Source organism: Faunimonas sp. B44, assembly GCF_052655945.1.
Genome location: NZ_JBQYEX010000007.1, coordinates 1 through 107,799, shown reverse-complemented (window position 1 = coordinate 107,799; position 107,799 = coordinate 1). Strand labels below are relative to the sequence as shown.

At 70.7% G+C, this 107,799-nt stretch carries 119 protein-coding genes and 1 riboswitch (1 of these 120 only partly in view); of the genes, 74 read left to right on the top strand and 45 right to left on the bottom strand.

The features are described 5' to 3' along the window. A protein-coding gene (pcaB, locus tag ACUN0C_RS13875) for a 3-carboxy-cis,cis-muconate cycloisomerase (RefSeq protein ID WP_445466977.1) crosses the window boundary here: on the bottom strand, positions 1–384 show its 5' portion. Its footprint begins 984 nt before the window's first position; 384 of the gene's 1,368 nt are visible here — the first part of the coding sequence; it begins with the start codon at positions 382–384; the stop codon falls past the left edge of the window. A gap of 111 nt (positions 385–495) precedes the next feature. On the opposite strand from pcaB, the gene ACUN0C_RS13870 reads away from it, so the two are divergent. The 11 genes from ACUN0C_RS13870 to ACUN0C_RS13820 all read left to right on the top strand — a co-directional run bounded on the left by ACUN0C_RS13870 (position 496) and on the right by ACUN0C_RS13820 (position 10,355). Beyond that, positions 496–1,419 carry an AAA family ATPase gene (locus tag ACUN0C_RS13870; protein WP_445466976.1) on the top strand — a complete coding sequence of 308 codons (924 nt, stop codon included), beginning with the start codon at positions 496–498 and terminating at the stop codon, positions 1,417–1,419. 5 nt (positions 1,420–1,424) lie between these two features. After that, entirely contained in the window at positions 1,425–2,645 is a 1,221-nt protein-coding gene (locus ACUN0C_RS13865) for a vWA domain-containing protein (protein WP_445466975.1), read from the top strand. Positions 2,646–2,655: 10 nt separating this feature from the next. After that, a complete protein-coding gene (locus ACUN0C_RS13860; protein WP_445466974.1) occupies positions 2,656–2,991 on the top strand; it encodes an XdhC family protein in 336 nt (111 codons plus the stop codon). Between the two features lies 1 nt (position 2,992). Continuing rightward, the gene (locus tag ACUN0C_RS13855; RefSeq protein WP_445466973.1) at positions 2,993–3,688 is read left to right on the top strand and encodes an XdhC family protein; all 696 of its coding nucleotides are present in this window, start codon (positions 2,993–2,995) and stop codon (positions 3,686–3,688) included. Continuing rightward, positions 3,685–5,307: an NTP transferase domain-containing protein gene (locus tag ACUN0C_RS13850; RefSeq protein ID WP_445466972.1), complete on the top strand. Its 1,623-nt coding sequence runs from the start codon at positions 3,685–3,687 to the stop codon at positions 5,305–5,307. The genes ACUN0C_RS13855 and ACUN0C_RS13850 overlap by 4 nt, the downstream gene beginning before the upstream one ends. 31 nt (positions 5,308–5,338) lie before the next feature. Then, positions 5,339–5,647, top strand: coding sequence for a c-type cytochrome (locus ACUN0C_RS13845; protein ID WP_445466971.1), 309 nt, complete (start codon positions 5,339–5,341; stop codon positions 5,645–5,647). Between the two features lie 118 nt (positions 5,648–5,765). After that, complete coding sequence (locus ACUN0C_RS13840; RefSeq protein WP_445466970.1) at positions 5,766–7,586, top strand: IlvD/Edd family dehydratase; 1,821 nt, start codon at positions 5,766–5,768, stop codon at positions 7,584–7,586. A 1-nt stretch (position 7,587) separates the two neighbouring features. Beyond that, complete coding sequence (locus tag ACUN0C_RS13835; RefSeq protein ID WP_445466969.1) at positions 7,588–8,445, top strand: isocitrate lyase/PEP mutase family protein; 858 nt, start codon at positions 7,588–7,590, stop codon at positions 8,443–8,445. Further along, a complete protein-coding gene (locus ACUN0C_RS13830; protein WP_445466968.1) occupies positions 8,429–9,142 on the top strand; it encodes a GNAT family N-acetyltransferase in 714 nt (237 codons plus the stop codon). Before ACUN0C_RS13835 ends, ACUN0C_RS13830 begins: the two co-directional genes overlap by 17 nt. Next, on the top strand, positions 9,139–10,143 hold the full coding sequence (locus tag ACUN0C_RS13825; protein ID WP_445466967.1) for a cation diffusion facilitator family transporter: 1,005 nt from the start codon (positions 9,139–9,141) through the stop codon (positions 10,141–10,143). The genes ACUN0C_RS13830 and ACUN0C_RS13825 overlap by 4 nt, the downstream gene beginning before the upstream one ends. After that, positions 10,140–10,355: a hypothetical protein gene (locus ACUN0C_RS13820; RefSeq protein WP_445466966.1), complete on the top strand. Its 216-nt coding sequence runs from the start codon at positions 10,140–10,142 to the stop codon at positions 10,353–10,355. Before ACUN0C_RS13825 ends, ACUN0C_RS13820 begins: the two co-directional genes overlap by 4 nt. Here ACUN0C_RS13820 and ACUN0C_RS13815 read toward each other — a convergent pair. Next, positions 10,352–11,272 carry a polyprenyl synthetase family protein gene (locus tag ACUN0C_RS13815; protein WP_445466965.1) on the bottom strand — a complete coding sequence of 307 codons (921 nt, stop codon included), beginning with the start codon at positions 11,270–11,272 and terminating at the stop codon, positions 10,352–10,354. The two genes, ACUN0C_RS13820 and ACUN0C_RS13815, sit on opposite strands and share 4 nt — an antisense overlap. Positions 11,273–11,331: 59 nt before the next feature. Here ACUN0C_RS13815 and mtgA point away from each other — a divergent pair, with 59 nt between their 5' ends. The 4 genes from mtgA (at position 11,332) to ACUN0C_RS13795 (ending at position 14,148) form a co-directional block, all read left to right on the top strand. Then, a complete protein-coding gene (gene mtgA / locus ACUN0C_RS13810; RefSeq protein ID WP_445466964.1) occupies positions 11,332–12,075 on the top strand; it encodes a monofunctional biosynthetic peptidoglycan transglycosylase in 744 nt (247 codons plus the stop codon). A gap of 113 nt (positions 12,076–12,188) precedes the next feature. After that, positions 12,189–12,374 (top strand): 50S ribosomal protein L32, encoded by a 186-nt coding sequence (gene rpmF, locus ACUN0C_RS13805; protein WP_445466963.1) that lies wholly within the window; start codon positions 12,189–12,191, stop codon positions 12,372–12,374. 161 nt (positions 12,375–12,535) lie between these two features. Then, positions 12,536–13,597 (top strand): diguanylate cyclase domain-containing protein, encoded by a 1,062-nt coding sequence (locus tag ACUN0C_RS13800; RefSeq protein WP_445466962.1) that lies wholly within the window; start codon positions 12,536–12,538, stop codon positions 13,595–13,597. 116 nt (positions 13,598–13,713) lie between these two features. Then, positions 13,714–14,148 (top strand): nuclear transport factor 2 family protein, encoded by a 435-nt coding sequence (locus ACUN0C_RS13795; protein ID WP_445466961.1) that lies wholly within the window; start codon positions 13,714–13,716, stop codon positions 14,146–14,148. A 63-nt stretch (positions 14,149–14,211) separates the two neighbouring features. Here the strand turns inward: ACUN0C_RS13795 and pqqE are convergent, their stop codons facing one another. The 6 genes from pqqE to ACUN0C_RS13765 form a co-directional block, all read right to left on the bottom strand. Next, the gene (gene pqqE / locus ACUN0C_RS13790; RefSeq protein WP_445466960.1) at positions 14,212–15,357 is read right to left on the bottom strand and encodes a pyrroloquinoline quinone biosynthesis protein PqqE; all 1,146 of its coding nucleotides are present in this window, start codon (positions 15,355–15,357) and stop codon (positions 14,212–14,214) included. Then, positions 15,335–15,625, bottom strand: a complete 291-nt coding sequence (locus ACUN0C_RS13785; protein WP_445466959.1) for a PqqD family protein — start codon at positions 15,623–15,625, stop codon at positions 15,335–15,337. The genes pqqE and ACUN0C_RS13785 overlap by 23 nt, the downstream gene beginning before the upstream one ends. After that, positions 15,622–16,395, bottom strand: coding sequence for a pyrroloquinoline-quinone synthase PqqC (pqqC, locus tag ACUN0C_RS13780; protein ID WP_445466958.1), 774 nt, complete (start codon positions 16,393–16,395; stop codon positions 15,622–15,624). The genes ACUN0C_RS13785 and pqqC overlap by 4 nt, the downstream gene beginning before the upstream one ends. Further along, complete coding sequence (gene pqqB, locus ACUN0C_RS13775; protein WP_445466957.1) at positions 16,392–17,318, bottom strand: pyrroloquinoline quinone biosynthesis protein PqqB; 927 nt, start codon at positions 17,316–17,318, stop codon at positions 16,392–16,394. The genes pqqC and pqqB overlap by 4 nt, the downstream gene beginning before the upstream one ends. Before the next feature lie 36 nt (positions 17,319–17,354). Then, positions 17,355–17,438 (bottom strand): pyrroloquinoline quinone precursor peptide PqqA, encoded by an 84-nt coding sequence (pqqA, locus tag ACUN0C_RS13770; protein WP_445467044.1) that lies wholly within the window; start codon positions 17,436–17,438, stop codon positions 17,355–17,357. A gap of 99 nt (positions 17,439–17,537) precedes the next feature. Next, a complete protein-coding gene (locus ACUN0C_RS13765) occupies positions 17,538–18,572 on the bottom strand; it encodes a LysR family transcriptional regulator (protein ID WP_445466956.1) in 1,035 nt (344 codons plus the stop codon). A gap of 145 nt (positions 18,573–18,717) precedes the next feature. Here ACUN0C_RS13765 and pabB point away from each other — a divergent pair, with 145 nt between their 5' ends. From pabB to ACUN0C_RS13750, 3 genes are read left to right on the top strand one after another with little or no spacing between them, the layout of a single operon-like run. Beyond that, positions 18,718–20,130 carry an aminodeoxychorismate synthase component I gene (gene pabB / locus ACUN0C_RS13760; RefSeq protein WP_445466955.1) on the top strand — a complete coding sequence of 471 codons (1,413 nt, stop codon included), beginning with the start codon at positions 18,718–18,720 and terminating at the stop codon, positions 20,128–20,130. After that, positions 20,127–20,744 (top strand): anthranilate synthase component II, encoded by a 618-nt coding sequence (locus ACUN0C_RS13755; RefSeq protein ID WP_445466954.1) that lies wholly within the window; start codon positions 20,127–20,129, stop codon positions 20,742–20,744. The genes pabB and ACUN0C_RS13755 overlap by 4 nt, the downstream gene beginning before the upstream one ends. A gap of 60 nt (positions 20,745–20,804) precedes the next feature. Further along, a complete protein-coding gene (locus ACUN0C_RS13750) occupies positions 20,805–21,461 on the top strand; it encodes a carboxymuconolactone decarboxylase family protein (protein WP_445466953.1) in 657 nt (218 codons plus the stop codon). 49 nt (positions 21,462–21,510) lie between these two features. Here the strand turns inward: ACUN0C_RS13750 and ACUN0C_RS13745 are convergent, their stop codons facing one another. The 7 genes from ACUN0C_RS13745 to ACUN0C_RS13715 all read right to left on the bottom strand — a co-directional run bounded on the left by ACUN0C_RS13745 (position 21,511) and on the right by ACUN0C_RS13715 (position 27,745). Continuing rightward, positions 21,511–21,831 (bottom strand): hypothetical protein, encoded by a 321-nt coding sequence (locus ACUN0C_RS13745; protein WP_445466952.1) that lies wholly within the window; start codon positions 21,829–21,831, stop codon positions 21,511–21,513. 212 nt (positions 21,832–22,043) lie between these two features. Further along, positions 22,044–22,904 (bottom strand): triphosphoribosyl-dephospho-CoA synthase, encoded by an 861-nt coding sequence (locus tag ACUN0C_RS13740; RefSeq protein WP_445466951.1) that lies wholly within the window; start codon positions 22,902–22,904, stop codon positions 22,044–22,046. Then, a complete protein-coding gene (locus ACUN0C_RS13735; RefSeq protein ID WP_445466950.1) occupies positions 22,901–23,815 on the bottom strand; it encodes an ATP-grasp domain-containing protein in 915 nt (304 codons plus the stop codon). The genes ACUN0C_RS13740 and ACUN0C_RS13735 overlap by 4 nt, the downstream gene beginning before the upstream one ends. A 10-nt stretch (positions 23,816–23,825) precedes the next feature. Further along, a complete protein-coding gene (mch, locus tag ACUN0C_RS13730) occupies positions 23,826–24,788 on the bottom strand; it encodes a methenyltetrahydromethanopterin cyclohydrolase (RefSeq protein WP_445466949.1) in 963 nt (320 codons plus the stop codon). Beyond that, positions 24,773–25,873, bottom strand: coding sequence for an ATP-grasp domain-containing protein (locus ACUN0C_RS13725; protein WP_445466948.1), 1,101 nt, complete (start codon positions 25,871–25,873; stop codon positions 24,773–24,775). Before ACUN0C_RS13725 ends, mch begins: the two co-directional genes overlap by 16 nt. Then, on the bottom strand, positions 25,870–26,772 hold the full coding sequence (locus tag ACUN0C_RS13720) for an NAD(P)-dependent methylenetetrahydromethanopterin dehydrogenase (RefSeq protein WP_445466947.1): 903 nt from the start codon (positions 26,770–26,772) through the stop codon (positions 25,870–25,872). The genes ACUN0C_RS13725 and ACUN0C_RS13720 overlap by 4 nt, the downstream gene beginning before the upstream one ends. Next, a complete protein-coding gene (locus ACUN0C_RS13715; RefSeq protein ID WP_445466946.1) occupies positions 26,765–27,745 on the bottom strand; it encodes a beta-ribofuranosylaminobenzene 5'-phosphate synthase family protein in 981 nt (326 codons plus the stop codon). Before ACUN0C_RS13715 ends, ACUN0C_RS13720 begins: the two co-directional genes overlap by 8 nt. A 113-nt stretch (positions 27,746–27,858) precedes the next feature. On the opposite strand from ACUN0C_RS13715, the gene ACUN0C_RS13710 reads away from it, so the two are divergent. The 9 genes from ACUN0C_RS13710 to ACUN0C_RS13670 all read left to right on the top strand — a co-directional run bounded on the left by ACUN0C_RS13710 (position 27,859) and on the right by ACUN0C_RS13670 (position 35,125). Beyond that, complete coding sequence (locus ACUN0C_RS13710; RefSeq protein WP_445466945.1) at positions 27,859–28,242, top strand: 4a-hydroxytetrahydrobiopterin dehydratase; 384 nt, start codon at positions 27,859–27,861, stop codon at positions 28,240–28,242. A gap of 93 nt (positions 28,243–28,335) precedes the next feature. Then, positions 28,336–29,397 (top strand): formylmethanofuran dehydrogenase, encoded by a 1,062-nt coding sequence (locus ACUN0C_RS13705; protein WP_445466944.1) that lies wholly within the window; start codon positions 28,336–28,338, stop codon positions 29,395–29,397. After that, positions 29,391–31,037 carry a formylmethanofuran dehydrogenase subunit A gene (locus ACUN0C_RS13700; protein WP_445466943.1) on the top strand — a complete coding sequence of 549 codons (1,647 nt, stop codon included), beginning with the start codon at positions 29,391–29,393 and terminating at the stop codon, positions 31,035–31,037. The genes ACUN0C_RS13705 and ACUN0C_RS13700 overlap by 7 nt, the downstream gene beginning before the upstream one ends. Continuing rightward, on the top strand, positions 31,025–31,933 hold the full coding sequence (gene fhcD / locus ACUN0C_RS13695) for a formylmethanofuran--tetrahydromethanopterin N-formyltransferase (RefSeq protein WP_445466942.1): 909 nt from the start codon (positions 31,025–31,027) through the stop codon (positions 31,931–31,933). Before ACUN0C_RS13700 ends, fhcD begins: the two co-directional genes overlap by 13 nt. Then, complete coding sequence (locus tag ACUN0C_RS13690; RefSeq protein WP_445466941.1) at positions 31,930–32,736, top strand: formylmethanofuran dehydrogenase subunit C; 807 nt, start codon at positions 31,930–31,932, stop codon at positions 32,734–32,736. The genes fhcD and ACUN0C_RS13690 overlap by 4 nt, the downstream gene beginning before the upstream one ends. A gap of 98 nt (positions 32,737–32,834) precedes the next feature. Then, positions 32,835–33,047, top strand: coding sequence for a hypothetical protein (locus tag ACUN0C_RS13685; RefSeq protein WP_445466940.1), 213 nt, complete (start codon positions 32,835–32,837; stop codon positions 33,045–33,047). 69 nt (positions 33,048–33,116) lie between these two features. Continuing rightward, positions 33,117–33,854: an ATP-binding cassette domain-containing protein gene (locus tag ACUN0C_RS13680; protein WP_445467043.1), complete on the top strand. Its 738-nt coding sequence runs from the start codon at positions 33,117–33,119 to the stop codon at positions 33,852–33,854. Then, on the top strand, positions 33,851–34,669 hold the full coding sequence (locus ACUN0C_RS13675) for an ABC transporter permease (RefSeq protein ID WP_445466939.1): 819 nt from the start codon (positions 33,851–33,853) through the stop codon (positions 34,667–34,669). The genes ACUN0C_RS13680 and ACUN0C_RS13675 overlap by 4 nt, the downstream gene beginning before the upstream one ends. Positions 34,670–34,756: 87 nt before the next feature. After that, entirely contained in the window at positions 34,757–35,125 is a 369-nt protein-coding gene (locus ACUN0C_RS13670; protein ID WP_445466938.1) for a hypothetical protein, read from the top strand. A gap of 21 nt (positions 35,126–35,146) precedes the next feature. On the opposite strand, the gene ACUN0C_RS13665 is transcribed toward ACUN0C_RS13670, so the two are convergent. Together ACUN0C_RS13665 and ACUN0C_RS13660 are read right to left on the bottom strand one after the other, a co-directional pair. Next, positions 35,147–35,965, bottom strand: coding sequence for a quinoprotein dehydrogenase-associated SoxYZ-like carrier (locus tag ACUN0C_RS13665; protein WP_445466937.1), 819 nt, complete (start codon positions 35,963–35,965; stop codon positions 35,147–35,149). A gap of 83 nt (positions 35,966–36,048) precedes the next feature. Further along, positions 36,049–37,023, bottom strand: coding sequence for a quinoprotein relay system zinc metallohydrolase 2 (locus ACUN0C_RS13660; protein ID WP_445466936.1), 975 nt, complete (start codon positions 37,021–37,023; stop codon positions 36,049–36,051). 254 nt (positions 37,024–37,277) lie between these two features. On the opposite strand from ACUN0C_RS13660, the gene ACUN0C_RS13655 reads away from it, so the two are divergent. The 4 genes from ACUN0C_RS13655 (at position 37,278) to ACUN0C_RS13640 (ending at position 41,335) form a co-directional block, all read left to right on the top strand. Continuing rightward, complete coding sequence (locus ACUN0C_RS13655; RefSeq protein ID WP_445466935.1) at positions 37,278–39,104, top strand: methanol/ethanol family PQQ-dependent dehydrogenase; 1,827 nt, start codon at positions 37,278–37,280, stop codon at positions 39,102–39,104. 100 nt (positions 39,105–39,204) lie between these two features. Continuing rightward, on the top strand, positions 39,205–39,909 hold the full coding sequence (locus ACUN0C_RS13650) for a c-type cytochrome, methanol metabolism-related (RefSeq protein ID WP_445466934.1): 705 nt from the start codon (positions 39,205–39,207) through the stop codon (positions 39,907–39,909). Between the two features lie 11 nt (positions 39,910–39,920). Further along, positions 39,921–40,766 carry a substrate-binding domain-containing protein gene (locus ACUN0C_RS13645; protein ID WP_445466933.1) on the top strand — a complete coding sequence of 282 codons (846 nt, stop codon included), beginning with the start codon at positions 39,921–39,923 and terminating at the stop codon, positions 40,764–40,766. Further along, complete coding sequence (locus tag ACUN0C_RS13640) at positions 40,763–41,335, top strand: PQQ-dependent catabolism-associated CXXCW motif protein (RefSeq protein WP_445466932.1); 573 nt, start codon at positions 40,763–40,765, stop codon at positions 41,333–41,335. The genes ACUN0C_RS13645 and ACUN0C_RS13640 overlap by 4 nt, the downstream gene beginning before the upstream one ends. Here ACUN0C_RS13640 and ACUN0C_RS13635 read toward each other — a convergent pair. Then, positions 41,325–41,942: a hypothetical protein gene (locus tag ACUN0C_RS13635; RefSeq protein ID WP_445466931.1), complete on the bottom strand. Its 618-nt coding sequence runs from the start codon at positions 41,940–41,942 to the stop codon at positions 41,325–41,327. The genes ACUN0C_RS13640 and ACUN0C_RS13635 overlap by 11 nt on opposite strands. Positions 41,943–42,143: 201 nt before the next feature. Between ACUN0C_RS13635 and ACUN0C_RS13630 the strand changes: the two genes are divergently transcribed. Genes ACUN0C_RS13630 through ACUN0C_RS13605 form a run of 6 tightly spaced genes read left to right on the top strand, consistent with a single transcriptional unit; the run spans position 42,144 to position 46,920 of the window. Next, positions 42,144–42,641, top strand: coding sequence for a DUF3280 domain-containing protein (locus ACUN0C_RS13630; protein ID WP_445466930.1), 498 nt, complete (start codon positions 42,144–42,146; stop codon positions 42,639–42,641). Continuing rightward, positions 42,638–43,816 (top strand): (5-formylfuran-3-yl)methyl phosphate synthase, encoded by a 1,179-nt coding sequence (locus ACUN0C_RS13625; protein ID WP_445466929.1) that lies wholly within the window; start codon positions 42,638–42,640, stop codon positions 43,814–43,816. The genes ACUN0C_RS13630 and ACUN0C_RS13625 overlap by 4 nt, the downstream gene beginning before the upstream one ends. Further along, positions 43,813–44,415, top strand: coding sequence for an amino acid kinase family protein (locus ACUN0C_RS13620; RefSeq protein WP_445466928.1), 603 nt, complete (start codon positions 43,813–43,815; stop codon positions 44,413–44,415). The genes ACUN0C_RS13625 and ACUN0C_RS13620 overlap by 4 nt, the downstream gene beginning before the upstream one ends. Beyond that, positions 44,412–44,966: a flavoprotein gene (locus tag ACUN0C_RS13615; protein ID WP_445466927.1), complete on the top strand. Its 555-nt coding sequence runs from the start codon at positions 44,412–44,414 to the stop codon at positions 44,964–44,966. Before ACUN0C_RS13620 ends, ACUN0C_RS13615 begins: the two co-directional genes overlap by 4 nt. Further along, complete coding sequence (locus ACUN0C_RS13610; RefSeq protein ID WP_445466926.1) at positions 44,956–46,353, top strand: DUF6513 domain-containing protein; 1,398 nt, start codon at positions 44,956–44,958, stop codon at positions 46,351–46,353. The genes ACUN0C_RS13615 and ACUN0C_RS13610 overlap by 11 nt, the downstream gene beginning before the upstream one ends. A 3-nt stretch (positions 46,354–46,356) precedes the next feature. Beyond that, positions 46,357–46,920 (top strand): DUF447 domain-containing protein, encoded by a 564-nt coding sequence (locus ACUN0C_RS13605; RefSeq protein ID WP_445466925.1) that lies wholly within the window; start codon positions 46,357–46,359, stop codon positions 46,918–46,920. On the opposite strand, the gene ACUN0C_RS13600 is transcribed toward ACUN0C_RS13605, so the two are convergent. Further along, a complete protein-coding gene (locus ACUN0C_RS13600) occupies positions 46,902–47,930 on the bottom strand; it encodes a hydantoinase/oxoprolinase family protein (RefSeq protein WP_445466924.1) in 1,029 nt (342 codons plus the stop codon). The two genes, ACUN0C_RS13605 and ACUN0C_RS13600, sit on opposite strands and share 19 nt — an antisense overlap. 54 nt (positions 47,931–47,984) lie before the next feature. Here ACUN0C_RS13600 and ACUN0C_RS13595 point away from each other — a divergent pair, with 54 nt between their 5' ends. Further along, positions 47,985–48,695, top strand: a complete 711-nt coding sequence (locus tag ACUN0C_RS13595; protein WP_445466923.1) for a HisA/HisF-related TIM barrel protein — start codon at positions 47,985–47,987, stop codon at positions 48,693–48,695. Positions 48,696–48,802: 107 nt separating this feature from the next. Here ACUN0C_RS13595 and fae read toward each other — a convergent pair whose 3' ends face one another. The 3 genes from fae to ACUN0C_RS13580 all read right to left on the bottom strand — a co-directional run bounded on the left by fae (position 48,803) and on the right by ACUN0C_RS13580 (position 51,814). Continuing rightward, positions 48,803–49,315: a formaldehyde-activating enzyme gene (fae, locus tag ACUN0C_RS13590; RefSeq protein ID WP_445466922.1), complete on the bottom strand. Its 513-nt coding sequence runs from the start codon at positions 49,313–49,315 to the stop codon at positions 48,803–48,805. A gap of 282 nt (positions 49,316–49,597) precedes the next feature. Then, entirely contained in the window at positions 49,598–50,683 is a 1,086-nt protein-coding gene (locus ACUN0C_RS13585; protein WP_445466921.1) for a hypothetical protein, read from the bottom strand. A 210-nt stretch (positions 50,684–50,893) separates the two neighbouring features. Continuing rightward, positions 50,894–51,814 (bottom strand): LysR substrate-binding domain-containing protein, encoded by a 921-nt coding sequence (locus ACUN0C_RS13580; protein WP_445466920.1) that lies wholly within the window; start codon positions 51,812–51,814, stop codon positions 50,894–50,896. 130 nt (positions 51,815–51,944) lie between these two features. Here ACUN0C_RS13580 and ACUN0C_RS13575 point away from each other — a divergent pair, with 130 nt between their 5' ends. From ACUN0C_RS13575 to ACUN0C_RS13515, 13 genes are all read left to right on the top strand, one after another. Beyond that, positions 51,945–52,991 (top strand): class 1 fructose-bisphosphatase, encoded by a 1,047-nt coding sequence (locus ACUN0C_RS13575; RefSeq protein WP_445466919.1) that lies wholly within the window; start codon positions 51,945–51,947, stop codon positions 52,989–52,991. Positions 52,992–53,003: 12 nt separating this feature from the next. Continuing rightward, complete coding sequence (locus ACUN0C_RS13570; RefSeq protein ID WP_445466918.1) at positions 53,004–53,879, top strand: phosphoribulokinase; 876 nt, start codon at positions 53,004–53,006, stop codon at positions 53,877–53,879. Between the two features lie 19 nt (positions 53,880–53,898). Continuing rightward, entirely contained in the window at positions 53,899–55,941 is a 2,043-nt protein-coding gene (tkt, locus tag ACUN0C_RS13565) for a transketolase (protein ID WP_445466917.1), read from the top strand. Next, positions 55,941–57,026, top strand: a complete 1,086-nt coding sequence (gene fba, locus ACUN0C_RS13560; RefSeq protein ID WP_445466916.1) for a class II fructose-bisphosphate aldolase — start codon at positions 55,941–55,943, stop codon at positions 57,024–57,026. The genes tkt and fba overlap by 1 nt, the downstream gene beginning before the upstream one ends. A gap of 23 nt (positions 57,027–57,049) precedes the next feature. After that, positions 57,050–58,510, top strand: coding sequence for a form I ribulose bisphosphate carboxylase large subunit (locus ACUN0C_RS13555; RefSeq protein WP_445466915.1), 1,461 nt, complete (start codon positions 57,050–57,052; stop codon positions 58,508–58,510). Between the two features lie 26 nt (positions 58,511–58,536). Next, positions 58,537–58,956: a ribulose bisphosphate carboxylase small subunit gene (locus tag ACUN0C_RS13550; protein ID WP_445466914.1), complete on the top strand. Its 420-nt coding sequence runs from the start codon at positions 58,537–58,539 to the stop codon at positions 58,954–58,956. 69 nt (positions 58,957–59,025) lie between these two features. Then, positions 59,026–59,958 carry a CbbX protein gene (gene cbbX / locus ACUN0C_RS13545; protein WP_445466913.1) on the top strand — a complete coding sequence of 311 codons (933 nt, stop codon included), beginning with the start codon at positions 59,026–59,028 and terminating at the stop codon, positions 59,956–59,958. A gap of 2 nt (positions 59,959–59,960) precedes the next feature. Then, entirely contained in the window at positions 59,961–60,650 is a 690-nt protein-coding gene (gene rpe / locus ACUN0C_RS13540) for a ribulose-phosphate 3-epimerase (RefSeq protein WP_445466912.1), read from the top strand. Beyond that, positions 60,647–61,339, top strand: a complete 693-nt coding sequence (locus tag ACUN0C_RS13535; RefSeq protein ID WP_445466911.1) for an HAD-IA family hydrolase — start codon at positions 60,647–60,649, stop codon at positions 61,337–61,339. The genes rpe and ACUN0C_RS13535 overlap by 4 nt, the downstream gene beginning before the upstream one ends. Beyond that, positions 61,340–62,038: an HAD-IA family hydrolase gene (locus ACUN0C_RS13530; RefSeq protein ID WP_445466910.1), complete on the top strand. Its 699-nt coding sequence runs from the start codon at positions 61,340–61,342 to the stop codon at positions 62,036–62,038. A 50-nt stretch (positions 62,039–62,088) separates the two neighbouring features. Further along, positions 62,089–63,102 carry a ketopantoate reductase family protein gene (locus ACUN0C_RS13525; protein WP_445466909.1) on the top strand — a complete coding sequence of 338 codons (1,014 nt, stop codon included), beginning with the start codon at positions 62,089–62,091 and terminating at the stop codon, positions 63,100–63,102. Beyond that, complete coding sequence (locus tag ACUN0C_RS13520) at positions 63,059–64,009, top strand: outer membrane protein (protein ID WP_445467042.1); 951 nt, start codon at positions 63,059–63,061, stop codon at positions 64,007–64,009. The genes ACUN0C_RS13525 and ACUN0C_RS13520 overlap by 44 nt, the downstream gene beginning before the upstream one ends. 20 nt (positions 64,010–64,029) lie before the next feature. Next, positions 64,030–64,500, top strand: a complete 471-nt coding sequence (locus ACUN0C_RS13515; RefSeq protein WP_445466908.1) for a cupin domain-containing protein — start codon at positions 64,030–64,032, stop codon at positions 64,498–64,500. A gap of 36 nt (positions 64,501–64,536) precedes the next feature. Here the strand turns inward: ACUN0C_RS13515 and ACUN0C_RS13510 are convergent, their stop codons facing one another. Continuing rightward, the gene (locus ACUN0C_RS13510; RefSeq protein ID WP_445466907.1) at positions 64,537–65,646 is read right to left on the bottom strand and encodes a cobalamin-independent methionine synthase II family protein; all 1,110 of its coding nucleotides are present in this window, start codon (positions 65,644–65,646) and stop codon (positions 64,537–64,539) included. 215 nt (positions 65,647–65,861) lie between these two features. Here ACUN0C_RS13510 and ACUN0C_RS13505 point away from each other — a divergent pair, with 215 nt between their 5' ends. From ACUN0C_RS13505 to ACUN0C_RS13485, 5 genes are read left to right on the top strand one after another with little or no spacing between them, the layout of a single operon-like run. Beyond that, complete coding sequence (locus ACUN0C_RS13505) at positions 65,862–67,034, top strand: ABC transporter substrate-binding protein (protein WP_445466906.1); 1,173 nt, start codon at positions 65,862–65,864, stop codon at positions 67,032–67,034. A gap of 35 nt (positions 67,035–67,069) precedes the next feature. Next, positions 67,070–67,927 carry a branched-chain amino acid ABC transporter permease gene (locus ACUN0C_RS13500; RefSeq protein ID WP_445466905.1) on the top strand — a complete coding sequence of 286 codons (858 nt, stop codon included), beginning with the start codon at positions 67,070–67,072 and terminating at the stop codon, positions 67,925–67,927. Beyond that, positions 67,924–68,952, top strand: coding sequence for a branched-chain amino acid ABC transporter permease (locus ACUN0C_RS13495; RefSeq protein WP_445466904.1), 1,029 nt, complete (start codon positions 67,924–67,926; stop codon positions 68,950–68,952). The genes ACUN0C_RS13500 and ACUN0C_RS13495 overlap by 4 nt, the downstream gene beginning before the upstream one ends. Further along, entirely contained in the window at positions 68,949–69,710 is a 762-nt protein-coding gene (locus tag ACUN0C_RS13490; RefSeq protein WP_445466903.1) for an ABC transporter ATP-binding protein, read from the top strand. The genes ACUN0C_RS13495 and ACUN0C_RS13490 overlap by 4 nt, the downstream gene beginning before the upstream one ends. Then, positions 69,694–70,419, top strand: a complete 726-nt coding sequence (locus ACUN0C_RS13485) for an ABC transporter ATP-binding protein (RefSeq protein WP_445466902.1) — start codon at positions 69,694–69,696, stop codon at positions 70,417–70,419. Before ACUN0C_RS13490 ends, ACUN0C_RS13485 begins: the two co-directional genes overlap by 17 nt. Before the next feature lie 517 nt (positions 70,420–70,936). Here ACUN0C_RS13485 and ACUN0C_RS13480 read toward each other — a convergent pair. From ACUN0C_RS13480 to ACUN0C_RS13440, 9 genes are all read right to left on the bottom strand, one after another. Then, entirely contained in the window at positions 70,937–71,662 is a 726-nt protein-coding gene (locus ACUN0C_RS13480) for a GntR family transcriptional regulator (RefSeq protein WP_445466901.1), read from the bottom strand. 59 nt (positions 71,663–71,721) lie between these two features. Next, a complete protein-coding gene (locus ACUN0C_RS13475) occupies positions 71,722–72,702 on the bottom strand; it encodes an NAD(P)-dependent oxidoreductase (RefSeq protein WP_445466900.1) in 981 nt (326 codons plus the stop codon). Next, positions 72,699–73,097, bottom strand: coding sequence for a cupin domain-containing protein (locus tag ACUN0C_RS13470; protein WP_445466899.1), 399 nt, complete (start codon positions 73,095–73,097; stop codon positions 72,699–72,701). The genes ACUN0C_RS13475 and ACUN0C_RS13470 overlap by 4 nt, the downstream gene beginning before the upstream one ends. After that, a complete protein-coding gene (locus ACUN0C_RS13465; protein WP_445466898.1) occupies positions 73,097–73,900 on the bottom strand; it encodes a creatininase family protein in 804 nt (267 codons plus the stop codon). The genes ACUN0C_RS13470 and ACUN0C_RS13465 overlap by 1 nt, the downstream gene beginning before the upstream one ends. Further along, positions 73,890–74,978 carry a Gfo/Idh/MocA family protein gene (locus ACUN0C_RS13460; RefSeq protein ID WP_445466897.1) on the bottom strand — a complete coding sequence of 363 codons (1,089 nt, stop codon included), beginning with the start codon at positions 74,976–74,978 and terminating at the stop codon, positions 73,890–73,892. Before ACUN0C_RS13460 ends, ACUN0C_RS13465 begins: the two co-directional genes overlap by 11 nt. A 293-nt stretch (positions 74,979–75,271) precedes the next feature. Next, positions 75,272–76,099: a 3-keto-5-aminohexanoate cleavage protein gene (locus ACUN0C_RS13455; RefSeq protein WP_445466896.1), complete on the bottom strand. Its 828-nt coding sequence runs from the start codon at positions 76,097–76,099 to the stop codon at positions 75,272–75,274. Between the two features lie 48 nt (positions 76,100–76,147). After that, on the bottom strand, positions 76,148–76,702 hold the full coding sequence (locus ACUN0C_RS13450) for a flavin reductase family protein (protein WP_445466895.1): 555 nt from the start codon (positions 76,700–76,702) through the stop codon (positions 76,148–76,150). A 45-nt stretch (positions 76,703–76,747) separates the two neighbouring features. Continuing rightward, positions 76,748–77,560 carry a 3-oxoadipate enol-lactonase gene (pcaD, locus tag ACUN0C_RS13445; RefSeq protein WP_445466894.1) on the bottom strand — a complete coding sequence of 271 codons (813 nt, stop codon included), beginning with the start codon at positions 77,558–77,560 and terminating at the stop codon, positions 76,748–76,750. Beyond that, positions 77,557–78,663, bottom strand: coding sequence for an LLM class flavin-dependent oxidoreductase (locus ACUN0C_RS13440; RefSeq protein WP_445466893.1), 1,107 nt, complete (start codon positions 78,661–78,663; stop codon positions 77,557–77,559). Before ACUN0C_RS13440 ends, pcaD begins: the two co-directional genes overlap by 4 nt. 101 nt (positions 78,664–78,764) lie before the next feature. On the opposite strand from ACUN0C_RS13440, the gene ACUN0C_RS13435 reads away from it, so the two are divergent. The 4 genes from ACUN0C_RS13435 to lon all read left to right on the top strand — a co-directional run bounded on the left by ACUN0C_RS13435 (position 78,765) and on the right by lon (position 83,831). Continuing rightward, the gene (locus tag ACUN0C_RS13435; protein ID WP_445466892.1) at positions 78,765–79,745 is read left to right on the top strand and encodes a LysR family transcriptional regulator; all 981 of its coding nucleotides are present in this window, start codon (positions 78,765–78,767) and stop codon (positions 79,743–79,745) included. A 104-nt stretch (positions 79,746–79,849) separates the two neighbouring features. Continuing rightward, positions 79,850–80,845, top strand: a complete 996-nt coding sequence (locus ACUN0C_RS13430; RefSeq protein ID WP_445466891.1) for a Gfo/Idh/MocA family protein — start codon at positions 79,850–79,852, stop codon at positions 80,843–80,845. Positions 80,846–80,980: 135 nt separating this feature from the next. Then, a complete protein-coding gene (locus ACUN0C_RS13425) occupies positions 80,981–81,385 on the top strand; it encodes an Hsp20/alpha crystallin family protein (RefSeq protein WP_445466890.1) in 405 nt (134 codons plus the stop codon). Between the two features lie 13 nt (positions 81,386–81,398). Next, positions 81,399–83,831, top strand: a complete 2,433-nt coding sequence (lon, locus tag ACUN0C_RS13420) for an endopeptidase La (protein ID WP_445466889.1) — start codon at positions 81,399–81,401, stop codon at positions 83,829–83,831. Between the two features lie 21 nt (positions 83,832–83,852). Here the strand turns inward: lon and ACUN0C_RS13415 are convergent, their stop codons facing one another. Together ACUN0C_RS13415 and ACUN0C_RS13410 are read right to left on the bottom strand one after the other, a co-directional pair. After that, positions 83,853–84,305, bottom strand: coding sequence for a group III truncated hemoglobin (locus tag ACUN0C_RS13415; protein ID WP_445466888.1), 453 nt, complete (start codon positions 84,303–84,305; stop codon positions 83,853–83,855). Positions 84,306–84,394: 89 nt separating this feature from the next. Next, on the bottom strand, positions 84,395–84,940 hold the full coding sequence (locus tag ACUN0C_RS13410) for a hypothetical protein (RefSeq protein ID WP_445466887.1): 546 nt from the start codon (positions 84,938–84,940) through the stop codon (positions 84,395–84,397). Positions 84,941–85,111: 171 nt separating this feature from the next. Then, positions 85,112–85,209, top strand: a riboswitch (TPP riboswitch). Here ACUN0C_RS13410 and thiM point away from each other — a divergent pair. After that, complete coding sequence (gene thiM, locus ACUN0C_RS13405; protein ID WP_445466886.1) at positions 85,200–85,988, top strand: hydroxyethylthiazole kinase; 789 nt, start codon at positions 85,200–85,202, stop codon at positions 85,986–85,988. Its footprint overlaps the riboswitch before it by 10 nt. Here the strand turns inward: thiM and ACUN0C_RS13400 are convergent. After that, positions 85,975–86,913 (bottom strand): DUF72 domain-containing protein, encoded by a 939-nt coding sequence (locus tag ACUN0C_RS13400; protein WP_445466885.1) that lies wholly within the window; start codon positions 86,911–86,913, stop codon positions 85,975–85,977. The genes thiM and ACUN0C_RS13400 overlap by 14 nt on opposite strands. Positions 86,914–87,076: 163 nt before the next feature. Here ACUN0C_RS13400 and ku point away from each other — a divergent pair, with 163 nt between their 5' ends. From ku to otsB, 6 genes are all read left to right on the top strand, one after another. After that, on the top strand, positions 87,077–88,057 hold the full coding sequence (gene ku / locus ACUN0C_RS13395; RefSeq protein ID WP_445466884.1) for a non-homologous end joining protein Ku: 981 nt from the start codon (positions 87,077–87,079) through the stop codon (positions 88,055–88,057). 3 nt (positions 88,058–88,060) lie between these two features. Further along, positions 88,061–90,583, top strand: a complete 2,523-nt coding sequence (gene ligD, locus ACUN0C_RS13390) for a DNA ligase D (protein WP_445466883.1) — start codon at positions 88,061–88,063, stop codon at positions 90,581–90,583. A 43-nt stretch (positions 90,584–90,626) separates the two neighbouring features. Beyond that, entirely contained in the window at positions 90,627–91,511 is an 885-nt protein-coding gene (locus ACUN0C_RS13385; protein ID WP_445466882.1) for a BadF/BadG/BcrA/BcrD ATPase family protein, read from the top strand. Further along, complete coding sequence (locus ACUN0C_RS13380; RefSeq protein ID WP_445466881.1) at positions 91,508–92,620, top strand: N-acetylglucosamine-6-phosphate deacetylase; 1,113 nt, start codon at positions 91,508–91,510, stop codon at positions 92,618–92,620. The genes ACUN0C_RS13385 and ACUN0C_RS13380 overlap by 4 nt, the downstream gene beginning before the upstream one ends. Next, positions 92,613–93,524 (top strand): DMT family transporter, encoded by a 912-nt coding sequence (locus tag ACUN0C_RS13375; RefSeq protein WP_445466880.1) that lies wholly within the window; start codon positions 92,613–92,615, stop codon positions 93,522–93,524. The genes ACUN0C_RS13380 and ACUN0C_RS13375 overlap by 8 nt, the downstream gene beginning before the upstream one ends. Positions 93,525–93,596: 72 nt before the next feature. After that, positions 93,597–94,340, top strand: a complete 744-nt coding sequence (gene otsB / locus ACUN0C_RS13370; protein ID WP_445466879.1) for a trehalose-phosphatase — start codon at positions 93,597–93,599, stop codon at positions 94,338–94,340. Positions 94,341–94,356: 16 nt separating this feature from the next. Here otsB and ACUN0C_RS13365 read toward each other — a convergent pair whose 3' ends face one another. From ACUN0C_RS13365 to ACUN0C_RS13340, 6 genes are all read right to left on the bottom strand, one after another. Further along, on the bottom strand, positions 94,357–95,862 hold the full coding sequence (locus ACUN0C_RS13365; RefSeq protein ID WP_445466878.1) for a tripartite tricarboxylate transporter permease: 1,506 nt from the start codon (positions 95,860–95,862) through the stop codon (positions 94,357–94,359). Positions 95,863–95,874: 12 nt separating this feature from the next. Beyond that, on the bottom strand, positions 95,875–96,330 hold the full coding sequence (locus ACUN0C_RS13360; protein WP_445466877.1) for a tripartite tricarboxylate transporter TctB family protein: 456 nt from the start codon (positions 96,328–96,330) through the stop codon (positions 95,875–95,877). Between the two features lie 96 nt (positions 96,331–96,426). Next, the gene (locus ACUN0C_RS13355) at positions 96,427–97,401 is read right to left on the bottom strand and encodes a tripartite tricarboxylate transporter substrate-binding protein (protein ID WP_445466876.1); all 975 of its coding nucleotides are present in this window, start codon (positions 97,399–97,401) and stop codon (positions 96,427–96,429) included. A gap of 98 nt (positions 97,402–97,499) precedes the next feature. Continuing rightward, positions 97,500–98,123, bottom strand: a complete 624-nt coding sequence (locus ACUN0C_RS13350) for a LysE family translocator (protein WP_445466875.1) — start codon at positions 98,121–98,123, stop codon at positions 97,500–97,502. A gap of 96 nt (positions 98,124–98,219) precedes the next feature. Further along, the gene (locus ACUN0C_RS13345; RefSeq protein ID WP_445466874.1) at positions 98,220–98,720 is read right to left on the bottom strand and encodes a cyclase dehydrase; all 501 of its coding nucleotides are present in this window, start codon (positions 98,718–98,720) and stop codon (positions 98,220–98,222) included. Between the two features lie 10 nt (positions 98,721–98,730). Continuing rightward, complete coding sequence (locus tag ACUN0C_RS13340) at positions 98,731–99,900, bottom strand: zinc-dependent alcohol dehydrogenase (RefSeq protein ID WP_445466873.1); 1,170 nt, start codon at positions 99,898–99,900, stop codon at positions 98,731–98,733. Positions 99,901–100,104: 204 nt separating this feature from the next. On the opposite strand from ACUN0C_RS13340, the gene ACUN0C_RS13335 reads away from it, so the two are divergent. Next, positions 100,105–101,115, top strand: a complete 1,011-nt coding sequence (locus ACUN0C_RS13335) for an SDR family oxidoreductase (RefSeq protein ID WP_445466872.1) — start codon at positions 100,105–100,107, stop codon at positions 101,113–101,115. Positions 101,116–101,129: 14 nt separating this feature from the next. Here ACUN0C_RS13335 and ACUN0C_RS13330 read toward each other — a convergent pair whose 3' ends face one another. Next, positions 101,130–102,317, bottom strand: a complete 1,188-nt coding sequence (locus ACUN0C_RS13330; protein ID WP_445466871.1) for a pyridoxal phosphate-dependent aminotransferase — start codon at positions 102,315–102,317, stop codon at positions 101,130–101,132. A gap of 335 nt (positions 102,318–102,652) precedes the next feature. Between ACUN0C_RS13330 and ACUN0C_RS13325 the strand changes: the two genes are divergently transcribed. Further along, positions 102,653–102,934: a hypothetical protein gene (locus ACUN0C_RS13325; RefSeq protein WP_445466870.1), complete on the top strand. Its 282-nt coding sequence runs from the start codon at positions 102,653–102,655 to the stop codon at positions 102,932–102,934. A gap of 34 nt (positions 102,935–102,968) precedes the next feature. Beyond that, positions 102,969–103,427 (top strand): c-type cytochrome, encoded by a 459-nt coding sequence (locus tag ACUN0C_RS13320; protein WP_445466869.1) that lies wholly within the window; start codon positions 102,969–102,971, stop codon positions 103,425–103,427. 7 nt (positions 103,428–103,434) lie between these two features. On the opposite strand, the gene radC is transcribed toward ACUN0C_RS13320, so the two are convergent. Both radC and map read right to left on the bottom strand, forming a co-directional pair. Continuing rightward, a complete protein-coding gene (gene radC / locus ACUN0C_RS13315) occupies positions 103,435–104,136 on the bottom strand; it encodes a RadC family protein (protein ID WP_445466868.1) in 702 nt (233 codons plus the stop codon). Then, positions 104,123–104,971 (bottom strand): type I methionyl aminopeptidase, encoded by an 849-nt coding sequence (map, locus tag ACUN0C_RS13310; protein ID WP_445466867.1) that lies wholly within the window; start codon positions 104,969–104,971, stop codon positions 104,123–104,125. Before map ends, radC begins: the two co-directional genes overlap by 14 nt. 156 nt (positions 104,972–105,127) lie before the next feature. Here map and ACUN0C_RS13305 point away from each other — a divergent pair, with 156 nt between their 5' ends. Beyond that, on the top strand, positions 105,128–105,862 hold the full coding sequence (locus ACUN0C_RS13305) for a competence/damage-inducible protein A (RefSeq protein ID WP_445466866.1): 735 nt from the start codon (positions 105,128–105,130) through the stop codon (positions 105,860–105,862). Between the two features lie 80 nt (positions 105,863–105,942). Continuing rightward, a complete protein-coding gene (gene gpt, locus ACUN0C_RS13300) occupies positions 105,943–106,443 on the top strand; it encodes a xanthine phosphoribosyltransferase (RefSeq protein ID WP_445466865.1) in 501 nt (166 codons plus the stop codon). Positions 106,444–106,468: 25 nt separating this feature from the next. On the opposite strand, the gene ACUN0C_RS13295 is transcribed toward gpt, so the two are convergent. Further along, a complete protein-coding gene (locus ACUN0C_RS13295) occupies positions 106,469–106,633 on the bottom strand; it encodes a hypothetical protein (protein WP_445466864.1) in 165 nt (54 codons plus the stop codon). A gap of 234 nt (positions 106,634–106,867) precedes the next feature. On the opposite strand from ACUN0C_RS13295, the gene ACUN0C_RS13290 reads away from it, so the two are divergent. Beyond that, positions 106,868–107,257 (top strand): response regulator, encoded by a 390-nt coding sequence (locus ACUN0C_RS13290; protein WP_445466863.1) that lies wholly within the window; start codon positions 106,868–106,870, stop codon positions 107,255–107,257. Positions 107,258–107,263: 6 nt separating this feature from the next. Continuing rightward, on the top strand, positions 107,264–107,659 hold the full coding sequence (locus tag ACUN0C_RS13285; protein ID WP_445466862.1) for a response regulator: 396 nt from the start codon (positions 107,264–107,266) through the stop codon (positions 107,657–107,659). The last annotated feature ends 140 nt before the right edge of the window (positions 107,660–107,799 follow it).

The window sequence follows — 107,799 nt, the reverse complement described above, 5'->3', positions numbered from 1 at the left end:
CAGGCGATCGAGGCCGCCGCGCGCCAGGAGCATGAAGCCGGTGTCGATGACGTCCTGGCTGGTTGCGCCCCAGTGCACGTAGCCGCGCGCCTTCGGATCGACCGCGGAGGTCAGCGCCTTCACGAGCGGGATCGCGAGGTTGCCGGCGAGCGCCGCCTGCCGCCCGATCTCGTCTGCCGAGAAGAGCTTCGGATCGCACTTCTCACAAATCGGTTGAACCGCGTCGGCCGGGATCACGCCGCATTCGGCTTCCGCCGCGGCGAGCGCGGCCTCGAATTCCAGCATGGCGCCGAGCACGGCCCGGTCGGAGAATGCCCGCGCCATCGCCCCGGAGGCGAACATGGGGGAGAACAGCGCGGAGCCCGCGCGGTCGGCGTCGCTCATGCGCGCATACCTAGCGGATCGACGCCTGGCTGTCACACCGCTTCGGCAGGTGCGCCCGGGCGCCGGCTGGCCTATATAGGCGGATGTCCCGTTCAGCCCGCCCGTGAGCGCATGATTCCGCGACCGGTTCCGACCTCGATCGACGAGACCCTCACCCTGCTCAGGCAGGCCGGCTACGTCGCCGACCGCGCGCTCGCGACCGTCGTGTTCCTGAGCCTGCGCATGCGGCGGCCGCTCTTCCTCGAAGGGGAGGCGGGCGTCGGCAAGACCGAGATCGCCAAGGTGCTCGCGGCCGGGCTCGACCGCAACCTGATCCGGCTGCAGTGCTACGAGGGCCTCGATCTCGCGAGCGCCGTCTACGAGTGGAATTACGCCGCCCAGATGGTGGAGATCCGGCTTGCGGAGGCGAGCGGCAACGTCGACCGCGAGACGCTGGCGAAGGACATTTTCACCGAGCGCTTCCTGATCGCGCGGCCGATCCTGCAAGCGCTCGAGCCGGACCTGAAGGGCCCGCCCGTGCTCCTCATCGACGAGCTCGACCGCGCCGACGAGGCGTTCGAGGCCTTCCTGCTGGAGATCCTCGCGGACAACCAGGTGACGATCCCGGAATTCGGCACGATCCGCGCGCCGGAGCCGCCGATCGTCATCATCACGACCAACCGCACGCGCGAGATCCACGACGCGCTGAAGCGGCGCTGCCTCTATCACTGGGTCGATTATCCCGACGCGGAGCGCGAGCTCGCGATCGTGCTGGGCCGGGTCCCGGGCGTGCACGACCGGCTGGCGCGCGAGGTGGTGGCCTTCGTGCAGCGGCTGCGCCGCGAGGACATCTTCAAGAAGCCGGGCGTCGCCGAGACGCTCGACTGGGCCGGCGCGCTGACGGAACTCGACCAGGTCGCGCTCGACCCCTCGGTGGTGTCCGACACGCTCGGCGTCCTCCTGAAGTACCAGGACGACATCGCCCGGCTCGACGGCAGCCGGACGCGCCAGCTGCTCGACGAGGCGCGCGCCGAGCTCGCCGCGGCGGCGGAGTAGAGCGCGTGCCGGCAGAGGCGCCATCCACGCCATCGGGCCCGGGGCGGATCGCCGACAACATCGTGCACTTCGCCCGCGTGCTGCGCCGCGCCGGCCTGCCGGTCGGCCCCGGCTCGGTCGTCGATGCGATCCGCGCCGTCGAGGTCGCCGGCATCGCCTCGCGCGAGGACTTCTACTGGACGCTCCATTCGGTGCTCGTGAAGAAGCGGGAGCACCGCGCCGTCTTCCTCGAGGCCTTCGAGATCTTCTGGCGCCGGCGCGGCCTGCTGGAGAAGCTGATCGCGATGATGTCGCCGGCGGCGCCGCCGCGCGCGGCCGAGCCGGAGCGGCCGCGCGCGGGCTCGGCCCGGGTGAACGAGGCGCTCCGGCCCGAGCGCACGCGCGAGATCGAGCAGCCCGAGACCGAGATCGACGCCCGGCTCACCGTCTCCGACCGCGAGGTGCTCCAGCGCAAGGACTTCGCCCAGATGACCGCCGGCGAGCTCGCAGCCGCCAAGCGCGAGATCGCCCGCCTGGCGATGCCGGACGACCGGGTGCGCACACGCCGGCTGAAGGCGGCGCTGCGCGGTGCGTTCGATCCCCGGCTCACCATGCGCGCCTCGCTCCGGCTCGGCGGGGGGATGATCCTGCCGCGCTTCCGGGCGCCGACCGAGGTCCAGCCGCCGCTCGTCGCGCTCTGCGACATTTCCGGCTCGATGACGGACTACTCGCGCGTGCTCCTCCACTTCCTTCATGCGATCTCCGAACGCCGGAAGGTCAGCGTCTTCCTGTTCGGCACGCGGCTCACCAACGTGACGCGGCAGCTCCGCATGAAGGATCCCGACGAGGCGCTCGCCGGCTGCGCCGACGCCGTCGCCGACTGGTCGGGCGGCACCCGGATCGCCTCGGCGCTGCGCACCTTCAACCGCGACTGGTCGCGTCGCGTGCTGGGGCAGGGCGCAATCGTGCTCCTCATCACGGACGGCCTGGAGCGCGACGCGGACGCCGATCTCGGCCGCGAGATGGACCGGCTCCGCCGCTCCTGCCGGACGCTGATCTGGCTGAACCCGCTCCTGCGCTTCTCCGGCTTCGAGGCGAGGGCGAGCGGAATCCGAGCCATGCTGCCCCATGTCGACCAGTTCCGCCCGGCGCATTCGCTCCAGGCGATCGCCGACGTGGTGGACGCGCTGTCGACGGAGCCCGGCGGCGCGGCGGCCGACCCGCGCAGCTACCTGAAGGCAGCATGAGGAGGAAAGGATGTCGGAACATCTGCAAGACGCCGGCCTCGACGTGCTCGGCACCGCAGAGGCCTGGATCGGGGAGGGCCGGCGGCTCGCGCTCGCCACCGTGGTGGAGACCTGGGGCTCGGCGCCAAGGCCCGTCGGCAGCCATCTGGTGATCGACGGCGAGGGGAATTTCCAGGGCTCGGTGTCGGGCGGCTGCGTCGAGGGCGCGGTCGTCGGCGAGGCGCTCGACGTGATCGCCGAAGGGCGGCCGCGCATGCTGGAGTTCGGCGTCGCCGACGAGACGGCGTGGCGGGTCGGGCTCTCCTGCGGCGGGCGCATCCGCGTCTATGTCGAGCCGGTGAACTGACATGCGCGCCGACCTGCTCGTCGCCATGAACGAGGCCCGGCGCGCACGGCGCGCGGCGATCCTCGTCACCGACACGCAATCGGGCCAGACGCGGCTCGTCGGCGAGGCTGACGCTGCCGCCGATCCGCTCGGCCCGGAGCTCGAGCGCCGCTTCCGCACCGGCCGATCCGGCATGCTGGAGGACGGCCGCACCTTCCTCACCGTGCAGGTGCCGCCGCCGCGGATGGTGGTGATCGGCGCCGTGCACATCAGCCAGGCGCTCGCGCCGATCGCGCGGGTTGCGGGATTCGACATGGTCATCATCGACCCGCGCACGGCGTTCGCGACAAAGGAGCGCTTTCCCGACGTCCCGCTCCTCGCGGAATGGCCGGACGAGGCGCTGCGCGACAAGCCGCTCGACGCCTACAGCGCGCTGGTCGCGCTCACGCACGACCCGAAGATCGACGACGGGCCGATCGCCGCCGCACTTGCCGCGCGCTGCTTCTACGTCGGTGCGCTCGGAAGCCGGAAGACGCACGGCAAGCGCGTCGAGCGCCTGCTCCAGGACGGCGTCGCCGCCGCGGATCTTGAGCGCATCCACGCGCCGATCGGGCTCGACATCGGAGCGCAGTCCCCGGCCGAGATCGCCGTCGCGATCATGGCCGAGGTGATCGCGGCGCTGCGCACGAGCGCCGGCGCGAAGCGGGCGGCGGCTTGAGGTTCGGCCCGGTCCCGGTCGGAGAGGCGGAAGGGGCGGTCGCCGCCCATTCGATCCGCCACGGCCGGGGAACGATCCGGAAGGGAACGCGGCTCGGCCCCGCGGAGATCGCGGCGCTGTCGGAGGCGGGCATCGCCGAGATCGTGGCGGCGCGGCTCGAGCCCGGCGACATCGGCGAGGACGCGGCGGCGGAGCGGGTCGCCAGCGCGCTGCTCGGCCCCAACCTGCGGATCGACCCGGCCTTCACCGGCCGGTGCAACATCTTCGCCGACGCCGCCGGGCTGTTCGTCGCCGACCGGGCGCTGGTCGACGGCGTGAACCGGCTCGATCCGGGCCTGACGCTCGCGACGCTGCCGTCTTACGCGGCGGTGGAGGCGGGGCGCATGGTGGCGACCGTGAAGATTATCCCGCTCGCGCTGCCGGAAAGCGCGGTCGAGCGTGCGGAGCAAGCGCTCGCAGGGCGCGCCGCGCTCGCCCTATCGCCCTGGCGGCGCGCCCGCGTCGCCATGACGGCGACGACGCTGCCCGGGCTGAAGCCGAGCGTCATGGACAAGACGCGCCGGGTGTTCGAGGCGCGGCTCGCGCCGGCCGGCGCGACGGTCGCCGACGAGCGGCGCGTCCCGCATCGCACGGCGCCGCTCGCCGAGGCGCTCGCCGCGCAGCGGCGGGAGGATCCCGACCTCCTCGTCGTCTTCGCGGCCTCTGCGATCACCGACGCGGCCGACGTCATCCCGGAGGCGATCAGGGCCGCCGGCGGGCGGGTGATCCATCTCGGCATGCCCGTCGATCCGGGCAACCTGCTCCTCGTCGGCGAACTCGAGGGCGTGCCGGTGATCGGCGCACCCGGCTGCGCGCGCAGCCCGGCCGAGAACGGCTTCGACTGGGTGCTGCAACGGCTCCTCGCCGGCATTCCGGTGGAACCCGAGGACATCACCGGCATGGGCGTCGGAGGCCTGCTCATGGAGATCGTGTCGCGGCCGCAGCCGCGCGAGCCGGCGAAGGCGGCGGGCGGCCCCGTCGCGGCCCTCGTCCTCGCCGCCGGGCAGTCGCGCCGGATGGGCGGGCCGAACAAGCTGCTGGCGACCTTCGGCGGCGAGCCGCTCGTGCGCCGGAGCGCCGCCGCCGCGCTCGCCTCGCGCGCGTCGCCGGTCGTGGTGGTCACCGGCCACATGCGCGACCGGATCGAGGCGGCGCTTGCCGGGCTCGACGTCGCGACGGTCCACAATGCGGACTATGCCGAGGGGCTCGCCACCTCCCTTAAGACCGGCATATCCGCGCTGCCGGCCGACGCGGCCGGGGCGATCGTCTTGCTCGCCGACATGCCCGGCATCACGGCCGCGATCATCGACCGGCTGATCGCCGCGTTCGACCCCGACCGGCCCGGGATCGTGCTCCCCACCGTCGAGGGCAAGCGCGGCAACCCGGTGCTCTGGTCGCGCCATTTCTTCCCGGAGCTTCTCGCGACATCCGGCGATGTCGGCGCGCGGCACCTGATCGCGCGCCACGCGGACGCCGTGCGGACCGTCGAGATCGGGCCGGCCGCCGGGCTCGACGTCGACACGCCGGAGGCGCTGCGCGATGCGGGCGGGACGCTGGCGGGCGCGGGTCCGCTGGAATGAAGGCGCCGGCGCGCGCAAGGAGGACAACACCATGATACGCCTCGCACTGGCCGTGGCCCTCGTCTCGGCGGGGCCGGCGCTCGCCGACCCGATTGCGGAGGGCGAGCGCTTCGCCGAGGCGAACTGCGCCCGCTGCCACGCGATCGGCACGAGCGGCGAAAGCCCGCTGCCGGAGGCGCCGGCATTCCGGACGCTCTCGCAGCGCTACCCGGTCGAGCAGCTGGCGGAGGCGCTCGCCGAGGGCATCGTCACGGCCCATCCCGACATGCCGGAATTCCAGCTGGAGCCGGCGCAGATCGAGGCCTTTCTCGCCTATCTGGAAAGCATCCAGGCCCGCTGACCGGCCGTTGCGGCCGCGGGGGGGGGGGGGGGGCGCTCGGAGGGGCGGGCGTTTCGCCGCGGCATCTTGATTCCGCCGGGGCAGGGCGCGAGGCTCCCCCTGCTTCTCGGAGAACGGCATGCCCTATGACGCCAAGCACGGCACGACGGTGAAGCTGCGATCGCAGCTCTGGTTCGACAATCCCGACGATCCGGACATGACGGCGCTCTACATCGAGCGCTACATGAACTGGGGCCTGACGCGCGCGGAACTCCAGTCCGGCAAGCCGCTCATCGGCATCGCCCAATCGGGCTCCGACCTCGCGCCGTGCAACCGGCACCACATCGTGCTCGCCGAGCGGGTCCGCGAAGGTATCCGCGAAGCCGGCGGCATCGCCTTCGAGTTCCCGGTCCACCCGATCCAGGAGACCGGCCGGCGGCCGACGGCGGCGCTCGATCGCAACCTCGCTTATCTGGGGCTGGTGGAGACGCTGTTCGGCTATCCGATCGACGGCGTGGTGCTGACGACCGGCTGCGACAAGACCACGCCGTCCCAGCTGATGGCCGCGGCGACCGTGAACATCCCCGCCATCGCGCTCTCCGTCGGGCCGATGCTGAACGGCTGGTATCGCGGCGCGCGCACCGGCTCCGGCACGATCAAGTGGCTCGCCAAGAAGCTCAAGGCGGCCGGCGAGATCGACTGGCCGCAATATTTCGAGCTCGTCGCCTCCTCGGCGCCGTCTCCCGGCTTCTGCAACACGATGGGGACGGCGACCACGATGAACGCGCTCGCCGAGGCGCTCGGCATGATGCTGCCCGGCGGGGCCGCCATTCCCGCGCCGCACAAGGAGCGGGCGCAGGTCGCCTACCTGACCGGCCGGCGCATCGTCGAGATGGTGCTGGAGGACCTGACGCCGGCGAAGATCATGACGCGCGCGGCGCTCGAGAACGCCATCGTGGTGAACTCCGCGATCGGCGGCTCCACGAACGCGCCGATCCACCTCAACGCCATCGCCCGCCATCTCGGGATCGAGCTCACCAACGACGATTGGGAGCGGATCGGCCACCACGTTCCGCTCCTCGTCGACCTGCAGCCGGCCGGGCGCTTCCTCGGGGAGGACTTTCATCGTGCCGGCGGCGTGCCGGCCGTCGTCGCCGAGCTGATCGAGGCCGGCCTCCTGCCGCACCCGGACGCCCTGACCGTGAACGGCGGCACGATCGGCGCGAACTGCGCGGGCAAGCGCAGCTGGGACCGCGAGGTGATCCGATCCCACGAGGAGCCGATCCTCGCGGATGCGGGCTTCCTCAACCTAAAGGGCAATCTGTTCGGCTCGGCGATCATGAAGACGAGCGTGATCTCCGAGACCTTCCGCGCGCGCTACCTGTCGGACCCGGAAGACCCGAACGCTTTCGAGGGCCCCGTCGTCGTCTTCGACGGGCGCGAGGACTACCATGCCCGCATCAACGACCCGGCGCTCGGGATCGACGAGCACACCATCCTGGTCATGCGCGGCGCCGGCCCGATCGGCTATCCGGGCGGTGCCGAGGTCGTGAACATGCAGCCGCCCGACGCGCTCCTGCAGGAAGGGATCATGGAACTGCCCTGCATCGGCGACGGCCGTCAGTCCGGCACGTCGGGTTCGCCCTCGATCCTGAACGCCTGCCCGGAGGCCGCCGTCGGCGGCGGCCTGGCGCTGCTGAGGACCGGCGACCGCATCCGCATCGACCTGAACCGGCGCGAGGCGAACGTGCTCCTGCCGAACGAGGAGCTCGCGGAGCGCCGGCGGGCGCTGGAGCAGGCGCTCGAAGACGGGCCGCTCGCCTACGTGCCGCCGAGCCAGACGCCCTGGCAGGAGATCCACCGGGCACTCGCCGACCAGTTCGACGGCGGGATGGTGCTGAAGCCCGCCGTGAAGTATCGCGACGTCGGGCACCGCTTCACGCCCCGGGACAACCACTGACATGAGCGATACCGCCGAGCCGGCCTCCCGCTTCCGCGCCCTGCACGCGCGCGAGCGGCTGTTCGTCATGCCCAATCCCTGGGATGCCGGCACGGCGATGCTCCTTGCGGATTTCGGGTTCGAGGCGCTCGCGACGTCCTCGGCCGCGCTCGCCTGGTCGCTCGGAAAGCCGGACGCGGTCGGCGCCGTGACCCGGGAGGAGGCGATCGCCCACGCGGCCCTGCTCCACCGCGCCACCGGCCTGCCGGTCAACGGCGATTTCGAATCGGGTTACGGCGCCACGCCGCAGGAGGTCGCCGAGACCGTGCGCCGCGCGATCGATGCGGGCGTCGCGGGCTGCTCCATCGAGGACCAGGACCAGTCGGCCGGCGACGGCGCGCTCTATCCGCTCGCGGAGGCGGCGCGGCGCTTCGAGGCCGCCCGCGAGGCGGTCGCCCGGTCGGGCTCTTCCTTCGTGCTGACCGGGCGCTGCGAGGCGTTCTTCGCAAAGGGCGTGGACCCGCTGAAGGAGGCCGTCCGGCGCCTGAAGCTTTACGACGCGGCGGGCGCCGACGTGGTCTATGCTCCGGGGCTGACGCAGGAACACGAGGTGGCCGAGATCGTCGGCGCGGTCGCCGTGCCGGTCAACGTCCTCGGCGGGCTCGGCGGCGTCTCCGATGACATCCCGGCGCTCGAGCGGCTCGGCGTGCGCCGCGTCTCCATCGGGTCGGGGCTCGCCAAGACGGCGCTCGGGGCGTTCCTGCGGGCAGCGGGCGCGCTCGCCGACCGGCGGATCGATTATGCCGGCGCGGCCGCCTCTTCCACGCTGAACGGCGCTTTCGCAAGGCCGCGCATTGATGACGATGACGATGAAGACTGAGGACCTGTCGGGCTGGTCGCCGCGGCGGCTGCCGGGCACCGAGCCGATGCGCGGGGAGCGCGTGGAACTCGTCGCCCTCGGCGCCGAGGCGCATTGGCGCGACCTCTGGGACGCCACCGGCGGCAGCGCCGGTCGCGCGATCTGGACCTACATGCCGATCGGCCCGTTCGACGGCGAGGCGGCCTTCCGCGAGGGCATCGCGTGGATTGCCGATCGTCCCGACTGGGTGGCCTTCGCCATCGTGGACCGGGCCGCGGGGCGGGCGCTCGGGACGGCGAGCTACATGCGCCTCGATCCGGCCAACGGCGTCGGCGAGGTCGGCTGCATCGTCTACGGCGAGGGGCTCCGCCGCAGCGCGGCGGCAACCGAGGCCATGCTGCTGATGGCGCGGCGCATCTTCGACGAGCTCGGCTACCGCCGCTACGAGTGGAAGTGCGACGCGCAGAACCTGCCCTCGCGGTCGGCCGCCGCCCGGCTGGGCTTCACGCCCGAGGGCCTCTTCCGGCAGCACATGGTGGTGAAGGGCCGCAACCGCGACACGGCCTGGTTCTCCATCATCGATCGCGAGTGGCCGGCGATCCGTGCCGGGACGGAGGCGTGGCTCTCCGAGCTGGACGAGGCGGGACGGCAGCGCACATCGCTTTCGGAACGCATCGCCGCAGAGCGCGCAGCACATGCCGGACGGGCCCGCCGATGACTGACCAGAACGACCATGCGTGCCTGCGCGATGGACACGAGCACGAGCCGGGGCACGGCGGCCACGCGCATGGACACGATCACGCTCACGACCATTCCGTGACCGCCGGCGCGAGCAACAAGAACCGCATCCTCGCCGCCGCGCTCTTGACGGCCGGGTTCATGATGGCGGAGGTCGTGGGCGGGCTCTGGACCGGCTCGCTGGCGCTCTTGGCAGATGCCGGCCACATGCTCACGGATTCCGTCGCGCTCGGGCTCGCGTACTTGGCCTACCGGATGAGCGAGCGGCCGGCCAGCGAGCGCATGACCTACGGCTTCGACCGGCTGAAGATCCTGGTCGCCTATACGAACGGCCTCACCATCTTCCTGATCGCGCTCTGGATCGTGGTGGAGGCCGTGCAGCGTTTCTCGCAGCCTGCCGATGTGCTGGCCGGCCCGATGCTGGCGATCGCCGCCACGGGCCTCGCCGTCAACGTCGCCGCCTTCGCCATCCTGCACGGCGGCGACCGCTCGTCCCTTAATCTGAGGGGCGCGCTCCTTCACGTGATGGGTGACCTCCTCGGCTCGCTCGCCGCGATCGCGGCGGCAGGCATCATCCTGACCACCGGCTGGACGCCGGCCGACCCGCTCCTCTCGCTGCTGGTGGCCGCGCTCCTCCTGCGCAGCGCATGGATGCTCCTGCGCGAATCCGGACTGATCCTGCTCGAGGGCGCGCCGGCCGAGACCGACCGGAACGCGGTCGCCGACGACCTCTTGCGGTCGGCCGACGGCGTCTGCGACATCCACCACATGCATGTCTGGACGCTGGACGGGCGCCAGCGGCTCGCCACGCTGCATGCGCGCATCGTCGAAGGTGCGGATGCGGACAGCGTCGTTTCCGCGCTGAAGGACCGCCTCGATCGACGCCACGGCATCCGGCATGCGACGATCGAGATCGAGCACGGCGCCTGCGCCGACGCCCCGCGGCCGAGCGGGCACGCGCCCACGGGAGACGGACGATGAAGGATTATGGGCCGGCGGTTGCGGCCGGGATCATCCTCGCGGGGACCGCCCTCGTCCTGCTGCTGATGCCGCGACTGATGGCGGCGGTGTCCGGGGGCGGACCGTGGGCCGGCCTCGCCGTCGCGCTCGCCGCGATGCTGGCCTTCTTCGGCGTGTTCTGGCTGCGCGCCCGCTACAAGGCCCGGCGACCCGGGGGGCCGCGCGACGGCTAGCTCGGCCGTTCGGCCGCGAACCGGGCAGCCTCGACGAGCCTTCCCGCCCGCCCGCCGAACGGCGCGAGCGCGTCGGCGCACGCCGCCACGGCCGAAGCGAGCGCAGCGCGCGCCTCGGCCGGGCCGAGGCGGGCGACCAGCGTCGCCTTGCCCCTCGCGGCGTCCTTCGCCGCCGCCTTGCCGAGCGCTTCGGCGCTCGCTTCGAGGTCGAGGAGATCGTCCGCGATCTGGAAGGCGAGGCCGAGTTCCCGCCCGTAGCTTGCCAGGGCGGCGCGGTGCGGCTCCGGCGCGCGGCCGAGGAGGGCGCCCATCTCGCAGCAGCAGGCGATCAGGGCTCCCGTCTTCATCGCCTGCATGCGGCGGATGGCGGCCTCGTCGAAGGTGCTGCGCTCCGCCTCCAGGTCGAGCATCTGGCCGCCCACCATGCCGCCGAGCCCGGCCGCCCGGGCGAGCGCCAGCACCAGGGCGGCGCGGACGGCGGGGTCCGGATGCGTGCCGTCGCGGGCGAGCACGTCGAAGGCGAGCGTGAGCAGCGCGTCCCCGGCGAGGATCGCCGTCGCCTCGTCGAAGGCGCGGTGGACGGTCGGACGGCCGCGGCGGAGATCGTCGTCGTCCATGGCGGGCAGGTCGTCATGGACGAGGGAATAGGTGTGCAGGCATTCGACGGCGGCTGCGGCGTCCAGCGCCGCCGCCATCGGCACGTCGAACAGCGCGGCGCTCGCGACGACGAGATAGGGGCGGAACCGCTTGCCGCCGCCGAGCAGCGCGTGCCGCATCGCCGCCACGAGCCGCGGCGGCCGCGCGATTTCGCCGGGCCGGGGGTCGTCGGCAAGCAGCGCCTGCAGGCGGGCCTCCACCGCGGCGGCGACCGCGGCGCGCTGCGCAGCGAAGTCCGGGCTTGTGGGAGGCGGGTTCATCGGGCTGGCCGAGCGGTCACGTCTCGTCTTAGAAGGCTGTTGAACGACCGGCCGGAGCGATGGCGGAAAACACCGACTTGTCAACCCGCGGCGAAGCCATCCCCTTGCACGTGCGGCGCCGTCGCGGCGGGCTCCGGCGCCTCATCCGCCGCATCCTGCTGATCGTCCTCCTGGTGCTCCTCGCGCCGTTCCTCCTGCTGCCGCTCTACCGCTTCGTCGACCCGCCGATCACGACCGTGATGGCCTTGAAGCGCCTCGGCGGCGCGGGGATCGAGAAGGAGTGGAAGGCGCTGCCGGACATCTCGCCGCACCTCGTCCGGTCGGTGCTGATGTCGGAGGACGCAAGGTACTGCGCGCACGGCGGGATCGACTGGGTCGAGTTCCGGAAGGCGCTGGAGGCGGCGGACGGCGGCGGGCGCGTGCGCGGCGCCAGCACCATCACCATGCAGGTGGTGAAGAACCTGTTCCTGACGACGAGCCGCTCCTACCTGCGCAAGGCGCTCGAAGTGCCGCTTGCGGTCTATGCCGACGTCGTGCTCGGCAAGCGGCGGACGATGGAGATCTACCTGAACATCGCGGAATGGGGCCCCGGGATCTACGGCGCGGAGGCTGCGGCGCAACACCATTTCGGCACCACGGCCAAGCGGCTCAACGCGACGCAGGCGGCGCGGCTCGCCGCCGTGCTCCCGGCGCCGCTCGCCCGCGACCCGGCCAATCCGAGCCGCGGCGTACGCAACATCGCCAGCACGATCGCCGCGCGCGCCGCGCGCGCCGGTCCCTATGGCGACTGCGTGCTCGACTGATCGATCGGACTGGCCAAAGCGCGCGCGAGGGGTTATATGCGCCTCCGAACGGTCTGCCGCGGCGCGGCGGACGGCTCGGCTGTTGCCGGCCGACAGATCCCCTGGAGCACGACATGCCAGTTCCGAAGAGAAAAACCTCGCGCATGAAGCGCGGCTTCCGCCGGTCGGCCGACGCGCTGCCGCAGCCGACCTATGTCGAGGACAAGGATTCGGGCGAGCTTCGCCGCCCGCACCACGTCGACCTGAAGAGCGGCCGGTACCGCGGCCGCCAGATCCTGGAGCCGAAGGAAACCATCTGACGGTTCTCCGAAGCCGATCGAGGACGGGCCGGCCGCCGCGCCGGCCCGTTCTGCGTTCGGGCCGCCGGCGCGCCGCACGGCTTGCGGCCGTTTACGCCGCCTTCATCGTGATGCGGCAGAATTCGCCGGCTGATGGACGAGCACGGCGCCGGGGACAAGTGTTGAGCGAGGAGAAGGACCAGGCTCGGCCGGAAGAGGGTTACGAGCCCGATCTCACGCCGGTCCTCGCCGCCGCTTCGGACGACCGGCGCAGCCAGTCCGGCGCGAACAGCCAGACCATCCTCACCGCGATCGGCGAAGCGCTCTACGAATGGGATCTGGAAACGGATCGCCAGCGCTGGTCGGCGAATGTCGGCGACGTGCTCGGCCTCGAGCGGTTCGACGGGCTCGCCGTTGGTGAGAGCTACAAGACGCTCGTCGACCCGGACAGCCTCACCGACCGGCACCAGGCGGTCCTGAATGCGATCGGCATCGATTACGGGTCGGGCGTTCCCTATGAAGTGACCTACGGCCTGCGCCTTCCAGGCGGGCCCGGAACGCGCACGGTCTGGGTCCAGGATCGCGGCGTCTGGTTCGCCGACGGGACCGGCCGGCCGGCGCTCGCCAGGGGCGCCATCCGCACGGTCTCGCCTGCAGGCGACGTCGTCAGGCAGCGCCCGGAGGGCCTTCCGCGCCGCGCCGCCTTCCTTCAGCAGCTCGACGTCCTCGTCGCGGTCGCGCGGCATTACCGGACGCCGTTCGTCTTCGCGCTCGCCGCGATCGACAACCTCCGGGTCGCCGCCGAGCTGCACGGCATATCGGCGACCGAGGAGATGGAATCGGCGCTTGCGGCGCGGGCGCGCCAGGTGGTCCGCCGGGGCGACCTCGTCGGCTGGCTCTCCGACGATGAGCTCGGCCTCATGCTGCGCGTCATCGATCTCGACGAGGCGCAACAGGCGATGGAGCGCATCCTCGCCGGCATTTGCGACCCGATCCCGCTCGCCTCGGGTCAGACGATCCAGCCGCGTGTCGCCGTGGGCGCCGTCATGGCGCCGAGCGATGCCGACAGCGTGCAGCACGGCCTGGCAAGAGCCCGCCGCGCGGTGCGCCGTGCCCGGCGCCTCGGGCCGGGGCGGTTCGTCTTCCATCCTCAGGCGGACGGATCGCATGCCGACGCGGGTGCGGAGGAAGCGCCGGAAGGGCGCGACCGGGCGCGGTCGGCCGGGGCGGGCAGCGCGGGATAGGCGGCCGCTTCGGCGCCGCCAAGGACAGGTCGCAGCCCCGCGGTCGCGATTGCGAACGGTCGAGACCCGGCGCACACTCCCGATGCCGGCCGGAGAGCCGGGGCAGGGAGGCAGCCATGAACGACAACGATGCCAGCGATGCGACCCGCCGCGTCGTTTCGGAGGTCTACGCCGCGTTCCGCGCGGGCGACCTTGCCGCACTCGAGGCGGGGCTCGCGGACGACATCGACTGGGCGGTGGAGATATCGGCGGACATCTTCCCCTTCGGCGGCGTCAGGCGCGGGCGCGAGGCCGTCATGCGGGGATTCCGCGACCTCCTGGCGGAGGTGGAGCACGTCGAGTACGAGCCGCAGTTCACGATCGTGGAGGGCGACAAGGCGTGCGTCTTCGTCCGCGCGACCGTGCGGATGCGCGACACCGGCCGGACGGCGACCGCCGACCTCTGCGACCTCCTGCGGGTCCGGGACGGCAAGGTGGTGTGGTTCCGGGAACTGTTCGACACGCTGAGCTCGGCCGAGGCGATCGCCGGCGCGAAGGCCCGCTTCGCCTGAACGGGCGCGGACGAGGGGCATGCGGGCGAGAGCGGCGCCCTGGGCCGTCGCCGAACCGTCCGGTCAGCCGTAGCGCCGGTAGACGTAGCCCGGCGGCGCATCGCCCGACGCCTCGGTGGCGAAGCGGCGCATGGCGTCGTGGTGGGGCGAGAGCGCGCAGGCCGGGTCGGTATTGGCGGCGTCGCCCGTGAGCATGAAGGCCTGGCAGCGGCAGCCGCCGAAATCCTCCTCGCGCCGCGCGCAGCTGCGGCAGGGCTCCGGCATCCAGTCCTCGCCGCGGAAGCGGTTGAAGGCGGCCGAGCCGCGCCAGATCGCGCCGAGGCTCTGCTCGCGGACATTGTCGAAGGCGAGGCCCGGGATCATCGGCGCGGCATGGCAGGGCAGCACGTCGCCCTTCGGCGTGACGACCAGGAACTGCCGGCCCCAGCCGCCCATGCAGGGCTTCGGCAGGCTGGCGAAATAGTCCGGCACGACATAATCGATGAGGAGCCGGCCCCGCAGCGCCTCGCGCGCCGCCTCGACCGTCCGGCTCGCGGCCTCCACCTGGGCGGGATCAGGCATGAGCGCGGCGCGGTTGCGATAGGCCCAGCCGTAATATTGCGTATGCGCGATCTCGATGCGGTGCGCGCCGAGCCGCTCCGCGAGCGCGATCAGGTCGCCGACCCGGCCGACATTGGCACGGTGGATGACGGCGTTCACGGTGAGCGGCAGCCCGCGCTCGGTGACGAGCCGCGCCGCCTCGATCTTCTTCTCGAAGGCCCTGGGATAGGCGGTGATGCGGCCGCAGCTCTCCGCGTCGGAATCCTGCAGCGAGATCTGGACGTGGTCGACGCCGGCCGCGGCGAGCGCATCGGCGCGCTCCGGTGTGAGGTTCACGGCGGCGGTGATGAGGTTGACGTAGAGCCCGGCCGTGCGGGCGTGCGCCACGATCTCGGCGACGTCGCGGCGGGCGAGCGGCTCGCCGCCGGAGAGATGGAGCTGGACGATGCCGAGGCGTGCGGCCTCCTCGAAGACGCGTCCCCATTCGCCGGCCGTCAGCTCCGACTCCAGCCGCTCCAGCGCGACCGGGTTCGAGCAATAGGGGCATTGCAGCGGGCAGCGATGCGTGATCTCGGCGAGGAGCCCGAGCGGGGCCTCGACGGAAGCTGCAGCGATCGGCGCCGGGGCGGGCGACCGGGCCGGGGCGTCAAGCGTCGGCGCGTCGGACATAGCCCTTCTCCACGAGATCGCCCAGGAGCGGGCCGAGATCGGCCTCGATCGCCTCGGGCGGGGCGTCGTATTCGGCTGCGAGCTCGGCTGCGAGCACGCCGAGCCGCTTCGGTTCGGCGAGGCGCTCCAGCACCTCCACCGTCGTCGGGCAGGGAAAGAGCACGCGCTCCGGGACGAGGAGCAGCCAGGCCTGGCGCACCTCGCAGAAGCGCAGCCGCGCCCAGGCCGGGCGGACAAGCGCGGTGTCGGAGGCGAGCGCCGCGCTCATGCGACGTTCCCCATCAGGGCCGTCTCCTCCTCCGGCACGAACGCGCCCGGCGGGATGCCGCCGGCGAGGACGTAGGCGTGGTGGAGCGCGTCGAGCTGCGCCCAGAGCACGTCGGTCTTGAAGAGGAGCGCCTCGCAGACGAGCCGGCGCTCGGCCGGCGTGCGCGCGTGCTCCTTCACGTAGGCGAGGGCGAACTCCGCGTCGCGCGGCGCCTGGTCGAGCCGCGGCCGGAAATAGGACAGGGTCGTCTCGTCCACGAAATCGTAATTGGCGAGCATGCCGGAGACGCGCTCGCGGATGATGCCGGGCGAGAAGAGCTCGGTGAGCGAGGAGGCGATCGCCTCCAGCAGCGAACGCTCGCGAACGAAATGGATGTAGGCCTCGACGGCGAAGCGGGTGGCCGGCAGGATGCCCTCCTCGCGCTTCACCCGCTCCGGATCGAGCCCGAGTGCGGCGCAGAGCGTCAGCCAGCGCGCGACGCCGCCCTGGCCCTCGCGCGTGCCGTCATGGTCGACGACGCGCTCCGACCAGATCCGCCGCAGCTCGGAATCGGCGATCCGCGCCATGATCGCGCTGTCCTTCATCGGGATGCGCGACTGGTAGTAATAGCGGTTGAGCGCCCAGGCCTGGACCTGGCCGCGGTTCAGGCGGCCGCCGTGCAGCATGCGGTGGAAGGGGTGGAGGTTGTGGTAGCGCTCGGCGCCGATCCGCCGGAGCGCCGTCTCCAGGTCCTCGCCCGAGGCGAGATCGTCGATGCCGGGAAAGCTCACAGACGTTCCTCCATTCCGTCATGGGCGACCCTGAAGCCGGCGGCCTCGACCGCGGCGCGCTCCGGGCTGTCCTTCAGGAGAATCGGATTGGTGTTGTTGATGTGGATGAAGACGACGCGGCCGATGCCGAGGCCGGCGAGCCCCGCCATGCTGCCGTCGGGGCCGGACAGGCTCATGTGCCCCATGCGGCGGCCGGTCTTGGTGCCCACGCTTTGGCGGATCATCTCGTCGTCGGTGAAGAGCGTGCCGTCGAAGAAGACGAGCGGGGCGCCCTCCAGCCGGGCGGCCAGCGCCGGCGTGATCGCCGCGCAATTGGCGACGTAGAAGAACCGGGCCCCGCCGGAGCGGAATTCCAGCCCGACCGTCTCGCCCGCTTCCGACGGGGTTGCCGGGTCGAAGCCCTCGCCCTCGAGATAGAGCGGCACCTTGCCGGGCACCGGAAAGCACCTGACCTCGACGCCGCTCGGCGATCCGTCGGCAAGGCCGATGGCCTGCCAGGCGTCGGTCTCGAGCGGGCGGCGCGGCACGGTGCCCCGGTCGACCACGTCGAAGACGGGATTGTCGTCGAGAATCGCGAGGACAGACGGGGCCGCGTAGAGCGCGAAGGGCGTGCCCTCCCTGAGATGCAGCAGGCCGGCAATCGCGTCGACGTCGCCATTGGTGAGGAGCACCGCGGCGATCGGGCTCGACCGCAGCCCGTCCTGCGGCTGCAGGCAGGGACTGGCCTCGATCTGCTGGCGGAGGTCCGGGGAGGCGTTCACGATCACCCACTTTCGCCCGTCGGCCGAGACCGCGACCGAGGCCTGGGTCGCGGCGGGTGCCGCGGCATCGCCGGCGCGCGCGCGCCGGCAGGGCTCGGAATTGGCGTTCCATTGCGGGAAGCCGCCACCGGCCGCTGCGCCGAGAACGCGGACGATAAGCATCCGTGAGCCCCGGAGGCGGCCGATGGCCGGTTCCGCCTAGATCTTCGCCGGAAGGTAGGCCGTCACTTCCATGCCGGCCGGACGCTCGGTGATCATCGGCTTGGACCAGATCTTCTTCATGGGATTTCCTCCTTGTCGATCCCGGCGGGTGTCGGCCGGGATTGCGACAAGGTGACGCTCAGAGTCCGCTTTACAAGCAATGGGTGCGATAGCCCGAGCCTATAGGGCCGGAAGGCCGGAGGCCTCGGCCATCGCGTCCGGGCTCCCGAGCCGCTGCGCGGCGAAGGCCGGCGTGTCGCGCACCACGAGCGGCGACAGCCGCTCCGCCGCGTCCCGGATGAGGGCGACGAAGCTCCGCATGCCTTCGAGCGTCAGGTAATGGTCGGGCATGAGCACGACCGTGCGCCGCTTCGGCAGCGGCAGGCCGTAGAGCGTGACGTCGAACAGCGTGCCGTCGCGGTGGCGGACGGCGAGCTCCGGCACGATCGCGCTGCCGAGCCCGCCCTCCACGAAGGCGAGCGCGCTCTCGAACGACCGGCAGCGCGCCGTCATCGCAGAGCCCGGCAGGAGCGTGTCGTACCAGGCGGCGATGCGGCCGGTGTGCTCGCTCGCGAAGGCGTAGCGGATCGTGCTGCGGAGCACGGCGAGGTCGGCTGCGCCGAGCTGCTGCTCGGGGGCGGCGAGCGGCGCGAGGTCCGGCAGATGCGCCGGCACGGCGAGAAGCTGCGCGTCCTCGGCGACGAGGATGCTCTTGAGGCCGAGGCCGAGCCGGGCCGGGACCGCGTAGCCGGAGATCACCGCCATATCGATCATGCGGCCGTGCAGCTGCTCGATCGCCTCGCGCGGCGTCATCTCGACCATGTCGAGCATGTAGCCCGGCTTGTCGGCGACGAGCCGGCCGAAGGCCGGCACGATCAGGTTGCGCGCGAGCGAGGGCAGGGCGCCGACGACGACGCGGCCGCGCCGGCCCTCGAAGAACTCGTTGAGGCCGGCCTTGGCGCGGTCGACCGCGCCGAGCACCCGTCCCGCCTCCTCGAGCAGGAACTGGCCGGCCGGGGTCAGCCGCATCTCGTTGTTGACGAAGCGGATGAGCTTGCCGCCGACCGCCTTCTCCATGCGGCTCAGCTGCTGCGATATGGACGGCTGGCGCAGCTCGAGCTGCTTCGCGGCCCGGGTGATCGAGCCGGAATGCGCGACCGTCCAGAAGATCTGGAGCTGGCGCAGGGTGAGGTCGTTGGAATTCGTTTCCTCCATGCGGCAAGCCTAAGCGGGGCCGTGCCGGCGCACAATCGGTCGCCTGTGCGGCGCGGCCGGCTTGTGGCATCGCTTTGCTGGCGCGGCCGCCGGCGGGCCATTAGATAGGGACGGTGGCCGGTTCGGCGGCCCTGGCTGGAGCGCCATGTCGGAAGCCCCGCTCGTCCGCGAGGTCGAATACCGCGATCCCCTCGCGGTGCTGCGATCGCTGCCGCTCGCGCCCGGCCTCGTCCTCCTCGACAGCGCCATGAAGCATCCGGAGCTCGGCCGCTGGTCCTACCTCGCGGCGGACCCGTTCGCCCGCTTCACGGTGAGCGGGCTCCGGCCGGCATGGAACGGCGCCGCGCTCGAAGACGCGCCGCTCACGGCGCTTCGGGCGAAGCTGCGCGCCTTCGCCTGTCCGGCCGCGCCGGCCGGGCCCCGGTTCCAGCCGGGGGCGACAGGCTTCATCTCCTACGAGGCGGGGCGGCTCTTCGAGAAGCTGCCGGAGCCGCGGCCGGGACCGGCTTGCCCGGAGATCGATCTCTTCTTCCACGACGTGGCGGTCGCCTTCGACGAGGTCGAGCGGCGCGCCTTCGTCGTCTCCACGGGCTATCCCGAACAGGATCCGCGCCGCCGCCGCGAGCGCCGCCATCAGCGCGCGGACTGGCTCGCCGCGGAGCTCGCCGCCCGCGGCCGCGCGCCTGCCTTGCCGGCCATCCGGATTCCCGCAGGCGCCTGGTCGTCGAACTTCGACCAGCCGGCCTTCCAGGCCGCGGTCGGACGGGTGCGCGACTACATCGCCGCGGGCGACATCTTCCAGGCGAACCTCACGCAGCGCTTCACCGTGCCGCTGCCGCCCGGCTTCGATCCCGTCGCCGCCTATGCGCAGCTCCGCGCCGCCAACCCGGCGACCTTCGGGGCGTTCCTCCACGACGGCGCGCGGCTCGTTGCCTCGACCTCGCCGGAGCGGTTCCTGGAGATGCGCGGCGGCTTCGTCGAGACGCGGCCGATCAAGGGCACGGCCCGGCGCGCGCTCGACCCGGAGAGCGACCGGCGGGAGGCGGAGCGGCTTCTCGCCAGCGAAAAGGATCGTGCCGAGAACGTGATGATCGTCGACCTGCTCCGGAACGACCTGTCGCGGGTGGCGGTCCCCGGGACGGTCGAGGTGCCGGTCCTGTGCGGGCTGGAGAGCTACGCCAACGTCCACCACCTCGTCTCGGCCGTGACGGCGCGGCTCCGCCCGGGGCTCGACGCGCTCGACCTCATCGCCGCGAGCTTTCCCGGCGGCTCCATCACCGGGGCGCCCAAGATCCGCGCCATGGAGATCATCCATGCGCTGGAGCCCGACCCGCGCGGCGTCTATTGCGGTTCGGTCCTTCATCTCGGCTTCGACGGCTCGCTCGCCTCCAGCATCGCGATCCGCACGCTCGTCGCCGAAGGCGGCCGCGCCTCCGTCCATGCCGGCGGCGGCATCACGCTCCTGTCGGACCCGGAGGCGGAATACGAGGAGACGCTCGTCAAGGCGGAGCGGCTGTTCCAGGCCTTCGACCCGGCGGCGCGGGCGCGGGTGGCATGATCCTCGTCCTCGACAATTACGATTCCTTCGTCTTCAACGTGGCGCGCTACGTGGAGGAACTCGGCCGTCCCGTGCGGGTCGTCCGGAGCGACGCGCTCAGCGTGGAGGAGGTCGCCCGCTCCGGCGCGACCGGGCTGATCCTCTCGCCTGGCCCCTGCACGCCGGCGGAGGCGGGGATCTCGGTGGAGGCCGTGCGCGCGCTCTCCGGCCGGGTGCCCATCCTCGGCATCTGCCTCGGCCACCAGTGCATCGGCGAGGCGTTCGGCGCCCGCGTCGTGAGGGCGCGGACGCCGATGCACGGCCGCGCCGCGCCGATCCGCCACGATGGCAGCGGCCTCTTCGAGGGACTGCCGGCGGAGTTCACGGTCGGCCGCTACCACTCGCTCATCGTGGAGATGGACGAGCCCGCCGCCGACCTCGCGGCGACCGCCTGGAGCATGGACGGCGAGGTCATGGCGCTCGCACACCGCCGGCATCCGACGTTCGGGCTGCAGTTCCACCCGGAATCCGTGCTGACCGAGCACGGCTATGCGCTGATGCGGGCGTTCCTTGAGCGCTGCGAGGCCTGCGCCGATCCCGGCCGCGTGCGGAGCCGGGCGCCGGCCGCGGCTTGATTCGCGCCAGGCGGGGTGACACCCTCGCTCCATCGAAAAGAAGAGAATGAGGAAACGCCGATGGACAAGCAGCGCATTTCCTATGTCGACCCGGCCACGATCACGGACGCGCGCATGCTCGCCGAGCTCGACCGCTGCCGCCGCGAGGGCACGCCGCGGCCGGAGAGCCAGGCCATCCGGGCGCACGTGCCGGCCTGCTTCTGGTCGTTCGCCGACACCTGGCGCGACGTTTTCCACAGCGGCGTCTGCGACCATTCCATCAAGGAACTCTGCCGGGTCTACGTCTCGCGTTCGGTGAAGTGCGAGTATTGCGGCAACCAGCGGTCCATCAAGTCGGCGCGGCAGGGGCTCGTGGAGGAGGACTACAAGGACCTTCTCAATTTCGAGAAGTCGGTCCGCTACGACGATCGCCAGAAGGCGGCGCTCGCCTATGCGGAGGCGATCACCTGGGATCTTCCGGCCGAGGATGCCCTGTGGGAGCGGCTTCACCGCCATTTCAGCGAGCCGGAGCTCGTCGAGCTCGGCTATTTCATCGCGATCACGATGGGGCAGCAGCGCTGGCTGCGGACGCTGAACATCGAGCACCACCAGGTTCTCGCGGGAACCGACGCCTCGATGGCGCCGGGCTTCGAGACGGCGGAAGACCTCGCCCGCAGCAAGGCCGATCCGGACTACTGGGCGCGCGACACGCGGCGGCCGGTGCAGGCCGCCGAATAGCCGGCCCGAGGGCCGAGGCGGCTCGGGCGAGCCGCCTCGAATTTTCGGTCTACTCGACGAGATCGGCGCGGACGGCATCGCCGTCGCGGACGATCTCGACCGCCTTGTCCTTCGCGCCCCGCGGGCCCGGCACGGAGATCACCAGCCGCTGCGCCGGCGCGAGCGTGGTCTGGTAGCGCACGGGGCGGGCGCCTTCGCCGCCGGAGAGGACGGCCACGACGCTGTAGTCGCTGCCCTCGGCGGTGTAGTAGGCGACGCCCGACACGCCCTCGAGCTCGATGCTGCGGGCGTGGTTCGGCACGAGGTCCGCGGCCAGCCCGGCGGAAGCCGAGACGAGAAGAGCGGCGGCGGAGAGAAGAAGTCTGCGCATCTGGAAACGTCCTGAGGTGCTGGCCGGTCCCACCAATGGGCCAGGCAAGCCGGATTCATCTCCGGGAGACCCGAAGATGCGTCTGATGCTGCATTGCATCAAGGGCGATGGTGCGCCGCACAACGCGGGGCCGATGCGCGCGGCATGCATAGCTTGGAGGTGCAACGCGAGCGCGCCGTCGCCCGCGCCGCGGGAGTGCCTTTCGGGGTCCGTCAGGCCCTCGCGTCGCTCTCGAGGCGCTCCAGGCGTTCTGCGAAGAGGGTGGCGACGGTCAGGTCAGCGCTGGTGCCGGGGTTGACCCCGGCCGTCTTCAGCTCGCCGTCGAGCGTGAGGATGCGGGGGAGGAGGGTGCGAGGTTCGTCCGCGCTGCCGAGTTCGTCGGCGATCCGCCTGGCGCTCTCCTGCGCCCGCGCCGCGGCATCGGCGCCGTGCTCGCGCGCGATGTGGGTGTCGGGGAAGGCGGCCATCATGGCGAAGTGCACGGCGGCGGTCGCCCAGAGGTGATCGCCGAAGCGCTCCATTGCGGCCCGGTATGTCGGCAGCCCGATCTCGAAGACGTCCGCGAAGCCGTTCGAATAGTTCCAGGCGATGCGGTCGCGCTCGGCCGCCGTGCGCATGGCCTCGATGAGCCTCACGGTCGCGGGCGCGCGGACGTCGTGCGCGTCCGATCGCCCGAGTCCTGCCGGCGAGGCGAGCACGATCGCCTCGAAGACCGCTGTGGCGTCGGCCACGTCGAGGCCGGCGAGAATACGGCCGACGGATTCGCGGAGAGACGGTCCGTCTGCGCGCTCGGCGGCGGCGGCGAGCGGCGCCGACATCAGCACGATGCCGAGATTGGTGTTGCAGCCGACCGCGGCGCGGGTCGCCCGGATCGCGCCGAGGATGCGCTCGCCGACCGGCGCGCCGGCACGCGCGACGAAGGGCGCCGTGACGTTCGCGCTCACCTCGAAATCGCTCACCGTCATGCCGTGCCCGGCGCTGAAATCGTGCACGTTGCCGGCCTTCGGCGCCCTCAGCTCGTCGAGGCAGGACGACCGGTAGAGCTCGGCGATCAGGCTCGCTTGCGGCTTCATCCGCCTGCCGCAGCCAGTTGCCGGCGCTGCGGCAGGGCCGCGAGAAGACCGTCCGCGATGGCGGCGGCGATGTCGACGGGCGTCACGGACTGCAGGCCCGCCCAGGCCGGCATGCTGTTCACCTCCAGGACGAGCGCCCGGCCGGCTTCGTCCCGAATGAGGTCCACGCCGCAATAATCCGCCCCGACCGCGCCGGCTGCGGCGACGGCGAGACGCGTCATGCGGGCGTCGGGCGTAAAGGGCAGGGGCTCGCCGCCCTGCTTCACGTTGGTGATCCAGGTGGCGCCGCGCCTTGCCATGGCGGCGACGACGCGCCCTGCGACGACGAAGAGGCGGTAGTCCTCGAACAGTCCGGCCGGGCTGCGCACCAGCCGCTGGAGATAGTGGACGCCGCCGGTCGCCTCGGGCGGGGGAAGGTCCTCCGGCCGCTCGACGAGGAGGAGCCCGCGCCCCTGCGAGCCGAACAGCGGCTTGAGGACGAGCGGACCCTGTCCGCACTCGCGCGCGACGATCCGGCAGGCGGCCTCGCGATCTTCCGTCGTCCAGGTCGCCGGCGTCGGCAGGCCGGCGCGCGCCAGGTGGAAGCTCGTCGCCGCCTTGTCGACGCAGCGCTCGATCGCGCGCGCATCGTTCCAGACCGGCACGCCGAGGTCGCGCAGAGCGTGCAGGATCCCGAGGCGGAGCGTGATGGCCTCGAAGCTGCCCGCGGCCACCGTCTTGACGAGGACCGCATCCGGCAGGCCGTCATCGAAGCCGGGCAGCTCGACGCCGGTCTCCGTGCCGGTCGCGAGCATGGCGCGGTCGAGCGACAGGCGGACGAGAGCCGCCCCGCGCGCCGCGAAGGACTCGCCGAGCCTTGCTGCGTGCCAGTCGCCGCCTTCGGCGAAGAGCGCGATCCGGGGTCCGGTCATGCCTGCCCGATCAGCCGCCGAAGGACGCATCGACGAGCGCCGCCGAAAGCTCCCCGGCATGGAAGCTCGCGCCGGTCTCCATCGCCGTCACGGTCACCAGCGCGGGGCTGAAGAGCATGGCGTCGATGGCGTAGAAGTCGCCCTTGAACCGCTTGAAAACCTCCGCGAAGGGCGCGCCGTAATCCCGCGAGGTGCGGCTCGGCAGGCCGGCGGCGAGCTCCTTCGCCTCCGCTTCCGGGCCGGTCACGAACAGGTGGACCCGCCCGCCATAGATGATGGCGTCGTTGGTGCGGCCCATCGCGGTGACGAAGTCGGGATGGGGCGGGCTCATCGGCGCCGCGCCGGCGGCATCGACGATCCGCTCGACCCGATAGCCGAGGGCATGGGCCTTGTGGAGCGCGACCTCCACCACGCGGGCGATGATCTGCACGGTGCCGGCCAGGCTCCGGGTGGGCGCGTAGAGGACGCTGAGCGCGTCCGGGGCGATGCCGCAGTCGCCTGCCACCTTGGCGATCACGCTTGCCGGCGGCGGCGATCCCGCCTCGAGGACCAGCACGGCGCGGGCCGATTCCTCCCGGTGCGCGAGGTCGTGGAAGACCTCTTCGCGCCGCGCCAGCGCCCGGGCCGGGCCGGAGCCGAGCGCGAAGAAGCCGCTTCCGCCCTCCTTGTCCGAGAGCGCCCAGCCGGCGTACTGGCTCGCCAGGCAGGCGGTCGCCGGATTGCTGGTGCGGACGGAGATCGTCCAGGGCCAGCGCGGCAAGGCCTCCGCCGGGCCGAGCGTCACGTGACCGAGCCCGCCGAGGCAGGTTTCCGCGAGCGCGAGGCCGGCATCGATGCCGCCGAGGACCTTCGCACCGCAATCGACGAGCGTCTCGCCCAGCGACCCGCGCGCCACCCCGATCCGCAACCGCTCGGCATCCGCGATCATGCGTTCCACATGCGCAGACGCGCGGTCGTTCAGGCTGATCGACATTGTGCGCCTCCGATCAGGCCCCGCAGGGCGGCAGTCCGGCCGGCAAGCAGCGCGCGCGCTGCTGCTCCTGTTTCCGCCTCCGCCACAACGGTGCAGACCGGGGCGTCCTGCGCGATGGCGACGCCGGGCGGCGTGCGGTCGGCCGTCCATTCGGGCCAGGCGATCGCCGGCATCACGGCGATCGGGGCGTCGGCATAGAGGATCGCGGCGGCAGAAGCCGGCGCGAGCCGGAATTCGTCGTGGGGAAGCGGTGCGCCGCGGCAGGCCGCGACGTGCTCTGCGAAGAGCCGCCCGTCCCGGTCCCTGAAAAGGTCGAGCGTCGCGCCCGGCCGCGGATTGACCTCGATGAGCCAGTAGGCGTCGGCAGCGACGAGGAAGTCCACGCTGTTGAGGCCGACCAGCCCGCTTGCTTGGGCGATCCGTTCGGCGGCGCGCGAAAGGCTCCCCGCCGTCCCGGCGTCGAGCGGCGCCGGCCGCACGGCGCCGCCATAGCGGAACGGCGCGCCGGGGCAGGGATCGGGCCATTGCGCGCTGAGGCCGAGCACGCGCGCGGCGCCGCCGTTCGCCAGCACGAGCGCTGAAACCGGCTCGCCCGGCACCTGTTCCTGCCAATAGGTCGCCTCGCCCGCCCGGCCGACATGCGACCCGCCGCTGCCGCCGGCGCGCTTGGCGAGCCAGCCGTCTCCGCCCGGGCGATCGAACCGGATCTCCGGGTGCGGGATGGCGAGGGAGCGGCAGAGCTCCGCCAGCCGTAGCGGATCCTTGACCCGGCGGATCGTGCTCGCCGAATTGCCGAGGATCGGCCAAAGCTCCGCCACCGCCTCGAGGAGTTGCGGGCGATCCTCGAAGCCGGAGGCATAGGCGAAGCCGATCGGGGCGCGGCCGCGGGCAAGCCGTTCGAGCGCCGACGGCGCGTCAGGGTCGATGCCCGCGTCGAGGCTGCCGCCGAGCCGCCGGGTCGCCGCGCAGCGCTCCTGGAGATCGAGGTCGCAGAAGAGGTCGGCGGCGAGCGGAGCATAGCCGGCCGCAGTGGCCGCATCCGCCAGCGCACGCGCCGAAAGACCGCCGACCAGCACCTCCGTCATCCCCTGGCGGCGAGCGAGCGGGCGAGGCGGAAGGCGTCGCGGAAGTCGAACACGACCGGCTTCTCCGCATCGATCATCGCCCGGAACAGGCCTGATTCCGTCTTGTATTTGATGTCGCCGATGGTGAGGGCGCCGATGCCGACGGCGCCGTGCGTGCCGAGCGGCGCGCCGTCGGCCTTCACGTCGAGGCCCTCGATGCCCGCCGGCGGAACGGCGTTGACGTCGGCGGCGACCGTCAGGCGATCCGCCGCCTCGACCTGCTCGCGGCCGAGCACCTTCACGCCGGCCTTGGCGGCGGCGAGAACGATCTCGGACTCCGCCACGATCGCCGCCTTGCGCTCCTCGGTGGAGCCGTCGGCGAAGCCGACCCCGACGTCGAAGCGCGCCCCGATCTCCTCGGAGGCGCGCCGGACGCGGTCCGGGCCGTCATGGCCGACGAGCGTCACCTTCGCGCCCTCGGTCGCGGCGATCACGGCGGAGCAGAAGCCGACCACGCCGGTCGCGCCGAAGACGGCGATGGTCGCGCCGGAGAGCTCGCGCTGCCGCTTCTCGCGCAGCGTCCGCTCGACGCAGGCGACCATCGCCGCCGCGGTGGTGAAGGAGCCGGCCGGGTCGGCGAAGATGGACATCGAGAAGGGCGGCACGAGTGCCTTGCGCGCCTTTTCCAGCATGTCGAGCGCGAGCACCGCCTCCTTGCCGCCGATGAAGAGGCCGGAGCGGACGCCGAGCTTCGGCGGCCGCGAGAAGATCGCGTCCTGGACGAGGCCCGTCACCTCGCCGAGCTCCACCTGGTTGTAGGGCACGACCGCGTCGAAGCCGGCATCGAGGGCCATGTTCACGTCGAACGGGCTCACGTGCTTCAGCGGACTGATCATATGGAGGATGCGCGGCTCAGCCATGCTGTTTTGCTTTCGTCAATGCGTTGATCTGCTGGATTTCGGCGCCGGCGTTTCGGCCGCGGACGACGAGAACGGTCAGGCCCGCCGAAGCGGCGAGGTCACGCAGGAGGGCCGCCCATTCGGCGGCGGTAGCCTCCGAGGGTGCGAAGGCGAAGCCGGTCGGCCCCCACGAGCTCTGCCCGAAGCCGGTGCAGCCGGCCCGTTCCAGGCGCTCGAGCGCGGCGGCGACGCCCGGGCTGGCGAAACGGCCGCCCTGGGCCGGTGCGAACTGGTCGCCGATGACGGCCTGGATCTCCGTCACGGCGCGACCGAACGGGTCGAGATCGGCCTCGGCGAGCGCGGGCAGCGCGCGCATCAGCGCGAGCCGGCAGAGATGGGCGGCGACGTCGGCGGGCATCGGCGGCAGGGCGGCGAAGGCTTCGGCCTCGTCCGGCCCGTGCACGCCCGTGGCATGCCTGTCGAGGACGAGCACGATCCGCCAGGCCTCCGGAAAGGGGAGCCGGGCGAGGATGGGCGGCGGCTCGTCGCGCGCGCTCCGCCCGCCGTCGAGCACGAGGCCGCCCTCCGTGAAGAGGCCGATGCCGACGCCGGAGCGTGCGCCGCGCCCGAGCACGCGCGCATCGCTGCGCGGATCCTGCGGCGCGCCGTGCAGGCGGCGCACGGCAGCGGCGACCGCCAGCGCGAGCTGCGTTCCCGAGCCGAGGCCGGCATGGGCGGGAATCGCCTCGCCGACCGACAGGCGGTGGAACGCCCGCAGGCCGAGGGCGGCGCGGATCTGCTGGAGGTAGGCACCCGCCCGTGCGCTCTCCGGCCCGGTGACGGAATCGGCCGGCGCGCGCGAAAGCTCGATCCGCGTCCGCAAGCCTTCGATCGCCAGGCCGATGCTGCCGAAGCGCCGTCCAAGCCCGCCGTTCAGGTCGAGGAAGCCGAGGTGCAGGCGTGCTGGTACGGTTACGTGGACGCTGTCCGGCACTGCTACCACCAGGATTTGATGAGCCGGCCGACTTGCCCGTTCGGTCTTGTGCCGGGATTGCGTTCAGCCGAGAATTGTTTCCACTGTGGCAGAGACCTCGGGGACAATCAACGATGAGCGAACGAGCGAAGGACCGCGTCTATAGCGAGGATGAGATCGCGGCGCGGCTGCAGTCCGAGCTGCCGCATTGGCGCTACGAGAACGGCTGGATACGCCGCCGCTACCGGACCGCGAGCTGGAAGGGTACACTGATGGTGATCAACGCGGTCGGCCATCTGGCGGAGGCGGCCTGGCATCATCCCGACCTCACGGCGTCCTATGCGTGGGTCGAGGTGCGGCTGATGAACCATGCCGCCAAGGGCATCACGGACAAGGATTTCGAGCTGGCGAAGAAGATCGAGGACGTGGTCCAGTGGCAGCCCGGCAAGGCCGGCGGCGCCCTGGAGGGTACGCCCGGCGGAGACCAGCGCTTCGCCTACATCAAGTACGACGACTAGAAGGACGACGACTGGAGGCCGGGATCCGACGGCCCGTCCGACCGGGGTTCCGGTGGAGGCGGGCGCTCGGGAACCCGGTCCGAAGGGGGGAAATTGAGCTCGCCCGAGGCTTACATCGAGGGCCGGGCAGCGACGCTCGACGACGCGCTGACCCATGCCGCCCACCTGCTCGCCGGGAGCAGGCTTCCTGTCGTGGCCGGAACGCCCGCGGACGTGGCGTCGATCCGCGCGTCGGTCCGGCTCGCCGAGCGGGCCGGCGGCGTGTTCGACCACGCCGCCGCCGCGGAAAGCCTGCGCGACACGACGGTGCTGCGCGAGGCCGGCATGATGCTCGTCACGCCGGCCGAGGCCCGCGAGCGGGCGGACTTCGTGCTCCTCGTCGGGTCCGCGCCGCTCGAGCTCTGGCCGGGGCTCCTCGATTTTCTCGCCGGCGGGCCTGCGGGAGATCGGCCCGCTTGCACCGTCGCATGCCTCGGGACGGCGGCGCCGGCCGGCGAAGCCGCGGCTCATGCCTACGCGAGTGCCCTGGAGCCGCCCGACGCGCTCGCCGCGCTGCGCGCCCGCATCGCCGGCCGGCCGGTCGCTGGCGACGGCGGCGATCTCGACCGGCTCGCCGCGGCCATGAAGGCGGCGCGGTACGGCGTGGTGGTCTGGGCCGCGCGCGACCTCGACGAGCTCGCGATCGAAATGCTCGCCGGCCTCGTGAAGGACCTCAACGCAGCCACCCGCTGGGCGGGCATCCCGGTCGCGGACGAGGCGGGCGGGCCGGCGGCGACGACGGTCTGCGGCTGGATGACCGGATATCCGGCGCCGATCGGCTTCGGCCGCGGCTGGCCCGAGCACGATCCGTGGCGCTTCGACTCCGGCCGGCTCCTGGCGAGCGGGGAGGGCGATCTGCTCGTCTGGGTGGACGGCGGAACCGGCCTCGAGCCGCCGCCGGCCCCCGGATGCGCGGTGATCGCGCTCACCTCCGACCCGGCGCAGGCCGCTGCGGCGGCGGTTGCCATCGGCATCGGCCGCAGCGGCGAGGACCACGACGCCGTGATCCACGACCGGCGGATCGCGACCTTCACGGCCATGCAGGCGTCCCGTCGCTCGAATGCCCTGCCGGCCGCAGAGGCGATCGCGCGGATCGCAGACCGCCTGCCATGCTGATCCGGCTGGCAGGCGGCCGGGTCGTCGATCCGGCGAACGGGCAAGACGCTGTGGCGGACGTCTGGCTCCGCGACGAGCGGATCGTGGCGCCGCCGGAAGGCGAGGCACCCGACGCGACCTACGACCTCGCCGGCAAGATCGTGATGGCCGGTGCGATCGACATCCACACCCATGTCGCGGGCATCAACGTCAACACGTCCCGGCTGCTCCTGCCGGAACAGCACTGGACGCATGCGGCGCGGCGCGCCGAGACGCCGCTCGGCAACGCCCGCCGATCCACTTTCGAGACGGGCCGGCTCTATGCCGAAATGGGCTATACGATGGTCGTGGAGCCGGCCGTGCCGCCGAGCCATGCGCTGCACGCCCATCTCGAGCTCGCCGACATCCCCATCCTCGACACCGCGGCGCTCCTGGTCATCGGCAACGACGATTTCACGCTCAATCTCCTGCACGGGAAGGAAGGCCGCGACGCGCTCGTCGACTACGTCCGCGCCACGCTGCGCGACGGCCGGGGGCTCGGCATCAAGGTCATCAATGCGGGCGGCGCCGCCGCGTTCAAGGAGAACGTCCGGACGTTCGGCTTCGACGACGAAGTGCCAAGCTACGGCCTCAGCTCGCGGGAGATCGTGCTCGCTTTGCAGGAGGCGGTGGTGGAGGCGGGCGTTCCCCATCCGCTCCACGTCCATTGCAACAATCTCGGCGTTCCGGGCGCATTCGAGACCGCGCTCACCACGATGGACGCCGCCGGCGACCGGCCGATGCACTTCGCGCACCTGCAGTTCTACGGCTACGGGCGCGAGGGCCGCCGGCACTTCTCCTCCGCCGCGGCCGCGCTGGCCGAGCGCGTGAACGCCCGACCGAACGTCACCGTCGATGTCGGGCAGGTCATGTTCGGGCCGACCGTCACGGTCTCGTCCGACACGCTGCGCCAGTACGCCCAGCACGCCTTCGCCCGGCCGAAGAAGTGGGTCGTCTGGGACGGCATCGGCAATGGCGGCGGCATCGTGCCGATCCGCTACCGGCACGACGACTTCGTGAACGCCGTGCAATGGGCGATCGGGCTGGAGCTCTTCCTGCTGATCGACGACCCGTGGCGCGTCTACTTCACCACCGACCACCCGAACGGCGCGCACTTCACCACCTATCCCGCGATCATTCATCTCCTCATGGACAGGGAGGAGCGCGCGCGCTGGCTCGAGCGCCTGCCCAAGACGGCGCTCGAGGCGACCGACCTCGAGGCGATCACGCGCGAATACTCGCTCTACGAGATCGCGATCATGACGAGGGCGTCGCCGGCGCGCCTGCTCGGCCTGCCCGACCGCGGCCATCTCGGCCCCGGCGCGCTCGCCGACGTCGCCGTCTACCACGATCTGCCGGACCGGGCGGCGATGTTCGCGGACGCCCACCTGGTCTTCAAGTCGGGCGACCTGGTGGTGCGGGACGGCGCCGTCACGCATTATCGCCCCGGACGGACCGTGACGCTTCGCCCGGACGTCGAGGCTGCGATGAGCCGGCGGATCGCGGAGCACAACGAGCGCCGCTACGGCCTTCCGCCCGATGCCTTCGCCATCCCGGAGAGCGCGATCGCGCAGGTTGCCGGCATCGGGGACGTGTTCGAGGTGGCACAATGCCGCCGCTGAGCCTCAACGGCGTCGCCATCGACGACACTTTCGCCGAGGCGTTCGGGATGCGCGCGACGGCGGTCGTCATCACCGCCGACACGGCCGGCTGGGCGCGCCAGGCGGCGGTCACGATGACCGGGTTCGCGACCTCGGTGATCGCCTGCGGCTGCGAGGCTGCCGTCGACGCGGAGCTCGACCCGGCCGACACGCCGGACGGCAGGCCGGGCGTCCGCGTCCTGATCTTCTCCGTGTCGACGAAGATGCTCGAGACGCAGCTCCAGGCGCGCGTCGGGCAATGCGTGCTCACCAGCCCGGGTTCGGCCTGCTTCGCCGGCCTGACGGGCGAGGAGGCGCTGAAGATCGGCGACGCGCTCCGCTATTTCGGCGACGGTTGGCAGATCGCCAAGCAGATCGGCGGGCGGCGCTTCTGGCGCATCCCCGTCATGGACGGCGAGTTCGTCTGCGAAGGCACGACCGGCCTTACCAAGGCCGCGGTCGGGGGCGGGAACCTGCTCCTGATGGGCCGCGACCGGCCGTCGACGCTGCGGGCGGCCGAGGCCGCGGTCGCGGCCATCGCGGCCGTGCCCGACGTCATCATGCCGTTCCCGGGCGGCATCGTGCGCTCCGGGTCGAAGGTCGGATCGAAATACAAGGCGCTGCCCGCCTCCACCAATCATTCCTATTGCCCGACGCTGCGCGGCCGCGTCGCCAGCGAGCTGACGCCGGAGATCGGCTCCGTGCTCGAGATCGTGATCGACGGCCTGACCGCCGAATCGGTGCGCGAGGCGATGCGCGCCGGCCTCCACGCCGCCTGCGCGCTCGGACCGGATGACGGCGCCCTCCGCATCGGCGCCGGCAATTACGGCGGCAAGCTTGGGCAGTTCCACTACCGGCTCGGGGAGCTCTTGTCGTGACCGGCTTCGTGCTCCGGCTCCGCGCCGAGCCGCCGCAGCGGCTCGACCTCTCGCCGGTGAGGCTCGACCGCATGTCGGCCATGTCGGACGGCGAGATCGCCCGCCTGGAGCTTCAAACGACGCGGGAGACGGCCCGGCTGGGCGACCTCTTCGGGATCGCCCGCCAGGATGCCGATGAGATCCGTATCGAGGGCGGGTCCGACCGCCTCGACCTCGTGGGCCACGGCATGGCGGCCGGCGCCATTCTCGTCGACGGCCCGGTCGGGCAGCAGGTCGGGCGGGCGATGTCCGGCGGCACGATCCGTGTGCTCGGCCGCGCCGGCCCGCTCGCAGGCTCCGGCATGACCGGGGGGCGACTGGACATATCCGGCGACGCCGGAGACCGGCTCGGGGGGCCTCGGCCGGGCGAGATGGTCGGCATGGCCGGCGGTGCGATCCTGGTCCGCGGCGGGGCCGGAGAGCGGGCCGGCGACCGGATGCGCCGGGGCCTGATCGCAATCGGCGGCGATGTCGGCGGCCATGCGGGGAGCCGGATGATCGCCGGCACGCTCGTCGCCGGCGGCCGCGCGGGGCCCCGCCCGGGCTATCTCATGCGGCGCGGAACGCTCCTGTTCGGGCGGGGCGCGGACGGAATGAGCCCGACCTTCCTCGACACCGGCGCGCATGATCTGGTCGCGCTGCGCCTCATCTCGAAAACGCTGGTTGCGCTCGGGTATCAAGAAGATTTGATTGCCGGCCCGATGCGGAGATACATGGGCGATACCGCGGTCCTTGGTCTTGGTGAGATATTCGTGCCGGCATAGCGCGTTGAACCGGCCGGCTCGTTCATGGTTATGGCCTCGACGCTTTGTGTCCGCTCGCGCCTTGCGGGCTGCATGCTGCGTCTACCGGAGATGAACATATGAGTCTCGTCGATCTCGTCTTTGCCGTGTGCATGCTGGCGCAGCCGACCGAGTGCAAGGAGCAGCATCTCTATTTCGAGGCCGGCGGGTCGCTCAACCAGTGCATGGGCGAAGCGATGCCCCACCTCGCCAAATGGGCGGGCGAGCATCCGGGCTGGCGGGTCGTGCGCTTCCGCTGCGAATGGGCCGGCGCGAAGGGCAAGCAGATCTGATCGGGCGGGATTGCCAGTCCGCGCCGCTTGGCTATTCTCCCGCGCGTGATCCAGCCCGACAGCAGCGATGTGCCGGCCTTGCTCGTGGAGGGTGTGTCCTTCGCCTACACGGAGAAGGCCGCCCTGGACGACGTCTCGTTCGCGGTTCGGCCGGGGCGCTTCGCGGCGCTCCTCGGGCCGAACGGCGCCGGCAAGTCGACGCTCTTCGCGCTCATCACCCGGCTCCTGCGGACCGACCGGGGCCGGATCGCGATCTGCGGCCTTGACGTCAACAAGGCGGGGGCGGCGGCGCTCGCCCCGCTCGGGGTGGTGTTCCAGCAGCCGACGCTCGACCTCGACCTGACCGTCGCGCAGAACCTGCGCTATTTCGCGCGGCTGCGCGGGCTCGGCCGGCGCGAGATGACGCGCCGCATCGACCGGGAGCTCGGGCGCTTCGAGATGAGGCACCGGGCCGCCGAGAAGGTGAGGGCGCTGAACGGCGGCCACCGCAGGCGGGTGGAGATCGCCCGTGCGCTGCTCGGCAACCCGAGCCTGCTGCTTCTCGACGAGCCGACGGTCGGCCTCGACGTGCCGTCGCGCAAGGCGATCGTCGAGCATGTGCACGACCTCGCCGCCTCGGAAGGCATCGCGGTGCTGTGGGCGACGCATCTCATCGACGAGATCCGGCGCGGCGACGACCTGGTCATCCTCCACCGGGGCCGCATCGCCGAGAAGGGGCCGGTCGAGGAGGTCCTCGCCAGGACGCGGACGGCCGGGCTCGAGGACGCCTTCGCCGCGCTGACCGCTCCGCGCGCGGAAGCCGCATGACGGTCGGGATGTACGCGGCCGCGCTGGGGGCGGTCATCTGGCGGGAGGTGCTGCGCTTCCTCTATCAGCGCGAGCGCTTCCTCTCCGCCCTGGTCAGGCCGCTCGTCTGGCTGCTGGTCTTCGCGGCGGGCTTCCGCAGCGTGCTCGGCATCTCCATCCAGCCGCCCTACCAGACCTACATCACCTACGACGTCTACATCGCGCCCGGCCTGATCGGCATGATCCAGCTCTTCGCCGGCATGCAGTCCTCGCTCTCCATGGTCTACGACCGCGAGATGGGCTCCATGCGCGTGCTCCTGACGACGCCCTTGCCGCGCTGGTTCCTGCTGTTCGCGAAGCTTTGCGGGGGCGTGATCGTCTCCATCCTGCAGGTCTACGCCTTCCTTCTCATCGCACGGCTCCTCGGCATCGAGTTCCCGCTCGTCGGCTATGCCCTCGTCCTGCCGGCACTCGTACTGACGGGGCTGATGCTCGGCGCGATCGGCATGTTCATCTCGTCGACGGTGCGCCAGCTGGAGAATTTCGCCGGGGTCATGAACTTCGTGATCTTTCCCGCCTTCTTCCTGTCGTCGGCGCTCTACCCGCTCTGGCGCATGCGGGAATCGAGCGTGATCCTCTACTGGCTGTGCGAGCTGAACCCGTTCACGCACGCCGTGGAACTCATCCGCTTCGCGCTCTACGGCGAGGTCAACTGGACCGCGGCCGCGATCGTCTGCGGGACCCTGCTCGTCTTCCTCACGCTCTCCGTCTGGGGCTACAATCCCCAGCGCGGGATGCGGGTGGGGAGCGGCCCTGCGCTCGAGCGGGCGGGGTGAGGCGGCGGACCGGCCGCTCGCGCGGCGCCGTGGTTGACACCGGCCGGGGCGATACGCACTTGTCGAGGATCGTGATCGGAGCAGGCCATGCGGACAATCCCGGTTTCCCGTAACGTGCTGTCTGCACTCTGCGCAGCCGCGCTCCTCGCCGCAGCGGGCTGGCAGCCCGCCCGCGCCGCGAACGACTACCCGACCGAGGCGGTCGCCGATTACGTCTTCGCCTGCGTCAAGGCGAACGGGGAATCGCCCGCCATCCTGAAGAACTGCTCGTGCTCGATCGACGTCATCGCATCGCTCCTTCCCTACGAGCGCTACGAGAGCGCCAGCACGTTCCTGAGCATGGGCCAGGTCGCGGGCGAGAAGGGCGTCATCTTCCGGACGAGCGCCCCGGCCAAGGCCGCGATCAGCGACCTTCGGCGGGCGCAGGCGGAGGCCGAGGTGCGCTGCTTCTACTGAGCGCCGCCTTGGCGCCGCGCCTCACGACGCGCGGCGCATCTCCTGCGGCCAGGAGCTGCGGAAGACCTTGCCCTCCGTGTCCGTCGCCTCGACGGTGATGTCCTCGCCGTTGCTGCGATAGGTGAAGCGGACGTTCGGGTCCTCGCTGAGCGAGATGCCGCCTTCCACGGCGAGGATCGGCGCATCGCCCTGCTTCACGACCAGCGACTGGATGAAGTGGGCGGGGATGTAGTGCCGCGTCACCTGGTCCATCTGCAGCCCCGAATAGTTGGGGTGCCGCACCATGACCTGGGCGTCCTGTGCGCCGGTCGAAAGGTTCTGCGCGGCCGGCTCGAACATGCGGAACCGCATCTCGCCCATGCTGGCGAGCGCCTGGTCGGCGTCCTTGAGCGCCGGCGCCGAGCACCCGCCGGACGCCTTCACGAAGGCGGCGTCCATGTAGAGGCGGCCCTTCTCGTCCTCGGCGACGGCATGGACGTTGCTGTAGGTGTTGACCCGCACCCGGGTCGCGATCTGCGTCACGCCGGCCTCGGCGCCGAGCTCGAAGACGGCCGCCACCGGGGCGGGGTTCTCGTCGATCACGAGCGTGATGCGCCGGATCGGCGTGCCGTCCGGCGCCGTCGCCTCGGCCCGGATCGTCATCGGCACGACGGCGGCATCCTCGGCCCGCGCCGGCGCCTCCAGCCGGACGAGGCCCGTTCCGGTCTCGATCGGCCGTCCGTCGAACACGTCGACGACGAGCCCGGGCCAGGGATCCTGCCGCGGGGCGGGTTGCGCCGATGCGGCGGCAGCGAGCGCAAGCGTCAGCCCCAGGGCGATGAACGATGTCTTGATGCTCATGGCCATCTCCGTGCCGGTTGGGCCTTTGCGGATCATTATAGCGCAGCCCGCGGCTCCCGGGAAACGCGCGACGCGCGGCAGCCTCATTCCCACTCGAGCTCGGCGAAGGCGGCGGTGACATTGCGGGCGTGGAACGCGCCGAACAGCTCCCAGCGCGGCCGCTCCTCCTCCGCCCCGGCCCCGAGCGCGGACTGGAGCGTGCTGCCTGCCGCGATGGCCGCGCGCACGTCGCGCGCCACGGCCTCGAAATAGCGGCGCTCGTCGTCGAGCGCGGCCGGCCACGGGGCGGAGGCCGGGCCATGCCCCGGCACGACGCGCGCCGCCGGAACCGCGGCGAGTTCGTCGACCGCGGAAAGCCAGCCCTTGATGCTGCCGTCGATCGAAGGGACGTGCTGCAGGAACACCAGGTCGCCTGCGAACAGCGTCCCGGTCGTCCGGTCGAGAACGGTGAGGTCGTTGTCGGTGTGGGCGGTCGGCCAGGCCCTCAGCTCGATGACGCGGCCGCCGAGGTCGAGCTCCGTCCGGTCCTCCACCAGGAGGTCGGGCGGCACGATCCGGATCTCTGCCGTGAGATCCGGGCCGAGCAGGGCGGCGTTCGCCCGGAGGTAGTGCTCCCCGCGCGCGGAAAGCGCCCGCGGCAGCTTGGCATGGCCGACGAATTGCGGCCGCTCCTCCTCGAAGGCGGCGTTCCCGAAGACGTGGTCCGGATGCATGTGCGTGTTGATCACGTAGCGGACGGGGAGGTCGGTGACGCTGCGGATGGCGGCGAGGAGGGCGCGCCCTTCGGCGACGCTGCCGCCGGTATCGACCACCGCGACGGCCTCGCCGCCGACGATGAAGCCCACATTGGCGATCGCGCCGGCATTCGCCTCCGACATGAGGTCAACCGCCCCGGCGTGGACGAACACGCCGGGCGCGATCGGCTCCAGTGCGAGCGGCTCTGCCGACCATGCCGGGGCGGCGAGGAGAAGGCTGGCGGAGAGCGCTCCGGCGGGCCGGAGAAACGCCCATGCGAGCGCGCGGCACGGCGAAATCGGACGCGCCTGAGAAGGTCGCATTTGCATGTCATTGCTCGCTTGCCGATTCAAAAGAACCCACCTACACTCATCTTACGGTTATCGACTGCAATGCATCCGTGTTGGGAGCGCGGATGCCGTGATCGAAGGCCTGCGGGGAGAAAGATACTCCAAACCCCGCAAGGTCGTGACACGCTGTCGAGGAACCTTCCCACAATGAACGTGCCTGGGCGCGTCGAGGTCGAACGCGATTCGCCCCGGCTATTCGCGACGTAGAAGTCGGATGGGAGGGCCTAATGGGTCGGAAACTACTAACAGCATGTGTGAGTGTGGCGGCGATGCTCGTTGCGGGCGGCGCTGCAACGGCGAATGAACAGCTCCAGGAGATGGAGAAGAACGCCAAGAACTGGGTCATGCCGACCGGCAATTACGCCAACTGGCGTTATTCCGAGCTGGACCAGATCAACAAGGACAACGTGAAGGACCTGAAGGTCGCGTGGACCTTCTCCACCGGCGTCCTGCGCGGCCATGAGGGTGGCCCGCTCGTGATCGACGGGACGATGTACGTCCACACGCCGTTCCCGAACATCGTCTACTCGCTCGACCTCAACGAGGACGGGGCGATCAACTGGAAGTACGAGCCGAAGCAGGACCCGAACGTTATCGGCGTGATGTGCTGCGACACGGTCAATCGCGGCGTCGCGTACGCGCCGGCCGCGGACGGCCAGCCGGCCCTGATCATCCTGCACCAGGCCGACACCAAGGTGGTCGCGCTCAATGCGGAGACCGGCGAAGAGGTCTGGACGGCGCAGAACGGCGATCCGTCGAAGGGCGAGACCGGCACGGCGGCGCCGATGGTGTTCAAGGACAAGGTCCTGATCGGCATCTCCGGCGGCGAGTTCGGCGTGCGCGGGTCGGTGACGGCCTACAACCTGAAGGACGGCAGCCAGGCCTGGCGCGCCTACTCGATGGGCCCGGACAGCGACACGCTGATGGACCCCGAGCAGACGACGCATCTCGGCAAGCCGGTCGGCCCGGATTCCGGAACGGCGACCTGGGAAGGCGACCAGTGGCAGATCGGCGGCGGGACGACGTGGGGCTGGTTCTCCTACGATTCCGAGCTCGACCTGATCTATTACGGCACCGGCAATCCCTCGACCTGGAACCCGGCGCAGCGCCCGGGCGACAATCGCTGGTCGATGACCATCTTCGCCCGCAACCCGGACACGGGCATGGCGAAGTGGGTCTACCAGATGACGCCGCACGACGAGTGGGACTATGACGGGATCAACGAGATGATCCTGTCGGACCTCGAGATGGACGGCCAGACGGTGAAGACGCTGGTCCATTTCGACCGCAACGGCCTCGCCTACACGGTGAACCGCGAGAACGGCGATCTGCTGGTGGCGGAGAAGTACGATCCGGTCGTGAACTGGACGACCGGCGTCGACATGGACAAGAACAGCGAGAACTACGGGCGCCCGGCCGTGGTGGCGGAGTACTCGACCGAGCAGAACGGCGAGGACGTGAACTCGACCGGCATCTGCCCGGCGGCTCTCGGCACCAAGGACCAGCAGCCGGCGGCCTACTCGCCCAAGACGAAGATGTTCTACGTGCCGACGAACCACGTCTGCATGGACTACGAGCCGTTCCGCGTCAGCTATACGGCCGGGCAGCCCTATGTCGGGGCGACGCTCAGCATGTATCCGGCGCCGAACAGCCATGGCGGCATGGGCAACTTCATCGCCTGGGACGCCACGACCGGCAAGATCGCCTGGTCCATCCCCGAGCAGTTCTCGGTGTGGTCCGGCGCGCTCGCCACGGCCGGCGACGTGGTCTTCTACGGCACGCTCGAGGGCTACCTGAAGGCGGTCGACAACGACGGCAAGGAACTGTTCAAGTTCAAGACCCCGTCGGGCATCATCGGCAACGTCACGACCTACGAGCATGACGGCAAGCAGCAGATCGCGATCCTTTCGGGCATCGGCGGCTGGGCCGGCATCGGCCTCGCAGCGGGCCTGACGGATCCGACGGCCGGCCTCGGCGCGGTGGGCGGCTATGCCGGGCTGTCGCGCTACACGGCGCTCGGCGGTCAGCTGACCGTGTTCGAACTGCCGGATTGATCTGAACGATCAGCCGACATAGCGGGGGCTCGGCACGGAAACGGCTCGTGCCGGGCCCCTTCTTGTTCAGACCATGCGTAAATTCGAGAGAGGAGTATTCATGCTGCTTCGAGGCATGATCCCGACTGCAGTCGCGCTTGCACTCGGCAGCGCTTCGTTCGTTTCGGTTGCGGGGGCACAAGCGCAGGGCACGACGCCTCCTGCCGCGCCGGAGGCTTCCGGCACTGGCTCGGCTGCAGGCCAGGTCCCGCCCGCGGCAGCGGAACAGGCGCCCGCGGCCGCCGGCCAGCAGCAGGCGCCGGCGCCGGGTCAGGCGCCTGCCGCGGCGGCCCCGGCGCAGCCGGCCGCCGGCGGCCAGGCGGCCGCCGCCCGCGAAGGCGTCACCAACGAGGACGGCAAGTACTACACGGCCGACGGCGACCCGACCTACAACATCGCCGAGGACGGCACCGTCGACTGGTACACCTTCTCGGGCTTCCGCCGGTATCATGCCGAGTGCCACGTCTGCCACGGTCCCGAGGGCCTGGGGTCGTCGTACGCGCCCTCGCTCGTGAACTCGCTGAAGACGATGGAATATTCGACCTTCCTGGAGGTGGTGACGAACGGCCGCCTGCACGTCGACGCCTCGAATCAGAACGTGATGCCGGCCTTCGGCACGAACCCGAACGTCATGTGCTACATCGACGACCTCTACATCTATCTCGAGGCGCGCGCGAAGGGCGGCCTGAAGCCCGGCCGCCCCGCCAAGCGCGAGGACAAGCCGGAAGCGGCCATCGAGGCGGAGAACGCCTGCATGGGCGGTTAGGAGCAACCCAGATGCTTACGACACACCGGATCGCCGCCCTCGCGGCGGCGATCCTCCTGATCGGCACCTCCGCAGCGTCGGCCCAGCATTCCGGGCTCGGCGGGGCGGTCGAACTGATCGATCCGGAATATCTGCGCGTCTGCGCGGATCCGGACAATCTGCCGTTCTCCGACGACAAGGGCGCGGGATTCGAGAACAAGCTGGCGGAACTCGTGGCGTCGAAGCTCGGCAAGAAGGTGAGCTACCACTACTTCCCGCAGGTGACGGGCTTCGTGCGTAACACGCTCGCGGCCAATCGCTGCGACGTGATCATGAACTACCCGCAAGGCGACGAGCTGGTCCAGAACACGAACGCCTACTACCGGACGGCGTATGCGCTGGTCTACCGGGGCGGCGGCGAGCTCGACGGCATCGAGACGATCGAGGACGCCAAGCTGCAGGGCAAGCGCGTCGGCGTGGTCGCCGGGACGCCGCCGGCGACGAACCTCGCGAAGGCCGGCCTGATCGGGAAGGCGAAGCCCTACCAGCTGTTCGTGGACACCCGCATCGACTCGACGTTCGAGCAGATGATCAAGGACGTTGAGGACGGCGTGACCGATGCGGCCGTCGTGTGGGGCCCGGTCGCTGGCTATTACGCCGCGCGGGCCAATCCGCCGCTCGAGGTCGTGCCGCTGACCGCGGAGAAGGTCGGGTCCCGCATGGTCTACCGGATGACGATGGGCGTGCGCGCGGCAGACCAGAACTGGAAGCGGCAGCTGAACGATCTCATTCGGGAGAACCAAGGCGAGATCAACAAGATCCTGCTTGAGTACAGTGTGCCGATCCTCGACGAGAAGGACCAGAGGATCACCCAATGACGCGAGCCGGCGCGGCGGCCTTGCTCGCCGCGCTGTCTCTCCTCGCGGTCGGCCAGGCCCGGGGCGAGGCGCCGGTGCCCGAGCCCCCGGGCTACCGGATGGACGACTACCGCTCGCCGGTTCCGGCCACTCTGGCGGGCGCGCGGGTCGTCTCGACTCCGGAGGCTTACCGCCTCTGGGAGGAGCGGAACGCCACCTTCATCGACGTCCTGCCGCGGCCGCCGAAACCGAACCTGCCGGAGGGGACGGTGTGGCGCGAACAGCCGCGCTTCGGCATTCCGGGCAGCATCTGGCTGCCGGATGTCGGCTACGGCGCGCTTTCGTCGGAGATGGAGCGCTACTACCGGGAGAACCTCGCCCGGGCCACCTCGGGCGATCCCGGCCGCACCATCGTGATCTATTGCCTCGCCGAGTGCTGGATGTCCTGGAACGCGGCCAGACGGGCGCTCGAATGGGGCTATGCCGACGTCGTCTGGTATCCCGACGGCACCGACGGCTGGAGCGTCGAGGGGCATCCGACCGAGGAATACGCGCCCGCGCCGCGCCCGGGCGAGGCAGTCAGCCGCTGAGCCCGGCCTGGAGCGCGCGCGCAAGCGTGAAGAAGCGCTGCTCGATGAGCGTGGGGACCTCGCAGACGAAGCTCAGCGATGCGCGCCGCTCGTCGAAGATGCGCGTGGACCATATGATCTGGTCGGTCTTCTCGGCGATCACCTGACGGTCGGCGTCCGGCTTCTCCTCCAGCGTCTCGAGCGCGACCGTCTCCCGCCGGATTGCTTCGGCGAGGTCCTTCTGCTTGCGCCCGTAGCGCTCGATGCCTGCGATGACCTGCTTCCGCTCCGCGTCGAGCGTTCTGAAAAGGCCGGCGAAGACGGCGGTGAGCCGCGCCTCGCGCTCCGCTTCGTCGAGGCTCTGCGCGAACTGGGTCACGCGTTCCTGCGCGTCCTGCAAGGGGATCCGGCGGGAGGCGAGTTCCTCGACCAGGCCGCGAACCTCGGGGTCCTGGTCCCACGTGGCGAGGACGGCGTCGATCGCCGGGCCCGACCAGACGGCGGCCGGCTGCAACTCCGGCACCTTCCGCTGGATGCACGGCCAATCCGGGTCGTGCCCGGGTGGCTGGGCGAATGCCGGGGCGGCAAGGAGGGGGATCAAGGCGGCGAGCATGGGCCAACGGAACATCGATCTTCCTCTGTCGTGCGATGCCTGCGCCTGTGCGGCATGCCCGCTCCGGGCAACCGGCGGACCCGGGCGACGGCCGGTCGAGCCGCGATCATGGACGCTGAGTTGTGGCGAAGCAAGGGCGCGGAGGCGCTGTTCCGGGCGCGAAATCGCCTTGTCACCGGCCGCGCCGACGCTAGTGTGAGCGCCATGAATCCGACAGTGAAAAAGCTTCTCATGGCGGTCGCCGGGCTCGCGCTCGCGGTAGCCGCCGCGCATGCCGAGCCGCGGAAGACCGCCATCTTCGATCTGGAGCTGGTCGATACGAGCGGCGGCAATGCTCCCGATGAAAGGGCGCAGGAACTGGCCCGTCTCGAAGCGCTCGGGAGCCGGCTCAGGGAAAGGCTGCGCGAGAGCGGCCGGTACGACCTCGTCGACATCGAGCCCGTGCGCGCCCGGGCGCTGGGCTACAACCTCCAGGCCTGCGGCGGGTGCGACGTGAAGCTCGCCCGGGAGGTCGGCGCGGAGATCGTCGTCACCGGCTTCGTGCAGAAGGTCTCGAACCTGATTCTGAACATCAACGTCTACATGCGGGACGTTGCGACCGGCCGGATGATCAAGGGCGTGAGCGCCGACATTCGCGGCAATACGGACGAATCCTGGCGGCGCGGGCTCGAGTGGCTGCTGGCCCACCGGATCCTGCCGGAGACGCAGCCATGACGCTGATGCTCGCCAGCGTCGCGGATCCGGACGAGGCGGAGCTGGTCGTCTCGCTCGGCGCCGACATCGTGGACGCGAAGGATCCGAAGGCCGGTGCGCTCGGTGCGCTGCCGCCCGAAGCGATCGCGGCGATCGTCGCCACCGTGGCCGGCCGCCGGCCGGTGAGCGCGGTGATCGGCGACCTCCCGATGGAGCCGGAGCTCGTCCGCGGCGCGGTCGAGCAGGTTGCCGGCGCCGGCGTCGATCACGTCAAGATCGGGTTCTTTCCCGGCGGCGACGCCAATGCCGTCATTGAGGCCCTGGCGGAGCCGGCCGGGAGAGTGCGGCTGATCGCTGTGCTCTTCGCCGACCGCGTGCCGGATTTCGCAATCCTTCCGCGCCTGGCGCGCGGCGGCTTCGCGGGCGTGATGCTGGACACCGCCGGGAAGGGGGAGGGGCGTCTCCTCGACCATATCGAGGTCCCTGCCATTTCCGGCTTCATGCGGCGGGCGCGCAACCTCAAGCTCCAGATCGGGCTCGCCGGCAGCCTGGAGGCGCCGGACGTGCCGCGCCTGCTGCCGCTCAAGCCGGACTTCCTGGGCTTTCGCGGCGCGCTCTGCAGCCGCCTCGACCGCACCGGCCGGATCGACGCCGCCGCCGTGAAGCAGATCAGGTCGCTCATTCCGAGCGCGAGCCGGGACGGGGCCGATCCGCACCCCGACCTCCACGTTCTCGCCGCGCGCGGCTATGCGCCGGACGTCGCCGCCGAGGCGCAGGGGGGCAGCGACCGCATCTTCGTGCGGGACTTCGTCCTGCCGGTGCAGATCGGGGCCTACAGCCACGAGCGCGTTGCGCCCCAGCGCGTCCGCTTCGACGTCACGGTGGAGACGTTCAGGATCAGCCCCGAGGCGCAGGACCTCAGCCGCATCCTCTCCTACGACCTCATCACGGACGGCATCCGCGCCATCGTCGCCGAAGGGCACATCGACCTGGCCGAGACGCTCGCGGAGCGGATCGCGGCGCGCCTGCTGCTCGACCCGCGGACCCGCTCGGTCACGGTGCGCGTGGAGAAGCTCGACCTCGGCTCGGGCGGGGTGGGCGTGGAGATCGTCCGGCGGCGGGCGCTCGAGCCGCGTTCCGTGCACCCGCTGACCGGAAGCCGGCCCGCGCCGGCCGGATCGAAGTCGCCCGGTTGAGGCCGGCGGCAATCATCAAGCTCGGCGGGAGCTACGCGCTGTCGCCGGATCTCGGCCGCGCCCTCGAGGCGATCGCGCTATGCGGCGCGCCGGTCGTCGTTGTGCCGGGCGGCGGCCCGTTCGCCGACGCCGTGCGTGCGGCGCAGCTCCGCATGGGGTTCGGCGATCGCGCGGCGCACCGGATGGCGCTCCTCGCGATGGCGCAGTTCGCAGAGGCGCTCGCCGATCTCGGCCCAGGTCTGGAGGTGGCGGAGAGCGCCGAGGCCATCCGCGCGGCGCTCGGCGCGAAGCGCGTGCCGGTCTGGTCGCCGCTGCCGATGGCGCTCGGAGCCGATCTTCCGGAGAGCTGGGACGTCACCTCCGACAGCCTTGCCGTGTGGCTCGCGCGCGCGCTCGGCGCGCCGAAGGTGGTGCTCCTCAAGAGCGCGGAGCCGTCGCCGGGCGCATCGGCCGAGGAGCTCGCCGCGGCCGGCATCGTGGACCCGCATCTGCCCCGGATCCTCGGGTCGGGCGCACCGGCGCTCGCGGTCCTCGGACCGGCCATGCTCGGCAGCCTCGCTGACATCGTGGCCGGCGATCGGCTAGGGTCGCGCGCATGAGTTCCGTCAGGACGCCGCGCTGGGGCTGGGCGCTCACCGGCTCGGGCCACTACTTTCCCGAATGCCTCGCGCTCCTGCGCGACCTGGAGGACGTCGACGTCTTCGTCAGCAAGGCGGCGGCCGAGGTCGTGCGCATGTACCGGAAGGAGTTCCAGCTGCCCGCCTCGATGCGGATCTTCCGCGACACGACGGCGAGCGCGGCCCCGGTCGGGCTCTTCTACGAGGGTGTCTACCACACGCTGATCGTCGCCCCGGCGACCTCGAACACCGTCGCGAAATGCGTCTACGGCATCTCGGACAATCTCGCGACGAACGTCTTCGCGCAGGCTGGCAAGTGCCGCGTGCCGGCCATCGTCTTCGCCTGCGACACGGCGCCGGAACTCGAAACGATGGCGCCGGAGGGCATGGTGAAGGTCTATCCGCGCCGGATCGACCTGGAGAACACGGCGCGCCTCAAGGAATTCGAGGCGACGGTCGTCGCGGAGACCTTCGCCGAGCTGACGGAGGCGATCGGGCGGCGCCGGGCGGAGATCGCCGCCAATGTCTCGTGAGCGCTTCCTGTTCCTGACCGGGCGGCTCGCGCGGCCGCGGCTCGACCGTGTGCTCGCCGGCCTTCGCGAACCCGCCTTCGACTGGGCCGTGCAGGACATGGGCGTGAAGGTCGCCGCGCTGATGACCGAAGCGATCATCGAGCGGCGGCTGCAACGGCCGGTCGAGGCCGACCGCGTCATCGTGCCGGGCCGATGCCGCGGCGACCTCGAGCGGCTCTCCGGACTGTTCGGCGTCCCGTTCGTGCGCGGCCCGGACGAGCTCGCCGACCTGCCGTCGTTCCTCGGCTTCGGGGCCGCGCCGCCCGATCTCTCCCGCTACGACATCCGCATCTTCGCCGAGATCGTCGAGGCGCCGCAGCTCTCGGTCGCGGACATCCTCGCAAGGGCCCGGCAGCTCCGCGCCGGCGGCGCCGACGTGATCGACCTCGGCGGGCTGCCCGACACGCCGTTCCCGCATCTGGAGGAGGCGGTTCGGGCGCTTGCCGCGGACGGCATGACGGTGAGCGTCGATTCGGCCGATCCGGGCGAACTGGAGCGCGGCGCGCGCGCCGGCGCGAAATACGTGCTGAGCCTGACGGAGGAGACGCTCGGGCTGGCGGCGGACACCGGCGCCATCCCGGTCCTCGTGCCGGCGCAGGCGGGCGACCTCGATTCGCTCCTGCGTGCCGTGGACCGTGCCGAGGCGCTGGGCCTCGAATTCCTCGCCGACCCCATCCTCGACCCGATCCATTTCGGCTTCACGCAGTCGCTGCTCCGTTATGCCGAGCTCCGCCGCCTGCGGCCGGGCGTCGAGATCTTGATGGGGACCGGAAACCTGACCGAGCTGACCGATGCCGATTCCGTCGGCGTGACGGCGGTGCTTCTCGGCGTCTGCTCCGAGCTCGGCATCCGGAACGTCCTCTCGGTCCAGGTGAGCCCGCACACGCGCCGGACGCTTGCCGAGCACGACGCGGCGCGCCGCCTGATGTTCGCCGCGCGCGAGGACCATTCGCTGCCGCGCGGCTACGGGCGCGCGCTTCTCTGCCTGCACGATCGCAAGCCCTTCCCCGCCACGCCCGAGGACATAGCGGCGATGGCGGAGGCGGTACGGGACGCGAACTTCAGGATCGAGACCGCGGAGGACGGCATCCACGTCTACAACCGTGACGGCCATCACGTCGGGACGAGCGCGCTGGCGATGTTCCCGAAGCTGAACGTCGAGGCCGACGGCGCCCATGCCTTCTATCTCGGCACCGAACTGATGAAGGCGGAGACCGCGCTCCGCCTCGGCAAGCGCTATTCGCAGGACGAGCCGCTCGACTGGGGCGCCGGCGCGGAGCGCGAGGCGGAGGACCTCACGCGGCTCGCAGAGGCCGGTCACACGCTCCGGGCGAAGGAAGGCCGCTGAACCATGCCGATGATCCGCGAGACGGTCGTGACCACGGCGGATGCCGACGGGCGGGTGCACATCGCGCCGCTCGGCCTGATCGAGGACGGGGGCGGCTGGATCGTCGCGCCGTTCCGCCCCTCCACGACGCTCGACAACCTCGTCGCCGTGCCGCACGCGGTGGCAAGCCATTGCGACGACGTCCGTATCATCGCGGGATGCCTGACCGGCCGGCGCGACTGGCCGCTCGTCCCGACCGCCGGGCCCGTGCCGCGCCTGGCCGCCGCCGTCGCGCATCTGGAGCTCTCCGTGCTCGACCGTGACGACGACCCGATCCGCCCGCGCTTCCGCATGCGCGTGGATCGCGCCGTCTCGCACGAACCGGTCGCCGGCTACAACCGTGCGCAGGCCGCCGTCATCGAGGCCGCGATCCTGGCGAGCCGCCTATCGATGCTCCCGCGCGAAAAAGTCGAGGCGGAGATCGCCTACCTTTCGATCGCCATCGAGAAGACCGCCGGCCCGCGCGAGGCGGAGGCCTGGGGCTGGCTGATGGAGCGGATCGGGCGCCACTATTCCGGCGCGGCCTGATCGAGGAGGAGCGCTACGGCAGCGGCCGGTCCGCAATCGGCGGCCGCGTCGGCTGCGCCCGGCGCGCACGGAACGATCGTGCCGAAGTCCGCATAGGGGCGCTCCATCCGCGCGCAGAGGCGCCGGATCAGGAAACGCCCGACGCCCGCGCCGACGATGACGGGCGGAGGCTCCGGCAGCGCCGACGCGACCTGCAGGACGGCGTCGTGGATCGCCCTGATCTGCATCTCGGCGAAGCAGGCGGCGACCGCCGTCCACTCCGCCATGCCCGCCTCCGAGACGTCGCGCCCGAGCATCCGCGCGAGCCGGGCCCGGGAGGCGTCGACGCTCTTGTCACGGCCGTCTGCGGTCCGATGCTGGTCGGCGCCTTCGGGGAGGTCGCCCAGGATGCGGTGCACGTCGGCGATCGACGCGAAGTACTCGTTCATGAGCGGTGTCCACGCCCCACGGAACGGGACGGAGCGCGCGACCGCCATCAGGAAGGTGCGGGTCGCCCCGGTATAGACGAGCTCGCCCGCGGCCAGCCGTTCGGCGTCGGTGTGGCCGCGCGCCGCCACGCGGCCGCCGGCGACCGGCACGACGTCCGTCGTCGTCGAGCCGATGTCCATGAACAGGCATTCGGCATGGGTGCGGCCGGCCAGGCTGGCGCTCGCGTGCCAGTTCGCGGATGCGATCTCCGACGGGAACCGGCCGACATCCTGCGGCGAGACCCAGCCGTCCCGGCCGGCATAGAAGAGAATGTGCGGCCCGAGCCGGCCCTGGAGCATGCCGGCGATCGAGGCCACGCCGCTCTGACGGTCCTCGAAGACGTCGACCAGCTCGCCGGTCATCGTGACCGCGTGCCGGGAGGCGGCGCCGAGCGCCGTTGCGGCCTGGTCCAGCGCCCGTTCGAGCTGGTCGAGCCCGAGCCAGAGCGGGCAGGGGACCTGGATCGCGGCCACGATCCGCCCCTCCTCGAGGCGCGCCGCCTTGAGGTGAGCCCCGCCAATGTCCCAGCCGATCAGCGCCATGCCCGTTCCGCCCTTCCCGGTGCTGCCCTATAGCTGATTTGCGGGAGGGCGGGCGTGGAGATCATTCCGGTCATCGACATCCAGGCGGGCCTCGTCGTGCGGGCCCGGCGCGGCGAGCGCTCCTCGTATCGCCCGATCGATACGCCGCTCTCGCCGGGCTCCGATCCGCTCGACGTCGCGAAGGGGCTGCTCGCGCTCCATCCCTTTCGCAGCCTCTACGTGGCCGACCTCGACGGGATCGAGCGGCAGCAGCCGTCCTGGGCCGTGCTGGAGCGGCTGGCGGCGGAACTTCCCCACCTCGCCCTGTGGACGGATTTCGGGTGCTCGGATGCCGCTGCCGCGGCGGACTACCTCGCGCGGGTGCCGGGCGGGGTACTGGTGATCGGCACGGAATCGCAGGACGACGAAGGCGTCCTTCGGCGGCTCAGGGATCACCCGCGCGTGGCGCTCTCCATCGACTATTTCGGCGACGACTTTCGCGGCCCGCGCGCCATTCTCGACGACGCCTCGCTCTGGCCGGGGCGCGTCATCGTGATGACGCTCGGCCGCGTCGGCGGCGGCGAGGGTCCCGATGTCGGAAAGCTGTCGGCGATCGCTGCCCGCGCCGGGGCGCGACGCATCCATGCGGCCGGGGGCATCAGAGGAGAGGACGATTGCCGGCGGCTGCAGGCGGCCGGCATCGCCGGTGCGCTGGTCGCATCGGCGCTGCACGACGGCGCGCTGGGCGCCGCCGCGCTGAAGCGGATTTCGGGAACGGACGGCTAGGGACGCGATCCGTCCCCAGCCCCTCAGAATCCGAACTTGGCGGCCAACCGCCGAAGGAGACCCGGCTGCATGGGAGCAGGGGCTGCCTCCCCGGGGTGGTTTCCGCTCTAAGCGGCGGCGCCGAAGGGATGCTTCACGCTGTCCCGGCGGGTCGTCACCTCGGAGGCCTTCGGCGTATTGTTGATCGCGCGCTCGAGCGCTTCCTTCGTGGCGCGGTAGTTGTAGTCCTGGATCTTGCCGTCGTCGGCCGCTTCCCAATGGATGAAGACGCCGACGCAGATGAAGAGGTCGTCCGCCTCTTCGGCCGGGATCGTGCCGTCGGCGACGCTGTCGGCCACGGCCTTGGCGACCGCGTACTGCGCTGGGCCGAACATCTGGACGGCCTGCTTCGCGCCCTTGATCGTGACCTTGTTGAACATGATCGTGTTGGGCTTGCACGGAAGGTTCGGCGCGATCACCGCCAGCAGCGTCGTGAACCCGTCCTTGTTGTTGGTCAGCGCGTTGCAGAACGCCGATTCCACGGCGGAGCCGCGCGGCCCGATGAGCAGGTCGATATGCGCGACTTCGTTGCCATCGCCGACCAGAGATTCCCCGACACAAACCTTGTTGATCTTCGCCATCGCCATGACCTCCCAAACCGGTTGCTTTCCACAGGCCAACTCGGTGACCTGAACGACTATCCTTGTTGTCAGCGTCCGGTTCAAGGCGCCGGACCGGTTGGCCAGATAGCGGCGAGACGAGCGCCCGCCGGGAGCGACTCAACCATTGTTGCGCGCGCGCTGCAAGATACCCGGCCTGTGCAATGGGGACTTTGGGCATCTGCAGCCGGCAGCCACCCGCTGCCAGCGAAAAGCCCCGCGGCAATTGCCGCGGGGCTGCGCGTCGATCGGAGAGGGTGCGGCTCAGCTGGACTGCAGCCGCCGCGCCTCCTCCAGCGCCTGGTTGCACTGGTCCTCGTTGCCCTGCGCATCGAAGGACGCGGCCTGCCGCAGGGCGGCCAGCACGGCGTCGGCCTGCGCGCCCGGTCCGGTTGCGGTGCCGCTGGAACCCTCGAGCGGGGCCAGCGAGCCGTCCTTCGCGATCCCCGCGCTCGCCGCGCCGGAGGAGGCGTCGGACGGGGTCGCGGCACCCGAGGTTGCGGATCCGGTGGTTGCGGAGCCGGAGGTTGCATCGGAGGCCGATGCGCCGCCCGAGGTCACCGAACCTGTGCTCGCCGGGCCCGATGAGGCGGCGTCCTGGCCGCCCTGCATCGGCGCCAGCGAACCGTCCTTGGCGATGCCGCCATTGCCCTGCGTGCCGGCGGAGGCCATGCCACCGCTCGCCGCGGAATCGGCGCCGGTCGTTCCGGCGGAAGCCGAGCCGCTCGCCGTGGAATCGGCACCGGCCGTTCCGGCGGAAGCCGAGCCGGTAGAGGCGGTGTCACCGCCAGCCGGGGAGCCGGCACCGGACGAACCGGTGGAGGCCGAACCGGTGGCGGCCGAACCGGTAGCGGCCGAACCGGTGGCGGCCGTGTCCTGGCCGCCCTGCATCGGCGCCAGCGAACCGTCCTTCGAAATCCCGCCATTGCCCTGCGCGGACTGCGCGTCGCCGCCGGACGTAGTCCCGGACGGAGCCGTGCCGGACGCCTGGTCGGAAGCCGTCGGCTGGCCCTGCTGCTGCGCCTGCGCGTCCTGGCCGGAGGTCGCGATGCCGGCGGTAACCTGGTTCATCGCGGGGGTCGCATCGGTGTGGGGCACCTGACCGGCCTGCGGCGTGCCGCCGCCCGCCGAAGCGGTCGCGCCGCCGGTTGCCGTCTGTGCGGAGCCGCTGCCCCCGGCCTGCTGGCTCTGCATGTCCTGCCCGGACGTCGCGGCCGTGGCTGCGGTGCCGCCGGGCTGCAGTTCGTTCATCATCTGCTGGGCCTGGTCGCCGCACGGGCCGGCGAGGGCGGCGGCGGGGCCGAGCGTCACGAGCGCACAGCTCGCGAACAACATCGAGCGAAACGACATCGGGGTATCCTCTCTTGCAGGTATGGTTATCTGCAGGAAACAGCCGGTCGGGACAGTGGTTCCGAAATTAGACGCGTTCGTGCGGGGCCGGACGGGCAGCATTGCCGCGCCGTTAGCCGGCTTTTTTCTTTTCCGTGCAGCTGAGCATTTGGCGCAGCAATCGCACGACGCGCAGCGCTGCGCGGCGAATGCTCCGTATCCAGGGCGCGACTAGGGTGCGGGAGCGACCTGCGGCAGGTACCGGGCGCCCTCGCGCGAGAGAAACGCCTCGAATGCGGCGGCCGCGGGCGACAGCGTCCGTTCCGCGCGGCGGACGACGAACCAGCGTCGCCGGATCGGCATGCCCTCCACCGCGAGCTCGACGAGCCGTCCCGACTCGATCTCGGCGGCGACGGTATGGGCCGAGATGAAGGCGATCCCGAGCCCGGCGATCACGGCCTGCTTGATGGTTTCATTGCTGCCCATCTCGATGCGGGCATAGCCCCGGCCGGGCGTGATGTCGGCGAGGAACGTCTCCATTGCCGCCCGCGTCCCGGAGCCCTGCTCGCGCATCAGGAACGTCTCGCCGGCGAGCTCCGCCCGCGGAACGGACTTGCGTCGCGCGAGCCGGTGCTCGGGCGAGGCGACGATGATGAGCGGGTGCTCCCCGATGACCGCCGCCTCCACCGGCAGGTCGCCCGGCGGCTGTCCCATCACGGCGAGATCGATCCGGAAATCGCGCAGGGCCTCCAGGATCTCGACCCGGTTGCCGATCTGCAGGCGGATCTCGACCCCGCTCCGTTCCCGCATGAAGGCGGCGATGAGCTGCGGGGCGAAGTACTTGGCGGTGCTCACCGCCCCGACCTGCACCCGTCCCGCCGCCGCGCCCTTCAATGCGAGAATCCGCTCGCAGCCGGCCGCGATCAGCGCGTCGACCTGCTCCGCCGTCTCCAGCATGACGCGTCCTGCGTCCGTCAGTCGCAACCCTTCCGACGTCCGGTCGAAAAGCGGCATCCCGACGGCCTCTTCGAGCCCCTTGATCTGCAGGGTGACGGCCGGGGCGGTCAGGTTCAACGCGTTGGCCGCGCTCGCAATTCGGCCTGTCCTGGTGACCGTCCGGAGCGCCTTGAGCTGCTTGATGGTGATCTGCATCGCGGACTATGAATAACAAAAACTTTGCCTGATGGAAAGAACATGTAAATTTACTTTCGGTCCCGGGGCGAGCAGGTTCCACTCACAACGCCGGGAGCAGACGCTTCGAACAGGCGGTGGGAGGACGAAGATGGCGGTCGGCTGGAGTCTCCAGGCATTCCTCAAGGCCCATGCTGGCGACAGCGACGTGCGCAACGCCGTCGGCCGCACCATCCAGCAGATCGCGATCGCCAGCTGCGTGGTGCGCGACCTCATCAACCGCGGGATCAATCACGAGAAGCCTTCCGCCACGGCGGGCCAGGCGAACGCCGACGGCGATATCCAGCAGCAGCTCGACCTCACCGCGAACCGGATCTTCCTCGCGGCGATCCGTTCGGCGCCGGTCGCCTGCGTCGCCTCCGAGGAACTGCGCGACCCGGTCGTGCTCGACCTGACCCAGCCGCTCGCGGTGGCGATCGATCCGCTCGACGGCTCGTCCAACATCGAGACCAATGTTTCGATCGGGACGATCTTCACCATCCTGCCTGCCGCCGGCCCGGAGGGCTCCGCCGAGGAGGCCTTCCTGCAGCCGGGCGACCGGCAGCTCGCCGCCGGCTTCTTCATCTACGGCCCGCAGCTCCTGCTGGTCCTCACGCTCGGCGCCGGGACCCATGTCTTCGCCCATTCGCCGCGCGAGGGCGGCTTCGTTCAGATCGCCGACGGCGTGCACATCCCGGCGCTCACCTCGGAATTCGCGATCAACGCCTCCAATTACAGGCACTGGGGTTCGGCAGTCCGGCTCTACGTCGACGACTGCCTCTCCGGCGAGGACGGCCCGCGCGGGCGCAACTTCAATATGCGCTGGATCGCCTCGCTCGTGGCCGACGCCTACCGGATCTTCGTCCGCGGCGGCGTCTTCCTCTATCCCGGCGACGAGCGGCGCGGCTACCGGAACGGCCGTCTCCGGCTGGTCTACGAGGCCAATCCCATTGCGATGCTGGTCGAGCAGGCCGGCGGCGCCGCCACCGACGGCGTCGAACGCATCCTCGCCATCACGCCGCAGGCGGTCCACCAGCGCGTGCCGCTCGTCTTCGGCTCCGCCGGCGAGGTGGCGCGGATCGCCCGCTACAATCTCGATCCCTCGCTGATCGCGCAGCGGGCGCCGCTGTTCGGCCATCGCGGCCTGTTCCGGGTCTGAGGGAGCGCAGCAATGTCCGCGAAGCACCCCATCATCTCCGTCACCGGCTCCTCGGGCGCGGGGACCACGTCGGTCCGGCGCACCTTCGAGCAGATCTTCCGGCGCGAGCAGGTGAACGCCGTCCTCATCGAGGGCGACTCGTTCCACCGCTACAACCGTGTCGAGATGCGCGCCGGCCAGGCCGAGGCCGAGGCGAACGGCAACAAGCACTTCAGCCATTTCAGCCCTGAGAACAACCTGCTCGAGGAGCTCGAGGGGGTGTTCGAGGAGTACGGGCGGTCCGGCACCGGGCGGCTGCGCCATTACGTGCACGATTCGGAGGAGGCTGCGCTCTATGGCGCCGAGCCCGGCACCTTCACGGCGTGGGAGCCGTTCCCGGCGGAGAGCGACCTGCTCTTCTACGAGGGCCTGCACGGGGCGGTCGTCACCGAGACGGTCAACGTCGCGCGCCACGCCGACCTAAAGATCGGGGTCGTGCCGGTCATCAACCTCGAATGGATCCAGAAGATCCATCGCGACAAGGCCACGCGCGGCTATTCGACCGAAGCCGTCACCGACGTGATCCTCCGGCGGATGCCGGATTACATCCACTACATCTGCCCGCAATTCACCGAGACCAACATCAACTTCCAGCGCGTGCCGGTGGTCGACACGTCGAACCCGTTCGTCGCGCGCTGGATCCCGACCGCCGACGAATCGATGGTGGTCATCCGCTTCGCCAATCCGCGCGGCATCGACTTCCCGTACCTGCTCTCGATGATCCCCGACGCCTTCATGTCGCGGGCGAACTCCATCGTGATCCCGGGCGGCAAGCTCGACCTCGCGATGCAGCTGATCCTCACGCCCCTCATCCTGCAGCTCATCGAGCGCAAGAAGCGCGTCTCCTGACGGCAGCAAGGACCCAGCCATGACCCCGAGCATGATTGCCGCCCAGACCCGACCGGCCGAGCCCGCTCCGGCGCCGTCCGTCCGCGATATGGCGAATGCCGTCCGCGCGCTGGCGATGGATGCCGTCGAGGCGGCGAAGTCCGGCCATCCCGGCATGCCGATGGGCATGGCGGACGCCGCGACGGTCCTCTTCACCCGCTTCCTCGCATTCGACCCGCTCGCGCCCGACTGGCCGGACCGCGACCGCTTCGTGCTGTCCGCCGGGCACGGCTCCATGCTCCTCTATGCGCTGCTTCATCTCACGGGCTACCCGGAGATGACGGTCGACGAGCTGAAGCGCTTCCGCCAGCTCGGCGCCCGCACGGCCGGCCATCCCGAATACGGCCACGCCGCCGGCGTGGAGATGACGACCGGTCCGCTCGGCCAGGGCATCGCCTCGGCCGTCGGCATGGCGCTCGCCGAGCGCCTGATGAACGCGCGCCACGGCGACGCGCTGGTCGATCACTTCACCTACGTGATCGCCGGCGACGGCTGCCTGATGGAGGGCATCAGCCACGAGGCGATCGACCTCGCCGGCCATCTCGGGCTGTCGCGCCTCATCGTGCTCTTCGACGACAACGCGATCTCGATCGACGGCCCGACCTCGCTGTCCACGTCGATGGACCAGCTGAAGCGGTTCGAGGCGGCCGGGTGGAACGTCAGCCGCGTCGACGGGCACGACCCGGAAGCGGTGTCGGCGGCGATCGCAGCGGCGCGCATGGCGGACCGCCCGTCGCTCATCGCCTGCCGCACCGTGATCGGCTACGGCGCGCCGGCGAAGCAAGGCACGTCCGGCGTCCACGGCAGTCCGCTCGGGTCGGCCGAGATCGCGGCGGCGCGGCACGCGCTCGCCTGGCCGCACCCGCCCTTCGTCGTCCCCGACGACATCAGGCAGGCATGGCTCGCGGCCGGACGGCGCGGCGCGGAGCGCCGGCGCGCCTGGTCGAGCCGGCTCGCTGCCGCACCCCTCGATACGCAGTCCGCGTTCCTTTCGGCCGTCAAGGGCGATGCGCCCGGCCTCGACGAGGCGGTCGGCCGCGTGACGGCGCTCTTCGCCGAGGAGCGCCCGAACCTCGCCACCCGCGTCTCCTCGCAGAAGGTGCTGGAGGAGCTCGTCCCCGCTTTGCCGAGCCTCCTCGGCGGCTCGGCCGACCTGACCGGCTCCAACGGGACGCGGGTGAAGGCCCACAGGCCGGTCACGGCCGACGATTTCTCGGGCGACTACATCCATTACGGCGTCCGCGAGCACGGCATGGCGGCGGCGATGAACGGCATCGCGCTCCACGGCGGCTTCATCCCCTATGGCGGCACCTTCCTCGCCTTCGCCGACTATTCCCGGCCCGCGATCCGGCTCGCCGCGCTGATGGGCGTGCGGGTCATCCACGTGATGACGCACGATTCGATCGGGCTCGGCGAGGACGGGCCGACGCACCAGCCGGTCGAGCACCTGGCCGCGCTGAGGGCGATCCCGAACCTCAACGTCTTCCGTCCCGCCGACGCGATGGAGACGGCGGAGTGCTGGGCGCTCGCGATCGCCGCGCGGACGACCCCCTCCGTGCTCTGCCTGTCGCGGCAGAACCTGCCCGCGCAGAGGACGGACGCTAACGCGCCGAACCGCGTCGCCGAAGGCGGCTACGTGCTGCGCGAAGCGGACGGTCAGCGCGACGTCACCCTGATCGCCTCGGGCTCGGAGGTCGCGATCGCGGCCGAGGCCCGGGAGCTCCTCGCCCGGGAGGGCATACGCGCGGCGGTCGTCTCCATGCCGTGCATGGATCTCTTCAATGCACGTTCGGCCGGCGAGCGCCGGGCCGTGCTCGGCGATGCGCCCCGCATCGCGATCGAAGCCGCCGTCCGCGACGGCTGGGACCGCCACCTGCGCGAAGACGACGTCTTCATCGGCATGGAGGGCTTCGGCGCCTCGGCGCCGGCCGAAGAGCTCTACCGCCATTTCGGCATCACCGCGGAGCGCGTCGTGGAGACGGCGCGCGCCCTCGTCGAAACCAGCAACAGGGAGACCGACTGATGGCCCGCATCACGCTGCGCCAGCTCCTCGACCACGCCGCCGAGCACGGCTACGGGGTGCCCGCCTTCAACATCAACAACATGGAGCAGGGGCTCGCGATCATGGCGGCGGCCGAGGCCGTCGACGCCCCCGTCATCATCCAGGCGAGCCGCGGCGCGCGGACCTATGCCGGCGACATCATGCTCGCGAAGATGATCGACGCGCTCGAGCAGATGTATCCCGCGATCCCGCTCTGCATGCACCAGGATCACGGCAACAGCGAAGCCACCTGCATGACCGCCATCCAGCACGGCTTCACCTCCGTGATGATGGACGGCTCGCTCGAGGCCGACGCGAAGACCCCGGCATCCTACGAGTACAACGTCGCGATCACGCGCCGCGTCGTCGACATGGCGCACTGGGTCGGCGCGTCCGTCGAGGGCGAGCTCGGCGTGCTCGGCTCGCTGGAGAGCGGGCAGGGGGAGGCGGAGGACGGCCACGGCGCGGAGGGCGCGCTCTCGCACGACCAGCTCCTGACCGATCCCGACCAGGCGGTCGACTTCGTCCGCGCGACGCGCGTCGATGCGCTCGCCATCGCGATGGGCACCTCGCACGGCGCCTACAAGTTCACGCGCAAGCCCGACGGCGCGATCCTCGCCATGAACGTGGTCGAGGCGATCCACCAGCGGCTGCCCGACACCCATCTCGTCATGCACGGATCGTCCTCGGTGCCGCAGGCGCTGCAGGACCTCTTCAACGAGGCCGGCGGCGAGATGCCCCAGACCTGGGGCGTGCCCGTCGAGGAGATCGTGCGCGGCATCCGCCACGGGGTCCGCAAGGTGAACATCGACACCGACTGCCGGCTCGCCATGACGGCGCAGTTCCGGAAGGTGGCGAGCGCCAGCCGCAGCGAGTTCGACCCGCGGAAGTTCCTGAAGCCGGCGATGGACGCCATGCGCGACCTCTGCCGCGAGCGCTTCGAGCAGTTCGGCACCGCCGGCCACGCCTCGAAGATCCGAGTCCTGCCGATGGCCGAAATGGCCCGGCGCTACAAGAGCGGGGCGCTCGACCCCGCCGTCACCGAAACCGCCGCACGCGCGGCCTGACCAGAACAAGCGAGGCGAAAGCCATGGATACCTCAGCCAAGACCGTGACCGGGAAGGACCGCTACAAATCCGGCGTCATGGAATACCGCAAGATGGGCTATTGGGAGCCCGACTACGAGCCGAAGGACACCGACGTCATCGCCTGCTTCCGGGTGACCCCGCAGGACGGCGTCGACCCAGTCGAGGCCTCGGCCGCGGTCGCGGGCGAATCCTCCACCGCGACCTGGACGGTGGTCTGGACCGACCGCCTCACGGCCTGCGAGAAGTACCGGGCGAAGTGCTACCGGGTCGATCCGGTGCCGAACGCGCCGGGCCAGTACTTCGCCTACATCGCCTACGACCTCGACCTCTTCGAGCCGGGCTCGATCGCGAACCTGACCGCGTCCATCATCGGCAACGTCTTCGGCTTCAAGCCGCTCAAGGCGCTGCGGCTCGAGGACATGCGCCTGCCGACGGCCTACGTGAAGACCTTCGACGGGCCGGCGACCGGCATCGTCGTGGAGCGCGAGCGGCTCGACAAGTTCGGCCGCCCGCTCCTCGGCGCGACCGTGAAGCCGAAGCTCGGCCTGTCGGGCCGCAATTACGGGCGCGTTGTCTACGAGGCGCTGAAGGGCGGGCTCGACTTCACCAAGGACGACGAGAACATCAACTCGCAGCCCTTCATGCATTGGCGCGACCGCTTCCTCTACTGCATGGAGGCGGTGAACAAGGCGCAGGCCGAGACCGGCGAGATGAAGGGGACCTACCTCAACGTCACCGCGGCGACGATGGAGGACATGTACGAGCGCGCCGAGTTCGCCAAGGAGCTCGGCTCGGTGATCGTCATGATCGACCTCGTGATCGGCTACACGGCCATCCAGTCGATGTCGAAATGGGCGCGCAGGAACGACATGATCCTGCACCTCCACCGCGCCGGCCACTCCACCTACACGCGGCAGAAGTCGCACGGCGTGTCGTTCCGGGTCATCGCCAAGTGGATGCGGCTCGCCGGCGTCGACCACATCCATGCCGGCACGGTCGTCGGCAAGCTCGAGGGCGACCCCGCCACCACGAAGGGCTATTACGACATCTGCCGCGAGGACTACCTGCCGCAGCAGCTCGGCAACGGCATCTTCTTCGACCAGAACTGGGCGAGCCTCAGGAAGCTGATGCCGGTCGCCTCCGGCGGCATCCATGCCGGCCAGATGCACCAGCTCCTCGATCTGCTCGGCGAGGACGTCGTGCTGCAGTTCGGCGGCGGCACGATCGGGCACCCGATGGGGATCGCGGCCGGCGCCATGGCGAACCGGGTGGCGCTCGAGGCGATGGTGCTGGCCCGCAACGAGGGCCGGGACTACGTCAACGAGGGTCCGGAGATCCTGAACGCGGCCGCCAGGCACTGCCTGCCGCTCCGCCAGGCGCTGGAGACCTGGAAGGACGTCACCTTCAACTACGCCTCGACCGACACCCCGGACTTCGTTCCGACCGCGACCGCGGCGGAGTGACGGACCGTACCGAAAGGATCACGACCATGCGTCTCACCCAGGGCTGCTTCTCCTTCCTGCCGGATCTGACCGACGACCAGATCCGCGCCCAGGTCCAGTACTGCATCGACAACGGCTGGGCGGTGAACATCGAGTTCACCGACGACCCCCATCCCCGCAACACCTACTGGGAGATGTGGGGGCACCCGATGTTCGACATCCGCGACCCGGCCGGCGTCATGATGGAGCTCGCCGAATGCCGGAAGGTCTACGGCGACCGCTACATCCGCCTCTCCGGCTTCGACGCCGGCCACGGCTGGGAGTCCGTGCGGATCTCCTTCATCGTGAACCGCCCGGCCGAGGAGCCCGGCTTCCGGCTCGAGCGCCAGGAACTGGCGGGCCGCGCGATCCGCTACACGACCAAGGCCTACGCGGCCGACAGTCCCGCCGGCCGTCGCTATTCGTGACGACCGGAGAAGGGCGGCGCGTCCACGCTCCTCCGGGCGCGCCGCCACCCCCAACGCGACAGGGCTGACATGACCGACAACGTACTCGAAATCCGAAAAGCGGACGGTGCCGGCGCCGAGACGGCGGTCGACCTCAAGCGCGAATACGACGAGGCCGGCGTCGGCGAGGTGCTGCGCGAGCTCGACCGCGACCTCGTCGGGCTCGCCCCGGTGAAGCAGCGTATCCGCGAGATCGCCGCGCTCCTCCTCGTCGAGCGTGCGCGCAAGCGCCTCGGCCTCGCCCACGAGACGCCGACCCTGCACATGAGCTTCACGGGCAATCCCGGCACCGGCAAGACCACGGTCGCGCTGCGGATGGCGGACCTCCTCCACCGGCTCGGCTACGTCCGCAAGGGCCATCTCGTCAGCGTCACGCGCGACGACCTGGTCGGCCAGTATATCGGCCACACCGCGCCCAAGACGAAGGAGATCCTGAAGAAGGCGATGGGCGGCGTGCTCTTCATCGACGAGGCCTACTACCTCTACCGGGCGGAGAACGAGCGCGACTACGGCCAGGAGGCGATCGAGATCCTGCTGCAGGTGATGGAGAACCAGCGCGAGGACCTCGTGGTGATCCTTGCCGGCTATGCCGACCGGATGGACAGGTTCTTCCAGAGCAATCCGGGCTTCCGGTCGCGCATCGCCCATCACATCGACTTTCCGGACTATTCCGACGGCGAGCTGCTCTCGATCTCCGAAAGGATGCTGGCGCGGCAGAATTATCACTTCTCGCCGGCTGCGCTCGACGCCTTCGGGCGCTATATCGGCCGCAGGCGCGGTCAGCCCCACTTCGCCAATGCCCGCTCGATCCGCAACGCGCTCGACCGCGCGCGGCTCAGGCAGGCGAACCGGCTGTTCGAGACCGCGGAGGGACCGCTCGATGCGGCCGCGCTCTCCACCATCGCGCCCGAGGACATCCTGGCGAGCCGGGTCTTCGACGGCCCGGACGCGACACGAGGATAGGCATGGCATCACCGATCATCATCGCGCCCTCGATCCTGTCGGCCGATTTCGCGCGGCTCGGCGAGGAGGTGCGCGCCGTCGACGCGGCCGGGGCGGACTGGATCCACCTCGACGTCATGGACGGCCATTTCGTGCCGAACATCACCTTCGGGCCGCCGGTCGTGAAGGCGATCCGCGGCACGTCGGCGAAGGTCTTCGACGTCCATCTGATGATCGAGCCGGCCGACCCCTACATCGAGGCGTTCGCGGCCGCGGGCTCCGACATCATCACCGTGCATGCCGAGGCGAGCACGCATCTCGACCGCTCGCTCCAGGCCATCCGGGCGCTCGGCAAGAAGGCCGGCGTCTCGCTCAACCCGGCGACGCCGGAGAGCGCCATCGAATACGTGCTGGACCGGCTCGACCTCGTCCTCCTGATGACGGTCAATCCCGGCTTCGGCGGGCAGGCCTTCATCCCGGCCGTGGTGGAGAAGATCCGGCGGGTCAAGGCGATGATCGGCGACCGCCCGATCGCGATCGAGGTCGACGGCGGGGTGACGCCGGAAACCGCGCCGCTCGTCTCCGCGGCCGGCGCAAGCGTGCTCGTCGCGGGCTCGGCCGTCTTCAGGGGCGGCACGCGTGAAAGCTACGCCGCCAACATCTCGGCGATCCGGACGGCGGCGGAGCGCGCCTGGCTGTCGGAAGCGGCGTGAGCGGGCGGCTTGCCGGCGGGCCGCCGCGGGCGGTGCTCCTGGATCTCGACGGGACGCTGGTGGATTCGGCACTCGACCTCGCCGAGACGCTGGACGACCTGCTCGCCGAATCCGGCCACCCGCCGCTCGGCCGCGACAGGGTCGCGACAATGATCGGCGCGGGCGTTGCCGCACTGGTGCAGCGCGGCTTCGCCGCCCACGGCGTGCCGCTCGACGAGGCCGCGACGGCGGCGCGCACGAGCCGCTTCATGGAACTCTACACGCCGCGCGCGACGCGCCACACCCGCCCCTGCGCCGGGGTGGCGACGGCGCTCCCCGCGCTCGCCGAAGCCGGCGTGCCGATGGCGGTCTGCACCAACAAGCCGCAGGCGGTGAGCGAGCGGATCCTCGCCGATCTCGGCCTCCGCGGCCATGTCCGCGCCGTCGTCGGCGGCGATTGCGGGCTGCCGAAGAAGCCGGATCCTGCGATCCTGCTGCGTGCCCTGGCGCTCCTCGGGGCCGATCCCTCGGATGCCGTCCATGTCGGCGACGGCCGGGCCGACATGGAGGCGGCGAAGGCCGCCGGCACGCGCGCGATCTTTGTCGAGGGCGGCTATGCCGGGCCGGCGGACCGGGAGGGGGCGGCGCTGGTGCTGTCGTCCTTCGGCGACCTCCCGGAAGCCCTCGGCCTGCTCGACGCGGGGCGCTGAATGGCCCTCGAAGCGCTCATCTTCGACGTCGACGGCACGCTCGCCGAGACGGAGGAATGCCACCGCCGCGCCTTCAACGACGCCTTCGCCGAGCTCGGCCTCGACTGGCACTGGGACCGCGCGCTCTACCGCCGGCTCCTCCTCGTCACCGGCGGCAAGGAACGGCTCCGGCACTTCATCGACGAATGGTCTCCCCCGGAGGCGGAGTCCGCTGCGGAACGGCTCCTGGAGCTCCACGCCGCCAAGACCCGGCGCTACACGGAGCTCGTCGACGCCGGCGCGCTGGAGCTCCGGCCCGGCGTCCGCGACCTCCTCGAGGCCGCCGCCGGCGCGGGACTGCGTCTCGCCATCGCGACCACGACCACGCCGGCCAACATCGAGGCGCTTCTCCGGTCGACGCTCGGGCCGGCGGGGCCGGGACTGTTCCATGCGATCGCCGCCGGCGACGACGCCGAACTGAAGAAGCCGGCGCCGGACGTCTACCTGATCGCGCTGCAACGGCTTGGCCTCGGCGCGGAGCAATGCCTCGCCTTCGAGGATTCCGAGCAGGGCCTGCAGGCGGCGATCGGCGCCGGGATAGCGACCATCGTCACGCCCGGCGTCTATACGAGCGATCACGATTTCACCGGCGCGCTGGAAGTAAGGGCCGACCTCGCCGGTTTCGATCTCCATCGCATGCTGTCCCGGCCCACGTCTTGAAACTTTGATCGCGGAAAGCGATGAGATGGGCCGTCTCAGGGGGGCGGTTCATGAAGGCGTGTATTTTCGGAGCGGGCGCCATCGGCGGTCAGCTCGCCATGCGGCTCGCCAGGGGCGGCGCCGAGGTGTCCATGGTGGCGCGGGGCGAGCACCTCGATGCGATCCGGCGCGACGGGCTCCGGATCGTGCTGGCAGACGGCGAGTGGAGCGAACGGCTTCCCGCGACCGACGACCCGCGCGAACTCGGGCCGCAGGACGTGGTCGTGGTCACGGTCAAGCAGCCGGCGCTGCCCGAGGTCGCCCGCACGATCGCGCCGCTCCTCGGGCCGGACACGCCGGTCGCCTTCGTCATGAACGGCATTCCCTGGTGGTACTTCCACGGCCATGGCGGTCCGCGGGAGGGCCAGCGCCTCGATGCGATCGATCCCGGGAGCGCGATCTGGAACGCGGTCGGGCCGGAGCGCGCCATCGGCGGCGTGGTCTACTCGGCGGCAGAAGTCGTCGAGCCCGGCGTCATCCACGTCGAGAACGCGAACGGCCGCCTGATCCTCGGGGAGCCGAACGGGGCGGATTCGGCCCGCGTGCGCGATCTCGCCGCCCTGATCAACGCGGGCGGGCTGAACACCGCCGTTTCCACGACGATCCGCGACGAGGTCTGGACGAAGCTCATCAACAACATCGCGTCCGGCACGCTCGCCGTCCTTGCCCAGACGACGGCGAGCGGAGTCTATGCCGAACCGGCCTGCGAGGCGGCGGCGCGCACCGTCTATGCCGAGCTGATGAAGGTCGCCGCCACGCTCGGGGCGCGGCCTTCGCTCGATCCGGACCGGAACGTTGCCCGCAGCAAGGCGCTGCACCACAAGCCGAGCATCCTGCAGGATTTGGAGCGCGGCCGCCCGATGGAGGTCGCGTCCATGTTCGAGGCGCCGCTCGCCATGGCCCGGATTGCCGGCGTGCCGGCACCCATGACCGACCTGCTCGTCACCCTGGCGGTCCTGCGGGCCCGCGCGGCCGGCCTCTATCCTGCCAAGGACAAGGCCGTCGTTCCTAAACTGCTGCATTAAGTCGTTCGTCGGCCGGCGCGCCGCTTGCCGGGATCGCGCGCCGCTTTCGACCCGCCCTTCCGAATCGCATAGCCTGCGCGCAGCAAGTGGATCGGACTGGACCGGAGGCAGGACGCTGACTGGATCGCGACACGGCGCGGCCGCAGGCCTCGCCTTCATCGGCTGCCTCGCCGTCGGCACCGGCGCGGCCTCGGCCGAGCCCGGATGGTACGTCCGCGGCGGCGCGGGCATGGACTGGTCGAGCGCCACGACGTTCCGCGACCGGAATTGCGCGCAGGCCAGTCCGCCGGCTCTGTTCGGCTGCGGGCCGGGAAACGACGGACGGCCGCTCGGCGCGCGCGGCGACTTCGGCAGCGCCGCCGCCTTCGAGGCCGGGATCGGCTACCGCTTCCTCCCGTTCCTGCGTGCGGAAGCGCTGCTCGGCTACCGGACGGGCGCCGCGTTCTCCGGCGATTCCAACTTCCTCAACACCCCCGAACCGCAGCCGGTCAGCGCGAGCCTCGACACGGTGACGGCCATGCTCGCCGGCTATCTCGATCTCGCGGGACTTGGCCTGCAGCTCGGCCCGGTCGAGCCGTTCCTCGGCGCCGGCATCGGGATCGCCCATCACGACATCGGTCCGGTCCGCTATGCCTTTCCCGGCCTTTCGGCGAATGCCACCACCGTCATCCAGGGCGGGGCGAAGACGAGCCTCGCCGCCATGGTGACGGCCGGGGTGGGGGTGCGCCTGTCCGACCGCGTGACGCTCGACGTCGCCTATCGCTACCTCGATCTCGGCGAGGTGGCGACCGGCGCAGGTCCCGCCACGATCACGCGCACGTCCGGCACGCGGGTCCTCGACATCGCGGGCACCAAGGCGGATCTGACCAGCCACGGCGTCGCGCTCGGCCTGCGCTTCCACTTCTGACGGCACCGGAGGGTCCGATCTTGCTGCCTATCGTTCGGCTGCCGCTCGCCGGCTTGCTCCTCCTGCAGGGGGCGGCCGCCTCGGCCCAGCAGGTCTCCTACGAGAACCTGGTCGAGCCTGTCCTTACCGGCGGCGAGACGGTGGTCGGGGAGGCGGTCGTCTACCCCACCTCGGCGCCGGCGCGGGTGACGGCCGTCATCGTGACGGTGCCGCCGGGCGGCGAGACCGGCTGGCACACGCATCCCGTCCCGCTCTTCGGCTACATGCTCCAGGGCGTGCTGACCGTCACCTATGACGGCCACGGCGAGCGAACCTACCGCGCCGGCGAGGCGTTGCTCGAGGCGATGAAGACCCGGCACAACGGCCGCAATCTCGGCCCGGAGCCGGTCAGGATCCTCGCCGTCTACATGGGCGCGGACGGGATTCCCGGCGCAGCGGCATCGGAGGCGCCGGCGCCGGAAGCCGCCCCGGCCGCCTCCCGGCCGAATTGAGGCGCTGCGGTGACGGCCGATCCGTAACGCGGCTTGTCAGTCGTCGCCCCAGACCTCGCGCGCGATCTCCACGATCAGGCCGAGCTTCTGCCACTGCTCCTGCTCGGCGAGGATGTTGCCTTCCTCCGTCGAGGCGAAGCCGCATTGCGGCGACAGGCAGAACTGCTCGAGCGGCGCGAACTTCGTCGCCTCCTCGATGCGCCGCCTGATGTCGTCCTTCTTCTCCAGCGTGCCGGATTTCGACGTCAGGAGGCCGAGCACCACGCGCTTGTCGCCCTTGGGCAGGAAGCGGAGCGGCTCGAAGCCGCCGGCGCGGTCGGTGTCGTATTCGAGGAAGTAGCCGTTGTAGCCGATCCCGGAGAGGAGCACCTCGGCGACCGGCTCGTAGCCGCCTTCCGAGATCCAGCTCGAGCGGAAATTGCCGCGGCAGACATGGGTCGTCACGATCATGTCGTCCGGCCGGTCGGCGATGGCGTGGTTGATCATGTCGGCATAGATCCGCGGCAGCGGGTCGGGATCCTCGCCGCGGTCGCGCACCGACTGGCGCTCCTTCTCGGAGCAGAGATAGGCCCACACCGTGTCGTCGAACTGGAGATAGCGGCAGCCGGCGTCGTAGAAGGCCCGCACCGCCTTCCGGTAGGCCTCCGCCGTGTCGGCGTAGAAGCTCTCCATGTCCGGATAGACGTCCCGGCTGATCGCCTCCCGGCCGCCGCGGAAGTGCAGCACGGACGGCGAGGGGATCGTCATCTTCGGGACGACGTTCGTCACGCTCTTCAGGAAGCGGAAGTGCTGCAGCATCGGGTGGTCGCCGAAGTCGACCTTGCCGGTCACGGCGATGCTTTCCGCCTTGGTGGCGACGCCGTGGAACTGGATCGCCTTCTCGCCCTGGACGAGCTCGACGCCGTCGAGCTGCGCGAGGAAGTCGAAGTGCCACCAGGCGCGGCGGTACTCGCCGTCCGTCACCGCCTTCAGGCCGACCTCTTCCTGCCGGCGCACGACCTCGCGGATGCAGCGGTCCTCGACGGCGCGGAGCTCCTCGGGCGTGATCCGGCCCTCCGCGCGTGCCGCGCGCGCCTGCTTCAGCTCGTCCGGCCGGAGCAGGCTGCCGACCTGATCGGCGCGAAAGGGTGGGGGTGGCTTCGCCATGACGCTTCCTCCTGTCCCGGTCCCGGTCCCGGTCCCGGTACCTGGCCGGTCGTTCCAACCGTTCGGGGTTGAATACCGCAGGAACCGGACGCCGCCAATCGCAGTCGAATGTGGCGCGGCGCCCACCCGCTTGCATTGCGGCCGAGGATGCAGAAAGGATCGTGGAGACTGAGCCTGCCTGGAAGCGCAGGCCGGATCGGAGGGAGGACAGGAAAATGGCCAGAGGAACCTTGAAGGCCGCGATCTTCGGCGCGGCGGCGCTTCTCGGCGGGACCGCGCTCGCCGCGGAAACCGTGACCGTGAGCCTGATCCTGCCGATGACGGGGCCGTTCGCGTCGACCGGGCGGCAGATCGAGGCGGCCGCGAAGCTCTACGTCCAGGAGAACGGCGCGGAGGTGAACGGCTGCACGGTCGAGCTCGTCACGAAGGACGACACCGGCACCGCCGACGTCACCAAGCGCATCGCCCAGGAGGCGGTGGTGCGCGAGGGCGCCGACGTCCTGGCGGGCTTCGGCTTGACGCCGCTCGCGCTCGCCGCCGCGCCGATCGCCACCCAGGCGAACAAGCCGATGGTCGTGATGGCCGCCGCGACCTCCATCATCACGGAGAAGTCGCCCTACATCGTGCGCACGAGCTTCACCCTGCCGCAGGCCGCCCACACGATGGGCGAGTGGGCGGCGAAGAACGGGATCAAGAAGGCGGTGACGCTGGTGTCGGACTACGCGCCGGGCGTCGATGCCGAGACCTACTTCGTGAAGGCCTTCGAGGCAGCCGGCGGCGAGGTGCCGGAGAAGCTGCGCGTGCCCCTGCAGAACCCGGACTTCGCGCCGTTCCTGCAGCGCGCCAAGGATGCGGCGCCGGATGCGCTCTTCGTGTTCGTGCCGTCCGGCGTCGGCTCGATCGTGATGAAGCAGTTCGCCGACCGCGGCCTCGCCGATGCCGGCGTGAAGCTGATCGGCACCGGCGATGTCACCGACGACGACATCCTCAACAACATGGGCGACGTGGCGCTCGGCGCGGTCACCGCCTTCTTCTATTCGGCGGCGCACGATTCGCCCGAGAACAAGGCGTTCGTCGAGGCCTTCAAGGCGGCCAACCCCGGCATGCGGCCGAACTTCTTCGGCGTGAGCGGCTATGACGGCATGCACGTCATCTACGAGGGCCTGAAGAAGACCGGGTGCGCGTTCGACGGCGAAACCTTCGTCGAGGCCGTCAAGGGCCTGAGCTGGACGAGCCCGCGCGGCGAGGTGACGATCGAGGCCGACACCCGCGACATCACCCAGACGATCTACATCCGCGAGGTGAAGCGGCTCGACGATGGCGAACTCTACAATGTCGAGTTCGACGAGGTCGCCAACGTGAAGGACCCGGCCAAGGCCGGCCAGTGAGCGTCCACCGGCTCTTCGGCTGAGGTCCGGCGCAGGTGCTGACGATCCTCTTCGACGGGGTGGCTTACGGCATGCTGCTGTTCATCCTCGCCGTCGGGCTGTCGGTCACGCTCGGCCTGATGAACTTCGTGAACCTCGCCCATGGCGCCTTCGCCATGGGCGGCGGCTACATCACGGTCATCCTGATGAACCGGATGGGCGTGCCTTTCCTGTGGTGCCTGCCGGTCGCCTTCGCCGCCATGGCGGCCGCCGGGCTGGTGCTCGAACGCACGCTCTACGTCAGGCTCTACGACAAGAACCACCTCGACCAGGTGCTGTTCTCGATCGGCCTCGTCTTCATGTCGATGGCGGCCGTGGACTATTTCATGGGGGCGCAGCAGCAGCTGATCAGCCTGCCGCCCTATCTGCGCGGGCAGGTCTCCATCCTCGGCGGGTCGATCGGGATCTACCGGCTCTTCATCATCGCCATCTGCGGCGTGCTCGTCGTCGCGTTGCAGCTCGCGCTGATGCGAACCCGCTTCGGCAGCCGGCTGCGCGCCGCCGTCGATCAGCCGCTCGTCGCCAGGGGCCTCGGGATCAACGTCAACGCCATCTTCGCGGCGACCTTCGCGCTCGGCTCGGGTCTCGCGGGCCTCGGCGGCGCGCTCGGCGTCGACCTTCTCGGCCTCGACCCGACCTTTCCGCTGAAGTTCATGATCTACTTCCTGGTCGTGGTGACCGTCGGCGGCACGACCTCGCTCACCGGCCCGTTCCTCGCCTCGCTCATCCTCGGGATCGGAGACGTGGCCGGCAAGTACTTCGTGCCCGGCCTCGGGGCCTTCATGATCTACACGATGATGGTGGTCATCCTGATCGTCCGGCCGCAGGGCCTGTTCGCGCGGGGCGCGCGATGAGCCGCGCCGAGGCGGAGGCGGGACGCGTGCCGCCGGCGGCGGATTCGCCTGCAGTCCGGCTCCTCAGGGGCCGGGCGCGCTGGTCGGTGTGGGAGATCGCCTTCTGGGCCCTGGCGATCGCGGCGTTCTTCGCGTTTCCGCTGAGGTTGCCGCTGATGACGGAGATCGTCATCCTCGGCCTCTTCGCCCTCTCGCTCGACCTGCTGCTCGGCTATGCGGGGATCGTGTCGCTCGGCCACGCCGCCTTCTTCGGCGTCGGCGCCTACACCGCCGGGATCCTGGCGCAGCGCGGCTGGACCGAGCCGTTGAGCGGCCTGCTGGCCGCCGGCCTCGTCTCCGGCCTCGTCGGCTTCGCGTCGAGCTTCCTGGTGCTGCGGGGGTCGGACCTGACGCGGCTGATGGTGACGCTCGGCGTCTCCCTCATGCTGTTCGAGGCCGCCAACAAGGCCGCCTGGCTCACCGGCGGCGCGGACGGCCTGAGCGGCGTGACGATCGACCCGATCCTCGGGCTCTTCGCGTTCGATATCTTCGGGCGCACCGGGTACTGGTACGCGCTCGCCGTCCTCTTCCTCTCGTTCCTGGTGATCCGGCAGGTCGTGCATGCGCCCTTCGGCCTGGCGCTGCGCGGCATCCAGGGCAACAGCCTGCGCATGAGCGCGATCGGCGCGCCGGTCTACCGCCACCTTGTCGTGGTCTACACGATGGCGGCGGCGTTCGCGGGCATCGCCGGGGGTCTCCTCACGCAGACGACGCAGTTCGCCTCCCTCGACGTGCTCGCCTTCCACCGCTCCGCCGAAGGGCTGCTCGTCCTCGTGATCGGCGGAAGCGGCGCGCTCTACGGCGGGCTGATCGGCTCGGTCGCCTTCAAGCTGATGCAGGAATGGCTGTCGGGCCTGACGCCGCAATACTGGCACTTCTGGCTCGGAGCCGCTCTGGTGCTGCTCGTCCTCTTCGCGCGCGGCGGCATTCTCGGCCTCGTCCGCCGGTTCGCGCGGCGCGGCTCCCGCGGCGGGCCGGCGGCGTGACCCCGATCCTCGCCACGGAGCGGCTGTCGCGCTCGTTCGGGGGATTGCGGGCGGTGAACGACGTCACCTTCTCGCTCATGCCCGGCGCGCGGCAGGCGCTCATCGGGCCGAACGGGGCCGGCAAGACGACCTTCGTCAATCTCCTGACCGGCGTTGTTCCGCCGTCGTCCGGGTCGATCCGCCTCGCCGGCCGCGACGTGACCAGGCTGCCGCGCTACCGGCGGGTCCGGCTCGGCATGGCGCGCACGTTCCAGGTCAACCAGCTCTTTCCGGACCTGACGCCCCTCGAGACGATCCTGATCGCGGTGCTCGAACGCGACGGCCTCGCAAACAGGGTCTGGCCGTCGGCCTGGCGGAACCGCGCCGCCGTGGAGGAGGCCGCCGCGCTCCTCGATCGGCTCCGGCTCGCCGACGTGATGGACGTGCCGACGGCGGAGATCGCCTATGGCAGGCGCCGGCAGCTCGAGATCGCGCTCGCGCTCGCCTGCCGTCCGAAGCTCCTCCTGCTCGACGAGCCCGCCGCCGGCGTGCCGGAGGGCGAGCGGCAGGAGATCATGGCGACCATCGCCGCGCTGCCGCGCGAGGTCTCCGTGCTCCTGATCGAGCACGACATGGACCTCGTCTTCCGCTTCGCCGAGCGGATCGCCGTCCTCGTCGGCGGCGCTCTCCTGGCCGACGACGTTCCGGAGCGGGTCGCGGCCGATCCCCGCGTGCGCGAGGCCTATCTCGGAGAAAGCCTCGATGGCCGCGCTGCTTGAGCTCGAGGCCGTCTCGGCCGGCTACGGCGAGGCCGTGGTGCTGAAGGACCTCTCGCTCGCGCTCCCGCCGCAGCGCACGCTCGCCGTGCTCGGCCGCAACGGCGTCGGCAAGACCACGCTCATCAACACGGTCATGGGCCTGACGCGGCTGCGCGGCGGCGCCATCCGGTTCGACGGGCGCGACATCACCCGGCTCGCCCCGGAGCGTCGCGCCGTCCTCGGGCTCGGCTGGGTGCCGCAGGAACGGAACGTCTTCCGCCCGCTGACGGTGGAGGAGAACCTGACGGCCGTCGCGCTGCCGGGCGAATGGTCGCCCGAGCGGGTCTACGCGATGTTCCCGCGCCTCAAGGAGCGCCGCCGCAATCTCGGCAGCCAGCTCTCCGGCGGCGAGCAGCAGATGCTCGCCGTCGCGCGCGCCTTGGTGCTGAACCCCCGGCTTCTCCTCCTCGACGAGCCCTTCGAGGGGCTTGCGCCGATCATCGTCGAGGAACTGTCCGCCGCGCTGAAGTCGATCGTGCGCGACGAGGCGATGAGCGCGATCATCGTCGAGCAGAATGCGCGCAAGGTCCTCGCCATGACGGACGAGGCGGTGATCCTCGACCGCGGCCTCGTCGTGCATCGGGGCCCGAGCGCGGATCTCGCCCGCGACGAGGACCTTATCAACGCGCATCTCGGGGTGGCGGAGGCCGCCGCGCGGGCGTCGGCCTGAGGCGGCGCCTCGATCCGGGCACGCCGCCGCTGCCGCTCTCCGTCCAACCTCCCCCTCGCGGGGAGGTCGAAATCCCGAAGCCGGAGGCGCACGGGATTTCGGGAGGGGGGCTGGGCCGTGCCGCAGCGCCGGCGCCGATGTTGCACGAGGTAGGTGCCCGGGGCTGCTCGCGTGATTGCTCCGAGGCTCCCCCGGCGCCGAACGAACGGAAGCGCCGCGCCCCCTCCCGAAAGCGGCTGGCGCCGCTTTCGACCTCCCCGCGAGGGGGAGGTTGAAGGCCGTGCCGGTTCGCCGGTGTCGGGGCGGCGTGTGCAGCAATCGAGGATTGAGGGGGCAGTGCACCTGTGGCCTGGTACTGCTCGGAAACCTCCCCCTTGCGGGGAGGTCGAAATCCCGAAGCCGGAGGCGCACGGGATTTCGGGAGGGGGGCTGGGCCGTGCCGCAGCGCCGGCGCCGATGTTGCACGAGGTAGGCGCCCGGGGCTGCTCGCGTGATTGCTCCGAGGCTCCCCCGGCGCTCAGGCGTGCGCGGGCTCGTCCTCGCCGGATTCCGCCAGGATGCGCATCGCCTCGGCGGCCGCCTTCATGACCTCCGAGCGCGAGATGGATTCCGCCCCGTCGGCGTCGCCCCGGGCGATGGCCGACACGATGGCACGCAGGTTGGAGAGGCTTTCCTTCGAGCGCTCGGGCGAACGCTGCGGATGGGCTAGGCCGAGGGCGCGCCAGCGCCAGATCCGCGCGTGCAGCGAATCGATCATGCCGCGCAGCGTCTCGCTCCGCGCGCCGCGGAAGAGGACCTCGTAGAAGCGGTTCTTGGTCTCCAGGATCGAATTCGGGTCGCCCTGGTCGTAGGCCTGGATCGTCGCCTCGAGCGCGTCCTCGAGCTGGCGGCGCGCGCCCTCGTCGGCGTTCTCGACGAAGAGCCGGGCGGCGAGGCCCTCCAGCACTGCGCGGATCGAATAGAGGTCCTTCGCCTCGTCGAGCGTGAGCTTCCGGACGACCGCGCCCTTGTTCGGCACGACGTCGATCAGCCCCTCCGATTCGAGCTGCCGGAGCGCCTCGCGGATGACCGTGCGCGACACCGCCATCCGGTCGATCAGCTCGCGCTCCACGAGCCGGGCGCCCGGAGCGAGCCGGCCGCTCACGATCGAGAAGCGGAGCGCGTCCACGACCTGCCGCCGCAGCGGCGCGGCGGCTTTCTGGATCGGCTCCAATGTTCCGGCGCTGCCGCCGGGCGCGTCCATGCTCATATCTTGGTCAAACCGCATCGATTCACCCAAGCTGCCATGATGCGCCGGCTTTGTCAGTATACCCGATGAAGCGGCGGCTCGTTTCTCACCGCTACCCGCTCCACGTTCTCCCAGGCGGTGCGGAAGAGATAGGCGGCGGACTGCCGCGTCACCCCCGCAATGTGCGGCGTGAAAAGGACTTTTCGCGCGGCGTCGCCGTCGAGCGCGAAGAGCGGGTTGTCCGCGCCGGGCGGCTCGGTCGCGTAGACGTCGACCGCCGCCCCGCCGAGCGGGCCTGTCCGGAGCGCGTCGGCGAGCGCCGATTCGTCCACGATGCCGCCGCGCGAAGCCTGGATCAGCAGCGCGCCCGGCTTCATCGAGGCGAGCTCCGCCGCGCCGATCAGGTTCTCGGTCGACGGCAGCAGCGGGAGGTGCAGCGTGACGACGTCCGCACGCGCCAGCAGGTCGGCGAGGCTCATGGCCTCCGCGCCGAGGCGCCCGGCCGCCTCCGGTCTCGCCGGTGCGGGATCGTAATAGCAGAGCCGGCAGCCCATGCGTGCGAAAGCCTCGCCGACTGCGGCGCCGATCGCGCCGAGCCCGACGATGCCGACCAGCAGGCCGTCCAGCCCGCCGACATTGTCGGCGAGCATCCGCTGCCGGAACGCGGCGTAATTGCCGGCGCGGATCTCCGCGTCCGCCCAGCCGAAGCGGCGGGCGAGCATCGCGGCGGTCGTCACGACATATTCCGCGAGCGCCGCGTTGCTGCCGCCCGGCACGTTCGCCACCGGGATGCCGAGCCGTTCGAGCGCGGGGCGGTCGAGGCGATCGAGCCCGGCCCCGGTCACCTGGACGAGGCCGAGACCCGCGCCCTCGAAGAGGTCGGGCGGCAGCTTCGGCCCGACGGCGGGAATGACCAGCGCGCGGGCGGAACGGATGAGGTCGGGAACGTCCGCGTCCTGCGGGCCGCGATACGAAACGTTCAGCGAGGCAGGCGCCGGCGAGCCGACGCGCGTGAAGTCCGCCTCCGGACGGAGGCACAGCACTTCGGCTGTCATGAACGCGCTTTCTCTATCGTGCTGATGGGCAGCTCCTCCGTGCCGGGGCGAATGTCGGCGACGGGGAAGAAGCAGAGGAGGGTGAGGGGGGTGGACCCGGTGTTGCGGGTCATGTGGCTCTCTTCCGGCGGGATGAGGATCATGTCGCCGGCACGGAGCGGGTATTCCCCGGATTCGGCGAACGTGGTGCCTTCGCCGGAGAGGACGAAGATGCATTCCTCGAAGCCGTGATGCACGTGCGGACCGCGGTCGCTGGCGCCGGGTTCCGGCGGCAGGATCTCCACGATCCGCATCGTGACGCTTTGCGCGCCGAAATCCGCCGAAGCGAATTCCAGGGCGGTGCGGCCCGGCAGCCCGAGCCGCTTGGCCTCCGCCCTGGTGACGACGCGCGCCATCAGACGACCTTGCGCAGCCGGCTGACTTCGGCCGTCCCACCCTGGACGGCGTTGAGCTGACGCAGGATCTCGGCCGCCTCGGTGGCGATCGATTCCGTGATGGTGCTGAGCACCCGCTCCGCCTTCTCGGCGGTCGCGTGCTGCGGGCTGCCGTACCACCCCGTCGGAGCGATCGTCCGAATGTCCGTCAGCACCGGCTGGTAGGAGCGGGTCCGCCGGAGCTTGTCCCACTTGGTGCCGTGCGAATGGTCGGACGAGTAGTCGATCCGGTCGAGATGGACGAGGTCAGGCCGCGCCGCCATCACTGCGAGGGCCTCGATCTCACCGCCGTGGGTGAGCCCGTTGCACTCGTGCCCGAACAGATCCGCCGCCACGTAGCAGGCCTGGATGGTCACGACCGTCATGCCGTGCTCGCGGTGGAGAGCCTCCGCGGCGATGGCGAGCGAGGGGATGTTCCCCTCGTGCCAGTTCATGATCAGCAGCTGCTTGGCGCCGTGATGGGCCGTCGATGCGCAGGTCTCGATCGCCACCCGCATGTAGGTGTCGGGCGTGAGCGTGATCGTGCCTTCGAACGGCATGTGCATCGGCGTGACGCCGAGCGGGACGGAGGGCAGGACGAGACCGTCCAGCCGCTCGGCGACCGCGTGGCTGATCACGTTCGCGGCGAGCGAGTCCGTCCCCGTCGGGAGATGCGGGCCATGCTGCTCCACGCTCCCCGCCGGATAGATCACCAGCGGGTTCGTCTGGAACTGCTTGGCGATCTCCGGCTGGGTGAGATCGCAGAAATAGCGACTAGGCAACATTTCGGCTCTTTTCCGCGACGCGGTTGCGGGCATCCCGGTACACTTCGTCGAGATTGACCAGCTGGCCGTTCTTCTCGATCGAGCTCAGGGCGGCGTAGAGGCAGGCGACCGCGACATTGCCGTTCTCGGCGTCGAGCTCGCTGCGCTCCCCGGTGCGGCAGCTGTTGGCGAACATCTCGAGTTCGGCCTGGAACATGTCGCTGACCGGCTCCGCGAGAACCTCGCGCTTGCCGTAGCCGTCCTTGCCGCGCTGGATGTAGAAGGCGGAGCTCTCGTGGATCTTCTCCGGGGTGTCCCACACGCCGAAATCGATCTCGTAGTGCATCAGGCCCTTTGAGCCGAAGACGCGCACCGAGAAGATGCCGGGCGAGGTCCAGCAGGAGCCGACATAGCCGAGCTTGCCGTCCTTGAACTTCAGGACCGTCATCGACTGGTCGTCGACCTCGGCGCCGACCGGCGACAGCTTGGACGCCGTCGAGCTCGCCTGGGCGATCTCGCCGCCGAGGTAGTAGCACAGGTCGAACATGTGGATGGCGAGCTGCGACAGCGGGCCGCCCGGGGCGCGGTGGCGGTACCAGCGCCAGGTCTGCGGCGTCAGCTCCAGCGCGCGCTCGTTGGAGAAGTTCGCCTCGATGAAGGCGACGCGGCCGAGCTCGCCGGAATCGATGCGGCGGCGCATTTCGCGGATGCCGGCCATCAGGCGGGCGCTGTGGCCGACGGTGACGGTGACGCCGTAGCGCTCGGCGAGCGCGGCGATCTGCAGGCCGTCCTCGAGCGTCGCCGCGATCGGCTTCTCGGTGTAGACGTGCTTGCCGGCGCGGGCGACTTCCTCGGCGACCGGCAGGTGCTGCTCGTTCGGCACCGTCAGGATGCAGCCCTTGATCTCCGGGTTCGCGAGCATCGACTGCAGGTCGGAGACGGCCGGAATGCCGGTTTCCTTCTCGAACGCAGCCCGCTTCTCTTCAGACCGGCTGTAGGCGCCGACGATCTGGATCGTATTCGACTTCTGCGCGGCGCGCGTCAGGACCCGGGCCCAACGGCCCAAACCGACGATACCGACCTTCACGGGTTCCGCCATGCCAAACCTCCCTCTCAACAACAATCTCGGAGTGATTGTCATACGGTATTATTGAATGCGGTGTTCGTCAATAGGATTGCCCAACGAATCCGGAAAGGGAAGCGGCATGCTCGCAGGCCGGTCCGGGGGCTCTCGACGCCACGGGTTCGGCCGTCCGGCCGGAGCCGCTTGGGGTGCGCCGCCAACCGGGCGAACCGGCTGCTCGAGCCTGCCGATGTAGCGACGGCCGATGCGGCCAGGGAAGGACAGTTGAAAGGTGGCCGAGCGCGCCTTCGCAGCGGCGGCCCCCGCCGTCAACCCACCCCGAGAACAGCGCGGGCGTCGGCGCCGCGGGCGAGCGTCCGGCCGGCTGCGCGGGCGGCGTCGGCGATCCGGCCGACCTGTGCGGCGTTGTCGCTCGCAGGCGAGCCGTCCGGCTGCCACAGCGAGTTCTCGAACCCGACGCGAAGGTGGCCGCCCGCCTTCATGGTCGCGAGGAGCGCGCCCGCCTCGTCGCGCCCGAACGCGCACACTGACCAGGTCAGCGCGCTTTCCTGGTCCTGCTCGCGCAGCGCGGCCAGGAACGGCTCGAGGTCGGCCGGGCTGCTCTCCTGGTTCTCGGCGTAACGCCCGAGCACGAAGAGGACGTTCGGTCTCGCGACCCGCGGTATGGCGCCGCGCCGGGAGAGGTCGGCGTAGCGGATGAAGTCGGACGGGTCGTACATGATGTGCTGGACCGCGATGCCTTCGTCCGCGAGCCAGGCAAGGAAGCGCCCCGGCGCCTCCTCGCCGTCGGCGAAGATCTCGCGCACGGCGATCGAGACCGCTTCCGGCCGGAGGCGGCGAACCGCGTCCATCTGCTCTTGAGGGGAGAACCGTCCGACGGCCTCCGTGGTCGCCTGGAGCACGAGCGCGTCGCCGACCCGCTCCCGGATCGCGGCAAAGGCCTCCGCATAGCGGCCGGGGTCGAGGCTGTGCTTGCCCTCCTCGTCGCGGATGTGGACGTGAATCGCCCCGGCTCCGGCGGCGAGGCAGGCGGCCGCCGTCTCGGCGAGCTCCTGCGGCGCAATCGGGAGCGCGGGATGATCGGCCTTGGTGCGCCGCGCGCCGTTCGGCGCGACCATGATGAGCAGCGGATCCATGTCGGTCTCTTCTGGGCGGTGAGGGACGGCGGGCGCGGCGCGGAAGCGTCAGCCGTCCTGCTCTATCATCTCGGCGAGCCGCCGGAACCCGCCCTGGTGGAAGACGAGCGGCGCGCGGTCGAAGCTCTCCAGCGAGACGACCTCACCGACATAGATCTCGTGGTCGCCGCCCGGATGGCGCGCGAAGGTGCGGCAGACGAGGTGCGCCGCCGCATCCCGCAGCAGCGGCGTGCCGGAGCGGTCGCGGTCGAAGGCGAGGCCGGCGAACTTGTCCGGCGCCGGCCGTGCGAAGCGCAGGCAGAGATCCTGCTGTCGCTCCGAGAGGATGTTCACGGCGAAATATTCGTGGGAGCGGAAGGCGGCGAGGCTCGGCGCCTTCAGGCTGAGGCTCCAGAGGATGAGGGGTGGGTCGAGCGAGACGGAATTGAAGGAATTGACCGTCACGCCCACGGCCGTGCCGTCGTCGCGCTGGGTGGTGACGACGACCACTCCGGTCGCGAAACAGCCGAGCACCTCCCGGAGCCGTCTGGGGTCGATCCCGGCCGTCTCGATGCGATGGGCCGCGTCGGCCATCTTCTCTCCAGTCTCGCGCGGCGCTGTCATTCCGGCGTCGCCCGCGGCGGGCGTTCCGATCGAAACGCCATTCCGTTATTCCGGCGGAACGCCCAGGAACGCCGCGACCGCACGGTTGAAGGCTTCCGGGTTGTCGACGTTCGACAGGTGCGCCGCGTCCGGGATCTCCACATAGCGCCCGCCCGGTGTGCGCTCCGCCATCTCGCCCATTACGGCGGGGGCGGCCGACGCATCCCTCGCACCGCCGACATAGAGCGTCGGAACGCGCATCCGGCCGAGCTCTTCCAGATAGGCCAGGCGCTTCAGCGCCGCGGCACAGCGCTTGTATCCGGCCGGAGAGGTGGCGAGGAACATCGACCGCATCCCGGCCATCAGCTCCGCGTCGTTCAGCGAGCTCGGAACGAACCAGCGGTCGAAGGTCGAATCGACGATCGCGGCCATGCCGCCGCGCTCTACCGTCGCAATACGGTCGTCCCACATCTGGGCCACTGCGCCCGGCGAATCGGCGCGCGCGTCGCAACAGACCAGGTTCGCGACGCGGTCGGGGTGGTCGAGGGCGAGCCCGAGCCCGGTCATGCCGCCGAGCGACAGGCCGATATAGCTCGTCCGCGCGATGCCGAAATGGTCGAGGAGCGCCACGACGTCACCGACGAGGTCGTCGAACGCGTAGGGGCCCTCCGGCGCATCCGATGCGCCGTGGCCGCGCGTGTCGTAGGCGAGGATCCGGAAATGCCGCGCCAGCCAGGGCAGTTGCGGCTGCCACATGCGCGCCGAGGCGCCGAGCGAATTCGACAGCGTCAGCCAGGGCGCGTCGGCCGGGCCAAGGACGTAGGCGGCGAGCGCGAAGCCGTCGCGGCGCACCATCTCGGCGTCGGGCAGCACCCTCACTGCGCCGCCTCCGCCGCCGAGCCGAGCGCACCGTTCACGCGCGGCAGGACCTGTTCCGCGAGCAGCACCATCGAGCGGCGCGAGAGGTCGCGGTCGGCCCAGTCCTTGCCGGCATAGAGAAGCGTGCCGAAGTCGCCGATCGCCTCGCGGAAGGCGAGGATCTCGTCGGCCACCTTGTCGGGCGTGCCCCAGATCACCAGCCGGTCCATCACGTAGTCGAGCGTGACGGCTTCGTCCGGCATCGCCTGGTCCTCTTTGAAGAGGCCGGCGCGGCCGCCCTTCTTCATTTTCGCGAGGAGCTGGTTGTAATAGAAGCGGTAGGGGCTCTGCGGGCCGAGCGCGTAGTCGCGCGCCTTGTCGAGATCGTCGGCGACGAAGACGCTCTTGGCGACGCGCCAGTCCTCCGGATCGGCCTTGCGCCCGACGCGCTCGCAGCCCTCGACATATTTCGGCCAGTGCGACGCCGCCCATTTCGGCAGCAGGAAGTTCGCCGTGATCGCGTACCAGCCGCGCGCCGCGGCCTCTGTCACGCCCTTCGAGAACGGCGCCACGACGGTGACCACGATCGGCGGGTGCGGCGCCTGCAGCGGCCTCGGCACGATGCCCTGGCCGATCTCCGGCATCATCGTGCGCTCGGTCGAGATCCGCCAGAACTTGCCCTCGAGATTGTAGGGCGGCTCGCGCTTCCACAGCTCCAGCACCATGTCGATGCCTTCGACCAGCATGGCGTTGCGGTCGGCGTCGAGATTGCCGAAGGCCTCGGCGTCGGACAGCAGCCCCCCGGGGCTGATGCCGAAATTCAGCCGGCCGTCCAGCATGTGGTCGAGCATGGCGATCTGCGCGGCGACGGCCGCCGGATGCGCGTTCGGCATGTTGATCGTGCCGGTGCCGAGCCGCATCTGCCGGATCGAGGGGCCGATCCACGCCAGGAACATCGCGCAGGAGGTGATGTTCTCGGCCATGTCGGTGACGTGCTCGCCGCAATAGGCCTCCGCGAAGCCCAGCTCGTCGGCGAGCACGAAGGCCTCGCGGTCCTCCGCCAGGCTGACGCGCCAATCCTTCTCCACCGGATGGATCGGCATCGTGAAGAAGCCAAGCTTCATGAGGTCCCCTTTCGAACGGCGCGCCGGGGAAATTAGCGTATCGGCATCAAACGAAAAATGATATGTTGTGATCCCTTCGATCAAGTTATCTGATTGCCCTCATGGTCTCCCTCCGCCAGCTCCGCTGCTTCGTCGCCGTGTACGAGGAGCGCTCCTTCACCGCCGCGTCCGTGCGCGAGGGCGCGACGCAGTCCGGGATGTCCCAACACGTCCGGCAGCTGGAGGAGGAGCTCGGCGTGCCGCTCTTCGAGCGGATCGGCCGCGAGATCGTGCCGACGCCGACCGGGCACCGCTATTATCACGAATGCGTTTCGGTGCTCCGCCACCTCGACCGCGCGACGCGCGAGGCCTCGGCGAGTGGGCTCGATTGCCCGGGCCAGGTGCGGATCGGCCTGATGCCGAGCTTCACGCGGGCCGCGCTCGCCCCCGTTCTCGCCCGCTTCACGGAGCTCGCCTGCCGCACCGACGTCTTCGTCACGGAGGCCTATTCGGGCGTCCTGACCGACATGGTGCGCGCCGACGCGCTCGACTTCGCGGTCGTCCCCGCCTTCCGCGGCGCCACCGGGCTGACGATCTCGCGCCTCATGCGCGACCGCGAGATGCTGATCGCCTCGGCCGCCGGCCCGATCGGGGACCACCTGAAGCCGGTGCGGCCGGCCGAGCTCGGCCCCCTGAACATGGTCGTCCCCGGCCAGGGCAACACCCGGCGCACGACGATCGAATCCTATCTCCTCACCAACGAGGCGAACGTCGCCAAGCGCATCGAGCTCGACGCGATGATCGGCACGCTCGAATTCGTCGCCGCCTCGGACTGGGTCACCATCCTGCCGTCCGTGATCCTCGCTCCCGACCGGCTCGGCGAGCGCTACACGATCCGGCCGCTCGCCGACCCGGACCTCCATTCGGACTTCGTTATCATCGAGCCGGCGCGGCGCGTGATGTCCGAGCCGGCCCAGCTCTTCGCGGACCTGCTCAGGAAGGAGACCGCACGGATCGCGGATCTCTGGCGCGAGGCCCTCGGCGATGCCGATCTCCGCGTCGAAGCCGGGGCGCGCGCGCCGGCGCTCGCCTTCGAGGCCTGACCGGAGCCGTCGATCACGCCGGCTGATGCCGCCGATCGGGCCTTCTAATTTCCACTCCCGGGCCGGCTCTCCTAACGTCCCTCGCGAACCGGAGGGAGTGGGCGATGATCAGGTGCGCGGTGGCCGGGTTCGGCTGGTGGGGACAGCACATTTCGAGTCGGCTCGGCAGCTCCGCGGCGCTGCGGCTGGCATACGTCATCGAGCCGTCGGAATCCCGCAGGCATGAGGCGCAGGCGAAAGGCCTGCCGGCCGTCGCGGATTTCGCCCGAGCCCTGGCCGATCCCGCTGTCGATGCGGTCATCCTGACCACGCCGAACACGCTCCACGAGGAGCAGGTCCGGGCCGCCGCCGCGGCCGGCAAGCACGTCTTCTGCGAGAAGCCGCTCGGCCTTTCCGGTGCGAGCGCGGCGCGCTCGGTGGCCGCCTGCCGGAAGGCCGGCGTCGTGCTCGGCATCGGCCACGAGCGGCGCTTCGAGCCGGCCATGCAGGAGATCGCCCGGCTCGTCCGGGACGGGTCGCTCGGCATCGTCATGCATGCCGAATCGGCCTTCAGCCACGACAAGCTGGTCGGCGTGCCGGAGGGCGACTGGCGGCGCATGTCGCATTCGGCGCCGGCCGCCGGCATGACCGGAATGGGCATCCACCTGACGGACCTCTACATCTGGATGTTTGGCCGGGTCGCGACCGTCTCGGCGCTGACCGCCGACCGCGTGCTCGGCTGGGAGACGGGCGACGTCGTCACCGTGCAGCTCGGCTTCGAGGCCGGCATGACGGCGACGCTGAGCGCCGTCCTGAAGACGCCGCACTACATGCGCTACCAGGTGCTCGGATCGGACGCCTGGGTCGAGGCCCGCAACGAGACGCACCCGGACACGCCCGGCGGCCGGACGCATTTCGTCTTGCAGCGGAGCGGTGCGGAGGCGGAAACGAAGGCGTTCGACTGGACCGATACCGTGCTCGCCAACCTGGAGGCGTTCGCGGCTGCCGCGGAAGGGCGCGGCCCCTATCCCTACTCGGATGCCGAGAAGGTCCACAATATCGAGGTGCTCGAGGCGGTGGCGAAGTCCGCACGCGACCTCTGCACGGTTCGGCTCGGCTGACCTGCGCGGCTTCCCCGGGCGGCGGCCAGCGCGCCGCCGCGGCGCAGGCCGTTTCGGAACGGTGGGGTGACGCGGCCGTTGAGCCCGTGGAGGCGCGCACCTATTTATCCGGCGTATCATTGTGGAAGGGCAGCGATGGCGGCACGTGATCCCGACACCTGGATGTGGTCGGAAGCCTGCGATCTTCTGGCGCGGGCGGAGCGCCTGCAGCGGCAGTTCTTTCAGCTCCAGCATTCGTCCCGGCGCCAGCCGGCCTGGGAGCCGCCCGCGGACGTGATCGAGACGGAGCGGGAGGTGCTGGTGTTCCTCGCCTTGCCGGGCGTCGATCCGGACGGGGTCGAGGCGGCGATCGACGGGGCGGCGCTCGTCGTCGCCGGCAATCGCATCCTGCCGCCCGAGCTCCGCACCGCCGTGATCCACCGCCTCGAGCTGCCGCAGGGCCGGTTCGAGCGCCGCCTTCCTTTGCCGCCGGGCCGCTACGCCGGCGTCCGCCGAACGTCCGTGAACGGCTGCCTCGTCGTCAGCCTGCTGAAAGCGTGAGCTGGAGTTCCGCATGATCCGGAATGAGAGACTGTTCGCCGCTGCGGATGCCCCCGGGGCCGAGCCCGGCGGCGCGCTGCCGCCGCTGCCGCCGCTGCCGAAGGACGCGATCGTCATCGTTCCGGTGCGCAACATGGTGCTGTTCCCGGGCGTCGTGTTCCCGATCGCCATCGGCCGGCCGGTTTCGATCGCCGCAGCGCAGGAGGCGGTGCGGACGCAGGCACAGATCGGCGTCGTCCTGCAGCGCGACCCGCAGGTGGACGAGCCGGGCGCCGACGACCTGCACAAGGTGGGTACGGTGGCCAACGTCGTGCGCTACGTCACCACGCCGGATGGCGGCCACCACCTCGTCTGCCAGGGCGAGGAGCGCTTCCGCGTGGTCGAGTTCGTGCCGGGCTGGCCGTTCCTCGTCGCCCGGATCATACGCCTTCCGGAACCCGACGCGGTGTCGCCCGCCATCGAGGCGCGATTCCTCAGCCTCCAGTCCCAGGCGCTCGAGGCGATCGAGCTCCTGCCGCAGGCGCCTCCCGAAATGGCGCAGGCGGTGCGCGCCATCGCCGCGCCCGGCGCGCTCGCCGACGTCACGGCCGCCTACATGGACGCCAGGCCCGACGAGAAGCAGGAGATCCTGGAGACCGTCGACCTCGAGGCGCGGATGGAGAAGGTCGCGCGGCTCCTGACGCACCGGATCGAGGTGCTCCGCCTGTCGCGCGAGATCGGCCAGCAGACCAAGGCCGCTCTCGACGAGCGGCAGCGCGAGGTGCTGCTCCGCGAGCAGATGGCGGCGATCCAGCGCCAGCTCGGGGAGGGCGAGGGCAAGGCCGAGGAGATCGCCGAGCTGAGCGAGGCGATCGCGAAGGCAGGCATGCCGCAGGAGGTGGAGGAGCAGGCCCGCAAGGAGCTTCGACGCCTGGAGCGCATGCCCGAGGCCGCCGGCGAGTACGGCATGATCCGCACCTATCTCGACTGGCTGATCGAGCTGCCCTGGACGATTCCCGACGAGCCGCCGATCGAGATCGCCGAGGCGCGGCGCATCCTCGACGAGGACCATTTCGGTCTCGACACGATCAAGCGCCGCATCGTCGAGTACCTTGCCGTGCGCAAGCTCGCCCCCCAGGGCAAGGCGCCGATCCTCTGCTTCGTCGGGCCGCCCGGCGTCGGCAAGACCTCGCTCGGCCAGTCGATCGCGAGGGCCATGGGCCGGAAGTTCGTCCGCGTCAGCCTCGGCGGCGTTCACGACGAGGCCGAGATCCGCGGCCATCGCCGCACCTATATCGGCGCCTTGCCCGGCAACATCATCCAGGCCATCCGCAAGGCCGGGGCGCGGAACTGCGTGATGATGCTCGACGAGATCGACAAGCTCGGCGCCGGCATTCACGGCGATCCTTCGGCGGCGATGCTGGAGGTGCTCGACCCGGAGCAGAACGCCACCTTCCGCGACAATTACCTCGCCGTGCCGTTCGACCTCAGCCGCGTCGTCTTCATCGCGACGGCGAACATGCTCGACACCATTCCGGGGCCGCTGCGCGACCGAATGGAGGTGATCAGCCTCGCCGGCTACACCGACGACGAGAAGATGCAGATCGCCCGGCGCTACCTCGTCCCCCGGCAGCTCGAGGCGAACGGGCTCGCGGCCGCGCAGGCGGAGATCGACGAGGAGGCGCTGAGGGCGATCGTCCAGCACTATACGCGCGAGGCCGGGGTCCGGAATCTCGAGCGCGAGATCGGCAAGGCGCTCCGCCATGCCGCCGTCCGCATCGCGGAGGGGAGCGCTGCCGCCGTCCGCATCGGCGCGGACGACCTGGCGGCCGTGCTCGGGCCGCTCCGCTTCGAAAACGAGGTGGCGATGCGGACGAGCGTTCCCGGCGTCGCCACCGGCCTCGCCTGGACGCCGGTCGGCGGCGACATCCTGTTCATCGAGGCGACGCGGATACCCGGCAGCGGGCGGCTGATCCTCACCGGCCAGCTCGGCGAGGTGATGCGGGAGAGCGCCCAGGCCGCGCTCAGCCTGGTGAAGAGCCGCGCCGAATCGTTCGGGGTCGACCCGAAGCTCTTCGCCGACAGCGACATCCACATCCACGTGCCGGCCGGGGCGACGCCCAAGGACGGGCCGAGCGCGGGCGTCGCCATGTTCACGGCGCTGGCCTCGCTCCTCTCCGGGCGCACGGTGCGGAGCGACACGGCGATGACCGGGGAGATCAGCCTGCGCGGCCTCGTGCTTCCCGTCGGCGGCATCAAGGAGAAGGTGGTCGCGGCGGCACGCGCGGGGCTGACACGGGTCATGCTGCCCGCCCGCAACCGGCGCGACTACGAGGAGATACCTGAACAGGCCCGGGCGAAGCTGGAATTCGTCTGGCTGGAGCGCGTCGACGACGCCGTGGCCGCGGCGCTCAGCGACGGAACGGGCGAGGCCGCATCCTCCGGCGGCGCGAAGAAGGTCGCCTGACGGTTCGAGCGGCGCGCCGCCCTACCGGCCTCCGCCGGCGACCGGACGGGCCGGCGCGATGTCGGCCGGATCGAAGAACATTGCGAGCTGCAGGCTCTGCGCGATCCGCACCGCCTTCTCCATGAAGCTGTCCGCGACGGCCGGCGGGCAGAGCTCGTCCACGGTGCGCTTGAAGAGGCCGAGCCAGAGCGCGAAATCGCGCGGCGTGACGCCCTCGAGCCTGGCATGGGCGGGCACCGGGCGGCCCTTGTAGCGGCCGGTCTGCATCATGACGGAGGACCAGAAGGCGCACATCTTCGGCAGGTGATCGTCCCAGCGGTCGCCGATCCCGGCGGCGAAGATGGGGCCGAGCCGTTCGTCCGCCCGCACCCGGCCGTAGAAGGTGTGGACCACGCGCGCGATCAGGTCCTCGTCGAGGGCCTCGTGTCTCGGCTCGGGCGAAGTCGGCGCGGGGGCAATCGGGATCGTGGTCATGGCGATCGAAAGATGCAGGGGCTATGCTTCTTTCTACGATGATCCCGCAGCGTACGGCAATGCGACCGTTGGACCGGCTGGCCTGCCGTTCATTCCGAATCGAGGAGTGCGGCCATTCCGTCGTGATCGCCGGTCATCACCGCCGGATCGTCGAGGATCGCGTTCTCCAGCGGGACCGGATCGCCGCCGCGATAGAAGTCCGTGGCGGCGAGCCTGGCCGCGAAATCGTCCCTTGCCCGCACGAAGGAGGCGAAGCGGTGGGCGGGCCAGGCGATCGGATCGACGTTCTCGCGGCTGAAGGCGGCGGTGAAGACGAACGCCCCGCCGGCCGGGAACGGACCGAAGATGCGGCCGTGATTGTTGTCGACGATGAAGGGCTCGTTGGAGAAGGCATGGTCCCGCTCCGTCGGGATCTGGCCGTGATAGGCGTCCCCGATCCAGGCGCGGTAGCCTGCCGAGTGACCCTCGCGAAGCGGATAGCCGGCGAGAGCCGCGGCGCCGATCAGGCGCGTCTTGGCGTCGTCCGCCGATTTCGCCGCGCGGTCGACGATGACGACGTTGATGGGTTCCCGCAGCGCCTTCCCGTCGTAGATCTCCCCCAGCCAGTGGGCGGGCGTGCCCTGCGGATCGATCATCCACTTCCCGATCGCAGGCAGTCCGGGCGGGTTCGCGACGTCTGCTGGCGGGCTTCCCGAGGGCTGAGCCTCTGCGCTCGCGGCGAGAAACGCGGCGCCTGCGACCATTGCGCAGGCCGACCAACCCCGACACACGTAGAGGTTGACATGGTATCCGCTGCAGATAGCCTTCTCCCCGGCGCGGGGTGCTCGCCGGCGGGCGGGCTGAGATGACACCCGTGAACTTGATCTGGGCCATACCAGCGTAAGGACTGCCGCGATGATCGACGCCATCTGGGATTCCGTTCGTCAGGTGCGGTCGCAGCGACCGCTGGTCCTGAATATCACCAACTTCGTGGTCATGAACAACACGGCCAACGCCCTGCTGGCGCTCGGCGCTTCGCCGATCATGGCGCATGCCTGCGAGGAGATCGAGGATCTCGTCGCCGCCACGGGAGCGGTCGTCGTCAATATCGGCACGCTGTCGCCGCCCTGGACCGCCGCGATGCGGCTCGCCGCCCGAAAGGCGACCGCCGCCGGCAAGCCCTGGGTCCTCGATCCGGCCGGCGTGGGGGCGACGGCCTACCGCGACACCACTGCCGCGGGGCTGAGCGCGCTCAACCCTGACGTGATTCGCGGCAATGCGTCGGAAGTGCAGGTCCTCGCCGGCCTCGCCGGCGTGACGAAGGGCGTGGACGCCACGCTGGAAGCGGAGGAGAGCCTCCCCGCCGCCGCCCTGCTCACCGAAGCGACGCATGCGGTCGTCGCGGTGACGGGGCGGAGCGACTACGTGATCTTCGGACACGAGCGCCGAGCGGTCCACAACGGCCACGCCATGATGGCGCGCGTGACGGGGCTCGGCTGCACCGCGACCGCGCTCGTCGGCGCCTTCCTGGCTGCAGTCCGCGACCCGTTCGCGGCGACGTTGCACGCGCTCGCCGTGCTCGGCGTGGCCGGCGAGATGGCAGCCGAGAAGGCGGCGGGGCCCGGCTCGCTGCAGATGCTTCTCCTCGACGCGCTCTATGCGATCGACCGGCCGACGCTCGCCGCTCGCGTCAGGATCGACTGAGGCTCCGGCCGGGTCCTGTTTCCACCCGCAGCACCGCACGCGGCGCGACCCCGACCCGCTCCATCAGGCCCTTGGCGTCGAACGGGGCCCGCACCTTCGCGTCGTTGTCGAAATAGACGTAGACGTCCCGGCTGGGCAGGCCGGTTGGCGGCGAAGCGCTGGCGCGTTCGTTGGTCGGGACTTCGCCGCCCTCCGCCCAGGCGATCGCCCGCTCCGCCCAGAGGTCGAGCGCCGGCCCGTCATAGCCGCTCGCATAGAGGACCTCGGAGCCGTGCAGCCGGCAGTAGACGAAGTCGGCCGTGACATCCATGAGCCGCGGCCAGGTCACCGCGTCGGAGACGACGAGCGCGACGCCCTGCACCCTGAGGAGGGCTATGAAGTCCTCGCTCGCGAAGTCGGCATGGCGGATCTCCAGCGCATGCCGGAGCGGCCGGGTCGGCGCCGGCTCCAGCCACGTCCGGCCCGCGACGCGATGATCGTGATGCTGCCGCGCGAAGGCCTCCGCCTCGCTCGTGTCGCGCGGCAGGAGGCGCAGGAAGCTCTCGATCCGCTCCCGGTCGTAGCCGAAGTTCGGCGACAGCTGCCAGAGCAGCGGCCCGAGCTTGTGCCCGAGACTGAGGACGCCGGAGGCGAGGAAATTCGCAAGCGGGGCTTCGGCTTCGAGCAGCCGCTTCACATGCGTGATGAAGCGGGGCCCCTTGAGCGAGAAGACGAAATCGTCCGGCGTCTCCGCCGCCCAGCGCGCGAAGCAGTCGGGTTTCTGGAGGCCGTAGAAGGTGCCGTTGATCTCGATCGAGTTGAAGGTGCGGGCGGCGAAGGCGAGCTCCTGCTTCTGCGGCAGGCCGGGCGGGTAGAACACGCCGCGCCAGGGCCGGTAGGTCCAGCCGGAAATGCCGATCCGGATGTCGCCGCGGCGCCCCTGCATGCGAGCCTCGCCCTGTCCGCGGCGCGAGCGCCGCCATGCCCGAAATGCGCGACCGGGGCTGCGGTTCGCGCATCGCCGCGCACGGCGGAACTATAGCCGGCATCGGAACGGCTGCGGCGGGCGCGCGTTAGCATCATCGTTCAGCCTTGCACGTGAGTAACCGATGCCCGCCGCCCGGCCGATCTGGAAAGGCCACATCCGCCTCTCGCTCGTCTCCATTCCCGTCGAGCTCTACACCGCCACGAAATCGACCGCGAAGATCGCGTTCCGCCAGATCCACGAGCCGAGCGGCAAGCCGGTGAAATACGAGAAGGTGGTGCCGGGGATCGGTCCCGTCGACACCGGCGAGATCCTCAAGGGCTTCGAATACGAGAAGGGGCAGTACGTCCTCCTCACCGAAGACGACATCGACGACGTCAGGCTGGAGACGCGCAAGACGCTGGAGCTGACGCAGTTCGTCGGCGCCTGCGAGATCGAGCCGCTCTATTTCGACAAGCCCTATTTCGTCGTGCCGCAGGACGAGCTGGCGGAGGACGCCTTCCGCGTCGTCCGCGACGCCTTGCGGGAATCCGAGAAGGTCGGGATCGGCCAGCTGGCGCTGCGCGGCAAGGAGTACCTCGCCGCGCTCAAGCCGTGCGGCACCGGGCTCCTGCTCGAGACGCTCCACTACGAGGAGGAGATCCGGAAGTCCGACAGCTTCTTCTCCGGCATCAGCGGCGAACGGGCGGACGAGGATCTCCTCGCGGTCGCCCGGCAGCTGATCGACAGGAAGACGGCGCCTTTCGACGCCGCGGCCTTCAAGGACAACTACACCAAGGCGCTGCGCGCCCTCATCGACGAGCGCCTGAAGAGCAAGGGCGGCAAGCGGGCGGCGGTGCCGGATGCCGAGCCGGTCCGGACCGGCGGCAACGTCATCGACCTGATGGCCGCGCTGAAGCAGAGCCTCGAAGGGGCTGGCGCCTCCGGCGGGAAGGGCGGCGCTGCGGCCCCGGCCGCCAAGGCGGGCAGCCGTCCCAAGGGCACGGCCAAGAGCGCGCCGGCCAAGGGCGCGGCCTCGAAGTCCTCGGACGAGCCGAAGAAGACCCCCGCGCGCAGCCGGTCTGCCGCGGCCGGCGCGACCGAGAAGGCGCGCAAGTCGGCCTGACGCATGGCGCGCGCGAAGACGTCCGAGGCGCTGATCGAGTACAACCGCAAGCGCGACTTCGCGCGCACCGCCGAGCCGAAGGGCGAGGTGAAGGCCGGCGAGGGCTTCAGCTTCGTCGTGCAGAAGCACGCCGCGACCCGGCTCCATTACGACTTCCGGCTCGAGCTCGACGGCGTCCTCAAGAGCTGGGCCGTCACCAAAGGCCCGAGCCTCGACCCGTCGGAGAAGCGGCTGGCGGTCCGCACCGAGGACCACCCGCTCGAATATGGCGGCTTCGAAGGCACCATCCCGAAGGGCGAGTATGGCGGCGGCACGGTCATGCTGTGGGACCGCGGCACCTGGGAGCCGCTCCACGATCCCCGGGAAGGCCTCGCCGAGGGCAAGCTCCACTTCAACCTTCACGGAGAGCGGCTGAAGGGCGGCTGGGCGCTCATCCGCCTCAGGCCGCGCGCGGGCGAGAAGCGCGAGAACTGGCTCCTCATCAAGGAGCGCGACGAGACCGCCGATGAGGCCGATCCGCTCCTCTCCGAGCACGTCACCAGCGTCACGACGGGGCGCAGCATGGACGAGATCGCCACCGGCGATTCCGCCGTCTGGCACTCCGACAGGAATGAGCAGCCCGAGGCGAAGGCGCCTCCCGTCCGGCGCGCGCGCAAGCGCAAGCCGGTCGGGCTGCCGCCGTTCCGCCCGCCCGAGCTCGCGACGCTCGTATCCGAGCCGCCGGACGGGGGTGACTGGCTGCACGAGCTGAAATACGACGGCTACCGCGCGCTCGTCGCGGCCGACGGTGCCGAGGTGCGCTGCTACACCCGCAACGGGCTCGACTGGACCGACCGCTTCCGCCCGGTGGCGCGCGCCTTCGCGACGCTCGGCCTGAGCGGCGCCCTCGTCGACGGCGAGATCGTCGCATTCGCGCCGGACGGGCGTACCGATTTCTCCACGCTGCAGGCGGCGCTGAAGGAAAGCGGGCCGATCGCCTTCTTCGCCTTCGATCTCCTCGTCGAGGCCGGGGAGGATCTCTGCGCCAAACCGCTCGTGGAGCGAAAGCAGCGCCTGCGGACGCTGCTCGAGGGCATCCCGAAGGAGGCGCCGATCCATTACAGCGAGCATGTGCGCGGGGAAGGGCAGGCGGTGCTCGGCCAGCTCTGCGCCGCCGGCCACGAGGGCATCGTCTCGAAGAAGGCGGATGCACCCTATCGCGGCCAGCGCACGCGCTCCTGGCTGAAGACCAAGTGTACTCGGCGGCAGGAATTCGTGATCGGCGGCTGGATGCCGTCCGACAAGCGGCAGGCATTCCGCTCGCTCATCGTGGGCACGTGGCAGGACGGCAGGCTCGTCTATGCCGGCCGCGTCGGCACCGGCTTCAACGCGGACGACCTGGAGGCGCTCGGCAAGAAGCTCGCCGACCGCGCCGAACCTCGGTCGCCCTTCGCCGAGGTGCCGCGCGAGATCAGACGGAGCGCGCGCTGGGTGCGGCCCGAGCTCGTCGCCGAGATCGCCTATACCGAGTTCACCAGCGACGGCATCCTGCGCCATCCCTCGTTCCAGGGGCTCAGGGAGGACAAGCCGCCGCGCGAGGTCGTGATCGAGACGCCTGCGCAAGCGCCTGGGAAGTCGAGCGACGAGGGCGAGGACTCGACGCGCGCCGGCATCCGGGTGACGAGCCCGCACAAGGTGCTCTTTCCGAACCAGGGCCTGACCAAGGCCGACCTCCTCGACTATTACGAGGCCGTGTCCGCCGAGATGCTGCGTTTCGTCGGCGGCCGGCCGCTCAGCCTCGTCCGCTGCCCGCAGGGGCGCAGCCGCAAGTGCTTCTTCCAAAAGCACGACACCGGCGGCTTCCCCGACGCGATGCGCCACGTCATGATCACCGAGAATTCGGGCGAGACGGAGCAGTATTTCTACGTCGACGACCTCGCGGGCCTCGTCGCCGGCGTGCAGATGGGCGTGCTGGAGTTCCACGTCTGGGGCTCGCGGATCGACCAGCTCGAGAAGCCCGAGCGGCTCGTCTTCGACCTCGACCCGGACGAGGGACTCGATTTCCAGGACGTCCGCCGCGCGTCGTTCGACCTGCGCGACCGCCTCACGAAGATCGGCTTGACGAGCTACCCGATGCTCTCCGGCGGCAAGGGCGTCCACGTCGTGGTCCCGCTCGTCCGCCGCGCCGGCTGGACCGAGACGAAGGCCTTCTGCAAGGGCGTGGCGCAGGCGATGGCCGACGAGGAGCCGGACCGCTTCGTCGCCAACATGTCGAAGGCGAGGCGCAAGGGCCGGATCTTCGTCGATTACCTTCGCAACGAGCGCGGCTCGACCGCGATCGGGCCCTATTCCACGCGCGCCCGGGAAGGCGCCCCGGTCGCGGCTCCCGTCACCTGGGAGGAGCTGGAGACGATCGAGCGCGGCTCTGCGTTCGACGTCAGGACGCTGCCCGCCCGGCTCCTCGAGCGCGGCGACCCCTGGCCGGGTTACTTCGGGCAGAAGCAGTCGCTGACGAAGGCCGTCCTGAAGGCGGTCGGCGCCGGCTGACGCCGCCTTGCGCGGCCCCCGGGTTTCGGCCAGAGAGGCGGCCATGGAGCGGCTCATCCTCTGCGTCGACGGCGGCGGCACCCGGTCGCGCGCGCGCCTCGTCCGGCGCGACGGGACGGTCCTTGCCGCGGCCCAGGGCGGCCCCTGCAATGCGACGACCGACGCTGCCCGCGCCGCGGCGAGCGTCTCGGACCTGTGGCGGATGGCGGCTGCGGCTGCGGGGCTCGGAGGCGGCGCCGAAGCGGGCGCCGAGCTCGCCATCGGCGCCGCCGGGCTCGGCCTTGCCGCCTCGCGCGAGCGGCTCTTCGCCGCGCTGCCGCGCTTCGCCGGGCGGATCGTCATGAGCGACGGCTATGCGGCCCTGGTCGGCGCCGGCGAGGGGCGTCCCGCCGGGCTCGTCGTGATGGGAACCGGCGCGGTCGCCCATGCGCTGCGTGCCGATGGGGTGTCGGTGCAGCGCGACGGCTGGGGCTGGATCGGCGGCGACCGCGGCTCGGGCGCCTGGATCGGGCGCGAGGCGGTGCAGCATGCGCTCGCGGCGCGAGACGGCGCGTCGGCGGGAAGCGCGCTCGCCGCCAGGATCGCCTCCCAACTCGGAGGCGAGGATGCGGCGATCCTCGCCTGGCTGAGCCAGGCCGGGCAGGGGCCGCTCGCCTCGCTGACGCCGCTCGTGGCGGAGGCGGCGTCGGCCGGCGACGAGGCGGCCGGAGCGATCCTCGACCGCGCCGCCGGTCATGGCGCCGCGCTCGTGCGCTGCCTCGGGCTCGGCGAGGGGACCCCGGTCTTCGCGGTCGGATCGGTCGCGGACCTTCTTCGCAGCCGGATGGAGGCGCTTCTCGGGCGAGCCTTCGATCCCCCGGCCGGAGACGCCATGCACGGCGCGTTCCTCGTCGCGACGGGCCGGGCGCCGCCGGAGCGCCGGGCATGACGAGCCTCCGGGGTTCTATCCGCGTCGCGGGCGGCTGGGTGGACGGCGAGATCGTCGTGGCGGGCGACCGCATTGCGGCGATCGAGGGAAGGCGCCTCGCCCCGGCCGAGACCCCGGGGCCGCCCTATGTCGTCCCGGGCTTCGTCGACCTCCATGTTCATGGCGGCGACGGCGCCGACGCCATGGAGGGCGAGGATGCGGTGCGCCGCATGGCCCGCTTCCACGCCTGCCACGGCACGACGGCGCTCGCGCCGACGACGGTCACGGCGCCGCGCGCCGACATCGAGGCGGCGCTCGCCGGCATCGAGTCGGTGCGGCGCGCGCCTGCCACCGGGGAGGCGCTCGTCCTCGGCGCGCATCTCGAAGGCCCCTTCATCAATCCGGACAAGCTCGGGGCGCAGCCGCCCTTCGCAATACCGCCGGATCCCGTGCTCGCGCGCGCCTGGTCGGCGCTGTGCCCGCTCGTCGTGGCCACGCTCGCGCCGGAACTTCCGGGCGCAGGCGAGCTCATTGCGGCGCTCGCCGGCCTCGGCTGCCGGGTGCAGATCGGGCACAGCCTTGCCGGCGCGGAAGAGGCGGAGAAGGCGCTCGCCGCCGGCGCTTCGGGCTTCACGCATCTCTTCAACGCCATGTCGGGGCTCGACCACCGGGACCCCGGATGCGCGGCCGCCGCTCTCGCCTTCGGGCAGAGCGCGGAGATCATCCCCGATCTGCATCACGTCGCGCCCGCCATGATCCGCGCGGCGGCCCGCTGCGTGCCGCAGCTCTATGCCGTCACCGACGCGATCTCGGCGGCCGGCATGCCGGACGGGACCTATCGCCTCGGCTCGCATTCGGTGGAGAAGCGCGGGGAGCGGGCGCTGATGCAGGACGGCGCCACGCTCGCCGGCAGCGTGCTGACGATGGACCGGGCCTTGCGGAACCTCGTCGCGACCGGCCTGCCGCTCGAGACGGCCATCGCGATGGCGAGCACGCGTCCCGCAGACCATGTCGGCCGCCCCGATCTCGGCCGCATCGCGGCGGGTGCGCGCGCCGACCTCGTGCGGCTCGATCGCGACCTCCAGGTGGAGACCGTCCTCCTCGCCGGCGCGGCCCTTCCCGATGTCTGACACCCGCCTTGCCCGCCTGGTCGCACTCGTCGCGCCGGGCGTCTTCGTCGTGCTCTGGGCGACGGGCTTCATCGGCGCCCGCATGACAATGCCCTATGCGGAACCGATGACCCTGCTCGTCATGCGGTTCGTCCTCGCCGGAACGGTCCTTTTCGCCATTGCGCTCGCCATGCGCTCCGCCTGGCCGAAGGGCCTCCGCGCCTTCGGCCATGTCGCCGTCGCCGGGCTGCTGATCCAGGCGATCTATCTCGGCGGCGTGTTCGCGGCGATCCGGCTCGGGCTCGAGGCCGGCGTCAGCGCGCTCATCGTCGGCGTGCAGCCGATCGTGACGGCCGCCCTCGCAGGTCCGGTGCTCGGCGAGCGGGTGGGGCTCGTCAAATGGGCGGGCCTTGCGCTCGGCGCCCTCGGCGTCGTCCTCGTCGTGGAACAGAAGCTCGCCGCCGGACTCGGCACGCCCGTCGCCGTGGCGCTCTGCATCCTCTCGCTCTTCGCGATCGCGATCGGCACGCTGTACCAGAAGCGCTTCTGCGCCGAGCAGCCGATCGTGACCGCCACCATCGTCCAGTACGGCGCCTCGGCGGTGTTCTGCCTCGGCCTGTCGTTCATGTTCGAGACCCGCGTCGTCCACTGGTCGGGCGAGATGCTGCTCGGCCTCGCATGGCTCGCGCTCGTGCTGTCCTGCGGCGCGGTCACGCTGCTCTACTGGCTGCTGCGCAAGGGCGCGGCGGCGAACGTGGCGAGCCTCTTCTTCATGATCCCGCCCTGCGCGGCGCTCATGGGATGGGCGCTGTTCGGGGAAACGATGAACGCCGTCGCGCTTCTCGGAATGGCTTTCGCCGTGGCCGGCGTGGCCATCGTCAACCGCGAGGGCCGGCGTGCGGCCGCGGTGCCGCCGCCGCGTTGACTTCCCCGCATTGCCATCGCCGCGTTGACCTCGCCGCGTTGACCTCCCTGCGCTTCGTGCCATGTTCCGGCCATGACACAGGACGCCCAGCCGCCGCTCGACCCCGCCCGCCACGCGCTGTTCCTCGACTTCGACGGCACCTTCGTGGATTTCGCTCCCGAGCCCGATGCGATCGCGCTCCGTCCGGGCGCGCGCGAACGCCTCGACGCGCTGGCGCGCAGGTTCGGCGGCGCGCTGGCGCTCGTCACCGGCAGGCGGATCGCGAACCTCGACGGCCACCTTGCGCCGCTGCGGCTGCCGACGGCGGGGCTGCACGGCCAGGAGAGCCGGTTCACCGGCGACGACGCGGTGAGCTTCCGGCCGACCAGCCCGCAGATGGACGAGGCGCGCGGGCGCGTCGGCGACGCGCTCGGCCCCGGCGACCCGATCGCGCTCGAGGACAAGGGCGGCGCGCTGGTGCTCCATTTCCGCAAGGCGCCCGAAGAGGCCGAGCGGGCGCGGGCGATCGGCCGTGCCGCCGTCGCGGGGCTGGACGACCTCCATGCGCAGTCCGGCCATGCCATCGTCGAGATCCGCCAGCGCGGAATCGGCAAGGCGGACGCGGTCCGGCTCTTCGCGGAGCGCCCGCCCTTCGCCGGCCGCGTGCCGGTCTTCGTCGGCGACGACACGACGGACGAGGACGGCTTCCGTGCCGCGGCCGAGCTCGGCGGGTTCGGCGTGAAGGTGGGGCAGGGGGAGAGCGCGGCACGCTACCGCCTCGCCGACGTCTCCGCCGTCCATGACTGGCTGGAGCGGACCGCGCGGCAGGAACCCTGACGGCCGCGGCGGCCGGTCAGTCCTCCTCGACGAACACCTCCTCGCGCTTCTTCCGGACCGCCGGGAGGATGGTCACGACGAGGATGAGCACGGCGGCGATCAGCAGGCCGGCGCTGATCGGCCGGTTGAGGAAGATCATCGGATCGCCGCGCGAGATGATCATGGCGCGGCGGAGGTGCTCCTCCAGCAGCGGCCCGAGCACGAAGCCGAGCAGGAGCGGCGCCGGCTCGCAGCCGAGCTTCACGAGCGTGTAGCCGATCACGCCCATCGCCACGATGGAATAGACGTCGAAGGCGTTGAGGCTGATGCTGTACGTGCCGATGCTGGCGAAGGCGATGATGGCTGGGAAGAGCACCTTGTAGGGGATGGTCAGCATCTTCACCCACAGCCCGATGAGGGGCAGGTTGAGCACGACCAGCATCAGGTTGCCCACCCACATCGAGACGATGATGCCCCAGAACAGCGCCGGCTCGTCCTTGATGACGTTCGGCCCCGGCGTGATGCCCTGGATGATGAAGGCGCCGATGATGAGCGCCATCACCGGGTGCGCCGGTATGCCGAGCGTAAGGAGCGGGATGAACGAGGTCTGGGCGGCGGCGTTGTTGGCCGATTCCGGCCCGGCCACGCCCTCGATGGCGCCTTTCCCGAACCGCTCCGGCGTCCGCGAGACCCGCTTCTCGAGCGAATAGGAGGCGAAGGAGGAGAGCACGTGCCCGCCTCCCGGCAGGATGCCGAGGACCGAGCCGAGCGCCGTGCCGCGCAGGATCGGGCCGACCACGCGCCGGACGTCGTCGCGCGTCAGCCAGAGATTGCTGACCCGCTTCACGCCGACCGTGCGGGTCGATTGGTGCTCGAGGTTGCGCAGGATCTCGGCGACGCCGAACACGCCGACCGCCACCGCCACGAAGTTGATTCCGCTGTAGAGCTCGAAGAAGGCGAAGGTGAAGCGCGGCGTGCCGGTGTAGATGTCCTGGCCGACCATGCCGAGCAGCAGCCCGAGCACGATCATCGCCAGCGCCTTCACGATCGAGCCGTGCGCGAGCGCGATCGAGGCGATGAGCCCGAGCACGATGAGCGAGAAATATTCGGGCGGGCCGAATTTCAGCGCCATGCGGGCGAGCGGCGGCGCCGCCACCGCCAGGATGAGGGTGGCGACCGTCCCCGCGAAGAACGAGCCGATTGCCGCGCAGGCGAGCGCCGGGCCGGCGCGCCCCTGCCGCGCCATCATGTAGCCGTCGATCGCGGTCACGGCGGAGGAGGATTCGCCCGGCAGGTTGATGAGGATCGCCGTCGTCGAGCCGCCGTACTGCGCGCCGTAATAGATGCCGGCGAGCATGATGAGCGCGGTCACCGGCTCGAAGTTGAAGGTGATCGGCAGCAGCATCGCGATCGTGGCGGTCGGCCCGATGCCCGGCAGCACGCCTACCAGCGTTCCGAGCAGGACGCCGACGAAGCAGTAGAGGACGTTGACCGGGTTGAGCGCGGTTTCGAAGCCGAGGCCGAGATTGGCGAGGAGTTCCATGGCTCGGCCTTCTCAGATCGGCAGCCAGCGGCCGAAGATCGGCATGGTGACGCCGAGCGCGTAGACGAAGATCAGGATGCAGAAGGCGGTGAGCGCCGCCGCCAGCACGATCGCCGTCAGCACGCCGGTGCTGCGGCTCGCGAGTGCCGTGAGGAGCAGCGTGACGAACAGGGCCGGCGCGAGCCCGAGCCCCTGCACCGTTGCGCCGAAGAAGACGAGCGCGCCGAGCAGGAACAGCGCGCCGCGCCAGGGGATCGACCCGATCGGTCCCAGGTCGCCGGCGATGAAGCCCTGCACCAGGATGACGAGGCCTAGAACGACGAGGATGCCGGCGAGGAGCAGGGGGAAATAGCCGGGCCCCATGCGCAGCGCGGTCCCGAGATCGTAGCCGAGCGCGGCATAGCCGAAGGCGATCCCGAAGCCGATGAAGGCGAGGCCCGCCAGGATGTCCTTGATCGATTTCTGCATGAAGACCCGGCTTCGCCCGCTCGGCCGCGGGGGGAATGAAACGACGGGGCGGAGGAGCCGCCCCGTCGCGATGTCGATGGCGAAGGCGGCCGCCTCTTACTGCGCGCTCACGCCCGCTTCCTGGATGATCGGGCGCCACAGCTCGATCTGCGAGGTGAGCCGTTCGGTGTGGGCGGCGGGCGTCGCGAGGTCCTCGGAGACCGGCGCGGTGCCGAGCTCGGCGAAGCGCTTCACCACGTTCTCGTCCTTCAGCGCGTCCTTGAGCGCGGCGGAGAGCTTCTCGAGGATCGGCTCGGGCGTCCCGGCCGGCGCGTAGAGGCCGTGCCAGACGCTCACCTCGAAGCCGGGCAGGCCCGCTTCCGCGGCGGTCGGGAGGTCGGGCAGGGACTGCAGGCGCTCGCCGGTCGTGACGGCATAGGCCTTGACCTCGCCGGACTTGATCTGCCCGGTCGTGTTGGTGGTCTGGTCGCACATGAAGTCCACCTGGCCGCCGACGAGGTCGGTCAGGGCCGGGCCGGTGCCCTGGTAGGGGACCGTGGTGACCTCCACCCCGATCTCCTTCATCAGCAGCAGGCCGCAGAGATGCGAGGCCGCGCCGATGCCGGCATTGGCGTAGGTGACCTGGTCCTTGTGGTCCTTCACGTACTGGACGAGCTCCTCCATCGTGCCGGGCTCGAAGTCCTTGCGCGCGATGATGGTCATCGGCACCTCGGTGACGAGGCCGATCGTCGCCAGGTCCTTCAGCGGGTCGTAGGGCAGGTTCTTGTAGAGGGTCGGCGCGGTCGACATGCCGATGTGGTGCATCAGGATCGTGTAGCCGTCGGGCTGGGCGCGCGCGACCTGTCCGGCCGCCAGCGTGCCGCCCGCGCCGGCGACGTTCTGGACCACGATCTGCTGGCCGAGCGTCTTGCTCATCGGCTCGGCGATCAGGCGCGTCACGGTGTCGGTCGGGCCGCCGGCCGCGAACGGCACGACGACGGTCACGGGCTTCGTGGGATAGTTCTCCTGCCCGATCGCAACCCCTGTGAGGCCCGCGAGCACGACCGCGCCGGCCACTAGCAGTCTGCGCATTTCGTCTCCTCCCGTTTCTTTTCGGAATTGAGGTATTTTGCACCCGCTCCCGGAAGCGTCAAGGAAACCGGCCGCAGGAGCGGGACGGCCGGGGCCGGCTACGCCGCCTTCCGCCAGGCGACGGTGAGGAGCCCCGCGCCGACGAGGATCGACCCGCCGGCTCGGTTCACGGCGCGCTGCACGGCCGGCCGCCGGATCGTGGTGCGGGCCGCCGAGGCCATCAGCCCGTAGGCGGCCGCGTTGAGGGTGGCGAGCACCAGGAAGGTCGCCTCGAAGACGACCATCTGCGGCACGAGCGGCGCGCTCGGGACCAGGAACTGCGGCAGGAAGGCGACGAAGAAGACGATGCTCTTCGGGTTGAGGGCGGTGACCACGTAGGCGTGCGCGAAGATGCGCGAGGGCCGCGTCTCCGGCGCGGGCTCCGCGGCCGGGTCGGTCGCCGGCGCGCGCCACAGCTTCACGCCCAGATAGACGAGGTAGGCCGCGCCGATCCATTTGAGCACGGTGAAGAGCCCGGCCGAGGTCGCCAGCAGCGCGCCGAGGCCGAGCATGGAGGCGGTCATCGCGGTGAAGTCGCCGAGCGCCACGCCGGCGACTGTGGCGAGGCCGGAGCGGCGGCCGTGGGCGATGGCGTAGGAGACGACGAGGAGAACGGTCGGCCCCGGTATCGCGACCAGGATTGCGGATGCGGCGGCAAAGGCGAGCCAGTGCTCGAAGGACATCGGGACCCTCCCTGAACGCCCGCATGAAGCGCGCCGGCGCGTGGGAAGGCAAGAGCCGCAGCCGGGCGGCTGCGGCAGGCGTTTTAGGCGTCGCTCCTAGCGGGTCGCCGGCACCCCGACGGGCGCGGGCGGCCGCGTTCCGATGCCGCGCATCTCGACCGGCGGCCGCGGCAGGCCCGAGCGGTCAGAATAGTCGAAGACCGGCTCCGGCTCGCGGTCGCGCAGCATCTTCGCACAGATCACGTCGAGCACGGTTGCCCCGGCGACGGCGGCGATCGCGAACCCGACGTTCTCGCGCTTCGGGTTGTCGGGATGAAGGGCGCCGGCAAGGACGGCGAGGTCGAGCGCGTCGCCGCCGATCCGCGCCCAGATTGCAGGCTCCGGGTCGCTTCCGGCGAGCGCGGCCACGCCGGTCGCGACCTCGCGGGCGCCGAAGGCGCGGATCAGCCCGGCATGCTTCTCCATGCCGAGCGTGCGGGCGAGGCTCTCGGCGGCGACGAGCTCCATCACGCCGAGGCCGATGCTGAACCAGCCCATGCCCTCAGCGAGGCCTTCGCCGTGATCGGAGCGGTCGCGGCCGTGTCGGTAGTGGGACATCGTCATCACCTCAGGGCTTCAGGACGACCTTGACGCAGCCGTCGTGCTTGTCGCGGAACGTCTTGTAATATTCCGGGCCCTGCTCGAGCCCGACCGTGTGCGTGATCACGAAGGACGGGTCGATCTGCCCCTCCTGGATGCGGCGGAGCAGGTCGTCGGTCCAGCGGTTCACGTGGGTCTGGCCGGTGCGGATGGTGAGGCTCTTGTTCATCACCATGCCGAACGGGATCTTGTCGAGCAGGCCGCCATAGACGCCGGGGACGGAGAGGACGCCTGCCGGCCGGCAGACATACATCATCTCGCGCAGGACGTGCGGGCGGTCGGTCTCCATCATGGCCGCCTGCTTCACGCGGTCGTAGATGGAATCGAGCGTCGCGGTGGCGTGCGCCTCCATGCCGACGGCGTCGATGCACTTCTCCGGCCCCTTGCCCTGGGTCAGGTCGTTCAGTCGCTCGACCACGCTCTCCTCGTCGAAATTGATGGTGATCGCGCCGCCCGCCGCCGCCATCGAGAGCCGCTCCGGAACGTTGTCGATGCAGACCACCTGCTTCGCCCCGAGGAGCACCGCGCTGCGCACGCAGAACTGGCCGACCGGCCCGGCGCCCCAGATGGCGACCGTGTCGGTCGGCTCGACCTCGCACTGCACGACGGCCTGCCAGCCGGTGGGGAAGATGTCGCCGAGGAACAGGACCTGCTCGTCGGTGAGCCCGTCCGGCACCTTCACCGGCCCGACATCGGCGTAGGGCACGCGCACGTATTCGGCCTGGCCGCCGGGATAGCCGCCGGTCAGGTGCGTGTAGCCGTAGAGCCCGGCCGTGGTGTGGCCGAACGCCTTGTCGGCGATCTCCTTGTTGCGGTTGGTGCGCTCGCAGACCGAGAAATTGCCGCGCCGGCACTGGTCGCATTCGCCGCAGACGATCGTGAACGGCACGACGACGCGGTCGCCGACCTTCAGCTTGCGGTTCTCCGGGCCGACCTCGACGACCTCGCCCATGAACTCGTGGCCCATGATGTCGCCATGCTGCATCCCGGGCATGAAGCCGTCATAGAGGTGAAGGTCCGAGCCGCAGATCGCGCAGCTCGTGACCTTGACGATGGCGTCGCGCGGATGCTCGATCGCCGGGTCCGGCACCGTGTCGCATCTGATGTCCTGCTTTCCGTGCCAGCACAGTGCGCGCATTCGCCTCTCCTGAATGATTTCCGCGGGCGGCCCATCGAACGGCGCCGGGCCTCGCTCGCGTAACTACTGCCCGGCAGGGCATTGGTTCCCCTCGGGCCACTGCCGTCCGGCGGCAGACCGTCCGCGTGCCCCGGGGAACCGTGCGGGCGACCGGAGATTGTGGACTGAACACCGATCCGCCGATCTCAGTGGGAGCCCGCAGCCGTGAACCATCAGCTCAAGCCCGTCTCCGACCAGGTCATCGTCATCACGGGGGCTTCGAGCGGCATCGGCCTCGCCACGGCGCTCGCCGCCGCCCGGCAAGGCGCTCGCCTCGTCCTCGCCGCGCGGAACGGGTCAGCGCTGGCGGATGCCGAGCGGCGGGTGAGGGAAGCCGGCGGCGAGGCCGTCCACATCGTCGCCGACGTCGGCAGGCGCAGCGACCTGGAGGCGGTCGCTCAGGCCGCGCTCGAACGGTTCGGCGGCTTCGACACCTGGGTGAACAATGCCGGCGTCTCGATCTGGGGCAAGCTCGTCGACGTGAGCGACGAGGACCACCGGAAGCTGTTCGAGACGAATTTCTGGGGCGTGGTGTACGGCTCCACGATCGCGGTCGAGCATCTCCGGCAAAGAGGCGGCGCACTCGTCAACGTCGGCAGCGTCGCGTCCGACATGGCCTTGCCCATCCAGGGCATGTATGCGGCCAGCAAGCACGCGGTGAAGGGCTTCACGGACGCGCTCAGGATGGAGCTCGAGGCCGACGGGGCGCCGGTCTCCGTCACGCTCGTCAAGCCGACCTCGATCGACACGCCGTTCCCGCGGCATGCACGGAACTACACCGGGCAGGAGGCGAAGCTGCCGCCGCCCGTCTATCCGCCGGAGGAAGTGGCGAGGGCGATCCTCCATGCCGCCGCTCATCCGGCGCGCGACATCTATGTCGGAGGCGCGGCGAAGATGATGGCGAGCATGCAGAAGCATGCGCCGGGCACCATGGACTGGATCGGCGCCAACGTGATGGTCGGCCAGCAGCTGCGTGACGAGCCGGTCGGCGATCCGCACGGCGCGCTCCATCATGCCGGCCAGGACGGGGCGGTGCGCGGCGACCAGCCGGGCCACGTCATGGGGTCGAGCGCCTATACGCGGGCCTCGCTCCACCCGATCGTCGGCGCGGCGCTGTTCTCCGCCGCCGGCATCGCCGCGGCGGCGTGGCTTTCGGCCGGCCGCCAGAGGCACTGATCGCCGAGCGGGCGCTACGGCCCCTCGCGGCTCTCCAGGAACAGCTCGATGCGCTCCATCGCCTGCCGGATGTTGGCCTCGGAATTCGCGTAGGACACGCGGATGTAGCCTTCGCCGAAGACGCCGAAATCCGGCCCGCCAATGAGCGCGACGCCGGCTTCCTCCAGGAGTGCGGAGGCGAGCGGCTTCGCCCGGAACCCCGTCTCCGCGACGTTCGGGAAGGCGTAGAATGCACCCTTCGGCGTGATGCAGCTGATGCCCGGCAGCCCGTTGAGGAGTTCCGTCACGAGCTTGCGCCGGCGATCGAAGGCGGCGACCATTTCCGTCACCGCATCCTGCGGCCCGTCGATGGCCGCGATGCCCGCGTACTGCGCCGGCGCGTTCACGCAGGACCAGGCGTTCACCGCGAGCTTGCGGATCGGCTCCACCAGGGCGTCCGGCCAGATCGACCAGCCCATGCGCCAGCCGGTCATCGCCCAGGTCTTCGACCAGCCGTTCAGGAGGATCAGTCGGTCCCTGATCTCCTCGAAGCCGAGGAGCGAGACGTGCTCCTCGCCGTCATAGACCATCTGGTCGTAGATCTCGTCGGACAGGATCGCGACGTCCGGCCAGGCGTAGAGCCCGGCGACCAGCCGCTCGATCTCGGCGCGCGGGGTCACGCCCCCGGTGGGGTTCGCGGGCGAGTTGAGGATGATGAGCCGTGTGTCCGGCGTGATGAGGGCGAGCGTCTCCTCCGCGGAGAATGCGAAGCCGTTCTCCTCCCGGATCGGGATCGGCACCGGCCGCGCGCCGGTATACTCGATCATGGAGCGGTAGATCGGGAAGCCGGGGTCCGGGTAGAGGATGTCGGCGCCCGGCTCGCCGAACATGAGGATCGCCGCGAACATCGTCACCTTGCCGCCCGGCACGATGGCGACGTTGTCCGGCGACACCTCGACGCCCGTCGTCGCCAGCGTCCGCCGCGCCACCGCCTCGCGCAGCGGCAGGATGCCGGTGGCGGGCGTATAGCCGTGATGGCCGTCGCGGAGCGCCTTCACGGCCGCCTCGACGATGTGGTCGGGCGTGCGGAAGTCCGGCTGCCCGATGCCGAGATTGATGATGTCCCGCCCGGTGGCGGCGAGCGCCTGCGCGCGGGCGAGAACGGCGAAGGCGTTCTCCTCCCCGATTCGGTCGAAGGCTGCGATGGTGCGGAGCTGGGTCATGCCGGGATGCGCCTCCGATCCTCTCAGCGGGTGCGCTCGCGCACCGAGGCGCGCTTGCCGCCCTTCGTCCGGCATAGGCCAGACGGTCCCCTCGGTTCAAGCGCGCCGGCTGGCCGGCATGGGCGTTCTTCCCGCCGGAAGCTGCCGGCCGCTTGCATCGTGCATCATGCGGGAGTAGGCCGCTCGGCGCGGCGCGCCCGCGCCCAAAGCGGGCCGGCGTGGCAGCAGTCCCGCGAGGGCGCTGCTAACCCGTTGAAAGAAATTGGCAATCTTATTTCGCGACCCTATCCTTCTGATGACGGCCGCTGTTCGGCCGGGGATGATGGGATAGGTGAATGAGAGACGCCGAATTCCACTGGATCAGGCCGGACGGCCGCGCGGGCTACGGCCTCACGACCGCGAGCATCCTCTACTACATGCCGGACCACCCGGGCCTGCTGCAGAGCTTCGTCTGGCAGTTCTACGACATCTGTCCGGACTATCCGCGGCTCGGCAGGTTCCTCGACTATTGGCGCCGCGAGATCGTCGCGGCGATCCATTCCGTGGAGGTCGCCCACAACCGCCTGGTGACCCCGGCGGAGGTGCGGTCGGCGGCCTTCTACGGCCGCCTGAACTGATCGGCGCCGCGCAGCCGAAGACGGCCGGGGCGGCGTGCCGGGCAGGCCGGGCGGGCGCATGGGCCGCGCGCGCATGATCCCGCGCTGGCTCGCCTTCGCGGCAGTGGCGGCGACGGTCGTGGCGGGCCTCGCCCTCTGGCAAAAGCGCACGGATCCGGAAGGCCTGCCCGATATGCTTGCCGGCTCGCCCGATCTGCAGGAATCCGGCGAGCCGATCCCGTCGGAGGCCGGCGCGGCGCTCTTCGCGCAGAACTGCGCCGCCTGCCACGGCGCCGATGCCTTCGGGACCGACCGCGGCCCGCCCCTCGTCCACAGGATCTACGAGCCTTCGCACCATTCCGACGAGGCGTTCCTCGTCGCCATGCTTCTCGGCGTACGCCAGCATCACTGGACCTTCGGGTCGATGCCGCCGGTCGAGGGGCTGACGGAGCCCGAGGCGCGGACCATCGTCGCGCACCTGCGCGCCCTCCAGCGCGCCAACGGCATCCATTAGCGGCCGGTCAGATCAGGCCGAGGCCGCGGAAGCTCGCGTGGCCGTCGCGGCCGACGACGAGATGGTCGTGCACCACGATGCCGAGCGGCTTGGCGACATCGACGATGCTCTGCGTCATCTGGATGTCGGCGCGCGACGGCGTCGGGTCGCCCGACGGGTGGTTGTGGACGAGGATCACGGCCGAGGCCGAGAGCTCCAGCGCCCGCCGCACCACCTCGCGCGGATAGACCGGCGTGTGGTCGACCGTCCCGGTCTGCTGCACCTCGTCGGCAATCAGCGCGTTCTTCTTGTCGAGGAAGAGGATGCGGAACTGCTCGCGCTCCTCGTAGGCCATCGCCGTCCGGCAATAGTCGAGGAGCGCCGACCAGGACGACAGCACCGTCCGCTTGCGGACCGTTTCCCTGGCCATCCGCTCGGAGATGGCCTTCATCAGCTTCAGCTCCAGGACGACCCCTTCGCCGACCCCGTCGACCTCGCGCAGGCGCTGCGGCGATGCGGCGAGCACTTCGGCGAGCGTGCCGAAGCGCTTCAGGAGCGCCTTGGCGAGCGGCTTGGTATCGCGGCGGGGCAGGGCGCGGAACAGCGCGAGCTCGAGCAGCTCGTAGTCGGCGAGCACCGCCGCGCCGCCGTCCCGGAACCGCGCGCGCAGGCGCTCGCGATGGCCGTGGAAGTGCGGGAGGTCGGTTCCCGCGTCCTCAAGCCCCGCCATGCGCGCCGCCCTGCGGCATCGTCCCGTAGGGCGGCTTGTGCCGGCCCGCAGGCGACAGCGTGAAGACCTCGACGCCGGTCTCCGTGACGCCCACCATGTGCTCGAACTGCGCGGAGAGCGAGCGGTCCCGGGTCACGGCCGTCCAGCCGTCGGAGAGCAGCTTCACGTGCGGCCGGCCGAGATTGATCATCGGCTCGATGGTGAACACCATGCCCGGCTTCAGCAGGATGCCTTCGCCCGGGCGGCCGTAATGCAGCACGTTCGGCGCCTCGTGGAACGAGCGCCCGACGCCGTGGCCGCAGAAGTCCCGCACCACGGAGCAGCGCTCCGCCTCGGCATGGGTCTGGATCGCGTGGCCGATGTCGCCGAGCCGCCCGCCGGGACGCGCCGCGGCGATCCCGAGCATCAGGCATTCGTAGGTGACGTCGATCAGCCGCTCGGCGGCGCGCTTGGCCGTGCCCGCGACATACATGCGGCTCGAATCGCCGTGCCAGCCGTCGACGACGAAGGTGACGTCGATGTTGAGGATGTCGCCGTCCCGCAGCGGCTTGTCGTTCGGAATGCCGTGGCAGACCACGTGGTTGATCGAGGTACAGGTCGAATGCCGGTAGCCGCGGTAGTTGAGCGTCGCCGGAACGATGCCGTTCCGCATGGCGAAGTCGTAGACGAACGCGTCGATCGCCCGCGTGGTGACGCCGGGCGCCACCATGTCGGCGAGCTGGTCGAGGCACTCGGCCGCATACCGACCGGCTCGGCGCAGGCCGGCGAAGGCGTCCGCGTCGTAAAGAACGATCGTGTCCCTGGTGTGGGTGATCTCCGCCAGCGAATCCTGCATGCCGCGCCCGTGCTCCGTTCCGGCGTAAGCTAATGCATCCGCGCCGCGCTTTTAAGGGCCTCGCCCTGTTTTCGCGCGCCTCGCCGCCGGGCGGCCGCTTGCTTCGGCGCGCCGCCTCGGGCAAGGCAGGCGCAATCCAGGGCCGGGCCGACAGAGATGACCGACGCTTCCCCGATCACCGCCGCCGTCCTCGTGATCGGCGATGAGATTCTCTCCGGCCGCACCAAGGACCGCAACACCGGTTACATCGCCGACACGCTCACCGATATCGGGATCGATCTGGAGGAGGTGCGGATCGTCTCCGACCGGATGGAGGCGATCGTGGAGGCGGTCCGGGCGCTGAGCAGCCGCTACGATTACGTGCTGACCACCGGCGGGATCGGGCCGACCCACGACGACATCACCGCGGATGCGGTGGCGGCGGCCTTCGGCGTGCCGCTCGTCTTCGACGAGCGCGCCACCGCCATCCTGAAGGCGCATTACGACAGACGCGGCGTCGAGATGAACGACGCGCGCAGGCGGATGACGCGCATCCCCGAAGGGGCCGACCTGATCCCGAACCCGGTTTCCGCCGCACCGGGCTTCGCCATCGGCAACGTCTTCGTCATGGCCGGCGTGCCGGCGATCATGCAGGCGATGATGGACGACGTGGTGAAGCGGCTGCCCGCGGCCCGGCCGCTCCTCAGCGAGACGATCGAGGCCGGCCGCGGCGAGGGCGACGTCGCCGCCGCTCTGACGCGGGTCCAGGAGCAGTTCCCGGCGGTGCGCATGGGCTCCTATCCCTATCACGACGGCACGCGCTTCACGACGCGGCTCGTCCTGCGCAGCCGCGACGGCGCCATGCTCGCGGCGGCCGCTGAGGCGCTGCGGGCGGCCCTCGCCGGGATCTGACCCTCTTCCTTCGAGCTTTCGCCGCGGCGCGACTTGCCCTAGAGCGTCCCGTCCGCGCGGGCCGGACAGGGAGAACAGCGATGAGTCCAGCTTCGGAGAAGGCGTTCCCGGTTTCCTGGGACCAGTTCCACCGCGACGCGCGGGCGCTCGCCTGGCGGCTGGCCGGCGCCGGCCCGTTCCAGGCGATCGTCTGCATCACGCGCGGCGGCCTGGTTCCGGCCGCGATCGTCTGCCGGGAGCTCGAGATCCGCGTCATCGAGACGGTCTGCGTGGCGTCCTACCACGAATACAGGACGCAAGGGGCGACCGCCGTCCTGAAGGGCATCAGCCCCGATCTGGCGGGCGTTGCGGCGGGCGGGGAGGGGGTCCTCATCATCGACGACCTCGTCGATACGGGGAAGACCGCCTCCATAGTCCGCGAAATGCTGCCGAAGGCCCATTTCGCGACCGTCTACGCCAAGCCGATGGGCCGGCCGCTCGTCGACACCTTCGTCACCGAAGTCTCGCAGGACACCTGGATCTACTTCCCCTGGGATCTCGGCCTCTCGTTCCAGCCGCCGATCTCCGGCAGGCCTGCCTGACGGGGAACGGCAGCGTCTTCGCCCGTCAGCCAGTCTTCGGCAGGGGCAGGGGTGCCGGCGCAAGCTCTTCCTGTTGCCGGCTCAGTACGCGCGCCAGACCCGCTGCAATCGTTTGTTCGTTGATCGGCGGACAAGGCTGTCGATCATCTCTCACGAGTTCAAGTAATGCGGCGGCCTCCTCGCGGCGCATGGCGCTTCTCCACGTATGCTGTCCATGTATCGACCCGTTGTTTCCTGAAACGATGGTTAGCCGTATTGAGTTTCAATATCTGGTGCAGAAATCTCATGATTCTTTTCGCGCTCCGGATCATTGAAGCTGGCATTCCTTGGGCGGCGTTGGCCGCCGGTCGATTCGGGGTCGCAATTCGGGGCCGAGTCTTGTAGCCCCGTGCCACGACCTGTTGCCGAGCCTGGAAGGATTGCCATGTCGCCCGAAGTCCAGCTGCGGCACGGCCAGATCCGGGTGCTGATCGTCGAGGACGACGTGCTCGTCCGCGCCTTCGTGAGCGACGAGCTGCGGGCCGCGGGCTTCCAGGTGATCGAGGCGGCGAACGCCGACGAGGCCTGGGCCTTTCTCTCCGCCGGGTCGCCCGTCGACGTGGTGGTATCGGACGTGCAGATGCCCGGCTCCATGGACGGCATCGAACTCGCCCGCCGCGCCGGCCGGCTCCCGTCTTCGGTCCCGGTGATCCTCACCTCCGGCCGCGTGCATCCGGGCCCGCTACCGGGGCTCGCCGGATTCCTGCCGAAACCCTACCGGCTCGAGCGCCTCGTCGGCCTCATCCTGGAAACTTCGGAGGCTGCCGGGCGTTAGTCCGGCATGAATGAAGATGCCTGTGTCCTGATCCTCGAGGCGGACGTGCTGGTCCGCCAGCCGCTCGCCGAGTATCTGCGCGGATGCGGCTACCGCGTGCTGGAGGCGGCGAGCGCGGACGAGGCCCGCGTGCATCTCGCGCGCGGCAGCCGCAGCGTGGATCTGCTTCTCGCCAACCCGGCCGGCTTCGGCGGTGCCGGCTTCGCGCTCGCAACTTGGACGCGCGCCGTCTTTCCCGACATCGACATCGTGCTGGTCGGGTCGGTCGAGAAGGCGGCCGAGACCGCCGGCAAGCTGTGCGCGGACGGCGCGGACAAGGCGCGCGCCGACGGCCACCGCCTGGTGCTCGACCGGATCCGCCGGCTGAGGGCAGCCCGCGACCGCAACGGCCACTCGGAATAGCCCGCGAGACGTCTTCGCCCCGCCGCGCGCCGGGCGACGAGTGGGTGTTGCCGGATCGCCGGATCAAGTCCGGCGATGACGACAGAGAGAGAGGCGGGGGTGGTGCTTGTCCGTCGCTCGGCGCCTCCCGTCACGCTGTC

What these genes read in the sequence shown, in the direction of transcription:
- ACUN0C_RS13870 (WP_445466976.1), top strand. Translation starts at nt 496, where the DNA reads ATGATTCCGCGACCGGTTCCGACCTCGATCGACGAGACCCTCACCCTG.
- ACUN0C_RS13860 (WP_445466974.1), top strand. Translation starts at nt 2,656, where the DNA reads ATGTCGGAACATCTGCAAGACGCCGGCCTCGACGTGCTCGGCACCGCA.
- ACUN0C_RS13855 (WP_445466973.1), top strand. Translation starts at nt 2,993, where the DNA reads ATGCGCGCCGACCTGCTCGTCGCCATGAACGAGGCCCGGCGCGCACGG.
- ACUN0C_RS13845 (WP_445466971.1), top strand. Translation starts at nt 5,339, where the DNA reads ATGATACGCCTCGCACTGGCCGTGGCCCTCGTCTCGGCGGGGCCGGCG.
- ACUN0C_RS13840 (WP_445466970.1), top strand. Translation starts at nt 5,766, where the DNA reads ATGCCCTATGACGCCAAGCACGGCACGACGGTGAAGCTGCGATCGCAG.
- ACUN0C_RS13835 (WP_445466969.1), top strand. Translation starts at nt 7,588, where the DNA reads ATGAGCGATACCGCCGAGCCGGCCTCCCGCTTCCGCGCCCTGCACGCG.
- ACUN0C_RS13830 (WP_445466968.1), top strand. Translation starts at nt 8,429, where the DNA reads ATGACGATGAAGACTGAGGACCTGTCGGGCTGGTCGCCGCGGCGGCTG.
- ACUN0C_RS13825 (WP_445466967.1), top strand. Translation starts at nt 9,139, where the DNA reads ATGACTGACCAGAACGACCATGCGTGCCTGCGCGATGGACACGAGCAC.
- ACUN0C_RS13820 (WP_445466966.1), top strand. Translation starts at nt 10,140, where the DNA reads ATGAAGGATTATGGGCCGGCGGTTGCGGCCGGGATCATCCTCGCGGGG.
- ACUN0C_RS13815 (WP_445466965.1), bottom strand. Translation starts at nt 11,272, where the DNA reads ATGAACCCGCCTCCCACAAGCCCGGACTTCGCTGCGCAGCGCGCCGCG.
- mtgA (WP_445466964.1), top strand. Translation starts at nt 11,332, where the DNA reads ATGGCGGAAAACACCGACTTGTCAACCCGCGGCGAAGCCATCCCCTTG.
- rpmF (WP_445466963.1), top strand. Translation starts at nt 12,189, where the DNA reads ATGCCAGTTCCGAAGAGAAAAACCTCGCGCATGAAGCGCGGCTTCCGC.
- ACUN0C_RS13795 (WP_445466961.1), top strand. Translation starts at nt 13,714, where the DNA reads ATGAACGACAACGATGCCAGCGATGCGACCCGCCGCGTCGTTTCGGAG.
- pqqE (WP_445466960.1), bottom strand. Translation starts at nt 15,357, where the DNA reads ATGTCCGACGCGCCGACGCTTGACGCCCCGGCCCGGTCGCCCGCCCCG.
- ACUN0C_RS13785 (WP_445466959.1), bottom strand. Translation starts at nt 15,625, where the DNA reads ATGAGCGCGGCGCTCGCCTCCGACACCGCGCTTGTCCGCCCGGCCTGG.
- pqqB (WP_445466957.1), bottom strand. Translation starts at nt 17,318, where the DNA reads ATGCTTATCGTCCGCGTTCTCGGCGCAGCGGCCGGTGGCGGCTTCCCG.
- pqqA (WP_445467044.1), bottom strand. Translation starts at nt 17,438, where the DNA reads ATGAAGAAGATCTGGTCCAAGCCGATGATCACCGAGCGTCCGGCCGGC.
- ACUN0C_RS13765 (WP_445466956.1), bottom strand. Translation starts at nt 18,572, where the DNA reads ATGGAGGAAACGAATTCCAACGACCTCACCCTGCGCCAGCTCCAGATC.
- pabB (WP_445466955.1), top strand. Translation starts at nt 18,718, where the DNA reads ATGTCGGAAGCCCCGCTCGTCCGCGAGGTCGAATACCGCGATCCCCTC.
- ACUN0C_RS13755 (WP_445466954.1), top strand. Translation starts at nt 20,127, where the DNA reads ATGATCCTCGTCCTCGACAATTACGATTCCTTCGTCTTCAACGTGGCG.
- ACUN0C_RS13750 (WP_445466953.1), top strand. Translation starts at nt 20,805, where the DNA reads ATGGACAAGCAGCGCATTTCCTATGTCGACCCGGCCACGATCACGGAC.
- ACUN0C_RS13745 (WP_445466952.1), bottom strand. Translation starts at nt 21,831, where the DNA reads ATGCGCAGACTTCTTCTCTCCGCCGCCGCTCTTCTCGTCTCGGCTTCC.
- ACUN0C_RS13740 (WP_445466951.1), bottom strand. Translation starts at nt 22,904, where the DNA reads ATGAAGCCGCAAGCGAGCCTGATCGCCGAGCTCTACCGGTCGTCCTGC.
- ACUN0C_RS13735 (WP_445466950.1), bottom strand. Translation starts at nt 23,815, where the DNA reads ATGACCGGACCCCGGATCGCGCTCTTCGCCGAAGGCGGCGACTGGCAC.
- mch (WP_445466949.1), bottom strand. Translation starts at nt 24,788, where the DNA reads ATGTCGATCAGCCTGAACGACCGCGCGTCTGCGCATGTGGAACGCATG.
- ACUN0C_RS13725 (WP_445466948.1), bottom strand. Translation starts at nt 25,873, where the DNA reads ATGACGGAGGTGCTGGTCGGCGGTCTTTCGGCGCGTGCGCTGGCGGAT.
- ACUN0C_RS13720 (WP_445466947.1), bottom strand. Translation starts at nt 26,772, where the DNA reads ATGGCTGAGCCGCGCATCCTCCATATGATCAGTCCGCTGAAGCACGTG.
- ACUN0C_RS13710 (WP_445466945.1), top strand. Translation starts at nt 27,859, where the DNA reads ATGAGCGAACGAGCGAAGGACCGCGTCTATAGCGAGGATGAGATCGCG.
- ACUN0C_RS13700 (WP_445466943.1), top strand. Translation starts at nt 29,391, where the DNA reads ATGCTGATCCGGCTGGCAGGCGGCCGGGTCGTCGATCCGGCGAACGGG.
- fhcD (WP_445466942.1), top strand. Translation starts at nt 31,025, where the DNA reads ATGCCGCCGCTGAGCCTCAACGGCGTCGCCATCGACGACACTTTCGCC.
- ACUN0C_RS13685 (WP_445466940.1), top strand. Translation starts at nt 32,835, where the DNA reads ATGAGTCTCGTCGATCTCGTCTTTGCCGTGTGCATGCTGGCGCAGCCG.
- ACUN0C_RS13675 (WP_445466939.1), top strand. Translation starts at nt 33,851, where the DNA reads ATGACGGTCGGGATGTACGCGGCCGCGCTGGGGGCGGTCATCTGGCGG.
- ACUN0C_RS13670 (WP_445466938.1), top strand. Translation starts at nt 34,757, where the DNA reads ATGCGGACAATCCCGGTTTCCCGTAACGTGCTGTCTGCACTCTGCGCA.
- ACUN0C_RS13665 (WP_445466937.1), bottom strand. Translation starts at nt 35,965, where the DNA reads ATGAGCATCAAGACATCGTTCATCGCCCTGGGGCTGACGCTTGCGCTC.
- ACUN0C_RS13660 (WP_445466936.1), bottom strand. Translation starts at nt 37,023, where the DNA reads ATGCGACCTTCTCAGGCGCGTCCGATTTCGCCGTGCCGCGCGCTCGCA.
- ACUN0C_RS13655 (WP_445466935.1), top strand. Translation starts at nt 37,278, where the DNA reads ATGGGTCGGAAACTACTAACAGCATGTGTGAGTGTGGCGGCGATGCTC.
- ACUN0C_RS13650 (WP_445466934.1), top strand. Translation starts at nt 39,205, where the DNA reads ATGCTGCTTCGAGGCATGATCCCGACTGCAGTCGCGCTTGCACTCGGC.
- ACUN0C_RS13645 (WP_445466933.1), top strand. Translation starts at nt 39,921, where the DNA reads ATGCTTACGACACACCGGATCGCCGCCCTCGCGGCGGCGATCCTCCTG.
- ACUN0C_RS13640 (WP_445466932.1), top strand. Translation starts at nt 40,763, where the DNA reads ATGACGCGAGCCGGCGCGGCGGCCTTGCTCGCCGCGCTGTCTCTCCTC.
- ACUN0C_RS13635 (WP_445466931.1), bottom strand. Translation starts at nt 41,942, where the DNA reads ATGTTCCGTTGGCCCATGCTCGCCGCCTTGATCCCCCTCCTTGCCGCC.
- ACUN0C_RS13625 (WP_445466929.1), top strand. Translation starts at nt 42,638, where the DNA reads ATGACGCTGATGCTCGCCAGCGTCGCGGATCCGGACGAGGCGGAGCTG.
- ACUN0C_RS13615 (WP_445466927.1), top strand. Translation starts at nt 44,412, where the DNA reads ATGAGTTCCGTCAGGACGCCGCGCTGGGGCTGGGCGCTCACCGGCTCG.
- ACUN0C_RS13610 (WP_445466926.1), top strand. Translation starts at nt 44,956, where the DNA reads ATGTCTCGTGAGCGCTTCCTGTTCCTGACCGGGCGGCTCGCGCGGCCG.
- ACUN0C_RS13605 (WP_445466925.1), top strand. Translation starts at nt 46,357, where the DNA reads ATGCCGATGATCCGCGAGACGGTCGTGACCACGGCGGATGCCGACGGG.
- ACUN0C_RS13600 (WP_445466924.1), bottom strand. Translation starts at nt 47,930, where the DNA reads ATGGCGCTGATCGGCTGGGACATTGGCGGGGCTCACCTCAAGGCGGCG.
- fae (WP_445466922.1), bottom strand. Translation starts at nt 49,315, where the DNA reads ATGGCGAAGATCAACAAGGTTTGTGTCGGGGAATCTCTGGTCGGCGAT.
- ACUN0C_RS13585 (WP_445466921.1), bottom strand. Translation starts at nt 50,683, where the DNA reads ATGTCGTTTCGCTCGATGTTGTTCGCGAGCTGTGCGCTCGTGACGCTC.
- ACUN0C_RS13580 (WP_445466920.1), bottom strand. Translation starts at nt 51,814, where the DNA reads ATGCAGATCACCATCAAGCAGCTCAAGGCGCTCCGGACGGTCACCAGG.
- ACUN0C_RS13575 (WP_445466919.1), top strand. Translation starts at nt 51,945, where the DNA reads ATGGCGGTCGGCTGGAGTCTCCAGGCATTCCTCAAGGCCCATGCTGGC.
- ACUN0C_RS13570 (WP_445466918.1), top strand. Translation starts at nt 53,004, where the DNA reads ATGTCCGCGAAGCACCCCATCATCTCCGTCACCGGCTCCTCGGGCGCG.
- tkt (WP_445466917.1), top strand. Translation starts at nt 53,899, where the DNA reads ATGACCCCGAGCATGATTGCCGCCCAGACCCGACCGGCCGAGCCCGCT.
- fba (WP_445466916.1), top strand. Translation starts at nt 55,941, where the DNA reads ATGGCCCGCATCACGCTGCGCCAGCTCCTCGACCACGCCGCCGAGCAC.
- ACUN0C_RS13555 (WP_445466915.1), top strand. Translation starts at nt 57,050, where the DNA reads ATGGATACCTCAGCCAAGACCGTGACCGGGAAGGACCGCTACAAATCC.
- ACUN0C_RS13550 (WP_445466914.1), top strand. Translation starts at nt 58,537, where the DNA reads ATGCGTCTCACCCAGGGCTGCTTCTCCTTCCTGCCGGATCTGACCGAC.
- cbbX (WP_445466913.1), top strand. Translation starts at nt 59,026, where the DNA reads ATGACCGACAACGTACTCGAAATCCGAAAAGCGGACGGTGCCGGCGCC.
- rpe (WP_445466912.1), top strand. Translation starts at nt 59,961, where the DNA reads ATGGCATCACCGATCATCATCGCGCCCTCGATCCTGTCGGCCGATTTC.
- ACUN0C_RS13530 (WP_445466910.1), top strand. Translation starts at nt 61,340, where the DNA reads ATGGCCCTCGAAGCGCTCATCTTCGACGTCGACGGCACGCTCGCCGAG.
- ACUN0C_RS13525 (WP_445466909.1), top strand. Translation starts at nt 62,089, where the DNA reads ATGAAGGCGTGTATTTTCGGAGCGGGCGCCATCGGCGGTCAGCTCGCC.
- ACUN0C_RS13510 (WP_445466907.1), bottom strand. Translation starts at nt 65,646, where the DNA reads ATGGCGAAGCCACCCCCACCCTTTCGCGCCGATCAGGTCGGCAGCCTG.
- ACUN0C_RS13505 (WP_445466906.1), top strand. Translation starts at nt 65,862, where the DNA reads ATGGCCAGAGGAACCTTGAAGGCCGCGATCTTCGGCGCGGCGGCGCTT.
- ACUN0C_RS13495 (WP_445466904.1), top strand. Translation starts at nt 67,924, where the DNA reads ATGAGCCGCGCCGAGGCGGAGGCGGGACGCGTGCCGCCGGCGGCGGAT.
- ACUN0C_RS13485 (WP_445466902.1), top strand. Translation starts at nt 69,694, where the DNA reads ATGGCCGCGCTGCTTGAGCTCGAGGCCGTCTCGGCCGGCTACGGCGAG.
- ACUN0C_RS13480 (WP_445466901.1), bottom strand. Translation starts at nt 71,662, where the DNA reads ATGGACGCGCCCGGCGGCAGCGCCGGAACATTGGAGCCGATCCAGAAA.
- ACUN0C_RS13475 (WP_445466900.1), bottom strand. Translation starts at nt 72,702, where the DNA reads ATGACAGCCGAAGTGCTGTGCCTCCGTCCGGAGGCGGACTTCACGCGC.
- ACUN0C_RS13470 (WP_445466899.1), bottom strand. Translation starts at nt 73,097, where the DNA reads ATGGCGCGCGTCGTCACCAGGGCGGAGGCCAAGCGGCTCGGGCTGCCG.
- ACUN0C_RS13465 (WP_445466898.1), bottom strand. Translation starts at nt 73,900, where the DNA reads ATGTTGCCTAGTCGCTATTTCTGCGATCTCACCCAGCCGGAGATCGCC.
- ACUN0C_RS13460 (WP_445466897.1), bottom strand. Translation starts at nt 74,978, where the DNA reads ATGGCGGAACCCGTGAAGGTCGGTATCGTCGGTTTGGGCCGTTGGGCC.
- ACUN0C_RS13455 (WP_445466896.1), bottom strand. Translation starts at nt 76,099, where the DNA reads ATGGATCCGCTGCTCATCATGGTCGCGCCGAACGGCGCGCGGCGCACC.
- ACUN0C_RS13450 (WP_445466895.1), bottom strand. Translation starts at nt 76,702, where the DNA reads ATGACAGCGCCGCGCGAGACTGGAGAGAAGATGGCCGACGCGGCCCAT.
- ACUN0C_RS13440 (WP_445466893.1), bottom strand. Translation starts at nt 78,663, where the DNA reads ATGAAGCTTGGCTTCTTCACGATGCCGATCCATCCGGTGGAGAAGGAT.
- ACUN0C_RS13435 (WP_445466892.1), top strand. Translation starts at nt 78,765, where the DNA reads ATGGTCTCCCTCCGCCAGCTCCGCTGCTTCGTCGCCGTGTACGAGGAG.
- ACUN0C_RS13430 (WP_445466891.1), top strand. Translation starts at nt 79,850, where the DNA reads ATGATCAGGTGCGCGGTGGCCGGGTTCGGCTGGTGGGGACAGCACATT.
- ACUN0C_RS13425 (WP_445466890.1), top strand. Translation starts at nt 80,981, where the DNA reads ATGGCGGCACGTGATCCCGACACCTGGATGTGGTCGGAAGCCTGCGAT.
- lon (WP_445466889.1), top strand. Translation starts at nt 81,399, where the DNA reads ATGATCCGGAATGAGAGACTGTTCGCCGCTGCGGATGCCCCCGGGGCC.
- ACUN0C_RS13415 (WP_445466888.1), bottom strand. Translation starts at nt 84,305, where the DNA reads ATGACCACGATCCCGATTGCCCCCGCGCCGACTTCGCCCGAGCCGAGA.
- ACUN0C_RS13410 (WP_445466887.1), bottom strand. Translation starts at nt 84,940, where the DNA reads ATGATCGATCCGCAGGGCACGCCCGCCCACTGGCTGGGGGAGATCTAC.
- thiM (WP_445466886.1), top strand. Translation starts at nt 85,200, where the DNA reads ATGATCGACGCCATCTGGGATTCCGTTCGTCAGGTGCGGTCGCAGCGA.
- ACUN0C_RS13400 (WP_445466885.1), bottom strand. Translation starts at nt 86,913, where the DNA reads ATGCAGGGGCGCCGCGGCGACATCCGGATCGGCATTTCCGGCTGGACC.
- ku (WP_445466884.1), top strand. Translation starts at nt 87,077, where the DNA reads ATGCCCGCCGCCCGGCCGATCTGGAAAGGCCACATCCGCCTCTCGCTC.
- ligD (WP_445466883.1), top strand. Translation starts at nt 88,061, where the DNA reads ATGGCGCGCGCGAAGACGTCCGAGGCGCTGATCGAGTACAACCGCAAG.
- ACUN0C_RS13385 (WP_445466882.1), top strand. Translation starts at nt 90,627, where the DNA reads ATGGAGCGGCTCATCCTCTGCGTCGACGGCGGCGGCACCCGGTCGCGC.
- ACUN0C_RS13380 (WP_445466881.1), top strand. Translation starts at nt 91,508, where the DNA reads ATGACGAGCCTCCGGGGTTCTATCCGCGTCGCGGGCGGCTGGGTGGAC.
- ACUN0C_RS13375 (WP_445466880.1), top strand. Translation starts at nt 92,613, where the DNA reads ATGTCTGACACCCGCCTTGCCCGCCTGGTCGCACTCGTCGCGCCGGGC.
- otsB (WP_445466879.1), top strand. Translation starts at nt 93,597, where the DNA reads ATGACACAGGACGCCCAGCCGCCGCTCGACCCCGCCCGCCACGCGCTG.
- ACUN0C_RS13365 (WP_445466878.1), bottom strand. Translation starts at nt 95,862, where the DNA reads ATGGAACTCCTCGCCAATCTCGGCCTCGGCTTCGAAACCGCGCTCAAC.
- ACUN0C_RS13360 (WP_445466877.1), bottom strand. Translation starts at nt 96,330, where the DNA reads ATGCAGAAATCGATCAAGGACATCCTGGCGGGCCTCGCCTTCATCGGC.
- ACUN0C_RS13355 (WP_445466876.1), bottom strand. Translation starts at nt 97,401, where the DNA reads ATGCGCAGACTGCTAGTGGCCGGCGCGGTCGTGCTCGCGGGCCTCACA.
- ACUN0C_RS13350 (WP_445466875.1), bottom strand. Translation starts at nt 98,123, where the DNA reads ATGTCCTTCGAGCACTGGCTCGCCTTTGCCGCCGCATCCGCAATCCTG.
- ACUN0C_RS13345 (WP_445466874.1), bottom strand. Translation starts at nt 98,720, where the DNA reads ATGTCCCACTACCGACACGGCCGCGACCGCTCCGATCACGGCGAAGGC.
- ACUN0C_RS13340 (WP_445466873.1), bottom strand. Translation starts at nt 99,900, where the DNA reads ATGCGCGCACTGTGCTGGCACGGAAAGCAGGACATCAGATGCGACACG.
- ACUN0C_RS13330 (WP_445466871.1), bottom strand. Translation starts at nt 102,317, where the DNA reads ATGACCCAGCTCCGCACCATCGCAGCCTTCGACCGAATCGGGGAGGAG.
- ACUN0C_RS13325 (WP_445466870.1), top strand. Translation starts at nt 102,653, where the DNA reads ATGAGAGACGCCGAATTCCACTGGATCAGGCCGGACGGCCGCGCGGGC.
- radC (WP_445466868.1), bottom strand. Translation starts at nt 104,136, where the DNA reads ATGGCGGGGCTTGAGGACGCGGGAACCGACCTCCCGCACTTCCACGGC.
- map (WP_445466867.1), bottom strand. Translation starts at nt 104,971, where the DNA reads ATGCAGGATTCGCTGGCGGAGATCACCCACACCAGGGACACGATCGTT.
- ACUN0C_RS13305 (WP_445466866.1), top strand. Translation starts at nt 105,128, where the DNA reads ATGACCGACGCTTCCCCGATCACCGCCGCCGTCCTCGTGATCGGCGAT.
- gpt (WP_445466865.1), top strand. Translation starts at nt 105,943, where the DNA reads ATGAGTCCAGCTTCGGAGAAGGCGTTCCCGGTTTCCTGGGACCAGTTC.
- ACUN0C_RS13295 (WP_445466864.1), bottom strand. Translation starts at nt 106,633, where the DNA reads ATGCGCCGCGAGGAGGCCGCCGCATTACTTGAACTCGTGAGAGATGAT.
- ACUN0C_RS13290 (WP_445466863.1), top strand. Translation starts at nt 106,868, where the DNA reads ATGTCGCCCGAAGTCCAGCTGCGGCACGGCCAGATCCGGGTGCTGATC.
- ACUN0C_RS13285 (WP_445466862.1), top strand. Translation starts at nt 107,264, where the DNA reads ATGAATGAAGATGCCTGTGTCCTGATCCTCGAGGCGGACGTGCTGGTC.